At 52.3% G+C, this 115343-nt stretch carries 115 protein-coding genes, 1 pseudogene and 1 other annotated feature (2 of these 117 cut by a window edge); of the genes and pseudogenes, 59 read left to right on the forward strand and 57 right to left on the reverse strand.

Annotation, left to right across the window (positions count from 1 at the left end):
- A protein-coding gene (ttcA, locus tag BFV64_RS12120) for a tRNA 2-thiocytidine(32) synthetase TtcA (protein WP_023337352.1) crosses the window boundary here: on the forward strand, positions 1-920 show its 3' portion. 16 nt of this gene lie to the left of the window's left edge; 920 of the gene's 936 nt are visible here — the last part of the coding sequence; the start codon falls outside the window, past its left edge; its stop codon occupies positions 918-920.
- A gap of 42 nt (positions 921-962) precedes the next feature.
- Here ttcA and dbpA read toward each other — a convergent pair whose 3' ends face one another.
- The 4 genes from dbpA to BFV64_RS12135 all read right to left on the reverse strand — a co-directional run bounded on the left by dbpA (position 963) and on the right by BFV64_RS12135 (position 5104).
- Positions 963-2336, reverse strand: coding sequence for an ATP-dependent RNA helicase DbpA (dbpA, locus tag BFV64_RS12125; protein ID WP_014884033.1), 1374 nt, complete (start codon positions 2334-2336; stop codon positions 963-965).
- A gap of 27 nt (positions 2337-2363) precedes the next feature.
- A complete protein-coding gene (ynaL, locus tag BFV64_RS24240; protein WP_000025608.1) occupies positions 2364-2546 on the reverse strand; it encodes a proline-rich small protein YnaL in 183 nt (60 codons plus the stop codon).
- 275 nt (positions 2547-2821) lie between these two features.
- Complete coding sequence (zntB, locus tag BFV64_RS12130; protein WP_059373064.1) at positions 2822-3805, reverse strand: zinc transporter ZntB; 984 nt, start codon at positions 3803-3805, stop codon at positions 2822-2824.
- Between the two features lie 156 nt (positions 3806-3961).
- Positions 3962-5104, reverse strand: coding sequence for a methyl-accepting chemotaxis protein (locus BFV64_RS12135; protein WP_023338360.1), 1143 nt, complete (start codon positions 5102-5104; stop codon positions 3962-3964).
- Positions 5105-5559: 455 nt separating this feature from the next.
- Here BFV64_RS12135 and BFV64_RS12140 point away from each other — a divergent pair, with 455 nt between their 5' ends.
- The 4 genes from BFV64_RS12140 to BFV64_RS12155 all read left to right on the forward strand — a co-directional run bounded on the left by BFV64_RS12140 (position 5560) and on the right by BFV64_RS12155 (position 9905).
- Positions 5560-7689, forward strand: coding sequence for a putative bifunctional diguanylate cyclase/phosphodiesterase (locus BFV64_RS12140; RefSeq protein WP_023330520.1), 2130 nt, complete (start codon positions 5560-5562; stop codon positions 7687-7689).
- A 91-nt stretch (positions 7690-7780) separates the two neighbouring features.
- Positions 7781-9013, forward strand: a complete 1233-nt coding sequence (locus tag BFV64_RS12145) for a sensor domain-containing diguanylate cyclase (protein ID WP_059373062.1) — start codon at positions 7781-7783, stop codon at positions 9011-9013.
- 74 nt (positions 9014-9087) lie between these two features.
- Positions 9088-9228, forward strand: a complete 141-nt coding sequence (locus tag BFV64_RS25645; protein WP_059373060.1) for an Ecr family regulatory small membrane protein — start codon at positions 9088-9090, stop codon at positions 9226-9228.
- Positions 9229-9341: 113 nt separating this feature from the next.
- Positions 9342-9905, forward strand: a complete 564-nt coding sequence (locus BFV64_RS12155; protein WP_059373058.1) for a DJ-1/PfpI family protein — start codon at positions 9342-9344, stop codon at positions 9903-9905.
- A gap of 95 nt (positions 9906-10000) precedes the next feature.
- Here BFV64_RS12155 and BFV64_RS12160 read toward each other — a convergent pair whose 3' ends face one another.
- Positions 10001-11617, reverse strand: coding sequence for a peptide ABC transporter substrate-binding protein (locus BFV64_RS12160; protein WP_045268217.1), 1617 nt, complete (start codon positions 11615-11617; stop codon positions 10001-10003).
- Between the two features lie 185 nt (positions 11618-11802).
- On the opposite strand from BFV64_RS12160, the gene mpaA reads away from it, so the two are divergent.
- A complete protein-coding gene (mpaA, locus tag BFV64_RS12165) occupies positions 11803-12516 on the forward strand; it encodes a murein tripeptide amidase MpaA (RefSeq protein WP_023330524.1) in 714 nt (237 codons plus the stop codon).
- On the opposite strand, the gene ycjG is transcribed toward mpaA, so the two are convergent.
- Positions 12507-13472 carry an L-Ala-D/L-Glu epimerase gene (ycjG, locus tag BFV64_RS12170; RefSeq protein ID WP_045282159.1) on the reverse strand — a complete coding sequence of 322 codons (966 nt, stop codon included), beginning with the start codon at positions 13470-13472 and terminating at the stop codon, positions 12507-12509. The two genes, mpaA and ycjG, sit on opposite strands and share 10 nt — an antisense overlap.
- Positions 13473-13579: 107 nt before the next feature.
- On the opposite strand from ycjG, the gene tpx reads away from it, so the two are divergent.
- Together tpx and BFV64_RS12180 are read left to right on the forward strand one after the other, a co-directional pair.
- Positions 13580-14086 carry a thiol peroxidase gene (gene tpx, locus BFV64_RS12175; RefSeq protein ID WP_045135272.1) on the forward strand — a complete coding sequence of 169 codons (507 nt, stop codon included), beginning with the start codon at positions 13580-13582 and terminating at the stop codon, positions 14084-14086.
- 275 nt (positions 14087-14361) lie between these two features.
- Positions 14362-15570: an aldose 1-epimerase family protein gene (locus tag BFV64_RS12180; protein ID WP_069602123.1), complete on the forward strand. Its 1209-nt coding sequence runs from the start codon at positions 14362-14364 to the stop codon at positions 15568-15570.
- A 32-nt stretch (positions 15571-15602) separates the two neighbouring features.
- Here BFV64_RS12180 and tyrR read toward each other — a convergent pair whose 3' ends face one another.
- From tyrR to BFV64_RS12195, 3 genes are all read right to left on the reverse strand, one after another.
- Positions 15603-17144 carry a transcriptional regulator TyrR gene (gene tyrR / locus BFV64_RS12185; RefSeq protein ID WP_014884045.1) on the reverse strand — a complete coding sequence of 514 codons (1542 nt, stop codon included), beginning with the start codon at positions 17142-17144 and terminating at the stop codon, positions 15603-15605.
- A 112-nt stretch (positions 17145-17256) separates the two neighbouring features.
- A complete protein-coding gene (locus BFV64_RS12190; protein WP_069602124.1) occupies positions 17257-18309 on the reverse strand; it encodes a YcjF family protein in 1053 nt (350 codons plus the stop codon).
- Positions 18306-19703, reverse strand: a complete 1398-nt coding sequence (locus tag BFV64_RS12195) for a YcjX family GTP-binding protein (protein WP_069602125.1) — start codon at positions 19701-19703, stop codon at positions 18306-18308. The genes BFV64_RS12190 and BFV64_RS12195 overlap by 4 nt, the downstream gene beginning before the upstream one ends.
- 155 nt (positions 19704-19858) lie before the next feature.
- On the opposite strand from BFV64_RS12195, the gene BFV64_RS12200 reads away from it, so the two are divergent.
- On the forward strand, positions 19859-20869 hold the full coding sequence (locus tag BFV64_RS12200; RefSeq protein ID WP_045135275.1) for a LacI family DNA-binding transcriptional regulator: 1011 nt from the start codon (positions 19859-19861) through the stop codon (positions 20867-20869).
- Positions 20870-20903: 34 nt separating this feature from the next.
- On the opposite strand, the gene BFV64_RS12205 is transcribed toward BFV64_RS12200, so the two are convergent.
- The 15 genes from BFV64_RS12205 to pspA all read right to left on the reverse strand — a co-directional run bounded on the left by BFV64_RS12205 (position 20904) and on the right by pspA (position 35341).
- Complete coding sequence (locus BFV64_RS12205; RefSeq protein WP_045135276.1) at positions 20904-21818, reverse strand: OmpG family monomeric porin; 915 nt, start codon at positions 21816-21818, stop codon at positions 20904-20906.
- A gap of 66 nt (positions 21819-21884) precedes the next feature.
- Positions 21885-22967, reverse strand: a complete 1083-nt coding sequence (locus BFV64_RS12210) for an ABC transporter ATP-binding protein (RefSeq protein WP_014884050.1) — start codon at positions 22965-22967, stop codon at positions 21885-21887.
- 3 nt (positions 22968-22970) lie between these two features.
- A complete protein-coding gene (pgmB, locus tag BFV64_RS12215) occupies positions 22971-23645 on the reverse strand; it encodes a beta-phosphoglucomutase (protein ID WP_069602126.1) in 675 nt (224 codons plus the stop codon).
- Complete coding sequence (locus tag BFV64_RS12220; protein ID WP_045135285.1) at positions 23635-25914, reverse strand: glycoside hydrolase family 65 protein; 2280 nt, start codon at positions 25912-25914, stop codon at positions 23635-23637. Before BFV64_RS12220 ends, pgmB begins: the two co-directional genes overlap by 11 nt.
- Positions 25908-26966, reverse strand: a complete 1059-nt coding sequence (locus tag BFV64_RS12225) for a D-glucoside 3-dehydrogenase (protein WP_088126779.1) — start codon at positions 26964-26966, stop codon at positions 25908-25910. Before BFV64_RS12225 ends, BFV64_RS12220 begins: the two co-directional genes overlap by 7 nt.
- Before the next feature lie 11 nt (positions 26967-26977).
- On the reverse strand, positions 26978-27766 hold the full coding sequence (locus BFV64_RS12230) for a 3-dehydro-D-guloside 4-epimerase (protein WP_045135278.1): 789 nt from the start codon (positions 27764-27766) through the stop codon (positions 26978-26980).
- 17 nt (positions 27767-27783) lie between these two features.
- Positions 27784-28836 carry a D-guloside 3-dehydrogenase gene (locus tag BFV64_RS12235; protein WP_045135279.1) on the reverse strand — a complete coding sequence of 351 codons (1053 nt, stop codon included), beginning with the start codon at positions 28834-28836 and terminating at the stop codon, positions 27784-27786.
- A gap of 29 nt (positions 28837-28865) precedes the next feature.
- Positions 28866-29708 carry a carbohydrate ABC transporter permease gene (locus tag BFV64_RS12240; RefSeq protein ID WP_014884056.1) on the reverse strand — a complete coding sequence of 281 codons (843 nt, stop codon included), beginning with the start codon at positions 29706-29708 and terminating at the stop codon, positions 28866-28868.
- Positions 29695-30576, reverse strand: coding sequence for a carbohydrate ABC transporter permease (locus tag BFV64_RS12245; RefSeq protein ID WP_014884057.1), 882 nt, complete (start codon positions 30574-30576; stop codon positions 29695-29697). The genes BFV64_RS12240 and BFV64_RS12245 overlap by 14 nt, the downstream gene beginning before the upstream one ends.
- A 22-nt stretch (positions 30577-30598) precedes the next feature.
- Complete coding sequence (locus BFV64_RS12250) at positions 30599-31891, reverse strand: ABC transporter substrate-binding protein (RefSeq protein WP_045135280.1); 1293 nt, start codon at positions 31889-31891, stop codon at positions 30599-30601.
- 14 nt (positions 31892-31905) lie between these two features.
- Positions 31906-33603, reverse strand: a complete 1698-nt coding sequence (locus BFV64_RS12255) for a sugar phosphorylase (RefSeq protein WP_069602127.1) — start codon at positions 33601-33603, stop codon at positions 31906-31908.
- 195 nt (positions 33604-33798) lie between these two features.
- Positions 33799-34023: a phage shock protein PspD gene (pspD, locus tag BFV64_RS12260; RefSeq protein WP_023338371.1), complete on the reverse strand. Its 225-nt coding sequence runs from the start codon at positions 34021-34023 to the stop codon at positions 33799-33801.
- A 12-nt stretch (positions 34024-34035) separates the two neighbouring features.
- Entirely contained in the window at positions 34036-34395 is a 360-nt protein-coding gene (pspC, locus tag BFV64_RS12265; protein WP_045135282.1) for an envelope stress response membrane protein PspC, read from the reverse strand.
- Positions 34395-34619, reverse strand: a complete 225-nt coding sequence (gene pspB / locus BFV64_RS12270) for an envelope stress response membrane protein PspB (protein ID WP_014884062.1) — start codon at positions 34617-34619, stop codon at positions 34395-34397. Before pspB ends, pspC begins: the two co-directional genes overlap by 1 nt.
- Before the next feature lie 53 nt (positions 34620-34672).
- A complete protein-coding gene (gene pspA / locus BFV64_RS12275; RefSeq protein ID WP_045135283.1) occupies positions 34673-35341 on the reverse strand; it encodes a phage shock protein PspA in 669 nt (222 codons plus the stop codon).
- Between the two features lie 167 nt (positions 35342-35508).
- On the opposite strand from pspA, the gene pspF reads away from it, so the two are divergent.
- The 7 genes from pspF to BFV64_RS12310 all read left to right on the forward strand — a co-directional run bounded on the left by pspF (position 35509) and on the right by BFV64_RS12310 (position 42950).
- Complete coding sequence (gene pspF / locus BFV64_RS12280) at positions 35509-36486, forward strand: phage shock protein operon transcriptional activator (protein WP_023330538.1); 978 nt, start codon at positions 35509-35511, stop codon at positions 36484-36486.
- Positions 36487-36574: 88 nt separating this feature from the next.
- The gene (gene sapA, locus BFV64_RS12285; protein ID WP_014884065.1) at positions 36575-38215 is read left to right on the forward strand and encodes an ABC transporter substrate-binding protein SapA; all 1641 of its coding nucleotides are present in this window, start codon (positions 36575-36577) and stop codon (positions 38213-38215) included.
- Positions 38212-39177, forward strand: a complete 966-nt coding sequence (gene sapB / locus BFV64_RS12290; protein ID WP_023337369.1) for a putrescine export ABC transporter permease SapB — start codon at positions 38212-38214, stop codon at positions 39175-39177. The genes sapA and sapB overlap by 4 nt, the downstream gene beginning before the upstream one ends.
- Positions 39164-40054 carry a putrescine export ABC transporter permease SapC gene (gene sapC, locus BFV64_RS12295; RefSeq protein ID WP_045282171.1) on the forward strand — a complete coding sequence of 297 codons (891 nt, stop codon included), beginning with the start codon at positions 39164-39166 and terminating at the stop codon, positions 40052-40054. Before sapB ends, sapC begins: the two co-directional genes overlap by 14 nt.
- Positions 40054-41046, forward strand: a complete 993-nt coding sequence (sapD, locus tag BFV64_RS12300) for a putrescine export ABC transporter ATP-binding protein SapD (RefSeq protein WP_014884068.1) — start codon at positions 40054-40056, stop codon at positions 41044-41046. Before sapC ends, sapD begins: the two co-directional genes overlap by 1 nt.
- Position 41047: 1 nt before the next feature.
- Positions 41048-41854, forward strand: coding sequence for a putrescine export ABC transporter ATP-binding protein SapF (gene sapF, locus BFV64_RS12305; protein ID WP_014884069.1), 807 nt, complete (start codon positions 41048-41050; stop codon positions 41852-41854).
- Between the two features lie 154 nt (positions 41855-42008).
- Positions 42009-42950 (forward strand): ATP-grasp fold amidoligase family protein, encoded by a 942-nt coding sequence (locus tag BFV64_RS12310; protein ID WP_023330539.1) that lies wholly within the window; start codon positions 42009-42011, stop codon positions 42948-42950.
- On the opposite strand, the gene BFV64_RS12315 is transcribed toward BFV64_RS12310, so the two are convergent.
- Entirely contained in the window at positions 42931-43995 is a 1065-nt protein-coding gene (locus tag BFV64_RS12315; protein ID WP_023330540.1) for an ATP-binding protein, read from the reverse strand. The two genes, BFV64_RS12310 and BFV64_RS12315, sit on opposite strands and share 20 nt — an antisense overlap.
- On the reverse strand, positions 43992-44696 hold the full coding sequence (locus BFV64_RS12320; RefSeq protein ID WP_023330541.1) for a response regulator: 705 nt from the start codon (positions 44694-44696) through the stop codon (positions 43992-43994). Before BFV64_RS12320 ends, BFV64_RS12315 begins: the two co-directional genes overlap by 4 nt.
- Before the next feature lie 266 nt (positions 44697-44962).
- Here BFV64_RS12320 and crrC point away from each other — a divergent pair, with 266 nt between their 5' ends.
- The 7 genes and pseudogenes from crrC to pdeR all read left to right on the forward strand — a co-directional run bounded on the left by crrC (position 44963) and on the right by pdeR (position 56026).
- Entirely contained in the window at positions 44963-45355 is a 393-nt protein-coding gene (gene crrC, locus BFV64_RS12325; protein WP_176261017.1) for a colistin resistant protein CrrC, read from the forward strand.
- 182 nt (positions 45356-45537) lie between these two features.
- Positions 45538-46401: an ABC transporter six-transmembrane domain-containing protein gene (locus BFV64_RS12330; RefSeq protein ID WP_023330542.1), complete on the forward strand. Its 864-nt coding sequence runs from the start codon at positions 45538-45540 to the stop codon at positions 46399-46401.
- 4 nt (positions 46402-46405) lie between these two features.
- Positions 46406-49510: a multidrug efflux RND transporter permease subunit gene (locus tag BFV64_RS12335; RefSeq protein WP_069602483.1), complete on the forward strand. Its 3105-nt coding sequence runs from the start codon at positions 46406-46408 to the stop codon at positions 49508-49510.
- Between the two features lie 250 nt (positions 49511-49760).
- Positions 49761-50549 (forward strand): enoyl-ACP reductase FabI, encoded by a 789-nt coding sequence (gene fabI / locus BFV64_RS12340; RefSeq protein WP_003856831.1) that lies wholly within the window; start codon positions 49761-49763, stop codon positions 50547-50549.
- Positions 50550-50701: 152 nt separating this feature from the next.
- Positions 50702-51688, forward strand: a pseudogene (locus BFV64_RS12345) (CMD domain-containing protein).
- An 88-nt stretch (positions 51689-51776) separates the two neighbouring features.
- A complete protein-coding gene (locus tag BFV64_RS12350; RefSeq protein ID WP_069602128.1) occupies positions 51777-53711 on the forward strand; it encodes an exoribonuclease II in 1935 nt (644 codons plus the stop codon).
- Between the two features lie 323 nt (positions 53712-54034).
- Entirely contained in the window at positions 54035-56026 is a 1992-nt protein-coding gene (gene pdeR / locus BFV64_RS12355; RefSeq protein WP_014884078.1) for a cyclic di-GMP phosphodiesterase, read from the forward strand.
- Here pdeR and BFV64_RS12360 read toward each other — a convergent pair.
- Positions 56023-56892 carry a crotonase/enoyl-CoA hydratase family protein gene (locus tag BFV64_RS12360; RefSeq protein ID WP_014884079.1) on the reverse strand — a complete coding sequence of 290 codons (870 nt, stop codon included), beginning with the start codon at positions 56890-56892 and terminating at the stop codon, positions 56023-56025. The two genes, pdeR and BFV64_RS12360, sit on opposite strands and share 4 nt — an antisense overlap.
- A 193-nt stretch (positions 56893-57085) precedes the next feature.
- Here BFV64_RS12360 and BFV64_RS12365 point away from each other — a divergent pair, with 193 nt between their 5' ends.
- The 3 genes from BFV64_RS12365 to osmB all read left to right on the forward strand — a co-directional run bounded on the left by BFV64_RS12365 (position 57086) and on the right by osmB (position 58549).
- Positions 57086-57268 carry a YciZ family protein gene (locus BFV64_RS12365; RefSeq protein ID WP_014884080.1) on the forward strand — a complete coding sequence of 61 codons (183 nt, stop codon included), beginning with the start codon at positions 57086-57088 and terminating at the stop codon, positions 57266-57268.
- A gap of 43 nt (positions 57269-57311) precedes the next feature.
- The gene (yciT, locus tag BFV64_RS12370; RefSeq protein WP_014884081.1) at positions 57312-58064 is read left to right on the forward strand and encodes a DNA-binding transcriptional regulator YciT; all 753 of its coding nucleotides are present in this window, start codon (positions 57312-57314) and stop codon (positions 58062-58064) included.
- A gap of 266 nt (positions 58065-58330) precedes the next feature.
- Positions 58331-58549 (forward strand): osmotically-inducible lipoprotein OsmB, encoded by a 219-nt coding sequence (gene osmB, locus BFV64_RS12375; RefSeq protein ID WP_008501216.1) that lies wholly within the window; start codon positions 58331-58333, stop codon positions 58547-58549.
- A gap of 104 nt (positions 58550-58653) precedes the next feature.
- Here osmB and yciH read toward each other — a convergent pair whose 3' ends face one another.
- From yciH to pgpB, 5 genes are all read right to left on the reverse strand, one after another.
- A complete protein-coding gene (gene yciH / locus BFV64_RS12380) occupies positions 58654-58980 on the reverse strand; it encodes a stress response translation initiation inhibitor YciH (RefSeq protein ID WP_014884082.1) in 327 nt (108 codons plus the stop codon).
- Positions 58980-59717, reverse strand: a complete 738-nt coding sequence (pyrF, locus tag BFV64_RS12385; protein WP_014884083.1) for an orotidine-5'-phosphate decarboxylase — start codon at positions 59715-59717, stop codon at positions 58980-58982. Before pyrF ends, yciH begins: the two co-directional genes overlap by 1 nt.
- 185 nt (positions 59718-59902) lie before the next feature.
- The gene (lapB, locus tag BFV64_RS12390; RefSeq protein WP_014884084.1) at positions 59903-61072 is read right to left on the reverse strand and encodes a lipopolysaccharide assembly protein LapB; all 1170 of its coding nucleotides are present in this window, start codon (positions 61070-61072) and stop codon (positions 59903-59905) included.
- A gap of 6 nt (positions 61073-61078) precedes the next feature.
- Positions 61079-61387 (reverse strand): LapA family protein, encoded by a 309-nt coding sequence (locus tag BFV64_RS12395; RefSeq protein ID WP_014884085.1) that lies wholly within the window; start codon positions 61385-61387, stop codon positions 61079-61081.
- Between the two features lie 148 nt (positions 61388-61535).
- Positions 61536-62303 carry a phosphatidylglycerophosphatase B gene (gene pgpB / locus BFV64_RS12400; protein ID WP_023330548.1) on the reverse strand — a complete coding sequence of 256 codons (768 nt, stop codon included), beginning with the start codon at positions 62301-62303 and terminating at the stop codon, positions 61536-61538.
- A gap of 197 nt (positions 62304-62500) precedes the next feature.
- Here pgpB and ribA point away from each other — a divergent pair, with 197 nt between their 5' ends.
- Positions 62501-63091: a GTP cyclohydrolase II gene (gene ribA, locus BFV64_RS12405; RefSeq protein ID WP_008501210.1), complete on the forward strand. Its 591-nt coding sequence runs from the start codon at positions 62501-62503 to the stop codon at positions 63089-63091.
- 36 nt (positions 63092-63127) lie between these two features.
- Here the strand turns inward: ribA and acnA are convergent, their stop codons facing one another.
- From acnA to topA, 6 genes are all read right to left on the reverse strand, one after another.
- The gene (gene acnA, locus BFV64_RS12410) at positions 63128-65803 is read right to left on the reverse strand and encodes an aconitate hydratase AcnA (RefSeq protein WP_059372350.1); all 2676 of its coding nucleotides are present in this window, start codon (positions 65801-65803) and stop codon (positions 63128-63130) included.
- A gap of 163 nt (positions 65804-65966) precedes the next feature.
- Positions 65967-66065, reverse strand: coding sequence for a small membrane protein YmiC (ymiC, locus tag BFV64_RS25900; RefSeq protein ID WP_014884088.1), 99 nt, complete (start codon positions 66063-66065; stop codon positions 65967-65969).
- 138 nt (positions 66066-66203) lie between these two features.
- On the reverse strand, positions 66204-66374 hold the full coding sequence (locus BFV64_RS25750; protein ID WP_045135519.1) for a YciX family protein: 171 nt from the start codon (positions 66372-66374) through the stop codon (positions 66204-66206).
- A gap of 2 nt (positions 66375-66376) precedes the next feature.
- Positions 66377-66517, reverse strand: a complete 141-nt coding sequence (locus tag BFV64_RS12425; protein ID WP_213391151.1) for a YmiA family putative membrane protein — start codon at positions 66515-66517, stop codon at positions 66377-66379.
- A gap of 338 nt (positions 66518-66855) precedes the next feature.
- Positions 66856-67830, reverse strand: a complete 975-nt coding sequence (gene cysB, locus BFV64_RS12430; RefSeq protein WP_006175683.1) for an HTH-type transcriptional regulator CysB — start codon at positions 67828-67830, stop codon at positions 66856-66858.
- A 187-nt stretch (positions 67831-68017) separates the two neighbouring features.
- On the reverse strand, positions 68018-70615 hold the full coding sequence (topA, locus tag BFV64_RS12435) for a type I DNA topoisomerase (protein ID WP_045281238.1): 2598 nt from the start codon (positions 70613-70615) through the stop codon (positions 68018-68020).
- 399 nt (positions 70616-71014) lie between these two features.
- Here topA and BFV64_RS12440 point away from each other — a divergent pair, with 399 nt between their 5' ends.
- Positions 71015-71266, forward strand: coding sequence for a YciN family protein (locus tag BFV64_RS12440; protein WP_003856804.1), 252 nt, complete (start codon positions 71015-71017; stop codon positions 71264-71266).
- A gap of 34 nt (positions 71267-71300) precedes the next feature.
- Here the strand turns inward: BFV64_RS12440 and sohB are convergent, their stop codons facing one another.
- Positions 71301-72347, reverse strand: a complete 1047-nt coding sequence (gene sohB / locus BFV64_RS12445; protein WP_014884092.1) for a protease SohB — start codon at positions 72345-72347, stop codon at positions 71301-71303.
- A gap of 251 nt (positions 72348-72598) precedes the next feature.
- Between sohB and BFV64_RS12450 the strand changes: the two genes are divergently transcribed.
- Both BFV64_RS12450 and cobO read left to right on the forward strand, forming a co-directional pair.
- Positions 72599-73360, forward strand: a complete 762-nt coding sequence (locus tag BFV64_RS12450; protein WP_014884093.1) for a YciK family oxidoreductase — start codon at positions 72599-72601, stop codon at positions 73358-73360.
- Positions 73357-73947 (forward strand): cob(I)yrinic acid a,c-diamide adenosyltransferase, encoded by a 591-nt coding sequence (gene cobO / locus BFV64_RS12455; RefSeq protein WP_069602129.1) that lies wholly within the window; start codon positions 73357-73359, stop codon positions 73945-73947. Before BFV64_RS12450 ends, cobO begins: the two co-directional genes overlap by 4 nt.
- A gap of 35 nt (positions 73948-73982) precedes the next feature.
- Here the strand turns inward: cobO and rluB are convergent, their stop codons facing one another.
- From rluB to rnm, 3 genes are all read right to left on the reverse strand, one after another.
- Positions 73983-74861, reverse strand: a complete 879-nt coding sequence (gene rluB / locus BFV64_RS12460) for a 23S rRNA pseudouridine(2605) synthase RluB (protein ID WP_014884095.1) — start codon at positions 74859-74861, stop codon at positions 73983-73985.
- 96 nt (positions 74862-74957) lie between these two features.
- Positions 74958-75578: an L-threonylcarbamoyladenylate synthase gene (locus BFV64_RS12465; protein ID WP_003856793.1), complete on the reverse strand. Its 621-nt coding sequence runs from the start codon at positions 75576-75578 to the stop codon at positions 74958-74960.
- Positions 75575-76456 (reverse strand): RNase RNM, encoded by an 882-nt coding sequence (gene rnm, locus BFV64_RS12470; RefSeq protein ID WP_069602130.1) that lies wholly within the window; start codon positions 76454-76456, stop codon positions 75575-75577. The genes BFV64_RS12465 and rnm overlap by 4 nt, the downstream gene beginning before the upstream one ends.
- Before the next feature lie 139 nt (positions 76457-76595).
- On the opposite strand from rnm, the gene trpL reads away from it, so the two are divergent.
- The 7 genes from trpL to BFV64_RS26145 all read left to right on the forward strand — a co-directional run bounded on the left by trpL (position 76596) and on the right by BFV64_RS26145 (position 84792).
- Positions 76596-76640, forward strand: a complete 45-nt coding sequence (gene trpL / locus BFV64_RS26140; RefSeq protein ID WP_106993556.1) for a trp operon leader peptide — start codon at positions 76596-76598, stop codon at positions 76638-76640.
- Positions 76617-76711, forward strand: a sequence feature (Trp leader region). It overlaps the preceding gene by 24 nt.
- Positions 76712-76736: 25 nt before the next feature.
- Complete coding sequence (locus tag BFV64_RS12475; RefSeq protein ID WP_069602131.1) at positions 76737-78299, forward strand: anthranilate synthase component 1; 1563 nt, start codon at positions 76737-76739, stop codon at positions 78297-78299.
- Positions 78299-79894 carry a bifunctional anthranilate synthase glutamate amidotransferase component TrpG/anthranilate phosphoribosyltransferase TrpD gene (gene trpD / locus BFV64_RS12480; protein ID WP_014884098.1) on the forward strand — a complete coding sequence of 532 codons (1596 nt, stop codon included), beginning with the start codon at positions 78299-78301 and terminating at the stop codon, positions 79892-79894. Before BFV64_RS12475 ends, trpD begins: the two co-directional genes overlap by 1 nt.
- Positions 79895-79897: 3 nt before the next feature.
- Positions 79898-81256 (forward strand): bifunctional indole-3-glycerol-phosphate synthase TrpC/phosphoribosylanthranilate isomerase TrpF, encoded by a 1359-nt coding sequence (gene trpCF / locus BFV64_RS12485; RefSeq protein ID WP_014884099.1) that lies wholly within the window; start codon positions 79898-79900, stop codon positions 81254-81256.
- A gap of 10 nt (positions 81257-81266) precedes the next feature.
- On the forward strand, positions 81267-82460 hold the full coding sequence (trpB, locus tag BFV64_RS12490) for a tryptophan synthase subunit beta (protein ID WP_014884100.1): 1194 nt from the start codon (positions 81267-81269) through the stop codon (positions 82458-82460).
- Positions 82460-83269, forward strand: a complete 810-nt coding sequence (gene trpA, locus BFV64_RS12495) for a tryptophan synthase subunit alpha (RefSeq protein WP_014884101.1) — start codon at positions 82460-82462, stop codon at positions 83267-83269. The genes trpB and trpA overlap by 1 nt, the downstream gene beginning before the upstream one ends.
- Before the next feature lie 266 nt (positions 83270-83535).
- Positions 83536-84792, forward strand: a complete 1257-nt coding sequence (locus BFV64_RS26145; RefSeq protein WP_023330557.1) for a mechanosensitive ion channel family protein — start codon at positions 83536-83538, stop codon at positions 84790-84792.
- 154 nt (positions 84793-84946) lie between these two features.
- Here the strand turns inward: BFV64_RS26145 and cspE are convergent, their stop codons facing one another.
- Positions 84947-85159 carry a transcription antiterminator/RNA stability regulator CspE gene (cspE, locus tag BFV64_RS12505; protein WP_014884103.1) on the reverse strand — a complete coding sequence of 71 codons (213 nt, stop codon included), beginning with the start codon at positions 85157-85159 and terminating at the stop codon, positions 84947-84949.
- Positions 85160-85651: 492 nt separating this feature from the next.
- Between cspE and BFV64_RS12515 the strand changes: the two genes are divergently transcribed.
- Positions 85652-86257 carry a hypothetical protein gene (locus BFV64_RS12515; RefSeq protein ID WP_032629007.1) on the forward strand — a complete coding sequence of 202 codons (606 nt, stop codon included), beginning with the start codon at positions 85652-85654 and terminating at the stop codon, positions 86255-86257.
- A 63-nt stretch (positions 86258-86320) separates the two neighbouring features.
- Here the strand turns inward: BFV64_RS12515 and BFV64_RS12520 are convergent, their stop codons facing one another.
- Both BFV64_RS12520 and BFV64_RS12525 read right to left on the reverse strand, forming a co-directional pair.
- On the reverse strand, positions 86321-86980 hold the full coding sequence (locus tag BFV64_RS12520; protein WP_014884106.1) for a DsbA family protein: 660 nt from the start codon (positions 86978-86980) through the stop codon (positions 86321-86323).
- Positions 86981-87109: 129 nt separating this feature from the next.
- The gene (locus BFV64_RS12525; protein WP_014884107.1) at positions 87110-87589 is read right to left on the reverse strand and encodes a MarR family winged helix-turn-helix transcriptional regulator; all 480 of its coding nucleotides are present in this window, start codon (positions 87587-87589) and stop codon (positions 87110-87112) included.
- A 140-nt stretch (positions 87590-87729) separates the two neighbouring features.
- Between BFV64_RS12525 and BFV64_RS12530 the strand changes: the two genes are divergently transcribed.
- The gene (locus tag BFV64_RS12530) at positions 87730-88551 is read left to right on the forward strand and encodes an alpha/beta fold hydrolase (protein ID WP_014884108.1); all 822 of its coding nucleotides are present in this window, start codon (positions 87730-87732) and stop codon (positions 88549-88551) included.
- A 76-nt stretch (positions 88552-88627) separates the two neighbouring features.
- On the forward strand, positions 88628-89395 hold the full coding sequence (locus BFV64_RS12535; RefSeq protein ID WP_069602132.1) for an alpha/beta fold hydrolase: 768 nt from the start codon (positions 88628-88630) through the stop codon (positions 89393-89395).
- Positions 89396-89649: 254 nt separating this feature from the next.
- Here the strand turns inward: BFV64_RS12535 and BFV64_RS12540 are convergent, their stop codons facing one another.
- On the reverse strand, positions 89650-90669 hold the full coding sequence (locus tag BFV64_RS12540; RefSeq protein ID WP_069602133.1) for an NADP-dependent oxidoreductase: 1020 nt from the start codon (positions 90667-90669) through the stop codon (positions 89650-89652).
- A 99-nt stretch (positions 90670-90768) separates the two neighbouring features.
- On the reverse strand, positions 90769-91548 hold the full coding sequence (locus BFV64_RS12545) for an SDR family NAD(P)-dependent oxidoreductase (protein ID WP_069602134.1): 780 nt from the start codon (positions 91546-91548) through the stop codon (positions 90769-90771).
- Between the two features lie 237 nt (positions 91549-91785).
- Between BFV64_RS12545 and BFV64_RS12550 the strand changes: the two genes are divergently transcribed.
- From BFV64_RS12550 to yedF, 3 genes are all read left to right on the forward strand, one after another.
- Positions 91786-92334 carry a TetR/AcrR family transcriptional regulator gene (locus BFV64_RS12550; protein ID WP_069602135.1) on the forward strand — a complete coding sequence of 183 codons (549 nt, stop codon included), beginning with the start codon at positions 91786-91788 and terminating at the stop codon, positions 92332-92334.
- Positions 92335-92511: 177 nt separating this feature from the next.
- A complete protein-coding gene (gene yedE / locus BFV64_RS12555) occupies positions 92512-93723 on the forward strand; it encodes a selenium metabolism membrane protein YedE/FdhT (RefSeq protein WP_023338394.1) in 1212 nt (403 codons plus the stop codon).
- Positions 93720-93953, forward strand: a complete 234-nt coding sequence (gene yedF, locus BFV64_RS12560; protein ID WP_014884113.1) for a sulfurtransferase-like selenium metabolism protein YedF — start codon at positions 93720-93722, stop codon at positions 93951-93953. Before yedE ends, yedF begins: the two co-directional genes overlap by 4 nt.
- 194 nt (positions 93954-94147) lie before the next feature.
- Here the strand turns inward: yedF and BFV64_RS25650 are convergent, their stop codons facing one another.
- On the reverse strand, positions 94148-94318 hold the full coding sequence (locus tag BFV64_RS25650; protein ID WP_154816661.1) for a hypothetical protein: 171 nt from the start codon (positions 94316-94318) through the stop codon (positions 94148-94150).
- Between the two features lie 145 nt (positions 94319-94463).
- Positions 94464-95096, reverse strand: coding sequence for an outer membrane protein OmpW (ompW, locus tag BFV64_RS12570; protein ID WP_014884115.1), 633 nt, complete (start codon positions 95094-95096; stop codon positions 94464-94466).
- A 281-nt stretch (positions 95097-95377) separates the two neighbouring features.
- On the opposite strand from ompW, the gene BFV64_RS12575 reads away from it, so the two are divergent.
- From BFV64_RS12575 to yciA, 4 genes are all read left to right on the forward strand, one after another.
- Positions 95378-95782, forward strand: a complete 405-nt coding sequence (locus BFV64_RS12575) for a YkgJ family cysteine cluster protein (protein WP_014884116.1) — start codon at positions 95378-95380, stop codon at positions 95780-95782.
- Positions 95783-95807: 25 nt separating this feature from the next.
- Entirely contained in the window at positions 95808-96551 is a 744-nt protein-coding gene (locus tag BFV64_RS12580) for a YciC family protein (RefSeq protein WP_014884117.1), read from the forward strand.
- Between the two features lie 58 nt (positions 96552-96609).
- A complete protein-coding gene (locus tag BFV64_RS12585) occupies positions 96610-97149 on the forward strand; it encodes a septation protein A (RefSeq protein WP_014884118.1) in 540 nt (179 codons plus the stop codon).
- A gap of 104 nt (positions 97150-97253) precedes the next feature.
- Positions 97254-97649, forward strand: coding sequence for an acyl-CoA thioester hydrolase YciA (yciA, locus tag BFV64_RS12590; protein ID WP_008502796.1), 396 nt, complete (start codon positions 97254-97256; stop codon positions 97647-97649).
- Positions 97650-97684: 35 nt separating this feature from the next.
- Here the strand turns inward: yciA and tonB are convergent, their stop codons facing one another.
- Positions 97685-98407: a TonB system transport protein TonB gene (tonB, locus tag BFV64_RS12595; protein ID WP_045135474.1), complete on the reverse strand. Its 723-nt coding sequence runs from the start codon at positions 98405-98407 to the stop codon at positions 97685-97687.
- Between the two features lie 89 nt (positions 98408-98496).
- Between tonB and BFV64_RS12600 the strand changes: the two genes are divergently transcribed.
- The 4 genes from BFV64_RS12600 to BFV64_RS12615 all read left to right on the forward strand — a co-directional run bounded on the left by BFV64_RS12600 (position 98497) and on the right by BFV64_RS12615 (position 102432).
- The gene (locus BFV64_RS12600) at positions 98497-100068 is read left to right on the forward strand and encodes a recombinase family protein (protein ID WP_069602484.1); all 1572 of its coding nucleotides are present in this window, start codon (positions 98497-98499) and stop codon (positions 100066-100068) included.
- 339 nt (positions 100069-100407) lie between these two features.
- Positions 100408-100905 (forward strand): PH domain-containing protein, encoded by a 498-nt coding sequence (locus BFV64_RS12605; RefSeq protein WP_004898926.1) that lies wholly within the window; start codon positions 100408-100410, stop codon positions 100903-100905.
- A 210-nt stretch (positions 100906-101115) separates the two neighbouring features.
- Positions 101116-101739 carry a recombinase family protein gene (locus tag BFV64_RS12610; protein WP_042947327.1) on the forward strand — a complete coding sequence of 208 codons (624 nt, stop codon included), beginning with the start codon at positions 101116-101118 and terminating at the stop codon, positions 101737-101739.
- Between the two features lie 330 nt (positions 101740-102069).
- Positions 102070-102432, forward strand: coding sequence for a protease inhibitor I42 family protein (locus BFV64_RS12615; RefSeq protein ID WP_012967828.1), 363 nt, complete (start codon positions 102070-102072; stop codon positions 102430-102432).
- Here the strand turns inward: BFV64_RS12615 and BFV64_RS12620 are convergent.
- Complete coding sequence (locus tag BFV64_RS12620; protein ID WP_069602136.1) at positions 102425-102796, reverse strand: hypothetical protein; 372 nt, start codon at positions 102794-102796, stop codon at positions 102425-102427. The two genes, BFV64_RS12615 and BFV64_RS12620, sit on opposite strands and share 8 nt — an antisense overlap.
- 1267 nt (positions 102797-104063) lie before the next feature.
- Here BFV64_RS12620 and BFV64_RS25385 point away from each other — a divergent pair.
- Complete coding sequence (locus tag BFV64_RS25385; RefSeq protein ID WP_137984538.1) at positions 104064-104318, forward strand: hypothetical protein; 255 nt, start codon at positions 104064-104066, stop codon at positions 104316-104318.
- A gap of 38 nt (positions 104319-104356) precedes the next feature.
- Here BFV64_RS25385 and BFV64_RS12635 read toward each other — a convergent pair whose 3' ends face one another.
- Positions 104357-105337, reverse strand: coding sequence for an IS5-like element ISKpn26 family transposase (locus BFV64_RS12635; protein ID WP_000019445.1), 981 nt, complete (start codon positions 105335-105337; stop codon positions 104357-104359).
- A gap of 31 nt (positions 105338-105368) precedes the next feature.
- Between BFV64_RS12635 and BFV64_RS12640 the strand changes: the two genes are divergently transcribed.
- The 5 genes from BFV64_RS12640 (at position 105369) to BFV64_RS12660 (ending at position 107850) form a co-directional block, all read left to right on the forward strand.
- Entirely contained in the window at positions 105369-105785 is a 417-nt protein-coding gene (locus BFV64_RS12640; RefSeq protein ID WP_235611117.1) for a hypothetical protein, read from the forward strand.
- Positions 105778-105972 (forward strand): hypothetical protein, encoded by a 195-nt coding sequence (locus tag BFV64_RS12645; RefSeq protein ID WP_201159198.1) that lies wholly within the window; start codon positions 105778-105780, stop codon positions 105970-105972. Before BFV64_RS12640 ends, BFV64_RS12645 begins: the two co-directional genes overlap by 8 nt.
- 33 nt (positions 105973-106005) lie before the next feature.
- A protein-coding gene (locus BFV64_RS12650) for an IS1 family transposase (protein ID WP_223216367.1) occupies positions 106006-106703 on the forward strand; the annotation gives its coding sequence in 2 pieces (ribosomal slippage) (positions 106006-106255 and positions 106255-106703; 699 coding nt in all).
- A gap of 187 nt (positions 106704-106890) precedes the next feature.
- Positions 106891-107067, forward strand: coding sequence for a hypothetical protein (locus BFV64_RS25755; protein WP_012967825.1), 177 nt, complete (start codon positions 106891-106893; stop codon positions 107065-107067).
- Positions 107068-107553: 486 nt separating this feature from the next.
- Entirely contained in the window at positions 107554-107850 is a 297-nt protein-coding gene (locus tag BFV64_RS12660; protein WP_023330569.1) for a YciI family protein, read from the forward strand.
- Positions 107851-108022: 172 nt separating this feature from the next.
- On the opposite strand, the gene BFV64_RS12665 is transcribed toward BFV64_RS12660, so the two are convergent.
- Positions 108023-109213: a CHAT domain-containing protein gene (locus tag BFV64_RS12665; protein ID WP_235611118.1), complete on the reverse strand. Its 1191-nt coding sequence runs from the start codon at positions 109211-109213 to the stop codon at positions 108023-108025.
- A gap of 115 nt (positions 109214-109328) precedes the next feature.
- On the opposite strand from BFV64_RS12665, the gene BFV64_RS12670 reads away from it, so the two are divergent.
- Entirely contained in the window at positions 109329-110309 is a 981-nt protein-coding gene (locus BFV64_RS12670; RefSeq protein WP_000019445.1) for an IS5-like element ISKpn26 family transposase, read from the forward strand.
- Positions 110291-110494: a hypothetical protein gene (locus BFV64_RS26060; RefSeq protein WP_335671922.1), complete on the forward strand. Its 204-nt coding sequence runs from the start codon at positions 110291-110293 to the stop codon at positions 110492-110494. The genes BFV64_RS12670 and BFV64_RS26060 overlap by 19 nt, the downstream gene beginning before the upstream one ends.
- Before the next feature lie 944 nt (positions 110495-111438).
- Here the strand turns inward: BFV64_RS26060 and BFV64_RS12680 are convergent.
- The 4 genes from BFV64_RS12680 to BFV64_RS12695 form a co-directional block, all read right to left on the reverse strand.
- Positions 111439-111660 carry a DNA-binding transcriptional regulator gene (locus tag BFV64_RS12680; RefSeq protein WP_069602140.1) on the reverse strand — a complete coding sequence of 74 codons (222 nt, stop codon included), beginning with the start codon at positions 111658-111660 and terminating at the stop codon, positions 111439-111441.
- Positions 111661-111736: 76 nt separating this feature from the next.
- A complete protein-coding gene (locus BFV64_RS12685; RefSeq protein ID WP_014884123.1) occupies positions 111737-112906 on the reverse strand; it encodes a phage late control D family protein in 1170 nt (389 codons plus the stop codon).
- Positions 112903-113367: a phage tail protein gene (locus BFV64_RS12690; RefSeq protein WP_069602141.1), complete on the reverse strand. Its 465-nt coding sequence runs from the start codon at positions 113365-113367 to the stop codon at positions 112903-112905. The genes BFV64_RS12685 and BFV64_RS12690 overlap by 4 nt, the downstream gene beginning before the upstream one ends.
- Positions 113368-113379: 12 nt before the next feature.
- On the reverse strand, positions 113380-115343 hold the 3' portion of the coding sequence (locus BFV64_RS12695) for a phage tail tape measure protein (RefSeq protein ID WP_069602142.1). The gene runs 484 nt beyond the window's last position; 1964 of the gene's 2448 nt are visible here — the last part of the coding sequence; its start codon lies beyond the right edge, outside the window — the gene reads right to left on this strand; its stop codon occupies positions 113380-113382.

Here is a 115343-nt window from a genome sequence, read left to right on the forward strand (position 1 = left end):
AAATTAACAAGAAAGAGCAATACAACCTGAACAAACTGCAAAAGCGTCTGCGCCGTAACGTGGGCGAAGCCATTGCAGACTTCAACATGATTGAAGAAGGCGACCGCATCATGGTTTGCCTGTCAGGCGGTAAAGACAGCTACACCATGCTGGAGATCCTGCGCAATCTTCAGCAAAGCGCGCCGGTTAATTTTTCGCTGGTAGCGGTCAACCTTGACCAGAAACAGCCGGGTTTTCCGGAACACATCCTGCCGGAATACCTTGAAAACCTGGGCGTTGAGTACAAGATCGTCGAAGAAAATACCTACGGCATAGTGAAAGAGAAGATCCCGGAAGGGAAAACGACCTGCTCGCTTTGCTCCCGTCTGCGCCGTGGCATTCTCTATCGTACCGCGACGGAACTGGGTGCGACCAAAATTGCGCTGGGCCATCACCGCGATGATATCCTGCAGACGCTGTTCCTGAATATGTTCTACGGTGGCAAGATGAAAGGCATGCCGCCTAAACTGATGAGCGATGACGGCAAGCACATTGTGATCCGCCCTCTTGCCTACTGCCGCGAAAAAGACATTGAGCGTTTTTCACAGGCGAAAGGGTTCCCGATCATTCCATGTAACCTGTGCGGCTCTCAGCCAAACCTGCAGCGTCAGGTGATTGGCGACATGCTGCGCGACTGGGACAAACGTTACCCGGGTCGCATCGAAACCATGTTCAGCGCGATGCAAAACGTAGTCCCTTCACACCTCGCTGACGTTGAGCTCTTCGACTTCAAAGGCATCAACCATGATTCAGAGGTGGTGAATGGCGGTGACCTGGCATTTGACCGGGAAGAGATCCCCATGCAGCCTGCGGGCTGGCAGCCGGAAGACGATGATAACCAACTGGACGAACTGCGTCTGAACGTGCTGGAAGTGAAGTAATCGGTTAGCGTCTCAGAAAGAACTTCTGAGACGCTTTATGCCTTATTTCAGTAGACGTACGCGGCAGGTTTTACCTTTAATCTTGCCATTTTGCAGCTGCTTCCATGCCTTATGGGCAACTGCCTGACGCACGGCCACATAAACATGCGCCGGATGAACCGCAATCTTACCGATATCCGCCCCTTCCAGACCGATATCGCCGGTTAATGCCCCTAACACATCACCCGGACGCATCTTGGCTTTTTTGCCGCCATCAATACACAGCGTCGCCATTTCGGCCTCCAGCGGCACGAGTTTAACGCTGCCCGGTGCATTCACCCAGTTCAGCGTGATCTGCAGCATTTCAGCGAGAATATTGGCGCGCTGCGCCTCTTCCGGCGCACAGAAGCTGATGGCAAGACCGCTGTTTCCTGCACGTGCGGTACGGCCAATACGGTGGACGTGGACTTCGGGATCCCATGCCAGCTCAAAGTTCACTACCAGCTCAAGGGATTTGATATCCAGACCGCGCGCCGCCACGTCGGTCGCCACCAGAACACGGGCGCTACCGTTGGCGAAACGCACCAGGGTCTGATCGCGATCGCGCTGTTCCAGATCGCCATGCAAAGATAAGGCGCTCTGCCCCGCCGCATTCAGCGCATCACACACCGCCTGACAGTCTTTTTTAGTATTACAAAACACCACGCACGACGCAGGCTGATGCTGGCTCAGCAATTTCTGCAGGAGCGGGATTTTTCCCTGCTGTGAGGTTTCAAAGAACTGCTGTTCGATGGCCGGGAGCGCGTCGACGCTGTCTATCTCGATAGTGAGCGGATTTTTCTGCACGCGACCGCTGATTGCGGCGATGGCTTCAGGCCAGGTCGCAGAGAATAGCAACGTCTGGCGATCGTCCGGCGCGAAGCGGATCACTTCATCAATGGCATCACTGAAGCCCATATCCAGCATTCTGTCCGCCTCATCCATCACCAGCGTGCTTAATGCATCCAGCGAAACGGTGCCTTTTTGCAGGTGATCAAGCAGGCGGCCAGGCGTCGCGACAATAATGTGTGGCGCATGCTGGAGCGAATCACGCTGTGCGCCGAACGGCTGTCCACCACAGAGCGTCAGGATCTTGGTATTGGGCATAAAGCGCGCCAGGCGACGCAGTTCACCCGCGACCTGGTCTGCCAGCTCGCGGGTCGGGCACAATATCAGCGACTGAGTCTGGAACAGCGACGCGTCAATATGCTGCAGCAGACCAAGACCGAATGCGGCCGTTTTCCCACTGCCGGTTTTCGCCTGCACGCGTACGTCGCGGCCCTCAAGGATAGCGGGCAGCGCGGCCGCCTGAACAGGCGTCATCGTGAGATATCCCAACTCGTTGAGGTTGTCGAGTTGGGCGGCAGGCAGAACATTCAGGGTAGAAAAAGCGGTCACAGTAGTCTCTCGTGGTGATCTTTACGGTCAGATGGCGCGTATCCTCGCAGATCTCAGGGTTCGATGCGACAATTTAATCGGTTCTTCATCCGGCGGCGGATCGGGCATCGGCTGCGGACGCGGTATGGGATCGGGCATCGGCACGGGATCGGTGGGAACAGGATCGGACTGACGCGATTGTTGCACGAGCAGAGCGAGTAAAATGCTCATCTTTCCCTCCAGGCTTGGTTGTCGTCCCTTTTAGGGTAGACGCTGAGAAACAGGAGGCAAAAAAAAGCCGACTATTAAAGTCGGCGTCGTACGAATCAATTGTGCTATGCAGTAATTCAAAAAAAGGAAGTAAGACAATATGGAGCGCAACGCCCATCGCTTGACGTTGCATTCACCTGCGGGAGTAATATTGCACCTTGCCGGGCTGATGTTTATTGACTTCGCTCAATTAAAAGAGCGTTTTAATCTCTGCAAAAGGGCAAAAAAACGTAAATTTACAGCCATTTACTACGATGCAACCACCATGCAACACCACCAATCAAAACAACTAACATGACGCAAAACGCGGTGAAGCCGTAATGGTAAGCACCACCGGGGATCCCCCCCAGATTGACGCCAAACAGCCCTGTCAGGAAGGTACTGGGTAAGAAGACCATCGCCATCAGAGACATCGTATAGGTTCTTCTCGCCAGTGACTCCTGCATCACCTGAGCAATTTCATCCGCCATCACCGCCGTTCGCGCGATACAGGAGTCGATCTCATCAAGTCCCCTGCCGAGTCTGTCAGCTATGTCCTGCATTCTGCGGCGCTGATCGTCATTCATCCAGTTGAGTCTTTCGCTGGCCAGACGGGCATACACATCCCGCTGCGGTGTCATATAGCGACGCATCACGATCAATTGCTTACGCAATAACGCCAGAAAGCCGCGCGGTGGGATCTGTTGATCGAGCAGGTTATCTTCCAGGTCGATGATTTTATCGTGCAGCTCTTCAATAAACTCGCTCGCATGATCGGTCAGGGCGTCACAGACGTCCACCAGCCAGCTACCGCAGTCGACCGGTCCGGTTCCCTCTTTGAGATCGTTCACAATGTCGTCCAGCGCCAGGACCTTCCGCTGGCGGGTGGACACAATCAGCCCATCGTCCATATAGACGCGCATCGCCACCAGTTGATCGGGACGTTCATCCGTACTGCCATTTATGCAGCGCAGGGTGATAAGCGTTCCGTCACCCATTCTGCTCACACGTGGGCGCAGGCTTTCTCCTGCCAGGGCGTCGCGCACGTTGTTGGGCAACAACGGGGTCGTGGCCAGCCAGTCAGCACTTTCCGGATGGGTATAGTTGAGATGTAGCCAGCAGGGATGCTCATTATCAATGACATCATTATCTTCCAGCGGCCGGGCACCGCCGCGACCGTCCAGCACCCACGCAAAAACTGCGTCAGGAACGTTAAGTTCTGATCCTTTAATGCTCTCCACTGCGCCTCCCCCCTGTTTAGCTCTTTCGATGTCAGTCTAGCTTCCGTCGGGGGTTAAGCAACAACTATGTCTCGCATGGCGCTGAAATCGCTCAGGAATTGTACATACTGTGTTTCAGGAGAAGAAAAGCCTGGCATGCCAGGCTTTGAAGTGCTGTCAGAGCGAGTGCTCAGGCCGCTGGAGGAAAGGTGCAGGGCCGGTCAACGATGACGGCGAGTGTCCCTGCTCAAGCCTGAAATTGCGTGTCCGCGTTTGCAGTTCAATCACCTGATTACGCAGGACATCAGAGGAACCATTGAGTTCCTCCGCCATCGCGACGTTACTTTGCGTGACCCGCTCCAGTTCAGACAGCGCCAGGGTGATCTGGTAAATGCCTTTCTCCTGCTCAGCGGTCGAGGTAGAAATCTCATCCATCAACCGGCTGACATTGCCGGAACCGGTCACGATTTCATGCATATTCTTTTCCGCTTCCGACACGACGCTGGCACCCTGGGTAACATTACTGCTGGTGACGTCAATCAGCGTCTTGATGTTTTTCGCGGCCTCCGCACTGCGGTGCGCCAGGTTTCTCACCTCTTCCGCAACGACGGAGAACCCTTTGCCGTGATCGCCCGCCCGCGCCGCCTCAACCGCCGCGTTAAGCGCCAGGATATTTGTCTGGAATGCAATCCCGTCGATTAGGGAGATAATTTCCGTCATCTGCTGCGCGCACTCGGTTATGGATTGCATATTGCTGGCAACCTGCTCCATCAGCTCTCCTCCCTTACGCGCCTGCAATGTCGCGACGTTTGCCTGCTCGCTCGCCAGACGGGTGTTATCGGCATTGTTTCGGGTGCTTGCCGCCATCTGCTCCATACTGGCAGCGGTTTGCACCAGAGAGGCAGACTGCTGCTCGGTTTTCACCGAGAGCTGAGCGCTACGGGCAGAGAGTTGATCCGACAAGGTCATGGCGTTTTGAGATGACGCCCTGATCTCACGCACCAGCGTCGCAATGTTACTGGAAAGACTATTAATTCCAGGGATTAATCGTCCCGCGCAGTTATTGCCAAACTCAGGGATTGAGACACCAAGATTACCTGCGGTCACTTCTTCAATACTTTTTTTCACAGTATTGATCGGCGTCACAAGAAACTTCGTCATATAACTCCAGAGCAAAAACAGCGCAACGAAATTAACCAGATTAATCGAAATGAAGAGAGAGAAATTGCTGGAAAATAGAGCAACGATACCTGCATTTACCAAAAAAAGGCATAACAGGAACCAGGCAATGAAGGTCCTGACACTAATATTTCTTAGCATGATTTTACCCACAACTTATATTTTGGTCGGCATTAAGACTTTTAGCATTCACTTTTGCGTTTGTCCTCACCTAACGCGCTGGTTTCTCGTTTCGCCGTTACACACCCGATATTTAGCTTAAGTCAGGTAAAAAAAGCGTATTAGTAAAAATGTGCTGCGCCGAATGCTGTGATACTGGTTCACAACCACGTTAAGCGATACCATCACCTGCGACGAGACGATTCGTTCGTCCACGTATTTAAGGCGCTTTGCTAGTGATAGTGGTCTATGTTTAGCAATGCTTAATAAGTTAAAAACGAGAATATATTTTATATTCCCGGTGAGTATAGAGTTGTTATATGACTGGTCATTTTTCACGATAAATAAGTAATATGGTTCGAATGCGCATTTTCGTTGCCCGATAAAAATGTGCCGGCAGGCGAAATCGGTAACCCTCTCAGGCGTGGGATTGCATAATGCTCAATATATCGTGGGACCCTGTGTTGATTGCTGTCTCTTATCTGGTGGCGTTTATCGCCTCCTTTGTAGCTCTGGACAGCGCCGGGAAAATTCCCCTTTCCAGCCGAAAAGCGGCTTTGTTCTGGCGGATTGCCGGAGGCGTAACGCTGGGCATTGGGATCTGGTCAATGCATTTCATCGGCATGCTGTCGATGCAAATGCCCATGATGATGAGCTACGACCTCTGGATAACGCTGGCCTCACTTGGTGCGGCGGTTATAGCCTCCACAACGGCCATTAATATTGCCGTTACGGGCAAACACCTCTCCCTGTTTAGACTGACAGTCGCCACGATCATTCTCAGCGCTGGCGTGGTCTCGATGCACTATATCGGTATGGCCGCATTGATGCTGGAGGGAAGCATCCTCTGGGATCAGCGGATTGTCGGTTTGTCCGTGGTAATTGCGGTTGTCGCCTCCGGTGTGGCGTTGTGGCTGGCTTTTCGTCTCCGGGATAAGCACAAAGGGGTCTTTGTAAATCGCATACTCGCGGCCTTAGTCATGGGTGCCGCCATCTGCGCAATGCATTATACGGGCATGAGTGCCGCGCATTTCCATGAGATGGCACGCACGCTTCCCGGCGGGATCGGCGAGCTGGGATTATCCATATGGGTTTCCGTCACCACGCTCTCACTTCTTGGCGTGATGTTAATTATTTCGCTAATCGATTCGCACTGGCGCACCACCCGGCTGACGGACAATTTGCGACAACTCAATCGCCAGCTTGAGCTTCAGGCTCGCTTCGATGCCCTCACCGGGCTCGCAAACCATCATCAGATGGATATCCGAATGCAGGACTGTCTTCGCAGCGCCTTGCTGAGCAAGAGACAGTTTGCCGTGATCTTCCTGAATGTCGATCACTTCAAACGCGTGAATGATACCTGGGGCCACAGCGTGGGTGATGAGTTACTAATCACTATTGCCCAGCGCATTACGTCCCGGCTTACCCGTGAGATGACGCTGGCCAGACTGGGCGGGGATGCTTTTATCCTGCTGGTTCCCGAATGTGATGATGAAAAGCTTAATACCCTGCTCACCACCCTCCTCGCGGATATGCGCCGCCCGCTTTCACTCTGCGGTCACACGCTGAACACCACCATCAGCGCGGGGGTCAGCCTCTATCCGAAAGATGGCGAAACGCTACATGAACTGAAGTTTAAGGCTGATGCAGCCTTACAACATATTAAAGAGGATGGACGTAACGGCTGGGCAATTTACCGTCCGGAGATGTCAACAACAATGCCGGCGCAACCGGGTTTTCTTCAGGCGCTTTCTCAGGCCCTGGAACGCGATCAGTTTGAGCTCTGGTATCAGCCAACCTGGCACGCGGAAGATAAGACGATCCACGGTTTTGAAGCACTTCTCCGCTGGCGTCATCCGGAGCAAGGCGTTTTGCTGCCGGGACTGTTTTTACCCACGCTGGAACAAACGGGTTTGATTATTCCGGTTGGCAACTGGGCGATTGAGGCCGCGTGTCGGCAGCTTCATTTCTGGACGGAACAGGGTTTCAGTCAGTGGACATTGTCGCTCAATTTATCCCCCGTTCAGTTCGAACAGCCGGATATCTTTCACATCGTCTCGTCGATGTTGGAAAAATATAATCTGTCTCCCTCCCGGCTGATTCTGGAGGTAACAGAGAGTACTGCGCTTAAAAATCTCGACCGCAGTATCGAGCTCCTGAACGCCTTTAACCATGCGGGTGTCACCGTCTCTATTGATGATTTTGGTACTGGCTATTCTAACCTGCTGATGTTAAGCGTTCTCCCGGCAAAAGAGCTAAAAATTGATAAGAGTTTTGTCACCTCTATGCTGGAAAACGAGAAAAGCCGTAAGCTGGTGGAAACCATTATTAATATCGCCCGGACCATGGAGATGAATGTGGTTGCTGAGGGCATTGAAACGGACGAACAGCAGGCGATACTGACCAGCCTTGGCTGTGACTATCTGCAGGGGTTCCTTTTCTCCCGCCCATTGCCTGCGGAACAAGTTCCGTGGCTGCTGCTACAGAAAAACTCAGATAAACAAATTATACCCATGAGTAAAATTCATACGGATCCCGCATTTATTTCACAAAAAAATCATGCCTGACAGGATTGAATAGCGTATGTTTCAGAGGAGTGGACGCGAGTTAATCTGACGTGATTGTCAGGCATAACATGCCGATGAACAGGAAATGCCTATGTCGCAAAATGGTTTTGATGCGCTGAATGCAATTAAAACGCCCGTGTGGCTCATATCTCCTGTTTCAGAACAGATCATTTTTGCCAATGTGGCCGCAACACAGCTGATGGGTAATAAAACACTGGATGGCTTGCGTAAAGGCACCTGTTCCGCAAGTGCGCAAAGCGTGTTGTCGATGTATGTTCCTGAACTGAAAAACGATCACGATATTGTCGAGATCTGGACGATTAGCCGTGCCGGGCAAGATACACCGTTAAGCTGCCGCCTCTCTCTCTCCCACTTCACGCCTTATGGCGATGTTATCGTTTTTGAAGGGATTTCTTCTCAGGCCCCATCAGGCCTGAAAGCCAGCCGTTCCACAACCTATCAGCGTAAAAAACAGGGTTTCTACGCCCGTTTTTTCCTGACCAACAGTGCGCCAATGCTGTTAATCGACCCTGCCCGCGACGGGCAAATTGTCGATGCAAACCTGGCCGCGCTCAGCTTTTATGGCTATTCGCATGATGAAATGTGCAATAAACACACCTGGGAGATAAATACCCTGGGGAGAGGTGTCATGCCCATTATGACGGAGATTGCCGCACTGCCCGGCGGACATAAGCCGTTTAATTTTGTTCACCGCCTTGCCGATGGCACCACCCGCCATGTCCAGACCTACGCGGGGCCCATTGAGATTTACGGTGACAAACTGATGCTGTGCATCATCCACGATATCACCGAACAAAAAAGGCTCGAGCTGGAGCTGGAAAATGCTGCGTTACGTGACTCAATGACAGGCTTACTTAACCGACGCCAGTTCTACAATATTATCGATCAAACCAGCCTGAGCCACCTTTCCGCGCAACAGCAATTTAGCCTGCTGCTGGTGGATACCGATCATTTTAAAAACATCAACGACCTCTTCGGCCATCTGAAAGGTGATGAGGTGCTTATCGCCCTTTCCCGCACGCTGGAAGCCTGCAGCAGGCAAGATGACCTCGTGTTTCGCTGGGGAGGGGAAGAGTTTGTCATCCTGCTGCCGCGCACCTCTCTCGACACTGCCATGAAGATTGCCGAATCCGTCCGCGCGGCGGTAACCCGTATCACCATACCCGGATTACCCCGTTTTACCGTCAGCATTGGTGTGGCAAGGCATGAACCGGAAGAGAGTATTGATGAGCTGTTTAAACGCGTAGACGACGCGCTCTATCGCGCCAAAAACGATGGACGTAATAAAGTCCTTGCGGCATGAGACTGGAGTATACGGGAAAGCGTCGTTACAATGCCCCACTTATGTAAATCACTGACAGGTGGGTAGTCGCTACAATGGGAAAGACTGAAATAATACTCACCTTAATCATTTTCATCCTTATTATATTTGGCTTGTGGTTGATTTTTAGCGGTGAGATCTGGTATTTCGTTGAATATCTGGAAAATACCCTGTACCCGACCTTCGATGCGCTGTAGTGCAATAATTCATTTGCTTATATTGCCTATGCTCTGACGGGCTTTTTTATTTCCGGCAATTGAGCCATACCAGGCTATATCTTAATCATCTCTATAAATAAAGGTGAGGAAAGATGAGCAAGAAAATCCTGATGTTGGTTGGCGATTACGCCGAAGATTATGAAACCATGGTCCCGTTTCAGGCATTACAGATGATTGGTCATCAGGTGGATGCCGTTTGCCCCGACAAACCGAAGGGGGACTACATCATGACGGCAATCCATGACTTCGACGGTGCCCAGACCTACAGCGAAAAGCCCGGCCACCGTTTTGTCCTCAATGCTGACTTTTCCGCCGCACGGGAGCAGGACTATGACGCACTGCTTATCCCAGGCGGCAGAGCGCCAGAATATTTGCGGTTAAATGACGATGTGCTCAAGCTGGTGCAGGCATTTGACGAGGCACGTAAGCCAATCGCCGCCGTGTGCCATGGTCCGCAACTGCTTGCTGCTGCCGGCATACTAAAAGGCCGAACCTGCAGCGCCTACCCGGCGTGTGCGCCTGAAGTGCGTCTTAGCGGTGGACACTACGCCAGTATCGGCATCGACCAGGCACATGTAGACGGTAATCTGGTCACCGCCCCCGCCTGGCCCGCTCATCCACAGTGGCTGGCGAAGTTTAGCGCTTTGCTGGAGTAACAGTGGTGCTGCCCATCAGCGGCACGCGCGGGCATAAGTAAAAACTGGCGCCAGCATGCGCCAGTTTTCAGTGCGACAAGGTCATTCTCTCCCCGTCAGTGCTTCTCAATATACATCGTCCGGCTATACGCCACGTCTTCCGGATTATTAATAGGATAGCCTTTCACCCACGGCTTAATCAGGCGGCCATTGGTGTACTGATAAATCGGCGCGATAGGCGCTTTCTCCGTGAGGATTTTTTCCGCCATGTTGTAGTCCGTATTGCGCGCTTTCGCCGTGGTTTCCAGCGTCGCCTGGTGGATAATTTTATCGTAGGCCGGGTCGTTGAAACGCGAGATGTTACCGCTGTGGGTTGAGGTCAGCAGCGAAAGGAAGGTCGATGGCTCGTTGTAATCGCCCACCCAGGAGGCGCGGATCACGTCAAAGTTACCGGTATTACGGCTGTCAATATACGTTTTCCACTCCTGGTTTTGCAGTTTGACATCCACACCGAGATTTTTCTTCCACATGGACGCCACCGCGATGGCAATCTTCTGATGATTTTCTGAAGTATTGTACAGCAGGGTCAGCTTCAGCGGACGCTGAGGGCCATACCCCGCGGCCTGCAGCAAGGTTTTCGCCTGGGCGTTCAGCTCCTGCTGCGACATCTGTTCAAATGGCGAGGCCTCCGGGGTGAACCCGGCCGTCACGTCAGGCGTGAAGTGCCATGCGGGCTTCTCTCCCGTGCCTAACACTTTTTCCGCCATAATGCGGCGATCGATGGTCATGCTCAGCGCCAGGCGCACGCGGGAGTCGGCCGTTGGGCCCTTTTGCGTATTGAACGCATAGTAATACGTGCCCAACTGAGGCGGCGTGTAAACCTGTCCCGGAATATCCTTCAGGAGCTTCTGATACATGTTTTTTGGGAACGATTCGGTAATATCAATATCACCCGCCAGATAACGTTTGGTGGCCGATGATTCCTGGTTAATCGGTACGAAGGTGACCTTTTGCAGGACGGTTTTTGCATTGTCCCAGTAGTGGGTATTGGGGACGACGACCAGTTTTTCATTCACCACGCGGTCATTCAGGACATAGGCACCATTGCCGACCAGAGATCCCGGACGGGTCCACTCTTTACCCCTTTCTACGTTGGCTTTTTGCACCGGGTAGAAGGCAAAGTTAGCCGTCAGATTACTGAACCACGGCAGCGGTTTGTCCAACTGGACGCGTAATGTTCTGGCATCGACCGCCGTTACGCCAAGCGTATCGGGTGCCGCTTTTCCATCAATAATGGCCTGCGCGTTGTTGATACCCGCCAGGGCAGCAAACCAGGCAAATGGAGAGGTCGTTTTCGGATCAACCAGACGCTGCCAGCTGTAGACAAAATCCTGGGCGGTGACAGGCGAACCGTCGGACCACTTCGCGTTATCGCGTAGGGTAAATGTCCAGATGCGGTTATCGTTGCTCTGCCAGCGCGTTGCCACTCCCGGCGTCAACTCCCCTTTCTCATTCTGATTCACCAGACCTTCGAAGAGATCGCGAATCACCTGAATCTCTGGCAGCCCCACCGCTTTTGCCGGATCGAGTGAAGCCGGTTCGTCTTTAATGTGTCTGACCAGCTCCTGTTTTTGCGCCAGTGCCGTACCCTGTGGCACATCCGCAGCGAAAGAGAGTGAAGAGAGTCCGCACAGGCACAGTGCGGCAAAAAGACGCGAAACAGGATGCTTCATAAGATCCCCTTTAATGAATTCAGGTAACAAGCAGATGCGTAATTATTTGTTTCGACAAAAAGAAATGCAAATAACTTACTCCCGAATAGTGATTTAAGGCAATTCTCAACCATTTCGGAAACTATTTGATTAACCGCGTGTTTTGCACAACACTGCGAGTAGTGATCTTTTTATCAGGATTTCGTATGACAACCACCCGACCGAGAGCGGAACGCGGCGCCTTTCCGCCGGGCGCTGAGCAATATGGCCGCTCATTTTTAGGCGCATCGTTGATCTGGTTCCCCGCCCCCGATGCCGACCGCGACAGCGGCTTGATTCTTGCCGGCACGCACGGTGACGAGAACTCCTCCATCGTGACGCTTTCATGCGCGCTGCGGACACTAACGCCCTCATTGCGGCGTCATCACGTGATTCTGGCGGTTAACCCGGACGGCTGTCAGCTCGGTCTACGCGCCAATGCGAGAGGCGTAGACTTAAATCGTAATTTCCCGGCAGCAAACTGGCGCGCCGGAGAAACCGTTTATCGCTGGAACAGCTCCGCCGAGGAGCGTGATGTGGTTCTGCTGACGGGAGATAAACCGGGCTCGGAGCCTGAAACCCAGGCGCTGTGCCAGCTCATCCATAAGATCCACCCTGCATGGATTGTCTCTTTCCACGATCCGCTGGCGTGTATTGAAGATCCGCGTCACTCCGAGCTGGGCGCCTGGCTGGCGGAAGCATTTGCCCTGCCACTCGTTACCAGCGTCGGCTATGAAACGCCAGGATCATTCGGTAGCTGGTGCGCCGATTTGAGCCTGCCCTGCATTACCGCTGAATTCCCGGCGATCTCGTCCGACGAAGCCAGCGAAAAGTACTTAAAAGCCATGATGGAGCTTTTACGCTGGCAGCCTCAGAGATGAAGCACGCCGCTGGTAAAATCAAGCGCGGGTGACACATCAACCGCCAGCCACGTCGGGCCATCCAGATCGGCGAAACGGACCTGATTAACCAGCGGTAGCGCCGCGCCGATCGCCCGGGACGTGCAGAGCATGCAGCCCAGCATCAGCTCAAATCCCTGCGCCCGGGCCTCTTCCGCCAGGGCCAGCGCCTCTGTCAGGCCGCCGGTCTTGTCGAGCTTAATATTGACCATCTCATAGCGCCCCTGAAGGTCGCTCAAACGTTCCCGGGTATGGCAGCTTTCATCCGCGCAGACGGGCAATGGATGGATAAAATTATTCAGCGCCGCATCATCTTCTGCTGGCAGAGGCTGCTCCAGCATGGCGACCCCCAGGTCGGCCAGCAGCTGACATCGTGCGGCCAGCCCTTCCGGGTGCCAGGATTCGTTGGCGTCAACAATGAGCGTGGCGGCGGGAACCGCTGAGCGAATAGCGACCATTCGCTCGCTGATCAGGCGATCGTCGAGTTTCACTTTCAATAGCGTTGCCCCGGCGTCATAGAGCGCTTTTGCGCTGGCGGCCATCTGTTCCGGCTCACCGATTACCACCGTTTGCGCGGTAACCACCGATTCCGGCAGCACCACGCCCAGCAATGACGTCAGCGATGTTTGCTGTTTCGCCGCTTCCAGGTTCCAGAGCGCACAATCAATGGCGTTGCGCGCGGCCCCGGCGGGTAAACGTTGCTGGAGCGCCTCGCGAGTGAGTCCGGTTTGCAGGTCCGGAACCAGCGTCATGATATGCGCCATGACCGACGCGAGGCTTTCCCCATAGCGTGGATAAGGCGTGCATTCACCCACGCCTTTAAAACCGTCCTCTTCGATTTCAACGACCACCACGCTGGCTTCGCTTCGGCTGCCGCGAGAGATCACAAACGGGGTATGCAATGGCCAGGCTTCTTCATAGACCTTAACGCTTCTCATCACTGACTCCTTGCGGCCCGGAAAGGCGAAAAAATTGGTTTGCCGTGTTATCTGCTGATGGCATACACTAGCCCCGACGTTAACTATATGTAAACAGGAAGATATCTATGTCACAACTCGTTCATTTCCAGGGCAACCCGGTTGCTGTTGCAGGTTCCATTCCGCAGGCTGGCAGCAAAGCGCAGGCTTTTACTCTGGTGGCTAAAGATCTGTCTGACGTCACACTGGCTCAGTTTGCGGGTAAACGCAAAGTGCTGAACATTTTCCCAAGCATTGATACCGGCGTTTGCGCTGCCTCCGTGCGTAAATTCAACCAGCTGGCCACCGAAATGGACAACACCGTGGTGCTGTGCATTTCCGCTGACCTGCCGTTCGCCCAGTCCCGCTTCTGCGGCGCTGAAGGCCTGAGCAACGTTATCACCCTCTCCACCCTGCGTAGCCCGGATTTCCTCGAAAAATACGGTGTTAGCATCGCGGAAGGTCCACTGAAAGGTCTGGCTGCACGCGCTGTACTGGTTATTGATGAAAACGACACTGTCCTTTTCAGCGAACTGGTTAACGAAATTACGACCGAGCCGGATTACACCGCCGCACTGGACACGCTTAAAGCATAACAGTGACTTAGCAATTTATACTGCGTTTTCAAAACCTCGCGATGGCGGGGTTTTTTATTACCTCCACGCTGAATCGTTAAAGCATAAATATGATAACTTCACAGTATTTATGCAATTCAATATCAGAAACTCAACAATAACGCGATCTTGCCCACATAATACTGGTTAATATTTATCATCTTCGCCCTCAGTGAAGCCCATCACATTTCCCTTTACGGCAAAACATTAGATTTGCTTACGAAATCAAATAATCGTTTCAGCAAAAAGGGATCAAAATGAAAATAAAACTGGCTTTAACGCTCCTTGCGGTACTGGTTTCAGGTCACGCTGCCGCAAAAACCTGGGTGCTGACCAGCGCTGAAAGCGGCGTAGAAAAAGGAAACTGGAAGATTTCAAGCGATGAGCTGAAAATTAATGACCGGACGTTCAGCATTGAGCAGAAAGTATTGCACGGCGGAAAGCAGGAAGGCAGTAAAGTTATCATTATCAGCAGTAAAAACGGTCTGACAATTACCCTGAGCCCAACGCGCGGAATGAATCTTCTGCATGTGGAAGGTTTTGGTACCCGACTGGGGTGGAATTCTCCCGTTAAAGAGGTCGTTAACCCGGCGTATATAAATCTGGAAAGCCGAAACGGCCTCGGCTGGCTGGAAGGATTCAATGAGATGATGGTCCGCTGTGGTTATGAGTGGACGGGACATCCGGTCACGGCTGACGGCCAGATTTATACGCTTCACGGCAAGGCCGGTAATACCCCGGCTTCTCAGGTCGAAGTTGACGTTGCGGATACCGCCCCGTATGAAATTCGTATTCGCGGGTTAATCAAAGAGAGCACGTTTAAAAAAGCGGATCTGCAAACCATGACCGAACTGCGTTACGTTCCAGGAACTAACCAGTTCAGCCTGCATGATGTCCTGACAAACCATGCCGATTACCCTCATGACTATCAAATCATCTATCACAGTAACTTCGGGAAGCCGATCCTCGAAGAAGGCGCACGCTTCCTTGCTCCGGCGGTAAGCGTGAGCCCCTTCAACGATTACGCTAAAGCGGGCGTAGACAACTGGCAAACCTATGCCGGGCCGACAAAAGGCTTTGATGAGATGGTCTTTAACATCAAACCGCTTGCGGACAACAACCACGAAACCTTCGCGGCGGTGGTCAACAAAGCCGGCGATAAAGGCGCGTCAATTCAGTTTGATACACGCCAGCTACCCGCGCTGACCTTATGGAAAAATACCGATACGCCAAAACAGGGGTACGTTACGGGGATTGAGCCGGGTACGAGCTACGCCTACCCCGTGACCATAGAACGTGAGCAGAAACGGGTTAAGCAATTACAGCCTGGGGCCAGCGCGCAGTTTGATCTCACCTATACCCTGCTTCATAGCCCACAACAGGTGAAAGAGGTTGAAAACAGGATTGCGGCCATTCAGGGAGAGACAAAAACAGAAATCGTGACCACACCGCTGGCGAAGGAATAAACATAAAAAAGCCTCTTTACAGAGGCTTTTTGCTATTCGTCACCTTTCTTATGATTCAAACCATACTCACGGAGCTTATTCGCAATCGCGGTATGCGATACGCCAAGCCGCTTTGCCAGTTTGCGAGTACTTGGATAGCTGCGATAAAGCTGCGTCAGGACGGAGCGTTCAAAGCGACTGGTAATATCATCCAGCGACCCTTCCATCGCCTCTTCACCTACCGATACCGTTCCGGCGTCGTAATCAGGCAGCAGAATATCCTGCGGACGCAGTTCATACCCTTCAAGCTGGGTGAGTGCACGATAAACGGCATTTTTAAGCTGACGGATGTTGCCCGGCCAACCGTAGCGCATTAACACCGTGCCGAGATCGGCAGAAAGCTTCGGACGCGGGACGCCCTGCTCGTCGGCAAAGCGGGCGACAAACAGTTCCGTTAACGGCATGATGTCCTGCGGACAATCGCGCAGCGGTGGAATGTTCAGCGTAAGGACGTTAAGGCGGTAATAGAGATCCTCGCGGAATATCCCCTTTTGCACCAGTTCGACCAGGTTTTTCTGGGTGGCACAGATGACGCGCACGTCCACATGCACCTCATGATCTTCACCAACGCGGCGGAAGGTTCCGTCGTTCAGGAAACGCAGCAGTTTGGCCTGCATGCGCGGCGACATTTCACCGATCTCATCCAGCAGCACGGAGCCGCCGTTAGCCTGCTCGAAGAACCCTTTCTTGCCTTCCGGCGCGTGTCCAAACAGTTCGCTTTCGACAGCATCTTCCGGGATAGAGGCGCAATTAAGTGCCAGATACGGTTTTGCCGCACGCGGGCTTGCCAGATGCACAGCGTGAGCCAGCAGATCTTTCCCGGTACCGGTATCGCCAGTAATCAGCAGCGGCGCGGTCAGGCTGGCGAGCTTGCGCGCCTGGTCAACCACATGACGCATTTTCGGGCTGACGGCAATAATCTGGCTGAATGCGCCGACATCCTGGCTGGAGAGGTTTTGCAGCTGGCGGCCCATACGTAACGTCGAGCGCAGCATGATCACGGCACCGGTCAGTACGCGGGTGTCGCTTTCCCCTTTCAGATAAACCGGTGTGATCTCCATCAGGAAATTCTGCCCGTTTATCACTACATGCTCGCTGTGAGTATTCTGCGGATTGCTGTCCAGCCAGCGCTGGAAGTTAAAACCCGGGACCAGCTGTGCGGCATGTTGATTGCTGAGCTTCTCCTGGCTCTGTGCGAATAGCTGACAGCTTGCGTGGTTAACGCGCTCGACTTTACTTTTCAGATCCAGAGAGAGGAACGGTTCAGGCATGGCTTCCAGCAGCGCGCTCAGTGCCAGGTGCTCTCGCTCGGAGGGCATCCAGGGGATAGTGCGCACATCCGTAACGCCAGCGATACGGCGGATTTCCGCCATCAGACTGCTAAAGGTATTGAATTCAATTTCGGCAAAATTGAGGTAAATTCGCCCGACAGGATCGATCTCAATGCCACGTAAATCAATGCTACGTAAAACAAGAAGATCGAGTAACTCGCGGGTCAGACCGAGACGGTCTTCACAGAAGACTTCAAGACGCATGGGAAATTCACCGTTTTAAGCCAGTAACGTTAAAATGATATGTCAGAACACGGTGAACCGGAAGATGGCTGTCAACAAATATTGACAGCCAGCACGATAAGTGAACAAAACCTCACGGAGCAGGTTTTTTATTGAGCGTCTCTTTAAGCTGGCCAATCAGTTCGCGTCGGAAATCCCCCAGCCGTGGCTTATCGCCATCGATCCACGGCAACGGTCGGCACACTTCCATCGCCTTGATACCCAGACGCGCCGTCAGTAAGCCCGCGCCAATACCCTGCGCAGCGCGAGCCGAAAGACGCGCAGCCAGATCCTGCGACATCCAGTCCATGCCCACTTCACGCACCAGTTCGCTCGCACCAGCAAAGGCGATATTGAGTAACACCAGCTTGAACAGTCTGAGTCGACTGTAGTAACCCAGCTCGATACCGTAGAGATGAGCGATACGGTTAATCAAACGCAGGTTACGCCATGCGATAAACGCCATATCCACCAGCGCCAGCGGGCTGACGGCAATCATCAGCGTGGACTCTGCCGCAGAACGGCTAATCTCGCGTCGCGCCTGGGCATCCAGTACCGGCTGAACCATATGGGAATAGAGCGTTACCACTTCCCGGTCATTCTGCGTTTCATGGATGGCGGCATACCAGCGCTGAAGCGCCGGATGCGACTGATCGATACCGGCCTGGCTGGCCAGTTTCTCACAAAACGCGCGGCCTTTGCCGGTTCCGTGGCTGTGGAGGAGATCCCGCGCTTCATCACGCTCATGCGCGCGCTGTCGCAGACGCCAGAGACGTCGCCACTCCGTCGCAACAGACCCCACGCCCGCGCCAACAATCAGCGCACCTGCGGCACATCCGCCCAGTGCGACCCAGTCCTGCGTTTGCCAGGCGTTCATCGCCCACTGGACGCCCTGCCCGACCACGCTGACGCCGAACAGTGCCAGACCGGCGGTGACCATTCTGCGCCACACACTGCGTTTTGGACGCAAAGCGGCCACCACGACCGCCTCCGCTGGCCCCTCCTCAACCGCGGGATCGTCCGGCAGTGCCGGGGCAAAGTTGTCTGCCTGCGTACCGCTGAACGTCTGCGCCGTTTTAAACGCTTCACGATCCGCCTGCTCAAGCGTTCCGGTAAAATCTATGCGTGGTTTTAACGGTTCCGTCATCGCAATTTATCTCCAATCAGAAACTCCAGCGCCGCATCCAGACGGATGTGTGGCAACGGCCGATCGACGCTCATCGCCTGAGGGCGGAAGGCTTCAAACTGGAAGCCCTGACTCTGCCAGAAGGCCTGGCCCGGCAGCCTAGCGGGCACTTCGCCCGGGTAGACCGTAAGCGGCTCACCGTCGCTGAGGCGGTTCCCGCGCAATGCCGGTATTTTCTCGCCGTTAAGATCAATCAGCCCGCTCTGCGTCGCCTGCACGGAGGCCAGCCCAAGACAATCCATGCTAATCCCTTCAAACGCGGCATTTTGCCACGCATCCTGCACCAGCTGCTGCAGCAGAGAAACCATGTTGGCATGCTGATCGACCGTCACGTGATCGGCTTTCGTGGCCGCGAACAGCAGCTTGTCGATCACCGGCGAGAAAAGACGACGGAACAGCGTCCGCTGCCCGTAGTGAAAACTCTGCATCAGCTGGGTCAGCGCGAGGCGCATATCGTTAAATGCCTGCGGCCCGCTGTTAAGCGGCTGCAGGCAATCTACCAGCACAATCTGGCGGTCGAAACGCAAGAAGTGGTTTTTATAAAATCCTTTGACCACTTTTTCGCAGTAGTAATTGTACCGCTCGCGCAGCATCCCGGCGTTCGTGTGTTTACCGGCCTGGGCCAGCTTCGATTCACCGGCGCCGTCCACATCTGGCCAGGGGAAGAACTGCAGCGCGGGCGCTCCGGCTAAGTCCCCCGGCAAGACAAAACGACCCGGCTGGATGAAGTGCAGCCCTTCCTGTTTGCACTGATGAAGATAGTCCGTCCAGGCCCCGGCAATCGCCGCCAGACGGTTTTCATCCGCTGGTGCCAGCGGATCCAGGCCTTCACACAGCGCTCGCCATTTCGTTGACCACGCAGCGCGTTGTCCCTGCAGCAACCCTGTCATCTGACGGGACCAGCTGAGGTAGTCCTGTGCCAGCATCGGCAAATCGAGCAGCCATTCGCCCGGGTAATCGACGATTTCCAGATACAGGGTGGAGGTATCCTTGAAGTGGCGCATCAGGGATTCATTTGAGCGGAAACGCAGCGCAAGGCGAATTTCACTCACGCCTCGCGTCGGCGTCGGCCACGCGGGCGGATCCCCGTACAGTTGTGCCAGCCCTTCGTCATAGGTAAAACGAGGAATACCAAAATCGCGCTGAGGGACGCGCTTAACGCCCAGCAGATGCTCTTCTCTTACGGCGCTGAGCAACGGCAGGCGCGCTCCGGCGTGCAGGTTCAGGAGCTGGTTTACCATCGCCGTTATGAATGCCGTCTTGCCGCTGCGGCTTAGCCCGGTGACGGCCAGGCGCAGATGTCGGTCAATGCCGCGGTTCACCAGTGAATTGAGTTCGTTCTTAAGTCGCTTCATCGCCATCCTTCATTGCCCGGAAGCCTGGAATGCATGGCTTCAGAATACAATAAATGGGGGCAGATCGTTGATTATCAATTCTTATTTATTGCTATTGCCGTTTTCTCTCCAGTAAGATGAGCGGCATTGCTGTCAGTCCGGAGTGAGTAAGGTGTATGTCACCCACCATCTATGATATCGCACGGGTTGCGGGCGTATCGAAATCAACCGTATCCCGCGTTCTGAATAAACAAACGAATATATCCCCCGAAGCACGTGACAAAGTGCTGAAGGCGATAGACGAATTAAATTATCAGCCCAACAAACTGGCCCGCGCACTGACCTCTTCTGGCTTCGATGCCATTATGGTTATATCGACCCGCTCGACCAAAACCACAGCCGGTAACCCTTTTTTCTCTGATGTTCTTCATGCGATTACAACAAAAGCGGAAGAAGAAGGTTTTGACGTTATTTTGCAAACATCCAAAAGCAGCGAAGACGATCTGCTGAAATGTGTGAGCAAAATAAAGCAGAAGATGATCAAAGGCGTCATCATGCTGAGTTCACCGGCAAATGAATCTTTTTTCAGCACGCTGGATGCGTATGGCGTACCCGTCGTCGTCATTGGCAAAGTGGAAGGTGATTATCAGAATATCTATTCCGTCGATACGGATAATTTTAATGACAGCGCCACGCTGACGGATAATTTCATTAAAAATGGGCGACGGAAAATTGCCTGTCTGCATGCACCGCTTGATTACCACGTTTCAATTGATCGTCTGGCGGGCTATAAAGCCAGTCTGGCAAAACATAATATTGCTATTCATTACGACTGGATCATGGATGGTGGTTATACCCACGAGAGTGCACTCGCTGCGGCGATTACATTATTATCCTCGCCAGTTCCTCCTGATGCGGTATTCGCCACCGACAGCATGAAGTTGCTAAGCCTCTATCGTGCTGCGGATGAGTTAAATCTGATGATCCCTGAGCAGGTCGTGATAGCCGGATACAGCGACCCGATGCTCTCTCTCATTCTCACGCCAGCGCCAGGTGGGTTTGATATCCCTACTCGCAAGCTGGGTGAAGAGAGTTGCAATCTGCTCTTCAGGCGCATTGGTGGTCAACCTGCCCCGCAAAAAGTGCTTGTCGACACCCACTTCGTGTTAGCGGCTTCTCTGCGCTAAAACCAGGGGCGGATCGCCCCTGGTAAGTGATGTATCAGAACGCGTAATTCACACCTACGCCCGCATAGTGGAAGCGGTCGCTCTCACCCTCATCGTGGTTTTCCCATTCATACGCATATTCCAGCGTCATGGATAAACCGTTGTTGAAGTCATAGGCATACAGCATACCCAGGCGGTTGAAATCATGCCCTTCACGCGACGGATCGTCCTGCCAGTCCCAGTTTGACCAGCGGTCAAGACCCAAGCGGGTGTAAGGCGTTAAGGTTGTCTGGCCCAACGAAACAGGCAGATAGGCGCGAATTTCCTGCGTGGAAAACTCGCCGTTATTACGTGAGCTGTCCATATTGAAACCGCGCTCTAAATAGTAATTTACTTTTGCGGAGACGGTTTCATTGATAGTCCAGGTAAAGCCCGTTTCGGTCTCAACACGGCTGTCAGCATAACCGGTTTTTTCCAGATCGTTAGCAAACTGATACATAGCAAGCCAGCCACTAAAGCGCCAGTCATCGGTTAATTTAATATCCCAGTCTGGCTGTACTTTGTAGCGCTGCATATTTGCGCTGCCGTCTTTGGCACCGTGCTCATCTTTAAAGTGATAACCATAATTACGGAAGCCGCCGGTCAGACCAAAAGTAAAATCATCGGTTCCAATAAAGCGATAGCGTAATTCAAATTCCGGACGGTCAAAATAGGTTCCGCGCGTCATGCTGCTGTAATCAACGGGCCCTTCCTGATACATCGCCAGAGAAATTGTCCAGGCATCCCAGGTCGCATTAAACCACACGGAAGGTTCATATAATCCATCTTTATCGTCGCCCTGACCTTCGACGTTTTCAATTTCATACATGGCCCCGATATTAAATTCCCACTTTTTCGCAGTTTCTGCCGCTTGCGCACAGCTAACCCCTGCGCACAGAACGAGCGCAGCACTTTTTAGTAGAGTACTCATGAGATATTCCCTTTCTAATTAACCAACAAAAAAACCGGAAATTTGCATTTCCGGCAAACACCTTTCTTATCTAATAGCCGCTTCTGTATCAGCGTCGAAGAAATGGCACTTATTCATATCGAACTGGATGCCAATATTATCTCCGGCGACGTAGTCATTCGCTGCACCTGCACGGACAACCAGTTCATGCCCCCCTACGGTGGCATAAAGCATAAATTCAGCGCCGGTCAGTTCAGCCACGCTGACTTTCGCCGTGATGTCTTCTCCGCTGCTCTGCAGGGTAAGAATGTCTTCCGGACGGATACCGAAGACGACCGCTTTACGCTGGTAACCTTGCGCATTCAGTTCGGCCAGCTTGTCTTCAGGGATCTCCAGACGCAACGTTTCCGTGACGAAATAACGATCGTCGATAGCGCCCCGAATGAAGTTCATCGCCGGTGAGCCAATGAACCCTGCGACAAACATATTGGCCGGCTCGTTGTACACCTGCTTCGGCGCCCCGACCTGCTGAATGATGCCGTCTTTTAAGATCACGATGCGGGTGGCCATCGTCATGGCTTCCGTCTGGTCGTGCGTAACATAAATCATGGTGGTATTAAGCTTCTGGTGCAGCTTGCTGATTTCAGCACGCATCTGCACGCGAAGCTTGGCATCAAGGTTGGACAGCGGTTCATCCATCAGGAAGACACCGGCTTCACGCACGATCGCCCGGCCTAACGCCACGCGCTGGCGCTGACCACCGGACAGTGCGCCAGGCTTACGCTTGAGATAATCACGTAACCCCAAAATCTGCGCCGCCCAGTTAACACGCTCCTCAATCACCGCAGGCGCTATTTTTTGCATTTTCAGGCCAAACGCCATGTTGTCGTAGACCGTCATATGCGGGTAAAGCGCGTAGTTCTGGAAGACCATCGCGATATCGCGAGATTTAGCGGGGACATCATTCATGCAGACCCCGTCAATGATCAGCTCACCGGCGCTGATCTCCTCCAGCCCGGCAATCATGCGCAGGGTCGTGGATTTACCACATCCCGATGGACCAACGAACACAATGAATTCTTTGTCTTCTATTTCGAGGTTGAAATCTTTAACCACATGGACCTGGTTATCGTAGATTTTCTGAATATGTTTTAGAGACAGTTGAGCCATAATTTATTCCTTATCAATACGCCGGGTTGCCCAGAATTCAGTCAGGCATGTCCAGGTCAGTTCCTGCGTTGAATGAAGTTGTAGTCCTGCATGGTTAAGGCCAGGCCCAATCCCTACCGACAACATCCCTGCGGCGTTGATTGCCTGAACGCCCGCAGCGGCATCTTCAATGCCGATAGCCTCTTCAGGACGTACGTCCAGACCGGCACAGGCGGCGAGGAAGATTTCCGGGTCTGGCTTTGAGCGGTGAATGCGGGAAGCATCCGCGCAAAAATCAAATGCCTGATGAATGCCCAGCGCGTGCAAAATCCCCGGAGCATTGAGCGATACGGACGCGAGCCCAATTTTGACTTTCGCTGCACGGATATCCGCCAGCACGTCTCGAATCCCCGGAAGCAGCGAATCCTGCGTCAGCGATGCCAGCGACTGGACATAACGCGCGTTTTTTTTCGTCGCAAGCTCAAGGCACTGCTCATCGCTAAACATCCCCTCTTTTCCGCCATGCTTCAGAATGCGCAGAAGAGAATCCATACGGCTTATTCCCTTCAGCTGTTCGTTAAAGACTTCGTCGAAGGTGATGCCAATTTCCTCCGCCACGGCTCGCCAGGCCAGAAAGTGGAGATGTGCGGTATCGGTGATCACACCGTCCAGATCGAATACAACAGCCTTAAGCGCCATGGTGCCCCTCCGTGGTAGCGGTCCCATCTTTAGATGCAAGAAAGTCCTTACGGGTGATAACTTTTCGCGCCGACACATGTAGCGTTTTGCCCCACAGCGTTAGCGTGGCAGGTGCCGTCGTTTCAATGGTTAACACCTCGTTTTCATAGGTGAAATGCAGGGTTGCGTTGCGCCACCGCAGTGGGAATGCCAGTTTCTGCCAATGAGCAGGCAGTTTCGGCGCAAGATGCAGTTCCCCTTCGATAATTTGTAGGCCAGCAAACCCCTGAACCGCGCCAGACCAGATCGCACCGGTGGCCGCAGCATGTATCCCTTCATCACTGCTGTGCGGATCGTCACCCAAATCAATGCCGATGCCATCACGCCAGAAGGCATAGGCCCCCTGCGTGTCACCGCAGCGCGCGAGAACAATCCCGTGAATGGCTTTGCTCAATGACGAATCATGGATCGTGCGTGGCTCATAGAACGCCAGATTGGCGGCACACTGCTGCGGCGTAAACCGTTCCGGCAGCAGGTAGTTAAGCATCACCACATCGGCCTGCTTCAGGATCTGCATCTCGTTCACTTCCGCACGGGAATAATCGAGCAGAATCGTCTGCTTACCCGCTTTGGCTTTATAGCGGGTCAGATCAATGGCAGGTTTTGACATAAAGGAGTCATCCTGTGGGATCACACCCTCTGCATCGGCCTCTGGCAGCCATAAGCGCGCCAGGAACTGCGTGGCATTCTCCGTAAAACGCGCATCTTCACGCCCAAACATCGCCATAAACTGACGGGCACAGGCAACGTTGTGCCAGGCCAGATAGTTGGTGTAGGCATTGTTATTCACATGCTCGGTGTATTCGTCCGGCCCTATTACGTCATGGATTTCGAGACGACCATTGATTTCCGTTGCGCGTCCCATCCAGAACGAGGCGGTTTCCATCAGCAGCGTCAGACCCTCATTACGCATAAAGGCATCATCATGTGTCGCCTGCCAGTAAGCGACGACGGCCCAGGCGATATCTGCCACGATGTGATGCTCAGCAAGCGCGGAGGCCACCTTCTGGCGTATCCCGGTACGGATGTTGATAGCGGCAAACTCTGGCGTTTCTTCCTCCCCACTCGCCGCGCTTTCCCATGGGAACAACGCGCCGGGCCAGCCGTTACGACGGGCTTTCTCCCGGGCGCCAGCGAGATTAAGCCAGCGATAACGCAGCAGGCTGCGGGCAATCTGCGGGCGAGTAAAGAGATGGAAAGGCAGCAAGAATATTTCGGTATCCCAGAATACGTGGCCTTTATACCCCTCTCCCGTCAGCCCTTTCGCGGCGATACTGCTTCGCTCGTCATGGGCAGGCGTCATCGTGGTCAGGTGCCAGACCGCATAATCCAGCGCCATCTGATCCTGAGGTTCCGCAGACGTCACTTCCACACGAGCGTCACGCCAGACGGCTTTCCAGGCATACGCTGAACTTTCCAGCAAGGCGTCGTAGCCTCTTGCTGCGCAAACTTTGAGATCGGCCAGCGCGTTGCGAGCGAAAGACTCCTGCGAAAGCGCTTTGTCACAGCGGTGGGTTACCCAGACAATTTTTTCAAGCGTGACAGTGTCACCCTGCGCAATCGTCAGGGAATGGTGCACGTTAAGACGACGATTTTTGGCGGTAAAACAGCTGTCGCTCTTCGTTGAGAGCTGACAAAACGCCGAAACGACGACGTCTGACGCCCGGTCCTGCGTTTCATACACGCCCTGCATGTAGTGCTGGTCAAAGACTCTGACCGAGATTTCATCCAGATGCTGTCTGCCGCTGTTCGTTTGCGTTGCATCAATACCGGTTTTCAGCACGGCCTGCGAAGCAGCATCAAGCGGTGTGATCGAAAGCTGCATGGCCACCAGAGGCAACTGGTCCAGCGACACAAAACGACGGCTTTCCAGCCGATAACGGTTTCCGTCGGGCGAACGCCAGACAACGCGACGATGCAGCTCGCCGTTGGCAAAGGCCAGCTCGCGCTGCCACTCCAGAATCTCCCCTGCAAGGAGGGTGAAATTGACGCCATCCAGCTCAACATCAATGCCAGTGATATCGGGCAGATTGACGAGCTCGGTGGTTTCGTTGCGTCCCGCACGATGATACAGACCCGCAAGGTACATGCCTCTGGTTTGCAGGGTGTAATCTTCTTCATGCGCAGCGCGAATGCCCATGTAGCCATTGCCGCAGGCCATAACAGAGGCGTATTTATTCAGGCTGTGAGGACAAAAGCCCGGATCGGTTAAGACAGACACGTTCAGCATAATGTCACGCATTCCCCTGTTTCTGCTGATTCATAAAGCGCGGCGACAAGCTGCTGAATAACCAGGCCCTGTTCTGCATCCGCGATCATGACGGGTTCTCCCTGCACATGGCGTACGAAGGCATCCATACTGCGTAAATGTCGCTGGTCATCAGCCTCTTCACGCTGCGCGAGGGTGACTAACGCCCCGGCTTCGTCGTTATAGATGTGCGCCGGGAACAGCGTTGCTCCCGCTTTTTCGCCGCAGAAAGCGACATTCATGATGGACTGCTCGCGGATGTTAAGCGCAAAGGAGGTGTCCAGACGCAGAATGCCGCCGTTACAGAATTCAATCGTGCCAAACAGGGCATCCTCAACGGTGTATTGCGTAGGATCCCACTCGCCAAACTGGCCGGTGCTTTTGCGGTTTCCCAGCCTCTGAAAGCTGTGCGCGGTCACACGCTTTACCGCAGGGAAACCCAGGACATACATGGCGGCATCAAGCATATGAATGCCGATATCAATCAGCGGTCCGCCACCCTGTAATGATTTGTTGGTAAACACGCCCCACCCCGGCACACCGCACCGCCTCACAGCCTGCGCCGATGTGAAGTAAACTTCACCGAGCGTGCCATTCATTACCGCCTCTCGCAGTTGCTGGGTATCCAGGGCAAAGCGGTGGTGAAAATCATAGGCCAGCACTTTGCCTGCTTTACGCGCCGCGATGCGCATCTGGTCGGCCTGTTGCGGCGTCATCGCCGGGGGTTTTTCACACATCACATGACACCCCGCTTCGAGGGCAGCCATGACATGTTCAAAATGGAACCGGTTAGGCGAGCAGACGCTCACCACGTCCGGCTTCACCGTTTGCAACATCTCGTGAGCGTCCTGCCATGCCGATGGAATAGCATAACGTTCCGCGAACGCCTGTGCCTGCTCAAGGCGGCTGTCCATGACAGCCACCATGTGAACATCACTGCGCGTGGCGTAATACGAGGCATGCACTTTGTCCGCGACCTGCCCGGCGCCAATAATGGCGACGCGCAGAGGCGAAGGTGTAGAAGCACTCATCACGCTCGTCATCCTTAGCATTCACGCAAATAAGTGAGTGAGTCCTGATAAGCCTGAGCCGGATTGTCGGCGCGAACGCGGCACTCATACACCACATAACCCTGGTAGTTATCGGCACGCAGCTGATCGAACAGGCTGGCGAAATCGAGGCTGCCGCTGCCCGGTTGATAGCGGTGGTTATCAGCAATATGCACATGCCCCAGCAGATCGCGGTTCTGATGCAGCGCATCCGTCAGCGAGTCTTCTTCAATGTTCATATGATAGAAATCACCGATGATCTGCACGTGCTTGAGATCGTTCTCTTCGATATAACGACGCGCGTCTGCCAGGGTATTGATCATATGATCCTGGTAGCGGTTCAGCGGTTCCAGGTAGACGGTCGTACCGGTGCGTGCAGCAACCTCATCCAGCCAGCGCAGCGACGCGCTTACCGCTTTGCGGTCGCCGTCCAGGCTGCGTGGGGAGGTCATTGGCGGCAAACGGAAGGTAAACATTCCCCAGGCCGCAGGCACGATAATGCCCTTTCCACCCACTTCAGCCAGGGCTTGCAGAATGCGTTCGATCTGCTGCAGCCCGTTGAGACGACGCTCTTCGATAAAGTCACCGATCCAGCCATCGTATCCGCCACATGCCGTCGTCACCGGCAGACCCGTGGCTTTGATAGCCGCTTTCACTTCGTCGAGGTTTTCGACCAGCAGTTTGCCGTCAATTTCGTAGCCATCAAAACCCATCGCTTTGATGTACTCGAACTTTTCCATGATGTTAGTTGGGAAAAAGGCCTGGTTTTGTGTTGCGATTTTCATGATTTGCTGTCCTTAGCTTAAAAAGTGACGCCCATTTTGATACTGAGTTCCGGATGCTGATCGACATACTTCATGTAGCTTTCCGGGCTGGTGGTGAAGGTCACGACCGGGTCAATCAGATCGTCACAGTTGAGATAACCGTTCATCAGCAATTCCCAGCAGGTCTCTTCGATACGCTTGCGGCTCCAGCGCGGGTAGTCTGGGTTGGGTTCGCTGCAGGCGCGGGAGAAAACAATCTTCGCGTTATTGAAGTGTGCTTCGCGGCCGAGGTTGAAACCCGCGGCAAATGGTTTAGCGAACGCAACGTAGGAGATGGTGCCGCCGTAGGCAAGTCCACGCAGCGCAGACTGCAGCGCATCCGCAAAACCGCTGGTCTCGATGATCACGTCCGCGCCCTGCTTGCCGGTCAGCTTTTTAATTTCCAGACCCACATCGGTACCGATTGGGTTCAGACAGTGATCTGCGCCATGACGGCGAGCGATCTCACAGCGGTGCTCGATAGGATCGACACCGATGACCACTGACGCACCGGCTTTTTTTGCCAGCTGAATGGCAATCTGTCCGATGGCACCCAGACCGACCACCACCACAAAGTCGCCTACACGGACATTGGCATCACGCACGCCGCTCATGGCGAACTGCGCCGGATCGTAGCAAACAGCGTTTTTCCAGGATGCGCCCTGCGGCATTTTGCGCAGCTTGTAGTTGTTAACCGCATTGACAATGACCGTCTCCTGCAGCGGACCATAGCAACAGACGCTGTCGCCTGGCCGGTATTCCGTTACGTCAGCACCGCATTCAATAATGTCGCCGACGATCATATTCCCCAGCTGGAACTTACCGAATTCGATTCCGCGCGCAGCGCCCTCTTCACGCGGCGTAAACATCTGCCACTCCGCGTTGAACTCTTCATCAATAAACGGGCTTGCCGCACGGAAATCCACAACTTCGGTACCGTGTTTTGGTGCACCAAAACGGGCACGAATTTTCACTTCATGTGCTTCCACAGCACGATCTTCATATTCCACGAGCGCCGCCACGCGAGGCGCTGTCGCAACTAACTTTTTCATAACTTGCTCCTGATAAAAAATTGGCCGCCTCAGCCCTTAACGCCACCGGCGGTCAAACCACTTTTAATAAAACGTTCAGAAAGTGCATACATGATGACCACCGGAAGCGCCGTCACCAGCGATGCCGCCATCATGCGACCCCAGATATAATCTGGTGTGCTAAAGAGCGTGTTCAGCCCGACCGGCAGCGTAAAGTTGCTGGCGCTGGACAGGAAAATGGAGGCAAACAGGTAGTCGTTCCATGCCACCATGAAGCAGTAAACAAACACCGACACGAGACCGGAAATCGCCAGCGGCACGGTAATGCGGAAGATGATTTGCAGGCGGTTCAGGCCATCCATCATCGCGGCCTCTTCTATTTCGTCCGGGATGGTGTCGAAATAGCTGCGCAGCATGAATACCGCCGTAGGCAATGTCTGGGTCACCATGGTGATGATCAGCGCCAGCTCCGTGTCATAAATGCCGAGCGCGGTGATGATCTTGAACAGCGGCACCACCAGCAAAATCCCGGAGAACATATAGACGGTGTAGAAGCTCGCATTGATCGTCGTGCGTCCTTTAAAACGCAGTTTGGACAAGGCGTAAGCCCCCAGCGTGCCGAGGAACACCGCAATCACCGACGAGGTCAGCGATACCACCATGCTGTTGCGGAAGTAATCCACAAACGGGAAGATCAGCGGGTTAAAGATGTCGACATAATGCTGAAGCGTCCACGCCTGCGGCAAAATGGTCGGGTGCAGCGATATAGCCTCTTTCGCGCTCTTAAACGACGTCATCAGCATCACGAAGAACGGGAACAGCGTGATGATCAGAAATACCGCCAGCCCCAGATAAAAACCAATACGGCTAAGTACGCGTTTATTTGTTGCCATTGAGGTTTACCCTTTTTCTGGTCAGCAGAATCACAGCGAAGATGATCACAAACAGCACCACAGAAATTGCTGCTGCTTTACCCAAATCATTGAATGCGAATGCGGTTTTATAGAGATAGACACCTAAAATATCGACCTTCGTGGTCAGCAGGTAGACATCCGCAAACATGTAGAACATCCAGATGGTTCGCAGCGTCACCACCGTAGCCAGCACTGGCATGATGGCGGGCAACGTCACGATACGAAAACGCTGCCAGGCGTTAGCCCCGTCCATCTCTGCGGCTTCGTACAACGATTTGTCGATGGTCTGCAAAATCGCCAGGAATGAAATGAAGGCGTACGGGAAGTAGCGCCAGATGGCGAACAGCACGACCAACACAAAGCTACTGCCGGGGTTGTCGAACCACAGCGGTGCCTGGTCATAAAGGTGCAGCAGATCAACGCCCAGGTAGTTCACAATGCCGTAGCCGTTGTTGAACATATATTTCCAGGCAAACACCAGGGAAATAGACGGCGTCACGTAGGATAAAATCACCAGTGAACGTGCCGTTTTGCGCATCCGAAATTCGCGATTAAAGAAGATCGCCACGGCCAGCCCCAGCCCGGTGCTGCCCATCACCACCAGCGCCGTGTACCAGAACGTCATCCACAGCGAGTGCCAGAATGCCGCATCACTGAGGATGCGAATGTAATTGTCCAGCCCAACAAACACAGCGCTAATGCGCGGGTTAAGCGGCAGTCGTAAGAAACTGATTTCAATATTGGAAATCATTGGCCAGGCCACCAGGCCCCCCAGCAAAATCAGGCTGGGGGCCAACAGCAGCATGGCGAAAGGCATATCTGATCGACCAGAAAACAACGTCTTCATAATTTCCTTCCGCAAAGCGCTCCTATCGTTGTGAAATCAGGTCAGCCAGTCGCTTCTGGCTATTGCTGAGCGTGGCGCTGAGATCTTGTTTACCCACCGTGACGTTATGCACCATGGAACTGATAATGCCGGACCCGGTGACATCGCCCATTCGGGTGAAGTTTTTGTCGCCCACTGCGCCAAACACCTGCACATTTGGGAACTGAGCAATCAGCTCATAAGGCAGTTGCCCAAACGCTTTAATGACCTCGTTGTTTTTCCAGGTATCCGTACCTACCACCAGCTTGTTCACCGGCAGCGCCGCACCAGGCGACATCATGACCCAGTCGGTTGCGTTTTGAGCCTGCTCCATCCACGTCACAAACTTTTCAGCCGCCTGCGTTTCACCTTCAGATTGCCCCGTGGTGATCGTCAGCGATGTGATCATGCCGTAGACTGCAGAGGTCTTTTCGGTAGGGACCACGAAGCCAAGATTGGCAGGGTTTCCATCCTGGAATACCGCAGGCAGGATGTAGGTGGAATAAACCGCCATCGGTGCGGAACCGTTCATGAAGGCATCTTTGATCTCCATGACGTCGTTCGAGCCCGGCATAGTGGTCGCGGCCAGCGCTTTATAAAAAGAGAGCGCTTTCGCCATCTCAGGGGTATCGATTTCGACGTTCCCGTTGACATCAAAAACGTTCGCGCCGCCGGAAAGTGCAAACTGGGAGAATGCCTGCTCGGTCATGACGCTTTCCGCGGTAGGCAGCGCAATGCCGTAATGTTTTTTGGCCGGGTCGTTAAGTTTCTCACTGGCCTTCAGCAGTTGTTCCCAGTTGTGGGGCTCCTCAATACCCGCAGCAGCCAGCACATCTTTGTGATACCAGACGCCGGACAGCCAGGCACTCATTGGCACGCCCGTCCAGGCGGTACCGTCTTCGGTACGGACTACGCGCAGGATCCCGTCATAGAAGGTGTTTTCGCCTACCGCTTTAATGGCTTCGCCAATCGCTTTGCGATCCAGCAGCTGTTCCTTATCCATGACTTTTGCGTAATCATGGCTGACTTCAATCACCTCAGGCAGCGCCCCGGTTCTCGCGAGCGTAATCACCTTGGTGTTGTAGGCGTCTTCTTCCACCGGCACCTGTTTCACCGTGATGCCAGGGTTCTCTTTTTCAAATTTCTCGATCAGTTTCGTAATAACCGCCTGACGCTCCTGCTCTACTGAAGAGTGCATAAACTCAATGGTCACAGCAGACGCTTTATCATCCTTACAGCCTGATAACAGGGCGCACGAAACCAGTGCTGATAACAGCACAATTTTGGGCATTTTCATTTAAGGGTCCTTTTTTAGTTTTCTTTAATCCACATAACCTGCCATGGATTGAGGGTCAGTTCCGTACCGTCAATAGCCTGTCCTGATAGCAATTCCACACCGGAAAGCGCTTCCTCATAAACGGTATGAACATTATGACTAAAATTAAATAGCGCGGTAATTCTTTCACCATTCTCAGCCACGCGAACAATTTTAAGAATCTGTTCATCAAGTGATTCAAACATTGCCTGAGCATCAGGATGAAATGCGCGTTCCCCACGACGAATAGCAATAAGCTCGCTTAAACGGGAATAGATTTTATGACGAATGCTTTGTTTATTATTGAGCTCAAGGTCAACCTGACCGGCGGTGTATTTCTTGCGGTTTATCGCGCGGTTATAACCGAGGCGTTCAACGCCTTCATAATCGTTACGCGAGCCAAGAATGCTTTGAATATAAACGGCAGGTACGCCCGGGAAACTCAGCAGTACAGCATGCGCCAGAATAAACCGCGCAATACGTTCATCATCCGGGCTGTCTTGCGAGCTTAATGCGTCCAGATAGGTCACATTGATTTCGTAAGGACTGCGCGTTCCGTCAGGATTATTTTTCCAGTTAACCAGCGCCCCTTCCTGCTGAAGTTTTTCAACCAGTGACAGTATTTCTGACTCCGGAAGAATGCCGCGTAACGGGTTCAGGCCGATACCGTCATGAGACGCCAGGAAGTTGAACCAGGTCGTTTTTGTTGAAGGCAGCGCCAGCGACCCCGCCCACTGGCAAAGCGCTTTTACATCCTGACGATGAACAGCATGCAGCACCAGCGGTGGCAAGGAGAACTGATAGACCATCTGGGCTTCATTTTCACCATCACCGAAGTACGAGATATTGTCTTTATGCGGGACGTTTGTCTCGGTAATGATCACCGTGCCGGGTGCCACAGCGTCGGTAATCGCACGGAAAAGCTGGATAAGGCAGTGTGTCTGCTCAAGATGGATGCAGCTGGTTCCTGGAATCTTCCACATAAACCCAACGGCGTCGAGGCGAATGTAACGCGCCCCTTCCGCCAGGTAATGGAGCAGTACGTCAACCATCGCAATCAGTACCTGAGGCGAGGCGAAGTTGAGATCGATCTGGTCATCACTGAACGTGGTCCAAAGATGACGCACGCTTCCATCATGCAGCTTAAATGGCGTCAGCAGCGGTAATGCGCGAGGGCGCGTCACGGCAGATAAATCAGTTTCAGGATCGACAGAAATAAAGAAATCGTCAAAGCCCGGCTTCTTCGCAAGATAATTAGCAAACCATTCACTTTTTGCTGACATATGGTTGCACACGAAGTCAAACATTAAGCTGGCAGACTGTTTTAATTCAGCAACATCCTGCCAGCTTCCGGTTTCAGGCGCGACGCTGTGGTAATCAATAACGGAAAATCCGTCATCAGAGGACCACGGATAAAAAGGTAAAAGATGGACATGGGAAAACGTGCGGGCAAGCCATTCATTATAAAAGCAGGTAAACACTGGCAACGCTTTCTCCCCTTTCGCGGAGAACTGGTCGGCGTAAGTAATCAGGACAACATCTTTTTCATCCCAGCCTGATTTGCGCTTTTCTGTAATATCAATAGCGGCTTGCTCAAGCTTTGATAATAACACGTCTAAATGTGCGTTAGAAAATGATTCACCGTAGATATGATTGATAAGTTTTTTAATTTTTGCGTTCACTTTATTTTCCATGGTAGCGGTCCCACGAAGGGCAATCTACTCCCATGAAAAATATCTGTCAACGAAGCGGGAGGCTGAAAAACGCAATTCCAAAGCGGCTCTGCTCAGTATTGTGAGCTGCCGCAAAGAAAGCACATTAAAGGGAGGGAAATGTTTGAGCTGGCGCCAGCCCCTCACAGGGAAAGTGGGGGCTGACGCGCGTGTGAATTAGCGGGATAAGTAACGGCGCGATAGCCGTTTTGCCACTTTTTGCAGCATTGGTTCGAGCGCTACGGCCAGCAACATTCTGACCGGCTTACGGGCAACAGATTTGATCGCCCAACCCGCCACACCTGCCGGGCCGTAACGTAATGCCGTCATCAGAACCAGCTTACCTGCGATTTTCAGGCCGGGTTTTACCTTCTGACCGGCCTGTTGCCAGTTTTGCTTCATATAAATTCTCTCTTAAAGCTGACGAAAACGACTTCTCAGCGTAAAGGTATCCGACGTCACATAACGTTCCATTTCACGCAACCGCTTCTCCCCTGCGGCCAGTTGCTCGTCAACCGCGTTCAGAAGATCGTTACTGGTTGGCGCACTTTCTGCGACCAGTTCCCCGTCGGGCATGGGATCAAGGACAAATGACAGAACGATGTATGCCACGAACGTGATAAACGCCAGACCGAAGAAAATAGACAGTACCGTCACCACACGAACCAGTTTTACCGGAACGTCAAGATAGTGTGCCAGCCCGGCACAAACGCCACGCACCATCCCCTGCTGTGGGATTCGCCACAACTTTTTGTTCAGATTCAGTCCGGTCATTAACGATCCCTCCAGTTTGGATGTTCTGCATCCAGGATCGCTTCCAGCGCCTGAATGCGGTCACGCATCTTATTCGCCTGTTCGGTAAGCTGCGCAAGGCGTTGCTGTTCACTCTGGGAAAGATCGCCTTGTGAAGAACGGTTGCTGTAGTGCAGCCATAGCCAAATCGGCAAAACAAACAGCACGAAAATCGTCAGGGGAATGGCCAGAAAAAGCGCGCTCATGTGTACTCCTTGTCTTAGGATGCATAGCGGCACGCTCAGGTGCCGCAACAGTATTATTGGTTATCTTGCTTCATTTTGGCTTTCAATGCCGCCAGCTGCTCGCTGATTTCATCGTCCGCTTTCAGGTCGGCAAACTGTTGATCCAGTGAATTTTGCTTCCCGATGCTGTGGCTTTCTGCTTCCGCTTCCATCTGATCGATGCGACGCTCAAAAGACTCAAATCGCGCCATGGCCTCATCCAGCTTGCCGCTGTCCAGCTGACGGCGTACGTCGCGGGAAGAGCTGGCCGCCTGATGACGCAGCGACAGCGCCTGCTGACGTGCGCGGGTTTCGCTCAGTTTATTTTCGAGCTCACCAATCTCTTTTTTCATGCGGGTGAGCGTGTCATCCACCAGCGTCACTTCATGCTCAAGCGTCGCGACCATGTCCGTCAGCTTCTGTTTTTCAATCAGCGCCGCACGAGCCAGATCTTCTTTATCTTTACGCAGGGCGAGTTCCGCTTTTTCCTGCCATTCATTGAGCTGGGCGGTAGCCTGCTCAATCCGGCGCGTTAACTGTTTTTTCTCAGCAAGCGCGCGAGCAGAGGTAGAACGCACTTCAACCAGCGTGTCTTCCATCTCCTGAATCATCAGACGCACCAGCTTCTGCGGGTCTTCCGCCTTTTCCAGCAGTGAGTTGATGTTGGCGTTCACGATGTCGGCAAAACGAGAAAAAATACCCATAATAAAAATCCTCTTATTTCTGTGGTCGGGCAATGCCCTGCTGTTGAGATAATACAATTCCCGTGCCAGTTTTTTATCCTATTGATTTTGCTTGATGTGTTTGATTTATACGCAATGAAGAACTATGCTGACCTGGTGAATATCGCTAAGGAGTGGTTAATTTCATCATGGCTGGATACAAAGACAATTTACTCGGGGAAGCAAACAGCTTTCTGGAGGTGCTGGAACAGGTGTCCCGCCTTGCACCGCTCAACAAGCCGGTGCTGATTATCGGCGAGCGCGGCACGGGTAAGGAACTGATTGCCAACCGCCTGCACTATTTATCCGGACGCTGGGACGGCCCCTTTATCTCGTTAAACTGCGCGGCGCTGAATGAAAACCTGCTCGATACAGAGCTTTTCGGCCACGAAGCAGGCGCCTTTACCGGCGCCCAGAAGCGCCATCCGGGACGGTTTGAGCGCGCCGACGGCGGTACGCTGTTTCTTGATGAACTCGCCACCGCGCCCATGCTGGTCCAGGAAAAACTGCTGCGCGTCATTGAGTATGGCGAACTGGAGCGCGTCGGCGGTAGCCAGCCGCTACAGGTTAACGTGCGTCTGGTGTGCGCCACCAACGCCAATCTGCCGGAGAGGGTCGCGGAGGAGAAATTCAGGGCCGATCTGCTTGACCGCCTGGCCTTTGACGTTGTTCAGCTTCCCCCCCTGCGCGAGCGAAGAAGTGATATTATGCTGCTCGCAGACCAGTTTGCGATTCAGATGTGCCGCGAGCTCGGCCTGCCTCTGTTCCCCGGCTTCAGCGATTATGCAAAGGAGACACTACTGGCCTATCACTGGCCGGGAAATATTCGCGAACTGAAAAACGTCGTGGAGCGCTCTGTCTACCGCCACGGCAGCAGCGAGGCGGAACTGGATAACATCATTATCGATCCTTTTCAGCGTCATGCGCCGCCGGTCACCGCCCCCTCATCGTCTGACCACGCCCCCGCCCTCCCTCTTGATTTACGTCAGTTCCAGCACGACCAGGAACAACAATTGCTGGAGCAAAGCCTGAAGACGGCGAAATATAACCAGAAACGGGCGGCTGAACTCCTGGGTCTGACCTACCATCAGTTACGGGCATTGCTCAAAAAGCATCAAATGCGCTGACAATATCGGCACTTACCCGCAGACATTTTTACGAAGCAGGCGTAAGTGCGATACACTTTGCAGATCGAACCTAAAAACCTTAAAAATTATGCGTCTGGTTTTATCGTCCTTTTTTGCACTCGGTCTGTTCAGCAGCATGGCTTTTGCCGCGCCGGGGCAGACTTCGCAGCCTGACATCCGTGACAGTGGCTTCGTCTATTGCGTGAGCGGCCAGGTGGATACCTTCAACCCGCAAAAAGCGGGCAGCGGCCTGATTGTCGATACGCTTGCCGCGCAATTGTATGACCGTCTGCTTGATGTCGACCCGTACACCTACCGTCTGGTCCCTGAGCTTGCGGAAAGCTGGGAAGTGCTGGACAACGGTGCCACCTACCGCTTCCACCTGCGCAATGATGTCGCGTTTCAGCGCACGCCCTGGTTTACCCCCACGCGCAAGCTGAATGCGGACGATGTGGTCTTTACCTTCCAGCGGATCTTTAATCGCAATCATCCGTGGCATAACGTCAATGGAGATCATTTCCCTTACTTCGACAGTCTGCAGTTTGCCGACACGGTTAAGAGCGTACGTAAGCTGGATAACCGAACGGTTGAATTTACGCTAACGCGCCCGGATGCCTCCTTCCTCTGGCATCTGGCGACCCACTATGCGTCCGTCATGTCTGCTGAATATGCGTCGCAGCTTGCGAAAAAAGATCGCCAGGAGTTGCTCGATCGCCAGCCGGTGGGCACCGGTCCGTTCCAGCTGGCGGAATACCGTGCGGGGCAATATATACGCCTGCAGCGTCATGAACATTTCTGGCGCGGCACGCCGCTGATGCCGCAGGTGGTGGTTGACCTCGGCTCTGGCGGAACGGGACGTCTCTCAAAACTGCTCACCGGGGAATGTGACGTGCTCGCCTGGCCTGCCGCCAGCCAGCTCACGATTTTGCGCGACGATCCGCGTCTGCGTCTGACGCTACGCCCGGGAATGAACATCGCTTATCTGGCCTTTAACACGGATAAGCCGCCGTTGAACAACCCTGCCGTCCGTCATGCCCTGGCGCTGGCGATTAACAACCAGCGTCTGATGCAGTCGATCTACTACGGCACGGCGGAAACCGCGGCCTCTATTTTACCGCGCGCCTCGTGGGCCTACGACGGTGAAGCTAAAATTACGGAATACAATCCGGCAAAAGCACGCGAACAACTGAAAGCGCTGGGCGCGGAAAACCTCACCCTCCAGCTTTGGGTGCCGACCAGTTCCCAGGCGTGGAACCCGAGCCCGCTGAAAACGGCCGAACTGTTGCAGGCAGATATGGCACAGGTGGGCGTCAAGGTGATCATCGTGCCGGTTGAAGGCCGTTTCCAGGAGGCGCGCCTGATGGATATGAATCACGATCTCACGCTGACCGGCTGGGCTACCGACAGTAACGACCCGGACAGTTTTTTCCGGCCGCTGCTGAGCTGTGCGGCGATCAACTCGCAGACCAACTACGCTCACTGGTGTAACCGGGAGTTTGACGCCGTGCTGCAAAAAGCGCTCTCTTCCCAACAGCTGGCCTCACGCATCGATGCTTATGATGAAGCGCAGAAAATCCTCGCCGAGGAGTTGCCCGTGCTGCCGCTGGCCTCTTCCCTGCGTCTCCAGGCCTATCGCTATGATATTAAAGGTCTGGTGCTGAGTCCGTTCGGCAATGCCTCGTTCGCGGGCGTCTCGCGCGAAAAAGAACAAGAGGTGAAAAAACCATGATTATTTTTACCTTACGCCGACTCCTGCTGCTGCTGGTGACGCTCTTTCTGCTGACCTTTGTCGGTTTCAGCCTGAGCTATTTTACGCCGCACGCCCCGCTTCAGGGCTCATCGTTGTGGGATGCCTGGCTGTTCTGGTTTAACGGTCTGCTGCACTGGGATTTCGGGGTGTCCAGCATCAACGGGCAGCTTATCTCCGACCAGTTGAAAGAGGTTTTTCCGGCCACGATGGAGCTGTGCATTCTGGCCTTCGGTTTTGCCCTGATGGTGGGGATCCCCGTGGGTATGCTGGCCGGGATCTATCGCAACAAATGGCAGGATAAGTTCATCAGCGCCCTCGCCCTGTTAGGCTTCTCCATCCCGGTATTCTGGCTGGCGCTGCTGTTAACGCTCTTCTTCTCGCTGACAATGGGCTGGCTACCGGTCTCGGGGCGTTTCGACCTGCTCTACACGGTGAAAACGGTGACGGGTTTTGCCATTATTGACGCCTGGCTGTCCGATTCAGTGTGGCGTCATGAGATGATCGTCAGCGCCGTGCGCCATATGGTGTTGCCGGTACTGACGCTGGCCGTCGCCCCGACCACGGAAGTAATTCGCCTGATGCGCCTGAGCACCATCGAGGTGTTTGACCAGAATTATGTCAAAGCCGCCGCCACGCGGGGTTTGTCACGCCTGACCATCCTGCGCCGCAACGTTCTTCATAACGCGCTACCGCCGGTGATTCCGCGTCTGGGGCTGCAGTTCTCCACCATGCTCACTCTGGCGATGATCACCGAGATGGTCTTTAGCTGGCCAGGGCTGGGACGATGGATGATCAACGCGATTCGCCAGCAGGACTACGCCGCTATTTCAGCGGGTGTGATGGTGATTGGTTCGCTGGTGATTATTGTTAACGTGTTGTCCGATATTTTGGGTGCGATGGCTAACCCGTTGAAGCATAAGGAATGGTATGCCTTACGATAACGTATACAGTGAAAAGCGCACACCCGGTGCGCTGCGTACCGTGTGGCGTAAGTTCTATGGTGACACCACGGCGATGATCGGCCTTTATGGCTGCGCCGGGCTGGTATTACTCTGCCTCTTTGGCTCGTGGTTTGCCCCGTATGGCATTGACCAGCAGTTCCTCGGCTATCAGCTTCTGCCGCCTTCCTGGTCACGCTACGGCGAAGTCTCTTTCTTCCTCGGCACTGACGACCTCGGACGTGACGTATTGAGTCGCCTGTTAAGCGGCGCTGCTCCGACGGTGGGTGGCGCATTTGTGGTCACGCTTGCGGCGACAGTCTTTGGACTGGCGCTCGGTATTTTTGCGGGATCCACGCATGGCCTGCGTTCGGCGGTACTGAACCACATTCTGGACACCCTGCTGTCGATTCCGTCTCTGCTGCTGGCGATCATTGTGGTTGCTTTTGCCGGACCGCATCTGTCGCATGCGATGTTTGCCGTCTGGCTGGCAATCCTGCCCCGCATCGTGCGTTCGGTTTACAGCATGGTGCATGACGAGCTGGAAAAAGAGTATGTCGTCGCCGCCCGTCTGGACGGCGCGACCACCTTCAACATCCTGTGGTTTGCCGTTCTGCCGAATATCGCCGCCGGGCTGGTCACCGAGATCACCCGTGCGCTGTCGATGGCGATTCTCGATATTGCTGCGCTCGGCTTCCTCGACCTTGGCGCCCAGTTGCCGTCACCTGAATGGGGCGCAATGCTCGGTGACGCGCTGGAGTTAATCTACGTTGCACCGTGGACAGTGATGCTGCCGGGGGCGGCGATTATGGTGAGCGTGTTGCTGATCAACCTGCTGGGCGACGGTATTCGCCGTGCAATTAACGCGGGGGTGCAATAATGCCACTTCTTGATATCCGCAACCTCACCATCGAATTCAAAACCGGTGAAGGCTGGGTTAAGGCCGTCGATCGCATCAGTATCACGCTTGCTGAGGGTGAAATTCGCGGGCTGGTGGGTGAATCTGGCTCAGGGAAAAGCCTGATCGCCAAAGCTATCTGCGGCGTGGCGAAAGACAACTGGCGCGTGACCGCCGATCGTATGCGCTTCGACGACATTGACCTGCTGCGCCTCTCCCCGCGCGAGCGGCGTAAGCTGGTTGGTCACAACGTCTCGATGATCTTCCAGGAGCCGCAATCCTGTCTCGATCCGTCCGAGCGCGTGGGTAAACAGCTCATGCAGAACATCCCCGGCTGGACCTATAAAGGCCGCTGGTGGCAGCGTTTCGGCTGGCGTAAACGTCGCGCCATCGAACTGTTGCACCGCGTCGGGATCAAAGATCATAAAGACGCGATGCGCAGCTTCCCGTATGAGCTTACCGACGGTGAATGTCAGAAGGTGATGATTGCTATCGCGCTGGCTAATCAGCCGCGCTTGCTGATTGCGGATGAACCCACCAACGCGATGGAGCCGACCACACAGGCGCAAATTTTCCGCCTGCTGTCACGTCTGAACCAGAACAACAACACCACCATTTTGCTGATCAGCCATGACCTGCAGATGTTAAGCAAATGGGCGGACAAAATTGATGTTATGTACTGCGGGCAAACGGTCGAAACCGCCCCCAGCGAAGACCTGATCAACGCCCCGCATCATCCGTATACGCAGGCGCTTATCCGGGCTATTCCTGATTTTGGCAGCGCCATGCCGCACAAGAGCCGCCTGAATACCTTGCCAGGGGCGATTCCGCTGCTGGAATCCTTGCCGATAGGCTGCCGTCTTGGGCCTCGTTGCCCGTATGCTCAGCGTAAATGTATTGAGACACCACGCCTGACCGGCGCTAAAAATCATCTTTACGCCTGTCATTTCCCGCTGAACATGGAGAGAGAGTGAAATGGTCGAAACCTTACTGGAAGTCCGCAACCTGAGTAAGACCTTTCGCTATCGTACGGGGCTGTTTCATCGTCAGACTGTCGAGGCGGTAAAGCCGCTAAGTTTTACCCTGCGTGAAAAACAGACGCTGGCGATTATTGGCGAAAACGGTTCCGGGAAATCGACGCTGGCGAAGATGCTTGCTGGCATGGTAGAGCCTACCGCTGGAGAAGTGTTGATTGACGATCATCCTCTGGCGTTTGGGGATTACTCTTTCCGCAGCCAGCGTATCCGCATGATCTTCCAGGATCCGTCAACCTCGCTCAATCCTCGCCAGCGTATTTCGCAGATTCTGGATTTTCCTCTGCGTTTGAACACCGAGCTGGAGCCCGAGGCGCGACGAAAGCGCGTCTTTGAAACCCTGCGCATGGTGGGACTGTTACCGGATCACGAAAGCTACTATCCGCATATGCTGGCCCCCGGCCAAAAACAGCGCCTGGGTCTGGCGCGCGCATTGATTTTGCGCCCGAAGGTAATCATTGCCGACGAAGCGCTTGCCTCGCTGGATATGTCGATGCGTTCGCAACTGATTAACCTGATGCTGGAGTTGCAGGAAAAACAAGGTATCTCCTATATCTACGTTACCCAACATCTCGGAATGATGAAGCACATCAGCGACCAGGTGATGGTGATGCACCAGGGGGAAGTTGTCGAACGTGGCAGCACGGCGGATGTCATGGCCTCTCCGCTTCATGAGCTGACGAAACGACTGATTGCCGGTCATTTCGGTGAAGCGCTGACCGCCGATGCGTGGAGAAAGGACCGCTAAGCACAACGGTAACCCCCCCGCTAAATCAAGGATTAAATAACCTGCGTACGTTATTTAATCCTTTTAATTTTCGTCTCCATCCTTGCTCCATATTTTTCGCAATATCCATCAACAGTTCTTCTCCAGAATATCAGGACATTACGGAGGAGAAAAAATGATCACCGCCACTTATGTTCTAAAATACACAGAGTATCTCATCAGAAAATGTCGTTCATTTTTAATGACGGACCTGCACTTCCATACTGTGAGGCTCAGGAGAACAACCGGGAAAACCCCTGACATTAAATCACCCTCGACGTTGAGTGAAAAAATATGCCATCGTCTGGTCTATGACCATAATAACGTCTATACAATGCTTGCCGATAAACTCGCCGTTCGGGAATACGTTTCTTCCAGAACTACGCGCGTGAAAACGGTGCCATTACTTGGTGTTTATACCAGGGCGTCGCAAATTGATTTTTCAGTACTTCCTGACAAATTCGTCCTTAAGTGCAACCATGACAGTGGTAGCACAATAATATGTACCGACAAAGCGCACTTTAATGACAGGGAAGCCTGTAAAAAACTGAGCCTCGCGTTAAAGAAAAATCTGTACTACACCACACGCGAATGGCAGTACAAAAACATTACGCCGAGTATACTTTGCGAGCCATTTGTCGATCTCTTCGACGATGCTGACAGGAATACAACGCCCGAAATGTTGAGGATCCATTGCTTTCATGGCGTTGCCCACTATGTTGAAGCGGATTTTACGGATGATAACGGGAAAGGGTTTATCAACGTTTATGACAGGCACTGGAACTTACAACCTTTCCAGATGGAATATCCGAATACTTCAGCAGATCCTGGCGAACCGCTTTTATTCCGAGAAGCATTGTTGGCCTCCCAGGAGCTGGCGCAGGGAATTGATTACTGCCGCGTTGATCTTATGCTAAAAAAAGATGAAATCTATTTCAGTGAAATAACCCTAAGCCCGAGACGCGGTAAACTGACGATTACCCCACAGGAATGGGATGCTAAGCTAGGACAAATATGGCATTTATCGCCAGCAAGCACATTTAATCTGCCGCTGAAACTCACGGGTCGGGCCAGGTGAGTTTAAATATTGAGTGGTTTTGCTTTGATAAGGTATAAGTGACATCGCCACCATGGGCCAGCATGATGGCTTTTACCACAGATAAGCCTAAACCACACCCTTCGGGATTCAATGCCCTGGCGCCATTATCCCGCTGAAAAGGCTGAAATAAAAAATCGTGGAAGGCCTCAGGGATGCCCGGTCCGCCATCCTGAATAAGAATATAATTGCCTTTATCAGACACGCCATTTTTGACAATGAGCGTCCGCGAGGTTGAATAGTGTAATGCGTTGTCAAACAGAACGGCCAGACACTGGTTGATACGCAACGGATCGAACACACAACGCTGCTCCCTCAACGCTGTCTTTATCGTAAACTGATTACGTTTAAATTCGGGCATGAACGTATCAAGCGCGTCCTGTATTGTCCCGTTGAGATCCGTTCTGGATTTAGACAACGTATAACCCGCCCCACCGTCAGAGCTGACAACCCGTAGATCTTCAATCAGGCGGGTTAACCCTTCGGTCTGCCTGAGAAGATTATTAAAAAGCACCGGATCCGGTTCAAAAACGCCGTCTACCAGACCCTGAAGTCGTCCGCGTAAAATCGTGACCGGGGTTCTGAGTTCATGGGCAATGGCGGCATTCCAGGATTTACGCTGCATATCCAGCGTCTGCAGTTTTTCCGCCATTTCATTGAAATCCATGACCAGGTGATTGATCTCTCCCAGCCTGGAACTGGCACAATAAGCCCGGGCATCCAGTTGGCCCTGCGAAATTTTTTTCAGGCTGGACGCGACCGCGTTTAGCGGGGTGAGTATCCGCGAGGAAAGTTTGATCGTTAAAAAAACCGCGAATATCAGACTGATTGTTGTTGCTGTCCCGATCCACACCCAGTCCCACAGGGTCATCTGCTCGTCTTCCCCCGCCGCAGCGCCGCCGGGGAGGTGATCCAGAATAAAGGAGTAAAAAAACCAGGAACCCAGTATTGAAATGGCAATGATCGTAAACGTCAGCAACATCATGTACGTTAAGATCTGACGACTCAGGACAGACTCTCTGTTCATTTTTTTTCTCCAAGCCGGTAACCCATGCCCCTGATGCTCTCAGGGACGCCGTAAAGCCCCGCGAGCTCAAGTTTTTTACGCAGCTTGCTCATATGGCTATCTACTGTTCTGTCGAGGGTATCACCTTCCGGAAGACATGCGTTGAGTAACTCTTCGCGGGAGCAGACCTTTCGCGGATATCTGACCAGATACTTAAGAAGCTTAAATTCCGTCGTCGTTAACACCGGGGAGATCACCTCAGGTCCCACGGTAACCTCAACGTAGAAATCATCCGGATAGACCGTAATAAAAGGCGTCCTGAGAGGCGCGGCCCCCGCCTGCTGAATAGCGGGTTTGGTTCTGCGCAGCACCGCTTCAACCCGCGCGACAACTTCAGAAGGGTTAAAAGGCTTGATAACGTAATCATCCGCGCCAAGCCTCAGCCCCATGAGTTTATCTACATCCTGATCGAGGGCAGAAACCATAATGACGGGCACGGAACTTTCCTGACGAAGCGTCGTGAGGACGCTCCAGCCGTCGCATACGGGCAGATGAATGTCCAGCAAGATGAGATCCGGTTTATGAAGGCGATTAAGCGCTATCGCCTGCTCGCCCTGTCTGGCCCTCAGCGTTTTCATCCCTGAACGCTCTAAGTAACTCATCAGTATTTCAGCAATGTCGTCTTCATCTTCAACAACAAGGATTAGAGTATTTTTGTTCATTTTATCTCCGCGGGTGAAATCCCTTTGAGCACGCTATCAGATATCTTTAGCACAATAAGACACAGCCTCCGGGAAAAAGTGCCGTAGCCATGAAAATTTCCAGCACTAATTTAAATGTCCGGCCATGCCTCCACACAGCCTACACATTCAGTCAATAAAGACTCGACAATGCCTGGCCAGAATAGCTATTCGGGCAGAACCCTTCTTTCATAGAACGGTGAGAATTAACCCTGTCGCTTTAAGGCTTTATGAATCTGGCTGAGATAATGAGCATGGAATTTTCGAAATATTTCTCTACTAAGAAAATCGGTATATATACGCTGTTCCTGCTGCTGTCGTGGGGATTACTCTATACCTGGCTGGTGTTGATGCATAAAATGGATGAAAAAGTTGCCGCGACGCTGCCCTCCTCTCCCATTATTTATGGTTGCATCGCTTTGTCGGTTGTCTCTCTGATAATACAAAACAAAGCAGGTGCATTCACTGAATTACTTGTCATCGCCTTCTGGCTAATGGTGATTTTTATATATCTCATAATTACGTTCACTGTGCTGCTGAACGCTACGCCAGATTTCGACGATTTGGTGTTTTACTACGAGTGTTATTTAATTCTTTTTTTCTGCGGTTCGCCGTTGTACCTCATTATGAGAATGATTTGAACAACCGCACGGTTGCGCTCCACACTCTCTCCATAAAACTGCCATTTCCGCTAAACAGGCGAGTTGTAGACTTCCTGCCAACCCTTATTGCTCAAAATACACTCACTTAAAGAGTCTGAAACCTGTTACCCAGAATGAATAACCTTAATAACAATCGTCGTTCTCCAGATACAGCTGGCGTTATGTACTCACTTAAAAAACTCGCGGTACGTCACCGGAAAAAACTGGTTGTGACTTTTTTCCTTGTCGTGGCTGAAAACGTGATGTTTTTACTGTATCCCGTTCTGGCAGGCATCGCGATTAATGCCATTCTTGCGGGTAAGACACTTAACGCCGCACTGTACGGACTGATGGTGCTCTGTATGTGGATCATAGGTGCGACAAGACGGAGTGTTGATACGCGAACGTTTGCTCGTATTTATGCCGGGCTTGCGGTCTCCGTTGTGCTTTCACAGCGGAAATACCAGCTTAACCATTCGGCTATCGCCGCCAGGGTCACACTCTCGCGCGAGTATGTGGATTTCTTTGAAATGCACTTGCCCCTGCTTATTACCTCGCTGAGTTCTCTCTTTGGTGCGGCAATCATGCTGTTATTTATCGAATTCTGGGCCGGCATCATGTGCTGTGCAATCGTCATCATTCTGATGGGATTTGTCTCGGAATATGCCCGTAAAAATGAATGGTTATTCATGCGCCTGAATAATCGTCTTGAGAAGGAAGTTGATTATGTTCATAAGGCAGGCACCGCCACCCTTCACCGCCATTACGTCACGCTTGCACGTTTACGCATTGCGTTATCGGACCGGGAGGCGTGGGGCTATTTATGGGTGGGTATACTCGTTGCCCTGCTTTTTACGCTGACCATTATCTGGATGACGCAATCGGCTGGCATCACCGCCGGACATATTTATTCCGTGATGACATACATGTGGATGTTCGCGACAAGTCTCGATGACGCCCCGCAGCTTCTTGAGAAATTTTCTCAGCTCAGGGATATCGGTAAACGCGTATCAGCCGATGACGAAATTCACGTATCTGGACGTTAATTTAATGCCTCATTTTTTTATTGAACGCCCCGTATTCGCCTGGGTAGTGGCGCTTTTTATTGTCCTGACGGGTGTCCTGTCTATACCCCGGTTGCCGGTTGCGCAGTATCCGGCGGTGGCACCGCCGGGGATCATTATTTCTGTCACTTATCCGGGGGCCAGCCCCGATATCATGAATACGTCCGTGGTGTCGCTCATCGAGCGTGAAATATCGGGCGTGGATAATTTGCTCTATTTCGAATCATCCAGCGACACAACCGGTTCTGCATCTATTACCGTGACCTTTAAGCCCGGCACAGATATTAAGCTGGCACAGATGGATCTTCAGAACCAGATCAAGATTGTAGAGCCACGTTTGCCGCAGGCGGTCAGGCAAAATGGCATCAACGTCGAGGCGGCCAATTCCGGATTTTTAATGATGGTGGGGTTGAAGTCCACAACCGGCAAATTTGAAGAGGCGGATTTAAGCGATTATTTTGCCCGCAACGTCAGCGACGAACTACGCCGTGTGCCGGGAGTCGGAAAAGTCCAGCTGTTTGGTGGCGAAAAAGCGCTGCGCATCTGGCTGGATCCCATGCAGCTGCACAGTTACGGGCTTTCGGTGAGCGATGTTCTTACCGCTGTAGGTCAGCAAAATGCCCTTGTTTCGCCGGGGAAAACGGGAGACGAACCGGAAACTGCAGGACAAGGCGTAACCTATCCCATCACAGTGAAAGGGCAACTCACTTCTGTAGAGGCTTTCAGAAACATTACCCTTAAAGCAGATGCGTCTGGCGCAAGGCTGAAACTGTCCGACGTTGCGCGGATTGAGTCTGGCCTGCAAAGTTACGCTTTCGGTATCCGCGAAAATGGGGTGCCGGCAACAGCTGCGGCAATCCAGTTGTCGCCAGGCGCCAATGCGATGAGCACGGCGTCAGGCGTACGTGCACGTATCGACGAACTTTCTCAGGTGTTGCCGGAAGGAATGGCGTTTACGGTTCCCTTCGATACCGCACCGTTTGTAAAGCTGTCCATCATGAAGGTGGTGCAAACCTTTGTGGAAGCGATGGTCCTTGTCTTTCTCGTTATGCTGCTGTTTTTACATAAGATACGCTGTACGCTTATCCCCGCGATTGTGGCCCCCGTCGCGCTGCTGGGCACCTTCACAGTGATGCTATTGAGTGGATACTCGATCAATATTCTGACCATGTTCGGCATGGTGCTGGCGATAGGGATTATCGTGGATGACGCCATTGTGGTCGTGGAGAACGTTGAACGGCTGATGGAAGAAAAAAACCTTTCTCCGCGCGACGCTACCCGGGAGGCCATGGCCGAAATCACCCCGGCAATTATCGGGATCACGCTGGTACTTACCGCTGTCTTTATACCCATGGGTTTTGCTGATGGGTCCGTAGGCATTATTTATCGACAATTTTGTATTTCCATGGCGGTATCCATACTGTTGTCGGCATTTCTTGCCCTCACGCTGACTCCCGCGCTTTGTGCGACGTTGCTTAAGCCCCACAGAGCGCAAAAACACGGTGGCGGCAGGTTCGCGGTAGGCTTTAACGCCCGTTTTCATACCCTGACGACATGGTACGAATCCGGCCTGGGCGCGGTTCTGAAACGAACCGGCCGAATGCTGCTTCTGTATGTTGCGCTTTGTGCTGCGCTATTTTTTGGATTGTCTTCGCTGCCCTCATCCTTTCTGCCGGACGAAGATCAGGGCTATTTTATGTCCTCTATTCAGCTTCCCTCTGATGCCACAATGCAGCGCACCCTGAAAGTAGTAAAAACATTTGAACAGGAAATTGCGACCCGACCGGATATTGAAAGCAACATTATGATCCTGGGTTTTGGGTTTTCAGGATCAGGACCGAATTCGGCCATGGCATTCACCACGCTGAAGGACTGGAAAGAAAGGCACGGCTCTACAGCCGAGGATGAAGCCGACCATATGCAGGCCAGTATGGCAAACGTCTCTGATGCCGTAACGATGAGCCTGCTCCCGCCTGCCATTTCGGATATGGGCACCTCGTCGGGCTTCACCTGGTACGTGCAGGACAGAGCGGGACTGGGCTACGAGGCGTTAAAGCAGGCGGCCGATGCGCTGGTGCTGAAAGCGAATCAACGTCCTGAACTGAGTGGCGTGTATATCGACGGCCTGCCGGAAGGCACTAGCCTGGCGCTTCAGATTGACCGGGAAAAAGCGGAAGCTCTGGGCGTCTCATTTGATGAAATCAACCAGACGCTCTCCGTCACCATGGGTTCAAACTACGTTAATGACTACACGAACAATGGGCGTGTTCAGCAGGTGATTATCCAGGCCGATGCGCCTTACCGAATGCAACCTGAGCAGATCCTGAAATTATCCGTTAAAAACCGCCAGGGGCAGAGGGTGCCAGTGTCAACGTTTGCGACGCTCTCCTGGAACGTTGCACCGCAGCAACTAACGCGTTATCAGGGGTATTCTGCTATCCGCATTACCGGCAGTGCGGCCACCGGTGAATCCAGCGGTACCGCAATGAAAGTTATGGAGAATTTGTCCAGGGATTTACCTCAGGGCTTGGCGGGAGAATGGGCCGGGAGCTCATTGCAGGAAATAAAATCCCAGTCGCAGCTCCCGGGTCTGATCGTCCTGTCGATTCTGGTGGTGTTTATGGTGCTCGCTGCCCTGTATGAGAGCTGGTCAATACCTTTTGCCGTCATGCTGGTGGTGCCATTGGGACTGATCGGTGCAGTCATGGCCGTGTCTGTTGCCGGCATGACGAATGATGTTTTCTTCAAGGTCGGCCTTATCACCCTGATAGGCCTGTCTGCCAAGAACGCCATATTGATTGTGGAGTTTGCCAGACAGTTGCATCGTGAAGGGAACCCTCTGGTGGCGGCAACGATACAGGCCGCAAGCCAGCGCCTGCGCCCTATTCTGATGACATCGTTAGCCTTTACGTTGGGAGTGGTTCCCTTAATGCTGGCCAGTGGCGCAAGTGACAGCACACAACACGCCATCGGCACCGGTGTCTTTGGCGGCATGATTAGCGGTACGCTTCTCGCGATCTTCTTCGTCCCGGTTTTCTTTATTGTCATCGCGCGTTTCATAGAAAGCGCCAGGAAAGGGTCACTATCGTGAGGGATCGCCCATCCACGCTGGTTGGATGAGGCGAAGCTGCTGCCGGGTGATATACTGGACAAATGCTGAAATTTTGAACCCACGCCTCACCTTCTGGGGCATTCGTCTTTGGCGATCGGCGAGAAATATCGTGACACAAGGGGCTGTGAGTGGGCTATAATTTCGAGCTAATTTCGAATGATTTTGAAATACTGCCTGTAACGCTATGAATTACAAGGCAAAATAAGCAATGAATATAAGGATTAAAGCTATGGGTTTTCTTTCCGGTAAGCGCATTCTGGTGACTGGCGTTGCCAGCAAACTGTCCATCGCATACGGCATCGCACAGGCAATGCATCGTGAAGGCGCTGAGCTGGCGTTCACCTACCAGAACGACAAGCTGAAAGGCCGTGTTGAAGAGTTTGCCGCGCAGCTGGGTTCCAGCATCGTTCTGGAATGTGACGTTGCACAAGATGAAAGCATCGATGGCATGTTTGCTGAGCTGGCAAAAGCATGGCCGAAATTCGACGGTTTCGTTCACTCCATCGGCTTCGCGCCTGGCGACCAGCTGGACGGTGACTATGTGAACGCGGTTACCCGTGATGGCTTTAAAATCGCTCACGACATCAGCTCCTACAGCTTCGTTGCGATGGCTAAATCTTGCCGCGCGATGCTGAACCCGGGCGCAGCGCTGTTGACCCTGTCCTACCTGGGCGCGGAACGTGCTATCCCTAACTACAACGTGATGGGTCTGGCTAAAGCGTCTCTGGAAGCCAACGTACGCTATATGGCGAACGCAATGGGTCCTGAAGGTGTGCGTGTTAACGCCATCTCCGCGGGTCCTATCCGCACCCTGGCGGCGTCCGGCATCAAAGATTTCCGTAAAATGCTGGCGCACTGCGAAGCGGTTACCCCGATTCGTCGTACTGTTACCATTGAAGATGTGGGTAACTCTGCTGCATTCCTGTGCTCTGACCTGTCCGCGGGTATCTCCGGTGAAGTGGTTCACGTTGACGGCGGCTTCAACATCGCTGCAATGAACGAGCTGGAAATTAAATAAGCTCAGACTCTCTTCCCGCACGGGAAGAGAGTTTTCCCCCGCACCATCCCCTCGTTATTCCGTTCTGCTATTTGTTATCACCTAACAATATTTTTCCCTTTATCTGCGTTACGCCAGGATATTGATCGCCATTTTGAGATCAAGGAACGCCCATGGAACAACGCCGTTTTTCCGGCAAAGGCCACTGGTATCACGAAACCCAGTCAAACCACGCGCAGTCGGATGCGCTGCCCCTGATGCCCGAAGCCGCTAACGTCGACGATCGTTTTTTGCTCGATTTAGCCCTGCCCGATGAGATTGTCGCCGCCTGTACCGGCTGGCTTGCCCCTGCCAGAGCCTTATGCCATCAGCTGTTTCCCCTCTCACTTCCCGTCAATCGTCTGCGAACGCTCAGCGCCTATGACCGGTTAAGTACCGCGTTGACGGTTGCGCAGGCCTGTGGCGTTCAGCGGCTATGCAACCATTACGCCGCCCTTCTTGCTCCGCTGCCGGGTCCTGACTCCTCCCGCGAAAGTAACCGGCGGCTGGCGCAAATCACGCAGTATGCCCGTCAGCTCGCCAGCTCACCGGATGTCATTGATGACAAGGCGCGAAACCAGCTTGATGAGGTGGGTCTCTCTACCTATGACATTGTGGTGATTAACCAGATCATCGGCTTTATCGGTTTTCAGGCGCGCGTGGTTGCGGTCTTTCAGGCTCTGCTTGGCCATCCCGTTCGCTGGTTGCCGGGCCATCATATTCAGCCGCACACCCTGCCAGCGTGCGCCGGTAGGTGGATAGCGCTTCTTCCCGTGGTCGAGCTTCGCTATGCGAGTGCGCATCAGCTTGAGTCCCTCTCCCGCTGGCAGGCAGAACCTGCGCTTGAGGCGCTGACACCCGTCCTGTGCCATGAACCGACCTTGCTCGACCTGACGGGAGAGATCCTGATAAACAGCCGGGAAGAGAGTGCGCTTTCCCCGCCGTCGCTTTTGGCAGCAGTCGACTTGCTGACACGCTCGCCGGACCGCTTTAGTGCCGCGTAGTTTACCCCACTCATGGAAGAAGGACTGACTGTCGCCCAGGCGATCAACCGCCTGTCTCAAAGCGCGTTTGAGGGTTGGCTTAATCGACTAAAACTCGCGGCTGGCAAAGCGGAATAACCACACGCATTCCCCAAAGACCGCTTGCTGTAGAAGTGAGAATCGCGTAAAACTGTCAACCGCTCAATGGCTACGAAAATAGAACATTATGTTTCAGGACAACCCGCTGCTAGCGCAGCTTAAACAGCAACTGCATTCCCAGACGCCGCGTGCAGAAGGGGTCGTGAAAGCCACGGAAAAGGGCTTTGGCTTCCTTGAAGTTGACGCGCAGAAAAGCTACTTCATTCCGCCACCGCAGATGAAGAAAGTGATGCATGGCGATCGCGTCATGGCCGTCATTCATACAGAGAAGGAACGTGAATCCGCTGAGCCGGAAGAACTGATTGAACCGTTCCTGACCCGCTTTGTCGGTAAGGTACAGCGAAAAGACGATCGTCTTTCTATCGTGCCGGATCATCCCCTGTTGAAAGATGCCATTCCCTGCCGGGCCGCCCGCGGCGTTGAGCATGATTTTAAAGAAGGTGACTGGGCCGTAGCAGAAATGCGCCGTCATCCTCTGAAAGGCGACCGTGGTTTCTATGCAGAACTGACGCAGTTCATCACCTTTGGCGATGACCATTTCGTCCCGTGGTGGGTCACGCTGGCACGCCATAATCTTGAAAAAGAAGCGCCGAACGGCGTAGCGACTGAAATGCAGGACGAAGGTTTGACGCGCCGCGATCTCACTGCGCTGGAATTTGTCACCATCGACAGCGCCAGCACAGAAGATATGGACGATGCGCTCTACGCTGAAGAGAGCGCCGATGGCAAACTGCATCTGACCGTCGCCATTGCCGATCCTACCGCCTGGATTGCACAAGGCAGTAAACTGGACGAAACGGCCAAAATCCGTGCGTTTACCAACTACCTGCCAGGCTTTAACATCCCGATGCTGCCGCGCGAACTGTCAGACGATCTCTGCTCGCTGCGCCCAAATGAAGTGCGCCCGGCTCTCGCCTGCCGCATGACCATCGCCGAGGATGGGACGATTGAAGACGATATCGAATTCTTTGCCGCCACCATCGAATCCAAAGCCAAGCTGGCCTATGACAATGTCTCTGACTGGCTGGAAAACACCGGCAACTGGAAACCTGAATCTGATGCCATTGCGGCGCAGATTCGTCTGCTGCACCGTATTTGCCTGAAGCGTGGCGAATGGCGTACAACCCACGCCCTGGTGTTCAAAGATCGTCCGGACTACCGTTTTGTTCTCGGTGAGAAAGGCGAAGTGCTGGATATCGTGGCCGAGCCGCGACGCATTGCTAACCGCATCGTCGAAGAAGCGATGATTTCCGCCAACATTTGCGCCGCACGCGTGCTGCGCGACAAGCTGGGCTTTGGAATTTACAACGTTCACACCGGATTCGATCCGGCCAATACCGAAGCGCTGGCGGCCCTGCTGAAGAATCACGATGTGCATGTTGATCCGGAAGAAGTCCTGACGCTGCCAGGATTCTGCAAGCTTCGCCGCGAGCTGGACGCACAGCCATCCGGTTTCCTTGATAGCCGTATTCGCCGCTTCCAGTCCTTCGCTGAAATCAGCACCGAACCAGGCCCGCACTTCGGCCTCGGTCTGGAAGCTTACGCCACCTGGACATCCCCAATTCGTAAATATGGCGACATGGTTAACCACCGTCTGCTGAAAGCGATTATCAAAGGCGAAACGATTGCACGCCCTCAGGACGACACGACCGTGCAGATGGCAGAACGTCGCCGTCTGAACCGCATGGCGGAACGTGACGTTGGAGACTGGCTGTACGCGCGTTTCCTGCAGGATAAAGCCGGAACCGACACCCGCTTCGCTGCGGAGATTATTGATATCAGCCGCGGCGGGATGCGTGTCCGTCTGGTGGATAACGGTGCTGTCGCCTTTATCCCTGCCCCATTCCTGCATGCCGTTCGTGACGAACTGGTCTGTAGCCAGGAAAGTGGCACCGTGCAGATTAAAGGTGAAACAGTTTACAAAGTCACTGAGGTGATTGACGTAACTATCGCTGAAGTCCGCATGGATACCCGCAGTATTATCGCGCGACCAGCTGTCTGATAACCCGCTAAATTGTCGGCCATTTCCGTTCGGGAAGGCCGACAATTTTTCTTTTTAACCCGCCCCACAAATTCATCATTTTTTCTGACTATTTTCCGATTCCCCCCGCCCAAAATGGCCATAATTATCTACAGTAAAAGAGTGCCGTCATATTCGGTCACCTGAATAGCTGGATGCTCAGTATTCTTTTTTGGCAGACTCGTTTTATTATAAGAAAGCAGGGAAAAACAATACGTTCACTTCGGTTTTACCGCTGTTTCACAACGGAAAAGTCGACTGCAAATGAATAATTTGTGCGCTAATGAGTAGCAGCGGGAGAAATCATGATCGACGATCTTGAGCAGAATTTGCTGTTTCGTTACATGGGTACTCACAGTCCGTGGTGGCGATTGTCGGCAGACAGCAACGCTCTGCACCTTGCCGCCAGCGAAAATGCCGATGCGACTCAGGTGGTGACGCTGGACGATGAACAAGCCACGTTGATCCGCCAGTTAACGGTAATTACCTCCAGCATTTCAATGAACCTCTCCCTGTATGGCGAAGAGGTTCCCGTGCATCTTGTCGGCCGCAAAATCACCCGAAACGAGTGGGCCGGCACGGCATCGGCCTGGAACGATACCCCCTCCGTAGCACGCGATCTCGCTCAAGGACTCTCCTTCGCGGAACAGGTGGTTTCGGAAGCGAATTCCGTCATTGTAATTCTCGATCAGCACGGTAATATTCAGCGTTTTAATCGCCTGAGCGAAGAGTATACCGGTCTGAAAGAGCAGGAAGTGATCGGTCAGAACGTGTTCAAATTGTTTATGAGTCGCAGCGAGGCGGCAGCCTCGAAGCGAAATATCACCGGTTTCTTCCGTAACGGCAGCTCCTACGAAGTCGAACGCTGGATCAAGACGCGGAAAGGACAACGCTTGTTTCTGTTCAGAAACAAATTCGTTCACAGCGGCAGCGGTAAAAACGAAATATTTCTTATTTGCTCCGGCACCGACATTACCGAGGAACGTCGGGCGCAGGAGCGCCTGCGCGTGCTGGCCAATACCGATACCATCACCGGTTTACCCAACCGCAATGCCATCCACGAACAGATCTCAGACGCCATCAACCATCGGGGCGAAACGCAGGTTGGCGTGGTGTATCTTGACCTGGATAACTTCAAAAAGGTCAACGATGCCTACGGGCATATGTTTGGCGATCAGCTCTTACAGGCGGTTGCACTCGCCATTCTGAGTTGCCTTGACGAGGGGCAGGTTCTGGCCCGGCTCGGCGGCGATGAGTTTATCGTGATGGCCACGAATACGTCTCAGGGCTCGCTGGAAGCGATGGCGTCGCGCATTCTGACCCGCCTGCGCCAGCCGTTCAGAATCGGGCTGATTGAGATATATACCGGCTGTTCTTTGGGTATCGCCCTCGCGCCGCAGCACGGGAACGATCGGGAAAGTGTGATTCGCAATGCCGATACGGCCATGTACACCGCCAAGGAAAATGGCAGGGGTAAGTTCTGCGTCTTCTCCCCTGAAATGAACCAGCGCGTATTTGAGTATCTTTGGCTGGACACCAATCTGCGTAAAGCGCTGGATAACGATCAGCTTCTGATTCACTACCAGCCTAAAATGACCTGGCGCGGTGAGGTCAGAAGTCTTGAGGCGCTGGTCCGCTGGCAGTCGCCGGAGCGCGGCTTGATCCCACCGCTGGAATTTATCTCTTATGCCGAAGAGTCCGGTTTGATTGTGCCGCTGGGGCGCTGGGTGATGCTCGACGTGGTTCGTCAGGTGGCGAAATGGCGTGACAAGGGGATTAACCTGCGCGTGGCCGTGAACGTCTCTGCACGTCAGCTTGCCGACCAGACGATTTTCAGCGATTTAAAGCAGGCGCTTAAGGATCTGCATTTTGAGTACTGCCCTATCGACGTCGAGTTAACAGAGAGCTGTCTCATCGAAAACGAAGAGCTGGCGCTTTCGGTGATCCAGCAATTCAGCCGACTCGGGGCACAAATACATCTGGATGACTTTGGTACGGGCTACTCTTCCCTTTCCCAGCTGGCGCGTTTTCCTATTGACGCCATTAAACTCGATCAATCTTTTGTCAGAGATATTCATAAGCAGTCCATCTCTCAGTCACTGGTACGCGCCATTGTCGCAGTGGCACAGGCCCTGAATCTGCAGGTGATCGCCGAGGGGGTGGAGAATGCAAAAGAAGACGCCTTTCTGACTAAGAATGGCGTCAACGAACGGCAGGGTTTCCTTTTTGCTAAGCCGATGCCCGCTGCCGCATTCGAGCGATGGCTAAAACGCTATCAGGCGCGACAACAGCGCTAGCTGGCCTTGCGTAAGCCCGCCGCATGATGGCGGTTTTGCAGCATCACCAGACGCTCCATGTAGGCGATATCTTTCGGCTCAAGGCAGAATGCGGCATCGACCCAGTCTTCGGTAATATCCATCAGCTCACTGCGTGGCAACTGCAGAACGCGCGTACGAGCACGCAGCATGGCTCTTACGCCGTTCAGTTTTGGCCGCAATGTGTCGATGAAGGTCCTGACCGAGACGTAGCTTTGCCCGGGTTCATACAGCACATCCACCAGCCCGTGCTGCTCGTACCATTCTGCCGTATGGGATTCCCCTTTGTAGATGAGCTCCTCCGCCAGCTTCATGCCTGAACGTCGAGCGACCAGAGAATACCCCCCCATCCCCGGGAACAGATTAAAGGCAATTTCCGGGAAACCTAACCGGGCATCACGCTGAGCCAGGACAAAATGGTGCGCCAGCGCTGCCTCAAATCCGCCGCCTAATGCGCTGCCTTCGACCATTGCCAGCGTGATGGCCCCCGTATCAAACCCTCTTGACGCCGCATGGACGCAATCAACACAGGCGCGGGCATACGCCCGTAACGCTTCACGCCGCCCGTTCTGAATGCACTCGACGAAGAACTGCAAGTCCCCTCCCACGTTGTACATTTCAGGAACAAGCGAGCCGGTAACCCAAAAATCGACCGCAAAACCCGACTGACGGACCAGCCAGGAAAGGTTCATGATCTCCTCAATTAAGGCATGGTTGAAGCAAGGACGCGGCTGAGCCCGCAGCATCATCCAGACGGTGCGTCGCTCCGCCTCGTAATACCCTGAGAGCTGCGTGAAACGTTCAGTATCGGTAAACAGTGTACAGGTAGGCTGATTGATAACTGTCATAGTCCAATTCCTCATATAAAAAAGCGCCTTGCGCGCAGTTTTAGACTAATCCACCGATTAAGCCTGCTATATGAGGGGGAATAAATTTATCACTTTCATTTATGTAATTTCGTTATTGCATTTTTTCCCTTCTCTTTTGACCCCATTTTCTGCATCATTGAAATTATTCACTTTTCGCTCCCGGGGAGAGATTATGTCTACTATTGATCCACAAGCTGTAGCACAACGTATTGATACCGTGCTGGATATTCTGGTGGCGGGTGATTATCACTCTGCGATCCGTAATCTCGAGATCCTGAAGTCTGAACTTCTTGCTCAGAATGGCGCTGACAACGCCCCCGAAAACAAACAGCCAAAAGCGCCGTGGGAAGTGTAATCCCACCGTTTCCGACCTCGTTTCGCTTTATTAAATGGATGCTATGAATTCCCGACAACAACTCATTTTGCAGATGGTCATCGATCAGGGGCGTGTAAGCGTGGTCGATCTCGCTAAAACCACCGGCGTCTCCGAAGTCACCATTCGTCAGGATCTTAATCTGCTGGAAAAACAGAGTTACCTGCGCCGTGCGCATGGTTATGCCGTGCCGCTGGACAGCGACGACGTTGAGACGCGCATGATGAATAACTACGCGCTTAAACGTGAACTGGCAGAGTTTGCCGCATCACTGGTAAACCCTGGCGAGACGGTCTTTATTGAAAACGGCAGCAGCAACGCCCTTCTGGCACGGACGCTCGCGGAACAAAAAGACGTGACTATCATCACTGTCAGCAGCTATATCGCCCATTTACTCAAAGAGACGCGCTGTGAGGTCATTTTGCTGGGTGGCATTTACCAAAAGAAAAGTGAAAGCATGGTGGGCCCGCTGACCCGGCAATATGTTCAGCAGGTGCATTTCAGTAAGGCCTTTATCGGCATTGACGGCTGGCAGCCGGAAACAGGTTTCACCGGCCGGGATATGATGCGCACTGACGTGGTGAATGCCGTACTGGAAAAAGAGTGTGAAGCCATTGTGCTCACTGACAGTTCCAAATTTGGCGCCGTCCATCCTTACACAATGGGTCCCGTCTCACGCTTCAGTCGCGTCATTACCGACGAACGGTTAAGTGACGAGCATCGTAATAAGCTGGAAGAAGACGGTCTGATTGTCGATATTATTAAAACGTCCGCCTGAGTCCATTTCGCGCCCGTCATTCGGGCGCATGCATATCCCTTCGTCTGAGACGATTCCTAACGCCCCTTTAAGAGTTTTTACCTGTTTAACCCGCATTAAAGTCGTAAAATTAATGTTAGCGATATAACAGGAAGTGACTATCACTTGCGTGATTACGTAACGCCTGCGCGACCAGCTTTCACGGAAAAAAGAATAATTAGGTATTCGTTTTGTCTATACTTAACGTGTACCTCTTTCCGTGAATCGATAATTCAGGAGAAAGTATTATGACCTTAACCAGCAAAAAATTAGCCGCCGCTGTTCTGGCAATCACTGTAGCAATGTCCCTGAGCGCATGCTCTAACTGGTCTAAACGTGACCGTAACACCGCCATTGGTGCCGGTGCAGGTGCACTCGGTGGTGCAGTCTTAACAGATGGTAGCACGCTGGGTACATTGGGTGGCGCTGCTGTCGGTGGTATTATCGGTCACCAGGTTGGCAAATAATTATTCTATAAGCCTTCCCGACATCGCGATTTAGCGTCGCATTTCAGGTCTGACTTACGCACGTATATATCACGAGCCACGGCATTTGCCGTGGCTCATTTATTTTAACCGCCTGCCAGTTTGACTTTCATGCCCTTTGCTTCAAGCAGCGATTTAATTAAATCGCGTTTATCACCCTGAATTTCAATAATGCCGTCTTTCACGGCACCACCGCAGCCACATTTCTTTTTCAACTCAGCCGCCAGTTTTGTTAGTTCAGCATCATCCTGGTCAATTCCTGAGATAAGGCAAACCCCTTTCCCTTTTCGTCCACTGGTTTGACGCTGGATACGCACAATACCGTCGCCCTTCGGACGTTCCACTTTGGTTTTCGGCTCATCTATGCGCCCACTCTCCGTTGAGTAGACCAGACGACTGTTGGAATCGGTCATTACGCCCCCTTTTTCAGTGATGCGTTGATTGCCTTAAGCGTCTCTGCCGGGTTAGCTGACTGCGTTACTGGCCGCCCGATAACCATATAATCCACACCAGCAGCCAGCGCCTGCTCAGGCGTCATAATACGGCGCTGATCGCCTACGTCGCTGCCTGCCGGACGAATACCTGGCGTGACCAGTTTAAAATCTTTGCCCAGTTCTGATTTGAAGCGGACCGCTTCCTGTGCGGAGCAGACGACGCCATCCAGCCCGCAGTTCTGCGTCAGACGCGCAAGACGCTCGGCATGTTCGGCAGGTGACAATGTCACGCCAAGATCGCGTAAATCACTTTCGTCCATACTGGTCAATACGGTCACCGCAATCAGCAATGGCGCATCTTTCCCGAACGGCAGGAGGGCTTCACGTGCGGCAGTCATCATTCTCGCTCCGCCCGACGCATGGACGTTGACCATCCATACACCCAGCTCTGCGGCGGCGGCAACGGCGTGCGCCGTGGTATTCGGGATGTCATGGAACTTGAGATCGAGGAAGACATCGAAACCACGCTGCTGCAGATCGCGGACGATTTGCGGTCCAAACAGCGTGAACATCTCTTTACCAACTTTCAGGCGGCAATCGCGAGGATCGATACCGTCGACAAAGGCCAGTGCAGCGTCACGCTTATTGTAATCAAGCGCGACAACAACAGGAGAATCCGTAATAACGCGGGAAGTGGAGGAAGTAACAGACGTCATGACCAGCCCTTTTCGTCTATGGGCGCGCAGCGGCGCGGAACAGATAAACGGCCAGCATTCTACCTGCCGCCGCCGCAAATTGACAGAATCCATTTGCGCCCCTGCCAGGCTGGCACACCGCACGGTGTTAAGGAAGGGGTAAAAATCAACAGTATGTTGTAACTAAAATGAGGTGTTTTAAAAAATTACTGTCCGTCAAGACCACGGATTGGCTTGATGGTGGACCAGGCCCGGCAGGAAGGACAATGCCAGTAAAGCGTATACGCGGTAAAACCACACTTCTGGCAACGGTAGCGCGGTTTACTCCGCACCTGCTCGCCGACCATGTCGCGCAGCACCATCAGGCTCTCTTTGGCTCGCCCTTCTTCTGCGTCGTTCAGGTGGTAATCCATCAGCTTATGGAATACCCGCATCGTCGGATGACGCTGTAGCTGACGGGTAATATACACCTGCGCGGTGTCGGTCCCTTCGTACTGCTCAACCACGTCTGAGAGCATCAGCTCTGCGGTTGCGCCGGTATTCTCTTCCACGCAACGGCGCAGGAATGCTACCCACTCTTCCTGCTTGCCCAGCTGTTGATAGCAGGTTTGCAGCATCTCCAGCGTTTCACTGACCAGCTCTTTGTCCTGGTCAATCACCCGAAGCAGGCTTTCAACGGCTTTGGCGTAATCGCCACTCGCCATAAAAACGCGTCCCATCATGATAGAGATACGCGCGCTATTGCGATCTGCTGCTGCACCTTTCTTCAGCAACGCCATGGCTTTGTCCATGTCGTCGTTGCCCATCTGCTGAAGGGCAAGTTCACAGTAGAAATGGGCTATCTCAACACGCTGCTTATCTTTACCCAGCTTCACCAGCCGCTCGGCAGTATCAATGGCTTTTTGCCATTCGCTGGTGGCCTGATAAATTTGCAGTAATTGCTGCAACGCACCGATACGGAAATCCGTTTCATCAATCAGCTGCGAGAACATATCTTCAGCGCGGTCGTACAGCCCGGCAGCCATGTAATCGCGCCCCAGTTGCTGGACCGCGAGGAGACGTTGATCGTAGGTCAGCGAGGCGCTTTCCATGAGGGTCTGGTGGATACGGATGGCACGGTCAACCTCGCCACGCGAGCGGAACAGGTTACCGAGCGTGAGATGGGCTTCGACGGTCCCCGTATCCTCTTTCAGCATATCGAGGAACAAGTCTACCGCTTTATCCTGCTGATTACTCAGGAGGAAGTTCACCCCCGCAACGTAGTCGCGAGAGAGACGGTTAGCCTCATCCTGCTTTGTTTGTTGCGCACTTCTGCGGCCCATATACCAGCCATAGGCAGCGGCTACAGGCAAAAGCAGAAACAACAACTCCAGCATCGTCGATTATTCCTTCACGACCGGCACACCAGAGCTTTCCGGAATGTCGGACGCAGGCGCAATGTTATGCTCAAGTCGTTTAATTTTACGTTCAGCGCGTGCAAGAGAAACACGGACTTTCAGCCAGAACAGACCGCAAACCAGCCAGCCAATGGCAAAGCCTGCGGCAAACAAGACCGCAAGCAGACTTGATACGCGATACTCGCCCTGCGCCAGCAGATAGTTAAACGTCACCTGTTGATCGTTTTGTGCACCCAATGTGACTGAAATGACAAAAATCGCCAATACCAGTAAGAAAATGAGTAAATATTTCACATTACTTCCCGTTATGTGGTTCAAGCGAATAAAGTGTGTTCAACTTACCGCAATCAGCCTTATAAACTACCATTTTAGCGACGGGCGCGAAACGGAAAAAGTGACGCACACGTCATGGATTTATGGGCAAAATGCGCAATATCAACCGTCAGGCGTCGCTTTGCTCCCTTTCGGCGATTTCTTCTTTCTCTTCAGGCGGTGGCGTAAGCGGGCCACAGAGTCGTTCCGCAAGCCAGGTTGCCAGCGTCACCAGCAGCCATGAGATCAGCGTAGCGACCACCAGGTCCCGTGGCCAGTGCATCCCCAGCAGCAAGCGGCTGCCCATCACTCCCGTTGCCCAGATCAGTAATATCCCGATGGTAACCGTTCGACGTCGTGGCCAAAGCAGCCCAACAGCCAACAGCGCCCAGCTGGCCGCAAACATCGTGTGGCCGGAAGGAAACGCGAAGCCCGTCTCTTTTTGCCAGTGTTTACGCAAGAACTTCGGAATATCCTGCTGTTCCGTAAGCTGTTCTTTCACCAGCGCACCGCGATCTTTACGCTTTAAATTGTAGAACTCATCTACCGGAATATGGTGTGTTTTTTCCAGCCAGACGACAAACGGTCGTGGCTCCTGAACATGGTCTTTCACCCAGGACTTAACGCCCTGACCAATAACGATCGCGCCACCCAGGATAGCAAAGAGCATCAGCGCCGCGCGCAGACGAAAACGCAGGCACCACAGGAACCAGCCACAGAGAATGATATGGGTGATAATTCCCCACGGTTGCGTGACCGTCTCCGTTACCCAGTACAACGTTTTCAGCCACGTGGCATTCTGCCCGGGCTGCCACATCCAGCCGGAGACCCATACGGTCAAAGGCATAATCAGTAAAATGGCCGCGCCTGCTGCCGTACGTCTGGCGATTGAAAGCATGTCTTCTCCTTTTACGCTAAGCCTCACAATCATAACTGAAATTCATCCGATGGGTGGAGATGTCGGATCGTGCGTTTAACGTTCATATAGCATGGTGCCCATTAGGCGAACGTGCTGAGCTTGTGGCAAAATGAACAGATACAGAAAGTAAAACAGGCGCAAGACACGAAACGTGTCAGCCTACTCTGGAGAATCACATGCAGCTTAAACGTGTGGCAGAAGCCAAACTGCCAACCCCATGGGGCGATTTCCTGATGGTGGGGTTTGAAGAACTGGCAACCGGACAGGATCATGTTGCGCTGGTCTACGGCGATATTTCAGGGCAGACGCCGGTGCTGTCCCGCGTCCATTCGGAGTGTCTGACCGGCGATGCGTTGTTCAGCCTGCGCTGTGATTGCGGTTTCCAGCTGGAAGCTGCCCTTTCTCATATTGCCGAAGAAGGCCGCGGTGTGTTGCTCTATCACCGTCAGGAAGGTCGTAATATTGGCCTGCTGAATAAAATCCGCGCATACGCGCTGCAGGACCAGGGCTACGATACGGTAGAAGCCAACCATCAGCTCGGTTTTGCCGCCGATGAACGTGACTTCACCCTGTGTGCGGACATGTTCAAGCTGCTGGGCGTCGACGAGGTTCGTCTGCTGACGAACAACCCGAAAAAAGTGGAAATCCTCACCGAAGCGGGAATCAACATTGTCGAACGTGTGCCGCTGATTGTTGGCCGCAACCCGAAAAACGCCCATTATCTTGATACTAAAGCCGCCAAGATGGGCCATCTGCTGAAAGAGTGAAAGTAAAAAGCCCGGCATAAGCGCCGGGCTTTTTTATCAATCGAGCATCTTACGAATCACATAGTGTAAAATGCCGTCGTTCTGGTAGTAGGTCAATTCGGTTGCCGTATCAATACGGCACCGGCAGTCCAGTACCTCCGTCTTCCCGTCAGCTCGCGTCAGCTTCACCGGCACCGTTTTACCCGGCTGCAGGTTTTGCAGACCACTAATATCAATCTGCTCTTCTCCGGTCAGCCCCAGCGTTTTACGGGTTACGCCCTGCGGGAACTCAAGCGGCAGAATCCCCATGCCGATGAGGTTCGAGCGGTGAATACGTTCAAACGACTCGGCGATCACCACACGAACACCAAGCAGGCGCGGCCCTTTCGCCGCCCAGTCACGGCTGGAACCGGAACCGTACTCTTTCCCGGCAATCACCGCCAGCGGCGTACCTTTCTGTTGATATTTCACGGCTGCATCGTAAATCGACACGACGTCCGTCCCCGGCAGATGGCGCGTCATCCCCCCTTCCACCCCCGGAACCATTTCATTACGAATGCGAATGTTGGCAAACGTGCCCCGCATCATGACTTCATGGTTACCGCGGCGCGAACCGTAGGAGTTAAAATCGCGGCGCTCCACTCCCCGGCTTTGCAAATAACGGCCCGCCGGGCTGTCGGCTTTGATACTCCCCGCCGGAGAGATATGGTCAGTGGTGACAGAATCCCCCAGCATGGCCAGGATGCGCGCCCCATGAATATCTTTAAGCGGCGCAGGCTCGGCGAGCATCTCATCAAAGAACGGAGACAGACGAATATAGGTCGAGTCATCCTGCCAGTCATAGGTGTCCGACCCCACGACATTGATGGTTTTCCATTCCGGCGTGCCTTCGAAGACCTCCGCATACTCTTTGCGGAACATCTCTGTAGAGACCTTTTCAACGGCCATCGCAATTTCACGCGAGGACGGCCAGATATCTTTCAGGTAGACGGGATCGTTCTTGCGGTCGTGACCAATCGGATCGGTCACCAGGTTAATGTTCATGTTCCCGGCCAGCGCATAGGCCACCACCAGGGGCGGCGAAGCAAGCCAGTTGGTTTTGACCAGTGGATGAATACGCCCTTCAAAGTTACGGTTGCCGGAAAGAACGGCGCCTACCGTCAAATCGCCCTGCTTGATCGCCGTTTCAATGGGCTCAGGCAGCGGACCGGAGTTACCAATGCAGGTCGTACAGCCATACCCCACGAGGTTAAAACCCAGCTCATCAAGATAAGGCGTCAGCTTAGCCTGCGCCAGGTAATCCGAAACCACTTTGGAGCCCGGCGCCAGCGAGGCTTTGACCCACGGTTGAGGTTTCAGACCCAGTTCAACCGCTTTTTTCGCCAGCAGACCGGCCGCCATTAAAACACTGGGGTTTGAGGTGTTGGTACAGGAGGTGATGGCGGCAATCACAACCGCCCCGTCCGGAAGTTGATATTGATGGCCGTTCAACACATAGTCGATGGGACGATGGTCTTTCTTCGCCACGTTGACTTCCAGCTCATTGCTGGCCGCAAAGGCTTTCGGCACGTCTGTCAACGCGACGCGATCCTGCGGACGTTTTGGCCCGGCGAGGCTTGCCTCAACGCTGCCCATATCAAGCTCAAGCGTACTGGTAAATACCGGTTCATCGCCCGGATTGCGCCACATGCCCTGCGCTTTGGTATAGGCCTCTACCAGCGCCACCTGCTCTTCGCTGCGTCCACTCAGACGCATGTACTCCAGCGTGACGTCATCAATTGGGAAAAAGCCACAGGTTGCGCCATATTCTGGCGCCATGTTGGCAATGGTCGCCCGGTCAGCCAGGGGCAGCGAATCCAGCCCGTCCCCGTAGAACTCAACAAATTTACCCACCACCCCATGCTTACGCAGCATCTGGGTAACGGTGAGTACCAAATCGGTCGCGGTAATGCCTTCTGAAAGTTTTCCTGTCAGCTTAAAGCCCACGACATCCGGAATCAGCATGGAGACCGGCTGACCGAGCATGGCGGCTTCCGCTTCGATTCCGCCGACACCCCAGCCCAGCACGCCGAGGCCGTTAATCATGGTGGTGTGGGAATCTGTACCCACCAGCGTATCCGGATAAGCCACCCACTCTTTGTCCTGTAATTCGCTCCAGACGGCTTTACCAAGATACTCAAGGTTAACCTGGTGGCAAATACCCGTGCCCGGTGGAACCACGCTAAAGCGGCTGAATGCCTGCTGGCCCCACTTCAGGAAAACATAACGTTCGTGGTTACGCTCCATCTCCAGACGCACGTTCTCGCCAAAGGCATCGTCATCACCGAAATGGTCAACGGTCACGGAGTGGTCAATCACGAGGTCAACGGGGGAAAGCGGGTTCACTTTGGCCGTATCGCCGCCGAGGCGTTTAACCGCCTCGCGCATCGCGGCGAGATCCACCACGGCAGGTACACCGGTAAAGTCCTGCATCAGGACCCTTGCCGGGCGGTAGGCAATTTCTCTGTCGGCATGGGCATGCTTCAGCCACCCCGCCAGCGCCTGGATATCATCGAGCGTGACGGAATCACCGTCCTGCCAGCGCAAGAGGTTTTCCATCAGAACTTTCAAGGACTTGGGTAAACGCGAAATGTCCCCAAGCGTTCTGGCAGCCAGCGGCAGGCTATAGTAATGCCAGGTTTTATTTTCTGCCTGTAATGTGTCCTTACTGGCTTCGCGTAGGGTTAACGACATAAGCTCCTCCTTAATTACAGAGATGTCCTGACAATCATCAGGGCCGTAATTAAAGATAACACAAAGATGTCGTAACGTTTTGATAACAACCCGAATTGATAAATTTAGGAATGGTCCAGAGGACGTCAAAACAAAAAACCCCGCCGCAGCGAGGTTTTATCATTTAGCGGATGGCCAGCCAGATGAGCTGACTCCAGAACAGGATCGACAGGGTAAACACGCCAATCCATGACCAGTATTTGTGAGACGTCATGTTATTCATCATAGGGACACCAGGCATTATTTATTAAACATTCCGAGGCAGGTCCTCAGTGCGATATTGCTGATGTGTATTTATTAAAGAGTACAAAGGTGCATAGTCGTTATTCAGACCCAATGCATCATTACGCAAAAAACTAAATTATTGTTTTTTGGGTTCGTCTTCCGCGAACACATCAATAAAGGCTTGCTGCTGCGGCGTCAGTTTCCAGGATGCAGGCACAACTGTCGCAGGAGTCTTACGTCCTTTGTGGACAGTGTCATGACGCTGACACATCTGTTTTACCGTTTCTGTACGTACCGTCACTGCCATATTCAACCCCAATATTTCCAGGCCAGGAGAGCAACCATCAGCCAGAACAGGGCGGAGACGAGAAAGACCGCCAGCCAGGCTTTACGCTTGAGCGCAGGATCCCTTTGCGGTTCTTCACTTCCTGAAGGCATTGCTAACCTCATACAATCGATATCGCTTATCATTTAGGACCAAACAATTGGTACAATTAATCATCTGTTGAGATAAATCCTAAAGAAACTTTAGCCGAAAAGCCAGTGAATTTACGCATCCGGAGGTATGAAATATTCATTCTTTTGACCACAAATAAATATTTGAAAAGAAAAATTTGCGTAGCCGTTAATTAGTTTCTATTTTTGTCGCCAATTCACGACATTAAAACCATACAAAATAAAAGGATAATGACAATATATGGCAGGGAGAGCGCAGATGATGATAATTCTAATTTAGCTTTAAGGCGGTATTTCGGTATCTTTCCGTTAGGGAAAGATACCGGGTGTGATTATTTTGCGGGGAGTTTGATGTCTTTAAACATCTCTTCAATATCTTCATTTGAGCGTAATGCAACGGCGGTATCCACCACGTCACGCGTTAAATGCGGGGCAAAGCGCTGAATAAAATCATACATATAGCTACGCAGGAAGGTACTGCGACGGAAGCCAATTTTTGTGGTACTGTGGCTAAAAATATCGTGTGCATCAAGACGTACCAGATCAGGGTCTGACACCGGGTCGACCGCCATGCTGGCAATAACGCCCACGCCCAGACCAAGCCGTACGTAAGTCTTGATGACGTCGGCATCGGTAGCGGTAAAGACAATGCGTGGGGTTAACCCGGCACGGTTAAAGGCGGTATCAAGCTCGGAACGTCCGGTAAAGCCAAACGTATAGGTGACTAACGGATATTGCGCCAGCTCTTCAATCGTTACCGACCCTTTCCCCGCCAGCGGGTGATCGGGGGTCACTACGATCGATCGGTTCCAGTGATAGCACGGAAGCATTACCAGATCGTCATACAGGTGGAGCGCTTCCGTCGCGATGGCAAAATCGGCATTCCCCTTCGACACCGCTTCAGCGATTTGCGTCGGTGACCCCTGATGCATATGCAAAGAGACGCGCGGATAACGCTCGATAAAGCCCTTAATGACGCCAGGTAATGCATAGCGCGCCTGGGTGTGCGTGGTGGCAATATACAGCGAGCCTTTATCTGGCCAGGTATGTTCTCCTGCAACAGATTTAATCGCATCGACTTTGGAGAGGACTTCACGCGCAATGCGAATAATTTCCTGCCCCGCTGGCGTCACCTGCGTAAGGTGCTTACCGCTACGGGCGAAAATCTGAATACCTAATTCATCCTCCAGCATGCGAACCTGCTTGCTGATGCCCGGTTGCGAGGTATATAGCCCCTCGGCAGTGGAAGAGACATTAAGGTTGTGATTCACCACCTCAACGATATAACGAAGCTGCTGTAATTTCATGCCAGACCATCCGATTTAGCGCACGCGGTCAATCGCTTAAGACGATTTGATAATAAGAAATGGATTAACTATAACCACTATATCATTTATAGCCTGACTGTATAGTACGGAACAAAAAATAATAATAAGGTAATAAAAAAGGGCCGGAAGTCCGGCCCTTTCACAGGTAAGTGACGGTCAGGCAAGCTTATTTCTTGCCTTCAACCCATTTGCCATCGACAAAGAAGGCGGACCAGCCGGTCGCTTTGCCCTCTTTCTCTGCCGCCACGTACTGCTGCTTCGTTTTACGGCTAAAGCGAACCACCGTCTTATTGCCTTCAGGATCCTGCTGTGGCGCATCGGCCAGGTAACGCAGTTTTTCTGGCAGACGGTCACGGAAGCGGTGCAGTTCTTCAACCAGCGGCGCACGTGTTTCACGCGATTTCGGGAAGGTGTTGGCCGCCAGGAAGACACCCGCAGCACCATCACGCAGCACGAAGTACGCGTCGGATTTTTCACACGGCAGCTCTGGCAACGGAACCGGATCTTCCTTCGGCGGAGCCACTTCACCGTTACGCAGAATTTTGCGCGTGTTTTTACACTCGTCGTTGGTGCACGCCATGTACTTCCCGAAACGCCCCATTTTCAGGTGCATTTCAGAGCCACACTTGTCGCACTCCACAATCGGGCCGTCATAGCCTTTAATGCGGAATTCACCTTCCTCAATCTCATACCCGTCACACGTTGGGTTATTACCGCAGACGTGCAGCTTACGTTTAGGATCGATCAGGTAGCTGTCCATCGCCGTGCCGCATTTTTTGCAGCGGCGTTTAGCTCGCAGAGCGTTGGTTTCCGCATCCTCACCTTCCAGCACGTTGAGAACTTCGTTCTCCGGCACCAGGTTGATGGTGGTTTTGCAGCGCTCTTTTGGCGACAGCGCATAGCCGGAACAGCCAAGGAAGACGCCCGTGGTTGCCGTACGAATACCCATCTTGCGGCCGCAGGTTGGGCAGTCGATGCTGGTCAGAACCATCTGGTTAGGCAGCATGCCGCCCTCTTCAGGATCTTTCTCCGCTTTTTCAAGCTGGTTGGTAAAATCGCTGAAGAAGCTGTCGAGAACCTTCTTCCACTCCGCCTTATGGCTGGCAACCTCGTCGAGGCTGTCTTCCATTTGCGCGGTGAAATCGTAGTTCATCAACTCGCGGAAATTAGCTTCCAGACGGTCGGTGACGATCTCACCCATTTTTTCCGCATAGAAACGACGGTTTTCAACTCGAACGTAGCCGCGATCCTGGATCGTCGAGATGATTGACGCGTAGGTCGATGGACGACCAATACCGCGTTTTTCCAGCTCTTTCACCAGCGACGCTTCACTAAAGCGCGCAGGCGGCTTGGTGAAGTGCTGAGCAGGAACGAGATCAACCAGAGAGAGCTCATCTCCCTTGTTCACCGCTGGCAGCGTACGGTCTTCATCACCTTTACGCAGCGCAGGCATGACTTTTGTCCAGCCGTCGAAACGCAGGATACGACCGCGCGCTTTGAGACGGAAGTCGCCCGCACCGACGGTCAGCGTCGTGGAGTCATACTTCGCAGGCGTCATCTGACAGGCGACAAACTGACGCCAGATCAGCTGATACAGCTTCTGGGCATCGGCTTCCATATCTTTCAGCGACTCGGCTAACACAGAGACATCAGAAGGACGAATCGCTTCGTGCGCTTCCTGAGAGTTCTCTTTGCTGGCGAATTGATTGGCGCTTTCCGGCAGGTATTTTTTACCGAAGTTATCACTGATATAACCGCGTACCATGTTTACCGCATCCTGGCTCAGATTCGTTGAGTCAGTACGCATGTAGGTGATGTAACCCGCTTCATACAAGCGCTGGGCCATCATCATGGTTTTCTTCACGCCATAGCCAAGGCGCGTACTCGCCGCCTGTTGCAGGGTAGACGTGATAAACGGCGCGCCAGGTTTACTGCTGGTCGGTTTATCTTCACGTTCCAGCACCTGATAGCGTGCTTTTTCCAGCAACGCGACGGCAGCCATGGTCTGGTCACGGTTTTCAGGACGGAAAGGCTTATCGTTCTGATGGCTCACCTGCAGTGGCAGAGCGTCACCGCCCGGCGTGGTCACATTGGCGTCAATTTCCCAGAATTCTTCCGGCACGAAGGCTTTAATTTCGCGTTCACGCTCAACGACAAGACGCACGGCGACGGATTGCACACGTCCTGCGGACAGGCCACGGGCAATCTTTTTCCACAGCAGTGGAGAGACCATATAGCCTACAACGCGGTCCATAAAGCGACGCGCCTGCTGGGCGTTGACACGGTCGATGTTCAGCTCGCCAGGCTTCTCAAACGCCTGACGAATCGCATTTTTTGTAATTTCGTTAAACACTACGCGACTGTAGCGTTTGTCATCACCCCCGATCACTTCCCGCAGGTGCCATGCAATGGCTTCCCCTTCGCGGTCAAGGTCGGTTGCGAGATAAATGTGGTCTGCTTTTTCAGCCAGCTGCTTCAGCTCGTTAACGACTTTCTCTTTTCCGGGCAGCACTTCGTATTGTGCATCCCAGTTGTGCCATGGGTTAACACCCATGCGGTTGACAAGCGCGCTACGTTCATCCTTTTTAGGCTTTTTAGCCCCTTTGGTGGAGGTAGAGTCTGCGCTCTTTTTGCTGGCTGAGCCACTGGTCGGCAAATCGCGGATATGACCCACGCTGGACTTAACCACGTAGTCATTACCCAGATACTTATTGATCGTTTTGGCTTTTGCCGGGGACTCAACGATGACGAGAGCTTTACCCATATTCACCTTTACCTAATTTGATTCTTCCAGGAATACGCCGCACGTTGATTTCCCTTCCGCTGACGACGAGCCAATGATATTGCGGCTGCGTCAGGAGATATCAACCCCTTTGTCCTACCGGGTGTCTGAGGAAAGACGCCCAGGTGATTGAGTTATCGGGTATTTTTCTCACACCTCGTATAATTCGTGACGAGTTCCCGGTCGAATGTCAAGCAATTCTGTTGCCAGAATGACGAAAGCGCACACTCTACCTGATAAAATTCGTTACGCAACTTTATTAGCATGCAAAAGCAAATCCCGCCAACCTGCCCCCTGTATCTTATCCCCTCACAAAACAGGGAAAATTTGCCCCCAAAGCGGCCCCGGCGTAGACTATTGTCACTGTTTAAGGAGTGGATTATGCAGAATACGACCCAACCTATTGACCGAGCCTCTCTGCTTATCGAAGCAAATAAGCTTATCCGTGACCATGAAGATACCCTGGCGGGCATTGAAGCCACCGGTGTAGAGCAGCGTAATGGCGTGCTGGTTTTCAGCGGCGAATACTTCCTTGACGAACAGGGATTACCCACCCCAAAAAGCACCGCTGTGTTTAATATGTTTAAATATCTGGCGCATACGCTTTCTGAAAAATATCACCTGGTCGATTAATGCAAAACGCGAGGCATATGCCTCGCGTTTTTGCTTACAGCAGCGGTTTTTGTCCGCGCTGTAGCCAGCGAAGCAGCAGGCGATCTGCGCTTTCCGCTGCACTGTTGGTAAAGCGGTCCATCAGGCGCTTACGCTGGGTGAACCGCACGCCTATCAGCTCCCTTCCGTCCATCAGGTTGAGCAGCAGATCGTCGCTGGTCCCCACTTCATCTACCAGCCCTTTTTCCTGCGCCTGAATACCGTACCAGTGTTCGCCTGTCGCGACCTGCTCAATATCCAGCGTTGGGCGCATACGGTGTACGAAATCTTTAAACAGGTGGTGCGTTTCGTTGAGATCCTCACGGAATTTTTGGCGCCCTTCTTCCGTATTTTCCCCCAGCAGCGTCAGGGTACGTTTGTACTGACCCGCCGTGTGCAGTTCGATATCAATCTCTTTATTCTTCAGAAAACGGTTAAAGTTTGGGATCTGTGCGACCACGCCGATAGAGCCAATGATGGAGAACGGTGCCGCAACAATTTTGTCCGCCACGCAGGCCATCATATAGCCACCACTTGCCGCGACTTTATCTACCGCCACGGTAAGCGGGATTTGCTTTTCTCGCAGACGCTGTAGCTGAGAAGCGGCCAGTCCGTAGCCGTGCACAACCCCGCCAGGGCTTTCAAGACGCACCACCACTTGATCCTGCGGAGTGGCCACGGCCAGAACGGCAGTCACCTCTTCCCGTAGCGAAGCGACTTCATGCGCATCCATACTGCCTTTAAAATCGAGTACATAGACGCGAGGCTTCGCGTCAGACTGTGGCGTTGCAAGCTTAGCTTTCGCCTTTGCGGCTTTGGCTTCCTGCTTGTGCTTTTTCTTCTGGGCCTTCAGCCATGCCTTCTGTTGATGGCTATCAAGCAGTGAGAGGGACATGTCTTCCTGCATCTCTTTGTACTGCTCGCTCAGACGGGTAATGCGTAACTCCCCACGCTGGCGTTTGCGCTGCGTGAGATTGACAATCAGAACGGCAACGACCGCAATGGCAATCACCACCGTCGCGATTTTAGCCAAAAACAACCCATATTGAGAAAGTAATTCCACGCGTTCCACCTTGATTTAACCACGAATCTTTCACGGCAGTGTACAACAGCCCTGCCTTTGCGTCTCGCCCGTGACATTACCTGTGCGAGCCATCTTCAGGAATCCCCGCCCGGTGGTTTAAATATTTGCAAATTGTTAATTTTACAGTAATACGTCCTGTAGACTGATTGAATTCTCACGCTAATTCGGGCATAAAGCCGAAAAGTCATTATGAAGGCGCCATTGAGTCACCGTGCGCCTGAGGAGTCACCGTGCACTATCAACCGCAAAAAAACCTGCTGCAGAACCGGATCATTCTTGTCACCGGTGCCAGCGCGGGTATTGGTCGCGAAGCGGCCCTGACGTATGCTGAATATGGCGCGAGCGTTATTCTGATCGGTCGCAACGAAGAAAAACTCAAAGGTGTCGCTCAGGAAATTGAAGCGGCAGGTGGCATACCGGCCCCCTGGTATACTCTTGATTTACTGACCTGTACGCCAGCGGTATGTCAGGAATTAGCCCAACGTATCAGCACCCATTATCCACGTCTGGACGGTGTGCTGCATAACGCCGGGTTGTTAGGCGAAGTTCGTCCAATGGATGAGCAGGATCCTGATATCTGGCAGCAGGTCATGCAGGTTAACGTCAACGGCACCTTTTTCCTCACCCAGGCCTTACTTCCTTTATTACTCAAATCCGAGTCAGGCTCTCTGGTCTTTACCTCTTCCAGCGTAGGCCGTGAGGGGCGCGCAAACTGGGGGGCATATGCTGTCTCTAAATTTGCGACCGAAGGTATGATGCAGGTGCTGGCGGAGGAATATCAGAGCCGCCATCTGCGCGTAAACTGCATTAATCCGGGCGGAACACGCACCAAAATGCGCGCCAGCGCGTTCCCGACAGAAGATCCGCAGAAGCTGAAAACCCCGGCCGATATTATGCCACTCTATCTCTGGCTAATGGGCGACGACAGCCGTCGCAAAACCGGAATGACTTTTGATGCCCAACCGGGCCGTAAACCGGGGATTTCGCAATGAGTGAAGAACGTCACCAGCAGCGCCAGCAGCGTCTGAAAGAACAGGTTGATGCGCGCATTGCGTCAGCCCAGGACGAGCGAGGGATCGTCATCGTATTTACCGGCAACGGCAAAGGCAAAACCACCGCCGCGTTCGGCACCGCCACCCGCGCCGTCGGGCACGGGCAAAAAGTGGGCGTAATCCAGTTTATCAAAGGCGAATGGCCCAATGGGGAGCGCAATTTGCTGGAACCTCACGGCGTTGAGTTTCAGGTGATGGCAACCGGTTTTACGTGGGACACGCAGAACCGGGAAACCGACACCGCAGCCTGCCTTGCTGTCTGGGAGCACGCCAAAAGAATGCTGGCCGATCCGACGTTCAATATGGTGCTACTGGACGAGATCACCTATATGGTCGCCTACGACTACCTGCCGCTGAATGCCGTGCTGGATGCACTGAAAAACCGCCCTGCACATCAGACGGTAATCGTCACGGGTCGTGGGTGTCATCGGGATATTCTGGAACTGGCAGATACCGTCAGCGAGCTGCGTCCGGTCAAGCATGCATTTGATGCAGGTATCAAAGCGCAGCCTGGGATTGATTACTAAAGAAAAAAGCCCGGTGCGTTCACCGGGCTTTAAGATTAACCGTTGTTATTCCGGCTGCCAGAGCGACGGTTGCTGCTGTTCACCTGGCTATGGCGTTTCACCGCACGACGGATCTGGTTCGCCTTCATACGACGACGATCTTTCTCCACCGCCACTTTTGAGGTGGTTTCCGGCGTTAGCCCCACCAGCTCGCGCAGATAGTTGGTCTGGGTCAGATCCAGTTCGGTATAGCCGCCACGCGGCAGACCTTTTGGCAGCAGAATGTCACCGTAACGAACGCGAATCAGGCGGCTAACCTGAACCCCTACCGCTTCCCACAGACGACGCACCTCGCGGTTACGCCCCTCTGTCAGGGTGACGTTGTACCACTGGTTAATGCCTTCACCACCGGTAAATTTGATGGTTTTAAACGCTGCAGGACCGTCTTCCAGCTGAACGCCACGCGACAGGTCGCGCAGTTTATTTTCATCAACCTGGCCGAAGACACGCACGGCATATTCACGTTCCACTTCACGGCTTGGGTGCATCAGACGGTTTGCCAGCTCACCGTCGGTGGTAAACAGCAGCAGGCCGCAGGTGTTAACGTCCAGACGACCCACGGCAATCCAGCGCGCACCTCGCAGTTTAGGCAGACGGTCAAACACCGTCGGGCGACCTTCCGGGTCGTTGCGGGTACACAGCTCGCCTTCCGGCTTATAGTAAGCCAGCACGCGGCAAATCTGTTCAGCAGACTCTTTCACGGAGATAAGATGACCGTCGATGCGGATCTTAAGCCCCGGTACGATTTCTACGCGGTCACCCAGCGTGGCGATTTTACCGTCCACACTCACGCGGCCCGCTTCAATAATGGCTTCGATTTCACGGCGCGAACCGTGGCCGGCGCGCGCCAGCACTTTCTGTAACTTCTCGCTCATTGAGCTTCCTCAGGTGTCGCCTTCACAGGCGTCGAATCAGGTCAAAAGAGGGCCTGGCCCTGCTTTGATGGCCGCGTAGTATATCTGCTTACACCTCTACAAGAAAGGCTTAACATCGCCCACGCCTTCACGAATCACTTCTGGCGCATCTTCGGTTAAGTCGACCACGGTGGTCGGTTGCTGACCAAGATAGCCGCCGTGAATAATCAGCTCAACCACCTTCTCCAGACGATCTTTGATCTCTTCCGGGTCGGACTCGGTAAACTCACTTCCCGGCAGCATCAGCGAAGTCGAGAGCATCGGTTCGCCGAGGGTTTCCAGCAGTGCCTGCGCAATCGGGTTGGACGGCACGCGCATCCCGATGGTTTTCCGTTTTTCCTGCAACAGGCGGCGCGGAACCTCTTTCGTCCCTTTCAGGATGAAGGTGTAGTTACCCGGCGTGTTGTTTTTAATCAGGCGAAACGCCACGTTATCAACATACGCATAGGTCGACAGCTCAGAGAGATCGCGACACATCAGCGTAAAGTTATGGCCGTCCGGAAGCTGGCGAATACGGCAGATACGCTCCATCGCCCCTTTGTCTTCAATTTTGCAGCCCAGCGCGTAGCCAGAATCGGTCGGGTAAACAATCACGCCGCCTTTGCGGACGATCTCCACGGCCTGATTGATCAGACGTGGCTGCGGGTTATCCGGATGAATATAGAAAAACTGACTCATACTTCCCTCTCTTCAATTTGCTGCGGATGTTCCCAGAGCTGCCAGACCGGCTCAACGCCTGCCGGTAACCAAAGCTTGCGCCCCAGTTCAATCCACGCGCAGGGCTGATGGAAATCAGAGCCCTGCGACCCTGACAGGCCGAACTGGCGAGCATAAGTCGCAAGCTGCGCACGCTCATTGGGTGCCTGCTGACACTGGGCGACTTCCATCGCCTCGCCACCGCATTCAGCAAAGTGTGCCAGCAGTCTTTTCAGCCATTTAGCAGAAAGATTATACCGCCCCGGATGGGCCAGCACGACCTTACCGCCAGAATGATGAATCACATCAATAGCTTGTTTTATTGTACACCACTGTGGCGGAACGTATCCGGTTTTCCCGCGCGCCAGATACTTTTTAAAAACATCCGCCATGGTCGTTGCCTTGCCCGCTTCAACCAGAAAACGGGCGAAATGACCGCGCGTGACTGCCCCACCGTTCGCGAGCGCTTGTGCCCCTTCCAGCGCGCCCGGAATATGCGCCTTTTCCAGACGCTCGCCGATCATCTCCGCTCGCTGGTTGCGGCGCGTTTTTTGTTCTTGCAAAAACGTTACAAGTGCCGGATGTTCTATATCGATGTTCAGACCAACGATATGAATTTCATGGTTTTCCCAGACGGTTGAGATCTCGACCCCGGTGACCAGATTCAGCGCCAGCCCGCTGCGGGCAATCTCAGCGCGCGCTGCCGGAATGGCATCAGTGGTATCGTGATCGGTTATCGCCAGCGTGCCGACGCGCATCTCAACCGCGCGATGAACCAGAGCTTCGGGTGTCAGCAGACCATCAGAAGCCTGCGTATGGCTGTGTAAATCATAAATAATGGCGTAGGTGGTATCGCTCAAAGCACTTCCCATAACAGGTTGGAGACATCCGAAACCGCCATGATACCGACTTAACGCGAAATTCTGAAATCAAGGGTTGACAACTCGCCACCGAACTAGTTAACTAGTACGAAAGTTCACACGAGAAAGGTATCTGAAAATGACAGCACATTTCACTCTGCACGGTTGGTGGCGCACTTCCTGATTTTCGGGCAGTGTCACGCGTCTGCGAAATGCAAACAGATACCCAGCCCGCTACCCAGCGGGTTTTTTTTTGAACAGAATAAATGAGAACAACAACATGCAAACAGCCAAACCCCATCTCGACCTGCTGACCTGCGAGGCGGCCTATCGCCACAACCCGACCGCGCTGTTTCATCAGGTGTGCGGCGCACGTCCGGCAACGCTGCTGCTGGAGTCTGCAGATATCGACAGCAAGGACGATCTTAAAAGCCTGTTGCTGGTTGACAGCGCACTGCGCATTACCGCGTTAGGTGACACTGTCACCATCAAGGCACTTTCTGACAATGGCGCATCGCTGCTGCCGCTGCTCGATGCTGCCCTGCCTGCGGGCATCGAGAATAAACGTCACCCGGACCAGCGAATTCTGCATTTTCCTCCGGTAAGCCAGCTGCTGGACGAAGATGCCCGCCTCTGCTCGCTGTCCGTTTTCGACGCCTTCCGCCTGCTGCAAAATCTGGTCACCGTGCCGGAAGATGAGCGTGAAGCGATGTTCTTCGGCGGGCTGTTTGCATATGACCTGGTCGCCGGGTTTGAAGATTTGCCGGAAACCGAGCAGGGTAACCGCTGCCCGGATTACTGCTTCTATCTGGCCGAGACCCTGCTGGTGATCGACCATCAGAAAAAATACACCCGCATCCAGGCCAGCCTGTTCACACCGTCCGCGGCTGAGAAAGAGCGCCTCGAAAATCGCATCGCTCAACTCCAGCAGCAAATGACGGAGGCGCCCCCTGCGCTGCCGGTACATCGCGTCGAGCAGATGACGTGTGAGGTTAACCAGACCGACGATCAGTACGGGGCCGTGGTTCGCCAGATGCAAAAAGCGATTCGCGCCGGGGAAATTTTCCAGGTAGTGCCTTCCCGTCGTTTCTCTCTGCCCTGCCCGTCGCCGCTGGCAGCGTACGATGTGCTGAAAAAGAGTAACCCGAGCCCTTACATGTTCTTTATGCAGGACAATGATTTCACTCTGTTTGGTGCGTCACCGGAAAGCTCCCTGAAATACGACGCTACAAGCCGCCAGATTGAGATCTACCCAATTGCAGGCACCCGCCCCCGCGGCCGTCGTGCCGACGGTTCACTGGATCGCGATCTCGACAGCCGCATTGAACTGGAAATGCGTACTGACCACAAAGAGCTCTCCGAGCATCTGATGCTGGTTGACCTGGCGCGTAACGACCTTGCGCGTATTTGCACGCCGGGTAGCCGTTACGTGGCTGATCTGACCAAAGTCGACCGTTATTCCTTCGTCATGCATCTGGTCTCCCGCGTGGTGGGTGAACTGCGCAGCGACCTCGATGTGCTGCACGCCTATCGGGCCTGCATGAACATGGGCACCCTGAGCGGCGCGCCGAAAGTGCGTGCGATGCAGTTGATTGCCGCCGCCGAAGGTCGTCGTCGCGGCAGCTACGGCGGCGCGGTGGGTTACTTCACCGCCCACGGCGATCTCGATACCTGCATCGTGATCCGCTCTGCCTACGTTGAAGACGGAATTGCCACCATCCAGGCCGGCGCCGGGATTGTTCTCGACTCTGTTCCGCAGTCTGAAGCTGACGAAACCCGCAGTAAGGCTCGCGCGGTATTGCGCGCCATTGCTACCGCACATCATGCACAGGAGATTTTCTGATGGCTGACATTCTGCTGCTCGATAATATCGACTCCTTTACCTATAACCTGGCAGATCAGCTGCGTGCGAATGGCCATAACGTCGTTATTTACCGCAACCACGTACCGGCGCAGACCCTGATTGACCGTCTGGCGACCATGCAAAACCCGGTGCTGATGCTCTCCCCGGGTCCGGGCGCGCCAAGCGAAGCAGGCTGTATGCCGGAGCTGCTGACCCGCATGCGCGGCAAGCTACCGATTATCGGCATCTGCCTCGGTCACCAGGCGATCGTTGAAGCCTACGGCGGCTATGTCGGCCAGGCGGGCGAGATCCTGCACGGTAAAGCCTCCAGCATTGAACATGACGGCCAGGCGATGTTTGCCGGGTTACCGAATCCACTTCCGGTTGCGCGCTATCACTCGCTGGTCGGGAGTAATATTCCCGCCGGGCTGACGATTAATGCCTCGTTTGAAGGGATGGTGATGGCGGTACGTCACGACGCGGATCGCGTCTGCGGCATGCAGTTCCACCCGGAATCGATCCTGACATCACACGGTGCTCGTCTGCTGGAGCAGACCCTCGACTGGGCGCTACAGAAGCTGGAGCAGACCAATACCCTGCAACCGATTCTGGAGAAACTGTACCAGGCGCAGACCCTTAGCCAGCAGGAGAGCCACCAGCTCTTCTCCGCTGTAGTGCGTGGCGAGCTGAAGCCTGAACAGCTGGCCGCGGCGCTGGTGAGCATGAAAGTGCGCGGCGAAAGCCCGCAGGAGATCGCCGGTGCCGCCACGGCCCTGCTGGAAAATGCCGCCCCGTTCCCGCGCCCGGACTATCCGTTTGCCGATATCGTCGGCACCGGCGGCGACGGCAGCAACAGTATCAATATTTCGACTGCCAGCGCCTTTGTGGCGGCGGCATGCGGGATGAAGGTGGCGAAACACGGTAATCGCAGCGTTTCCAGTCGGTCTGGCTCCTCCGATCTGCTGGCCGCGTTCGGTATTAACCTCGACATGAATGCCGAACGTTCCCGAGAAGCGCTGGATGACCTGGGCGTCTGCTTCCTGTTCGCGCCGAAGTACCACACCGGTTTCCGCCATGCGATGCCGGTGCGCCAGCAGCTTAAAACCCGCACGCTCTTTAACGTGCTCGGTCCGCTGATTAACCCGGCCCATCCGCCGCTGGCATTGATTGGCGTATACAGCCCTGAGCTGGTCCTGCCGATTGCCGAGACGCTGCGCGTCCTGGGTTACCAGCGTGCCGCCGTGGTACACAGCGGCGGTATGGATGAAGTTTCTCTCCACGCACCGACGCTTGTGGCCGAGCTGAACAACGGCGAAGTGCTTAGCTATCAGCTCGAGGCGTCTGATTTCGGCTTAACACCCTATCATCAGGACGCGCTGGCGGGCGGCACGCCGGAAGAAAACCGTGACATTCTGACGCGCTTACTACAAGGTAAAGGTGAGGCCGCGCATGAGGCCGCCGTGGCAGCCAACGTCGCCATGCTGATGCGTTTGCACGGTGAGGAAGACCTGAAGGCTAACGCCCAAAAAGTTCTGGATGTACTGCGCTCCGGTGCAGCTTACGATCGCGTTACCGCACTTGCGGCAAGAGGGTAAAGAATGCAGACCGTTTTAGCGAAAATCGTTGCCGATAAGGCCATCTGGGTGGAAGCCCGCAAAGCAGAGCAGCCGCTTGCCAGTTTCCAGAATGATGTTGTTCCCAGCAGCCGTCGTTTCTATGACGCCCTGCAGGGCGCACGCACCGCCTTTATTTTGGAGTGCAAAAAGGCCTCTCCGTCAAAAGGCGTTATTCGTGACGATTTCGACCCGGCGCGTATCGCCGGTATTTATAAGCATCATGCGTCCGCCATCTCCGTGCTGACGGATGAGAAATATTTCCAGGGCAGCTTCGATTTTCTGCCCATCGTCAGCGGCATCGCGCCGCAGCCGATCCTGTGCAAAGACTTTATTATCGACCCGTATCAGATCTGGCTTGCGCGTTTTTACCAGGCTGACGCCTGCCTGCTAATGCTCTCGGTACTCGACGACGAGCAGTATCGCCAGCTGTCTGCCGTAGCGCACAGTCTGAACATGGGCGTGCTGACCGAGGTAAGTAATGAAGAAGAACTGGAGCGCGCCATCGCGCTGGAAGCCAAAGTGGTCGGCATTAACAACCGCGATCTTCGCGACCTGTCGATTGACCTGAACCGTACGCGCCAGCTTGCGCCGCGTCTGGGTTCTGGCGTCACGGTAATCAGCGAATCCGGCATTAACAGCTACGCTCAGGTGCGCGAGCTGAGCCACTTCGCCAACGGTTTCCTGATTGGTTCCGCCATGATGGAACATGACGACCTTAACGCCGCGGTACGTCGCGTCCTGCTCGGTGAAAACAAAGTGTGTGGCTTAACTCGCGAACAGGATGCCCTGGCCGCGTATGACGCGGGGGCCATTTACGGCGGCCTGATCTTTGTTGACGCCTCGCCTCGTGCCGTCAGTGAGGAACAGGCGCGCAATGTGATCGCAGCAGCGCCACTTAGCTATGTGGGCGTGTTCCGTAATGCGGATATCGCAGACGTCGTGGCAAAAGCCGAAACGTTATCCCTGAGTGCGGTGCAACTGCATGGCGATGAGGATCAAGCCTACATCGATAAGCTGCGTGCAGACCTCGCCCCTCAGGTGCAGATCTGGAAAGCACAAAGCGTGGGTACCACCCTGCCCGCACGTAACCTGAATCATGTTGATAAATATGTGCTCGACAACGGCCAGGGCGGTACGGGTCAGCGTTTTGACTGGTCACTGCTAAATGGCGAAAAGCTGGACAACGTCCTGCTGGCGGGTGGATTAAGCCCGGATAACTGCGTGGAAGCCGCCAAAGCGGGCTGCGCAGGCCTCGATTTCAATTCAGGCGTAGAGTCACAACCGGGTATTAAAGATGCCAGCAAACTGGCCTCGGTTTTTAACACTCTGCGTGCATATTAAGGAAGAGAAGATGACGACATTACTTAACCCGTATTTTGGTGAGTTCGGCGGGATGTACGTCCCGCAAATCCTGATGCCCGCCCTGCGCCAGCTGGAAGAGGCGTTCGTCAGTGCGCAGAAAGATCCGGCATTTCAGGCGGAATTTACCGACCTGCTGAAAAACTATGCGGGCCGTCCGACAGCGCTGACGAAATGTCGCAACCTGACCGAAGGCACAAACACGACGTTGTATCTCAAGCGTGAGGATCTGCTGCACGGTGGCGCACATAAAACTAACCAGGTTCTCGGCCAGGCGCTGCTCGCGAAGCGTATGGGGAAAACCGAAATTATTGCTGAAACCGGTGCAGGCCAGCACGGCGTAGCCTCTGCGCTCGCCAGCGCCCTGCTCGGCCTGAAATGTCGCATTTACATGGGTGCGAAAGACGTTGAGCGTCAGTCTCCGAACGTGTTCCGTATGCGCCTGATGGGGGCGGAAGTGATCCCGGTGCACAGCGGCTCCGCGACGCTGAAAGATGCCTGTAACGAAGCGCTGCGCGACTGGTCTGGCAGCTACGAAACCGCGCACTACATGCTCGGTACCGCGGCGGGTCCGCACCCGTTCCCGACCATCGTGCGCGAATTCCAGCGCATGATCGGTGAAGAGACCAAAGCGCAAATCCTTGAAAAAGAAGGTCGTCTGCCGGATGCGGTGATCGCCTGCGTCGGCGGCGGGTCTAACGCCATCGGCATGTTTGCTGATTTCATCGACGACACCCGCGTGGGTTTGATTGGCGTCGAGCCTGCCGGTCACGGTATTGAATCGGGTGAACATGGCGCACCGTTGAAGCATGGCCGCGTGGGGATCTACTTCGGTATGAAATCGCCAATGATGCAAACCGAGGAAGGCCAGATTGAAGAGTCCTACTCTATCTCTGCGGGCCTGGATTTTCCGTCAGTTGGACCCCAGCATGCGTATCTGAACAGCACGGGTCGCGCGGATTATGTTTCTATTACCGATGACGAAGCGCTGGAAGCCTTCAAAACGCTGTGCCGCAGCGAAGGGATTATCCCGGCGCTGGAGTCTTCCCACGCCCTGGCGCACGCGCTGAAAATGATGAAAGAGAACCCGGAAAAAGAGCAACTGCTGGTCGTTAACCTGTCCGGTCGCGGTGACAAAGACATCTTCACCGTTCACGATATTCTGAAAGCACGAGGGGAAATCTGATGGAACGCTACGATAATGCATTTGCCGAACTGAAATCCCGCCAGGAAGGCGCGTTCGTTCCCTTCGTTACGCTGGGCGACCCTGGCCCGGAGCAGTCGCTGAAGATTATCGATGCCCTGATTGAAGCGGGTGCCGACGCGCTGGAGTTGGGTATTCCGTTCTCTGACCCGCTGGCGGATGGCCCGACCATCCAGAACGCCACCCTGCGCGCGTTTGCCGCAGGCGTGACGCCCACTCAGTGCTTCGAGATGCTGGCGGCGATCCGCCAGAAGCATCCGACGATCCCGATTGGCCTGCTGATGTACGCCAACCTGGTGTTTAACCGTGGTATTGATGAGTTTTACGCCGAGTGCGCGCGCGTGGGTGTCGACTCCGTTCTGGTGGCAGACGTACCGGTAGAAGAGTCTGCGCCGTTCCGTCAGGCGGCGATGCGACATAACGTGGCACCTATTTTCATCTGCCCGCCAAACGCCGATGATGAACTGCTGCGCCAGATTGCCTCCTATGGTCGCGGGTATACCTACCTGCTCTCCCGTGCGGGTGTAACCGGCGCGGAGAACAAAGCGGCGCTGCCTCTGCATCATCTGGTCGAAAAGCTGGCTGAATACCACGCGGCCCCTCCGCTGCAGGGCTTTGGGATTTCATCTCCCGACCAGGTCACCGCGGCGATTGACGCTAACGCAGCCGGTGCAATCTCAGGCTCCGCTATCGTTAAAATCATTGAGAAGAACGTGGACAAGCCAGAGCAAATGCTGGCTGAGCTGAAAACCTTTGTCAGCGCAATGAAAGCGGCAACGCGCAAAGCGTAACCTCTCCACCGTCTGGCTTCGCCGCCAGACGGTGTTTCTTTAGCGCCGCCATTCTGGGCACTGCCACGCACATTCGCCTGCTTTTATCGCCTGGAACGAATTTGAAAATAAAGTTACTGACCGCAACAAAATAGCTCGGTGCGGCTTAGGATTCAGGTCGTGGACTTGCCTGTACCGGATATGCCATTATATGATTTGGTTAAATCTTTGTATTTATCTCCTGAATGAGGTTAATACAAAATGGCATACGATTCAGGCGATAAGCGGTGGTGTACTTGGATTATTTATTAACATTCATAGAAAGCAATCCGGCTCTGGCCATTGGATTTAATCTTATTCTGCTGGTCATCTCTGGTTTCTTTGCGCACCTGATGTGCAAATTCCTGCTCATAAAAATCGTTCGTAAGGTCTTCTTTTCCAGCCACAAACAGGATGTCCCGCTGGAAAAAGATCGTCGTATTGCCGAGAAGCTGTCAAATTTCATTCCGGTTATTATCGTTTATTACGTCCTGCAGTTTATGCCCAATATGCCGGCATCGCTGGTGACGGCAATAAATACCATCTGTGGGATTTTATTCTTTATTTTTCTGTCGGTTTTCTTCAATGAGATGCTGGATATTGTCAACAGCTCTTATTTACGCAAGACGAAGCGTAAAAATCACTCTATCAAAGGCTATATTCAGATAGGGAAAATATTTATCCACATCATCGCTGCGATCATGATCCTTGCCGTCATGTCGAATAAATCCCCTGCGATCATTATTTCCAGCCTCGGGGCCGTAGCAGCCGTACTGATGTTAGTCTTTCAGCACACCCTGCTTTCGCTCGTGGCCAATATCCAGCTTTCGTCAAATGATGTCCTGCAGTTGGGGGACTGGATTGAAATGCCCGATAAGAACCTGAGTGGCGAAGTGACCGACATAGCGCTGCACACTATTACCATCCGTAACTGGGATAACACAATCTCGCGTATCCCGACCAAAAACTTCCTGACCGAAACGTATACCAACTGGCAGGCCATGTTTTCGTCAGGGGCACGCCGGATTATGCGCAGCACCACTATCGATCAGCACTCCGTTAAATTCCTCACTCAGGAAACGCTGGCCCCGATGCTGGCCCTGCGCGGCACGAATGAACCGCTGGCAAAGCTCATCGACGGGCGTGATCCCATGGGCGTACCGGACAGTTGGTTTATGGATAATGGCCTGACAAATTTAACGCTTTTTCGGCACTACCTGATGGCATGGCTCGCCGATCGGCCTGATATTATCAAAGATATGTATATTGTCGTGCGAACGCTAAAGCCTACGCCGTCGGGTATTCCCCTGGAAATTTATTGTTTTACCTCATCCGTACTGTGGATGGAGTATGAAAATACCCAGTCAGCGATATTTGAATACATCACCGCTGTCGCCGGTCAATTCTCGCTCCGCTTATATCAGCATCCGGCTGGTCATGATTTCTGGCGTTTATCACAGGAATACAGCCTTCGGGACCGCATCCCGCCTCCGGGTGAAGGATAATTGTCTCAGAAAACAGGTCGGCTAAACAGAATAACAATTTTCCTGGAGCCATAAAAAAACCCGCACTCGGCGGGTTTTTTGTTATCAGTGAAGCTTAACTGCTCAGACTCGCGTCTTCATCGCTATCGTAAGGGTCATTGATAACAGGCGCGACTTACAGCGGAGAAACATTACCCGCTGCCGGGCCTTTAGCGCCATTTTCAATGGTGAAGGACACTTTCTGGCCTTCATCAAGCGATTTGAAGCTGTCGCTCTGAATAGCAGAGAAATGTACGAATACATCTTTGCTGCCGTCGTCAGGCGTGATAAAGCCAAAACCTTTATCAGCGTTAAACCATTTTACTAAACCAGTCATTTTATTAGACATAGATAATTCCTTATTTTTTGAGCCACTAAGCGCGGCGATGATGGCCTGTATTTAGAGAGTAACTTATTTGGCACTTAGGAGGAGGCTCACGAAGAAGAGTATCTATTGATAACACCTGAACTGAGGACTGCTTTACTAAACTGCGTTTATAAGGTCTGTATTCCAAACCGATGACGCTATTTAGGCACAGAAAATTTTTTTAAGCAAAGTTTTTATTTTTTATTATAACCGCTTAAACACCCGGACGGCTGAATGGCTATGGAAACTAAAGCCGCTGGGGCCATGTATTCGCATCCTGTGATAGCCAAAGCATATTGCCTCTTTTAGTGACGGAGAGCTCCCTGAAAGGGGGGATCTTATCGGCACAGAGTGAACGCACCCTCGCTAAGTAGCTCAATATGCTTAAAATTCATGCCTATAGCGCACAAAGTGAAATAGATTTTCGTTCGAAGCCACTTATCATAGATGTTTTGAATGAAAGTGGTGGTGTTAATGTCTGTGCTCAAAAGCTTTTTCTTCTTTCTTTTCGCGTCAGCAGCCTGCTCCTTGCCCGTACTTTGTCTGTGGGCGGATATCTCTTTATTTAATCTGGATATACCGGAGATATCGCTGACCGAAATTGTGCAGGAATCGGTTTTAGTGAGCATCGTATTTATTCACTTCCTGCTGGCGAAGAAATGGGAATTCATGCGCTATTGCAACATCCTGATCGGCGGCTTTTTCCTCTCCATGCTGATTCGCGAACTGGATGCATTTTTTGATCTTCTGGCTCATGGAAGTTGGGTGTGGTTTGCACTACTTTCCGCTATTTGCGCTTTGCTTTATCCCGTTATCCATTTCCGACTTACTCTTACGCAACTGACCCACTATACCCGTACCCCGTGGTACGGCATGATGCTCAGTGGTCTGCTGGCAGTCCTGGTTTTCTCCCGGCTGTTTGGAATGCACGAATTATGGTACGCGATACTCGATCAAAGCTACGTCAGGGTGGTCAAGAATGTCGTGGAGGAAGGCAGCGAATCATTCGGGTATATGCTCTGCCTTATCGCATCTGCAGGGTACTACTGCTCTTTCCGTTCCCTCTCCCGCCAGAAATGATTCGGGCATTCGAACAGGTGATAAACGAAGCTCCGGTGTGTAAAACCGGAAGCCTCGTTTTGGCTACGCAAGCTTTGCCAGCGCCTCGCCGATGCTTTTTGCTCCACCGTAGAGATCGTGGCCGCTGATAATGTGCTCAGTGCTGTCAACCGTAACCAACAGCAGCGGAACCCCCCTGAAACCTTTTTGATTCATAAGACGCTTTACGTCAGCGATCCTGTCGTCCGTCAGGCTGCGAAGCGCGTTATCGGCATCAAGCCGGCCGGCAAAGTCATTAGGGTTGAGGTCAACGTTATTTTCCCGAGCCCAGGCGATGCCGATCTCTTCCACCACATCACTTTGCGCGGTATCACGCCCCAGTACATAGCGGGCATGTTGCAGTGCACGAAGCAGCCCTGCCTCTGCCGCCGGGCTGATTTCATGAAAAGCCGTAAGTGCCCGGTTCATAAACGTCGAATCAAAGCGCGCACCTGAGTTCAGGAGCTGGTGATAGCTCTCACTGAATGGCTGACCGGTCAGCGAAGCGATACGCCGATCGTTTGTCCACGCATATTCTGCCCATTGGGCGGTGATGTGCCGGGCACCCTCATCACAAAAAAGACCGCTGGGCATTAACGTGAGCTTTTCGATGTAATGTTGTGCCAGATAATTCAGGGCGGGCGAGCTGGCATAACACCAGCCGCAAAGTGGGTCAAAAAAATACTGTAGATTGTCAATGCGCATGTGGTATCCCCTGGGAATCATTAGCCCTCATCATAATGAGATTCCTCAATTCGAAAAACAGCCCTCCAGTAAATTCAGTGTTTCATAGAGCGTACGAATGGACAGTATGTCTCTGCCCGAATGACCCCATCAGGCCAGGTCATTGGCGTCCGGTTTCTGCGCACGGTGGATCTTGTCACGGATCTTATCGACTGATGCTTTGATGTCAGCAATGATGTCGGCGTCCATCCCCAGGGTATCCACAATACAGCGCGTGATAGTGCTGGTCTCGCTTTTCAGCGCCTCCCCCTTCTCCGTCAGGTGGATAAGCACTTCGCGCTCATCCTTCGGATTACGTGTCCGGGTGATCAACCCCGCAGTCTCCAGCCGCTTCAGTAAAGGGGTCAACGTACTGGACTCAAGAAAAAGAATTCCACTCAGTTCCTTCACTGTTCGCCCATCCTGATTCCACAAGGTAACCATCACCAGATACTGGGGATAGGTCAGGCCAAGCTTATCAAGCATGGGACGATAGAGCTGAGTAAAAGCATGTCCCGCAGAGTAAAGAGAGAAACAGAGCATACCGTGCACATCTGGCAGGGAATCCTCGGAATTAGTGTGTTTAGTCATATGTCCTCCAGTCCCCTTAAAATAATTTGCATACGATTTAATTGCAAGCGATTGACAAAGGCAAAAAGGGTTGCCATATTCGTTTGCACACAAACAAATCGCACACAAACAAATAACACAACACATAACAGGAGTACAAAATGACAACTTTCATCACCAAAGACGGAACAGGCATTTTTTACAAAGACTGGGGTTCAGGTCAGCCTATCCTCTTCGCTCACGGATGGCCGTTATCGTCTGATGCCTGGGATCAGCAAATGCTGTTTTTCAGCCAGAATGGTTTCCGGGTCATCGCGCATGACCGTCGCAGCCATGGGCGTTCAGACCAGACTTTCCACGGCAACAATATGGATCAGTATGCGGACGATCTCGCTGAGCTGATTGAGTCGCTGGATCTGAAGGATCTGATTTTAGTGGGTCACTCCACAGGGGGCGGCGAAGTTGCACATTATATCGGCCGTCATGGTACCTCACGCGTGGCTAAAGTCGTTCTGGTCGGCGCAGTCCCTCCTCTTATGCTCCGGACGGATGCCAATCCAGACGGTACTTCGATTGAGGTGTTTGATGCTATCCGCGAAGGCACGGCCAAAAACCGCTCACAGTTTTACTTTGACCTGACAATTCCGTTCTATGGCTTTAACCGTGACCATGTCCCTACCAATGACGGGTTACGGGAAAACTTCCGCAGAATTGGCCTGCAGGGCGGCATTAAAGGGCAATATGACTGCATCCATGAGTTCTCTGAAGTCGATTACACACGCGACCTGCAGCAGATTGATCGCCCTACGCTGATTATTCATGGCGACGATGACCAGATTGTCCCCATTAAGGCATCCGCACACCGCGCCGCTGAGATCGTTGCGAATGCGACGCTGACGATATATGCCGGCGGTTCACATGGACTGGCGGAGACAGAGGCCGATCGCTTTAACGCTGACGTACTGGCCTTTATTCGCGGCTAACCAGGTGGCCTGTTTCAGACAGGCCACAATCCCCCCTACGCATACCCTTTAAACTGTATTGAAAAGAGGAATGATCATGTCCAAATTTGCTGCCTCCCTTGCCGTTGCCGCCGTTCTGCTGTCTGCCAGCGCAATCGCCGAAACCGCTAAGCCGACCGTTGTCCTGGTTCATGGTGCCTTTGCCGACTCTTCTAGCTGGAATGGCGTTACCCGGATCCTGCAAAAGGATGGATACAATGTCGTTGCTGCCGCGAATCCGCTGCGCAGTGTTTCGGGTGATGCGGCTTACGTCTCTTCTGTGGTGAACAACATTAAGGGGCCGGTCGTCCTTGTCGGGCATTCCTATGGTGGCCAGGTTATTACGAACGCGGCCCGTGATACAAACAATGTCAAATCGCTGGTTTATGTCGCCGCATTTGCTCCGGACGCGGGTGAAGCCGCGGCCGACCTGGCAGGGAAATTCCCTAGCGGCACGCTTGGTCAGGCGCTTGCCACACCGTTGAAGCTGGCTGATGGTAGCGTCGATCTCTCCATCGATCGGGCGAAGTTCCACCAGCAATTCGCGCATGACGTTTCAGCTGAAGAGGCGGCGCTGATGGCCGCAGGGCAAAGACCGATTACCGAAGCGGCTTTAACTGAAAAATCGGGTGCGCCAGCCTGGAAAAAACTGCCCTCTTACTTCATTTACGGTGACGGCGACAAGAATATCCCCGCCCAGGGTTTGCGATTCATGGCTGAACGCGCGGGATCAAAACACACCGTTGTAATTAAAGGCGCATCCCATGTCGTGATGGTTTCACATCCCCAGGATGTCGCCACACTTATCGAGGAAGCGGCGAAGTAAACATCACTCTCCCGCCCCGAAAGCCACCCCTCGCCTGAGGGGTGGCCATATCCGTAATGCCCAGGTTTTAATCCCGCGCAGAGTACAACGTATATTGGGTTCATCCTTCCCCCGACTCACCAAAACGTAGCGAAATATCCACACCTTCAGTAACAAGGTCCGGCAGCATAGGGGGGCAATGCGCAGGGTTCCACTCAGTGCATCACCATTATCTGCGGTCCGCCGCTGCAACGGCGCTCAAGCCTTCGTAGCTATCACCCATGAACTTTAACGACGACTTTCCCCTTTGCATGCCCTCGAGCCAGATAGGTGAAGGCGTCGCTCGTTTGGGCAAAGGGGTAAACCTTGTCGATTACGGGCTTGATGAGTTCAGCGTCCATGAGTTCACCGATTTGGCTGAGCTGGCTGCCATCAGGGCGAACAAAGAGAAACGAATAGGTCAAACCTCGCTTTTTTGACAGCCGCATGATTTTGCGGCTCATCAGCCCTAATACGGAACGCAGGAAAACATTAAGGTGTCGTTCCCGCGCGAAAGCAGCATCTAACGGCCCGATCAGGGAAATAATTTTCCCTCCCGGCTTAAGGATTTGCGTGGATTTCTCAATCGCGTCACCTCTGACAGTACCGAGGACAATATCGTAGCCGCTCAGTACTTTTTCGAATTCCTGCTTTCTATAGTCAACGACGTCATCTGCACCAAGGCGGCTCACCCAGTCAATGTTGGCTGCGCTGGTGGTCGTCCCAACCGTTGCACCAAAGTGTTTCGCCAGCTGGATAGCAAAACTGCCGATTCCACCGGATCCGGCAGGGATAAATACTTTCTGCCCCGCTCGCAGCATCGCGCGTTCTGTCAGCGCTTGCCAGGAGGTGAGACTGACCATAGGAAGTGACGCGGCCTGTACGAAATCCAGACTGGCGGGTTTTAACGCCGCAAGGCTTTCTGGCACCCGGACAAATTCGGCCAGCGACCCCGTTCCCCTGTCAAAAATACTGGCGAAAATCTCGTCGCCTGCCTTGAATCGCGTCACGCGACGTCCTGTGGCAACGACAACGCCGGACACATCACTGCCCAAGGTCGCGGGGAGACTGAAATGCAGAACGCGTTTGAACATGCCGGTCGGGATCATGTTATCGATTGGGTTCAGACCTACTGCATACACTTTGACCAGAATTTCATCATCACCGGGGGACGGAAAATCGACGTCATCGATCCCCAGTCCCGGGGATTTACCATAGCGTTTAAACGTAAACGCTTTCATCGTCTTCTTATTCATTTGTCTTTTACTCTGCCGGGTTTGCCTGTGGCATGTTTCTTAACAACGCTGTTGCTGAGTGAAAAAACGATACTCAGTCCTATGCCGAATCCCTCCTGACTACACTTTGTAGCGCTCTGCCACGTTAGCCTGGTTGATGTCCGCCAGCAGAGCCTGACGCGTCCTCTCCAGGTCATCCCAGTGGGCAGCGTGTTGTAAAGGAGGGATGGTGACGAGTTCGCGACGGTCAAAGCCCGCCAGGGCTGCGTCAACTAACTGATCCACTTCCATCATCTCGGGCGCCTTACTGATATCAATACCGGCACGTTCCCAGATTTCGGTGTAAGTGCCGGCCGGAAGTACCGCCTGGACGTAAACGCCTGCGGAGGACAGCTCAAGATGCAATCCCTGCGACAAGAAAAGCACGAAGGCTTTGGTTGCACCGTAAATCGACATGCCAAATTCCGGGGCAAGCCCAACGACTGAACTGATATTGACGATCGCACCTTCTCCGGCGTTGACAAACCTTGGTGCCACGGCACTGGCAAGTCTCGTCAGCGCGGTGACATTCAGGGCGATAAGACGCTCAATTGCCTCGGACGTCTGGCCGATAAAATGGCCCGACTGTGCGATGCCGGCGTTATTGATCAGCACCCCTATTTTTTCGTCTTCACGAAGACGCGTTTCCACCGTCGCTAACTCCGCTGCCTGAGTGAGATCGGCAGGCAGGACATCTACAGAAACGCCCTTCTCCTGTCTCAGACGTTCGGCAAGTGCGTCTAATTTTGTTTTATCCCGGGCAACCAGAATCAGGTCATGTCCACGGCTTGCAAACCTTTCCGCATAAACAGCACCAATACCCGTCGATGCGCCTGTAATGAGAACTGAAGTTTTCGTCATGTGTGATCTTCTTTATCAAATGTTAAACAGAATCTGCACCGTTCGATGCAGGTAAATCCGGGAGATATCCGGCTCTCTTTGCTGATCTCAGCCAGACTGACAGAGCGTGCCTTTCTCTGCGAAGCGCTGTCGGAGATACAGATTTAATGATGATGATCATAATCTATAAAGTCAACTGGTTTGATTATGATCATCATCAATGTATAATTGAGCCTTGTTTTATAGGGGGTGGGCAGCATGAAAGTGTCAAAAGAGCAGGTCCGGGAGAACCGGATGCGCATAGTTGAAACGGCATCCGAACTTTTTCGTGAACGCGGCTATGACGGCGTGGGCGTGGCGGAGCTGATGTCTGCTGCGGGTTTAACCCACGGCGGATTTTATAAGCACTTTGGTTCGAAGGCCGACCTGATGTCAGAGGCCATGAATTGCGGGTTTGTGCATGCCGCTGAAAACCTGGCGGGTGTAGATCGAGACAAATTCATTGAATATTACCTCTCCCGGCAGCATCGCGATGATATGGCCGGAGGTTGCGTGATGTCTGCCCTGGGCACGGACACCGCACGCCAGTCCGAGTCCATCAAAGAGACATTTGCAGCCGGGGTTGAACGTCAGCTGGCAATGTTAAGCGACGAAAATGTCTCACGTGCTGACCTGATAAACACCTTTGCACATCTTGTCGGGGCTCTGGTGTTGTCCCGTGCCTGCCCGGATAATTCCGCGCTGGCTGCCGAAATTCTGGATGTCTGCCGCTCTCGCATTTTGAGTAAGGCTCCGCGAAAGGAATGAATATTTTGCAGCCGGGGGTGTGATTGCCGGGAAATAACCGGAAGATTTAATGACGGAGGTCATAAAAAATGACGCTATCCCGGAGAGTAGGTTTGGAGAGGTTTTAGAGTAAGCCAAAAAGTTATATATTCCGGCCCGTTAAATCCAAATACACCTTCTGAGTTCAGAGGTTTACTCATGTCATGGCAATACTTCAAACAGACTTATTTAGTTAAGTTCTGGTCACCTGTTCCGGCCGTTATCGCGGCAGGCATTCTCTCTACTTATTATTTCGGCATTACCGGTACCTTTTGGGCCGTGACCGGCGAGTTTACCCGCTGGGGTGGTCAACTTCTGCAACTCGCTGGCGTGCATGCCGAAGAGTGGGGCTACTTTAAACTCATTCACCTGGACGGTACTCCGCTTACCCGCATCGACGGAATGATGATCATCGGGATGTTCGGCGGCTGTTTCGCGGCGGCGCTGTGGGCAAATAACGTCAAGTTGCGCATGCCCAAAAGCCGTATCCGCATTATGCAGGCGGTCGTCGGCGGGATTATTGCCGGGTTTGGTGCTCGCCTGGCGATGGGCTGTAACCTTGCCGCGTTCTTCACGGGTATTCCGCAATTTTCACTGCATGCCTGGTTCTTTGCCGTCGCCACCGCGATTGGCTCTTACTTCGGTGCAAAATTCACCCTGCTGCCGCTGTTCCGTATTCCGGTAAAAATGACCAAAGTTAGCGCGGCGTCGCCGCTGACCCAGAAGCCGGACCAGGCGAAACGCCGTTTTCGCCTCGGTATGCTGGTCTTTTTTGCCATGATCGCGTGGGCAATCTGCACAGCGCTGAATCAACCGAAACTCGGCCTGGCGATGTTGTTCGGCGTAGGGTTCGGTCTGCTGATCGAACGCGCGCAGATCTGCTTTACCTCTGCGTTTCGCGATATGTGGATCACCGGACGAACCATGATGGCAAAAGCGATCATTGCCGGTATGGCGGTGAGCGCCATCGGCATTTTCAGCTATGTACAACTCGGTGTTGAACCGAAAATCATGTGGGCCGGTCCTAACGCGGTGATTGGTGGCCTGCTGTTTGGCTTCGGAATTGTGCTGGCAGGCGGGTGTGAAACCGGCTGGATGTATCGCGCCGTCGAAGGCCAGGTGCATTACTGGTGGGTCGGCCTTGGTAATGTCATTGGTTCAACCATTCTGGCGTACTACTGGGATGATGTCTCACCTGTACTCGCAACAAACTGGGATAAGGTCAATCTGTTGAGCACCTTCGGTCCGCTCGGCGGCCTGCTGGTAACCTATGCCTTGCTGCTGGTCGCTTTTTTACTGGTTGTCGCGCAGGAGAAACGTTTCTTCCGTCGCACCACCGCTAAACCTGAAACGCAGGAGAACGCTGCATGAAAGAGATCGTGCCTGATTATCGACTGGATATGATCGGCGAACCCTGCCCTTATCCGGCAGTGGCTACCCTTGAAGCGCTACCGCAGCTTAAAAAAGGGGAAATTCTGGAGGTGGTGAGCGACTGCCCGCAATCCATTAACAACATTCCGCTGGATGCTAAAAACCATGGCTACACGGTGCTGGATATTCAGCAGGACGGGCCAACAATCCGCTATTTGATTCAAAAATGAACGTTCAGGCCTCGTCAGAGGCCTTTATCGCATTGAATTATAAGACCTCTTGATCGAGGGCAAAGCCACCGCATCTGACTTAAGTAAAATCTCATATCCATTTTGAAGGAGGTTTTCGCAGTTTGATGTATTTACGAGCTTTACTGGTTTTCGCCTTATTGATTCCCTTTCACGTGCTGCCCCTGAATTTCTCTTCAACCTTCCTGCGCCTTAACTGTCCGGAAAGAGGACTTGTCGAGGTTATCCTGCACGTTTACGACCATACGCAGGAACGGTGGCGCGGCCAGTTTGAAACCGGCGCAGGGCACAAGCGCGCGGGTGACACGGAAATTATCCCGTTTGCCAACGGTGATATTCTGTTCCATTCGGTGTCCAGCGATGCATTCAGCTATTTATATGATGGGGAAACGCGCCTCAGGCACTGCCTTAAGCTGGACGAACGACCGGTTTATCCGTCGTTTTAAGAGTGCGATGCAAACTGGCCACCGCGTGGCCAGTTTAACCGGGGGATTAGAAACGATACCCCGCAGAGAACATAAACACCCACGGGTCCAGTCTCGTGTTGATACTTTGCTGCTCACCGCCCGCTTTAAAGCGTACGTCTGTATCAATGTCCATGTACCAGACTGAGGCGTTGATCAGCCAGTCACGGTTAATCAGGTAATCCAGCCCCACCTGTCCCGCCATACCCCATGAATCTTTCAGGCTGAGGTCAGTCAGACCGGCCTCTTTACCGGTATCGTTAAATTTCTCATCGAAGAAGGTGGTGTAGTTTACACCGGCGCCAATATACGGACGCACCTTGCTGCTGGCATCGCCAAAGTACCATTGCGCCATCAGCGTTGGCGGTAAATGGTGTACGGTGGCGATATCACCGGTTGCCCCCAGACCGACGCGATGACGGAACGGCGTTGCCGCCAGAAGCTCGACACCAATGTTATCCGTCGCCATATAAGTGAACGTTAAGCCTAACTGGGTGTTATTACTGACGTTAAAACCGCCCATACCCAGCACGTTATCAGAGCCCTCAGTTGGGCGAACCGTGGCCGAACCGGCACGAATAAAGAATTCACCTGCTTCGTGCGCGTACGCGCCGCCAGAGAGACTGCTTAATACAAGGGCTGCCACCGCTAATTTTTTCATATCCGCTCCATCGTTGTGGTTTTAATCGCGGGTGAGAATATACTCACAAATGAGTAATAAGTGATCTGCCACAGATCACATTAAAACCAGTAAGTTAACATTCATTGATCTGGGTTAATTTTTTGTGGCGCTTTGAAAGGCAGCAAGTTGTTTCCATGTCAATTTTTGGCATTTCACAGTTACAAAATTTTCTCTTTTCCCCCTCTTGCTCTTCCTCAGGCGGCTGGCTAATTTATCGCTCTCACAAATTGATTTGATGCGTTCTTTTTTGCAGGTGTGCCATGAGTGAAGTTAACCCGTGCATGACGTGCGGAGCCTGTTGTGCGTATTTTCGAGTCTCTTTCTACTGGGCCGAGGCCAGCGATGGCGGCGGTACCGTTCCGGTTCATCTCACTGAGCCGTTAACCCCTTTTCTGCGCTGTATGCGCGGCACGAACCAAAAACAAGCCCGCTGCGTCGCGCTACAGGGTGAACCCGGGGTCTCAACCCGGTGTTCCATCTATGAGGATCGCCCCAGCCCCTGCCGGGAATTTGCTATGTCAGGGGAAGACGGGCAGGTCAACGACGCCTGTAATCGCGCCCGCGCACGGGTCGGATTACCGCCGCTTTACAAAGATATGCTTTTCCATACAAGCCTTGATGCTGCCACAGCAGGTGCATCCGGTGTACAATTGCCGGCTAATTAACACCTGCAATACTCAAGGAGAGTGCATGTCTATCACGGCGAAGTCTGTCTACCGTGACACGGGAAACTTTTTCCGCAATCAGTTCATAACTTTTTTACTGATCGCGTTGCTTTGCGCCTTTATCACTGTGGTGCTGGGCCATGCCTTCTCACCGAGTGATGAACAGATTGCCAGCCTGAGCCAGGGTGACAATCTGGCAGGAAGCGTCGGGTTGTTTGAACTGGTGCAAAACATGACGCCAGAGCAGCAGCAAATCCTGCTGCGGGCTTCAGCCGCATCGACGTTCTCTGGTCTCATTGGTAATGCGATTCTGGCGGGCGGCGTTCTCCTGATGATTCAGCTGGTGTCAGCGGGCCATCGGGTCAGTGCCTTACGGGCGATTGGTGCCAGTGCCCCCGTTTTGCCGAAGCTGTTTATCCTGATCTTCTTAACCACCCTGCTGGTGCAGATGGGGATTATGCTGGTCGTGGTGCCGGGCGTGTTGCTGGCTATCGTGCTCTCTTTTGCCCCGATCATGATCGTGCAGGACAAAATGGGTATTTTTACCGCAATGCGCAGCAGCATCAGGCTCGCATGGGCGAATATGCGTCTGGTAGCCCCTGCCGTGATCGGCTGGCTGCTGGCGAAAACGCTTCTGCTCCTGTTTGCGCCGAATTTTGCGGTTTTAACGCCTAATGTTGGCGCGGTAGTCGCGAATACGCTGAGCAACCTGATTTCAGCGGTACTGCTGGTCTATCTGTTCCGCCTGTATATGTTAATTCGTCAGTAATCCTGATGCCGGGAGCATGACCCGCTTCCCGGCTCAACAGAGAAGATGGAATCACAGAATGAAGCAGTTTCTTGATTTTTTACCGCTCGTGGTCTTTTTCGCGTTTTATAAGCTGTATGACATCTATGCTGCGACCACTGCGCTGATTATCGCGACCGCGGTTGTGCTGATCTACAGCTGGGTACGTTATCGTAAAGTTGAAAAAATGGCGCTGGTCACGTTCGTGCTGGTCGCTGTTTTCGGCGGGCTGACCCTGTTCTTCCACAATGATGAATTCATCAAGTGGAAAGTCACGGTGATATACGCGCTGTTTGCAGGCGCATTGTTAATCAGCCAGTGGGTTATGAAAAAACCGCTTATTCAGCGCATGCTGGGTAAAGAGCTGACGCTGCCGCAGCAGGTCTGGTCCCGACTGAATATCGCCTGGGCGGTGTTCTTTATTCTTTGCGGTCTTGCCAATATCTACATTGCCTTCTGGTTGCCGCAAAACATTTGGGTCAACTTTAAGGTCTTCGGCCTGACCGCCCTGACGCTGATTTTCACCCTGCTCAGCGGCGTTTACATCTATCGCCATATGCCGCAGGACGATAAGCACTAACTGCTGGTTGACCAGAACGTGTTCGACAGGCGTTCTGGTCTATTCTCTCCGCTGTGAAATCATAGTAGCATCCCGCCTGAAGTCTTCCGTTACGAGTTAAAACAATGACAACAACTAACGCCCCTCAGGGCGAACTGGTTTTACGCACACTGGCAATGCCCGCTGACACCAATGCCAATGGCGATATTTTTGGCGGCTGGCTGATGTCGCAAATGGATATGGGCGGCGCAATTCTGGCAAAAGAGATAGCTCATGGACGCGTGGTAACCGTGAGGGTCGATGGAATGACCTTCCTGCGCCCGGTAGCGGTAGGTGACGTGGTGTGCTGTTACGCGCGCTGCGTCAAGCGCGGCAATACCTCCATCTCTATCAACATTGAAGTCTGGGTGAAGAAGGTCTCTTCAGAACCGATTGGACAGCGCTATAAAGCTACTGAAGCACTGTTTATTTATGTGGCAGTGGATAGCGAGGGTAAACCTCGTCAGCTTCCACAGGCCTGATTATCTGACAAAAAAGCCTCCATCCGGAGGCTTTTTTATTCCATCTGCGCCCCGCCGTTCAGGCGGAAGACAATGTTCACGATCAGTCCGCTACCCGGTTTACCGGCTTCGTAGCGCCATCTGCGCATCGCCGATTTCACTTCGCGTTCAAACATATTAGAAGGCTGAGCGGACAAGATTTGCACGTTATCAACGCGGCCATCTGCGGTAACGTCAAATTTCACCCGTACGCGACCTTCAATACGTAAAGCCTGCGCTCGCGCCGGATACTGAGGCTGGTTTCGGCTCAGTGCTCGTGGGCCCGCTGGCGCGGCAACCGTTGGTTTTGGTGCCGGTGCGGAGTTGTTCATCACCGGACGTGAAGGTGCTGTATTCTCAACCGTCTGGGTCGCGCGTGGCTCAACCGGACGTTCTTCGCGTTTCGGACGCTCCTCGACCTTCTTAACCGGTTTTGGCTTCGGCTTAGGTTTGGGCTTCGGTTCAGGTTTATGGATCACCACCGGGGCTTCCTTCGGTGGCGCCGGAACAGGTTCGGGTTCTGGCTCCGGTTCAGCAACCGGCTGTGGCGGTGGCGGCGCGACCTGCGGCGGCTCGAGATCCGCTGGCGATACCATGGTCACCGAAATCGGCTGCGCGGGTGCGGGCATTTCAATAACCTGATGAACCGAGGTATAGAGCAAACCCGCCACGACAGCACCGTGAATCACGACGGAGAGCAGCGTCGGCCAGGGAAAGCGGCGAGGTAAATCAAGGGTCATTGTATTTGAGCTATTCGGCGAGGTAGCATAAGCCATAGTTTTTCAAGGTTCTTTGCTAATTGATAATCATTTACGTCGAGTCTATCACTATGCGTCAAGTAATTACATACCTTCGTTTCAGCAGTAAGCCACAAGAACGTGGTGACTCAATACGCCGCCAGAAAGGTCTATTTGAGAGATGGCTGAAAGATAACCCTGATGCAAAAGTTGTCGATGAATTCTCAGATGAAGGTGCATCGGCATATCACGGTCACCATCTGAAAGGCGATTTTGGACGAATGCTTCAAAACATACAGGATGGTAGGTACCTGTCAGGGCAAACTGTCTTACTTGTCGAATCAGAAACCCGTCTTAACCGACAGAAAGCACGTAATACCGAAAACCTTGTAGACCTCATTACGGGTAAAGGTGTTGATGTGATTTGTCTCGAATCAGGCAAAATCTACACCAGCACCAATATTGATGACCTTGATACATCTATTCAGTTGAAGATAGCCGCACACATCGCACATCAGCAATCAAAAGAGAAATCAATCAAGGTAAGTGCTGCATGGGAGCATAGAGCACAGCTTGCATTAGAAGGCAAACAGCAACTGACTAAAAATGTCCCAGGCTGGATAGACCCTGATACTCGTAAACTTAACGAGCACTCATCAACCGTTGTGACAATTTTCGATTTGCTCCTTTCTGGTGAATCTCTTCACAACATTGCTCGTTACCTTCAGGCAAACAACATTAAGTCATTCTCTCGACGTGAAAAAGCGAATGGCTTTAGTGTTCACTCTGTCCGTACTATCTTACGCTCTGAGTCAACCGTTGGAACACTGGCAGCATCCAAGCGTAATGACCGCCCCGCTATCCCCAACTACTATGAACCAGCGATTGATGTTGCCACCTTTAATAAGGCTCAGGAGATTCTGTCAAAAAATCGTGTTGGCAGAGCGCCAGCCAGTGACAATCCAATTACTATCAACCTATTTAAGGGAATCATTCGCTGTCAATGCGGTGCCTCAGTACATCCCACAGGCGTCAAGGCAACCTATCAAGGTGTTTACCGTTGTAACAATGTCCCTGATGGACGTTGCAATGTTCCTACCATTAAACGTAAACCCTTTGATAAATGGATGCTTGATAACATCATTGGCTTCCTTGAGAGGTCTGATGGTAACAACACCGATAAACGAAAAGCTGAGATTGAGTATCAAATCTCGTTAGTCACCAGCAAGCTAAAAAAGGCAACCACCCTGCTTCTCGAACTGGATGATGTTACAGAGCTTAAAGAACAGGTCAAAGAACTGAACATTCAACGCAGTAACTTGCAAAGTGAATTAGACGAACTCAATCAGCGTGAAACATTGAGTGATAAGCCGTTGCATCACCTGTCGGAGATTGACTTGACGACCAAAGCAGGAAGAGTAGAAGCACAACTCATACTGTCAAAATTCGTACAATCCATCGAGCTGCAACGTGAAATGATAATAATCACGCTTCGAAACGGTACTGTAATTGGAAAATCAAGAGACTTATCTCCTGTGTTATCACGGGATTTAATGAAGCAAGTTGTATCATCCCCGTCACCTACAGACATCGACATGTTCAGCGTCATTACATCTGATGAAGAGTTCAGGAAGTCAGGTAAGCAGGTTACAAAACGTTCTTAGCAAGAGATTTTACGCTATGACCTGACGGCTTCCCTTTTTCATCTTTGAAAAGTGCATAAATAAACACCACAACCCTGATAATACTGCAAAAACCGCATAAATAATCACTTTATTAACAGGGTTTATCAGTGTATCAAGGCATCTGAATTTTCACCATCAGCCCAGTGATACCAACGGTTGAGGGCGTTTTACTGTTTCACGTAAGGCTACAGGACTGATTCTGTTAGTTTACTCACTGATGCTCAGAGGATGTCACTAAAAATCGGCTGACACTATGTATTTACAAACAGAAAACATTTTATAATGTTTCGGATTATTACTATTGCGAAGGAATTGTGCATGGCAAGTTACGTTGATTCAAACTTATCCAAAGGTGAAGAGGTTATCGTGAGGGCACATGTCTCATGGTTATCATTCCTTATCACTATTATTGTTTCGCTGTTCTTTCTTTTCATTGCTTTTGGTGGATTCATGGCATCGGCAGCAGCGAAAGAAGGGGAAGCTCATCCAAATAGCGTAGGCTGGGTCTTTCTGTTTCTGGGGCTGTTTATGCTGCTTAATGTTGTTGTTAAGGTTGCAACAACGGAACTCGCGCTGACCAACAAACGTATCATTGCAAAATTCGGTTTTATTCGTCGCTCAACCATCGAGTTGCGCCTTGAAAAGGTTGAAAGTATCAGTATCAATCAAGGGCTTTTAGGGCGCTTGCTGGGTTACGGTACGGTTGTTGTAAAAGGAACTGGCGGTACAGGTACGCCGATTCCATCAATTAAGAAACCTCTTGATTTCCGCAGAATTGTTAACAATTTCTTAGAAGAAAAAGAAACCTCGGCTTAATAAATTTTTCTGGGGCTTCCTCTTTAGGTTGCCCCTCAATCTCCGCTTACCCCTTCTTTTTTCTCCTGTCATTTTTTTGGTCTGGTTAAGGTATACCTCAACAGGTACCGAATTAGTGAACCAGTTCACCCCGAAAATGAGTTATTGGACCACTCAAATCAGACTGTTATAATTGAACCACTTTAAACAGACTCACAAGGGTTCACTATTATGACTACACGTGTTTATGCTTACCTCAGAGCTTCGACGAAAGAGCAAGACGCCTCACGAGCTAAACAGCAGCTTGATGAATTCGCTCAATCCAACGGTATGACAATTGCCACGTACTTCACCGAGAATGAATCAGGTGCATCTCTTCAACGTCCTGAACTGTTCAGACTGCTTGAGATTGCACAGAAAGGCGATGTGATGCTTGTGGAACAAGTAGACCGTCTGTCTCGCCTTAGTGGTGAAGATTGGAACAAGTTGCGTTCACTCATCAACGAGAAAGGTGTGAAGGTTGTAGCGCTGGACTTGCCCACCAGCCACCAGTTGATTCAATCGGGTGATGAGTTCACTAACCGTATGCTGGAGGCTTTGAATGGTATGATGCTTGACATGCTGGCAGCTATTGCACGTAAGGATTACACCGACCGTAAGAGAAGACAAGCTCAGGGGATTGTTAAAGCCAAAGCTGAAGGCAAGTTCAAGGGGCGTCCAGAAGACACTCAGCGGAATGAGAAGATAGCCAAGCTGTTGCAGGCTGGTATGTCGTACAGTGACATCATGGACACGGTGAACTGTTCACGTGCGACTGTTGCAAAGGTGAGTAAGAGTCTCAAAGAATTAGCTTAATTTGGAGTCGCGCCCTGCATCTTAGCGGGGATTTCTTGTTGATTTCATTGTAGATATGTTGAGAAATTGCTTGTTAACCGCTACTTTCTCAGGTTCGCCTTCTAAGCAGGTATTCATCTGCTCATCAAATCTTCCAGACCCTCATAGATATGTTCCATAGTGTATGAATATTGGACTATCAAACGACCTTACCCAATTTTGGGAAAAATAAGATTAATGCCATTCGAGATGGATTCATAGTCTGCCATGATTCATTCATGCAGATGGCAAAACAGATATTGTTGTATCACTGGTTTTTTGGTCGATTTATATGTGAAAAGGAAGAGTAACATGAACAAAGTTAAAGCTGTTGTTTTCGGAGTTATGATGTCCGCTGCTATAACTGCTAATGCTGCAAACGAAACTACCACTGTAACAGGTGAAGTCGGTAAAGATGTCAAACTATCCCTTGAGTCCAATCCGACTACGGGTTACGGCTGGATGATTAAAGACCTTCCTGACGGATTGATTTTCGTTTCTGGAGGATATGAGCAGTCAAAAGACTGTCCGAAAGGTGCCGTAGGGTGCGGTGGTGAAGAAGTGCTTCACTTCATTGGTGAAAAGAAAGGGGAAAGCACACTAAAACTCATTTACGGTCAGTCATTTAACAAATCAAGCTGGCAGGAAAAAGAAGTTAAAGTTGTGATTAAGTAATCTTGCCCTCCCTCTTTGTTTTCACAGGGAGGGATGTATCATCTACTCGCAGCCTAATACCTTTGAAAAATACCGCTGCAATTGTATAGGCAGAGCTAAAAGGTTTAATGTCTGGATCCGGCTTATGCTTACCGTTATCCCTGTACCATTGTTTCTGGCATTCAACACAAGCCATGCAGCTTGAGTAATGCTCACTAGCACCATGTCTCTTGCACATGTGAACAAAGAAACGCTGACCGCGTGCTCTGGCAATCTTTGCCGCAGCAGTTTTTCGGATGGTGAAGTCTTCTGTACCAGTCAGAAAGATGAATTGATTAGTTGGCTGAATAGCCTTATCAGGTAAATCGAAAGGTAGAACGCTCATAACACTGTTTGTCCATGTTCAAAAGTTAATCAAGTCCACTAGCAGAAATCACCAGTGAAAGAAAAACCCTTGCCGTGTAAGCGTTATGTGCTGCTGTTTCAGGGTGTAGGCAGCGATTGGAACCGATAATAAGTGATAGCTGTAGGTTGGTCACATTTGGGGTGTGAATCCTTCACCGTTCATCGGTCTGTTATTTGATGATTGCTAATCGGGTGGGCTTACTGGAATCTGTTACAAACTCAACTAAATGAGCCGTTACAGCAGAATTACCACATCGTTTCCGACGTTTCACATTCATCTCCTAATAGACTGATTATTCTATCAAAGATGATGGTTTGATGCAATTATAATCTGAGCTGGTTTAGCACTCGCTGAGGGATTCTGATAGGCTATCTGAATAGATTACAAGGCGAAAGCAAGAAGCATGACAACGCGAAGCCATGCGAATGTTGAAAGGATAATTCCTTGATTGGTGATTCCACATCTTAACAGTAATCTTTAAAGGTATTGATTAAGTATCTTTGAATAGATAATAAGATTTCAATGGCTTTTGGCGTAAGCCATTTTCTTATTGCAACATTCAATTAGTGATAATCAGAAAACTTTAAAGACAATCTGAAAAGGTCTAAATGCATTATATCAATCTTAAAAAATCCGTCAATAGCAAAAAGTGCTAAATATGCTTTTCCACCCTGCCAATAATAACCATCCATCAATTTCAGTAATAACAAAATACCACTGGACAAAAACACAGTTACGTATGATAATAATACAGTAATGCTCATTTATCAAAATCGGTCAACAGGGTCTTAGATATATGAGAATAGCTGGCAGGTCACTTTCTCAGGTTTTATCATGGGGGGGGTGACCTTTCCTGTTTAAGGATTATTAATATGAATGAAGAAATACTTTACTATCGTAGCTGAAAAGACACATCAATTCTACATGCAGTATAAGAGCCTCTCCGAATTAACAGGAATTACACCTCCCTCTGATTACATCCCGCCTCGTATGATGACTAAAACCAGACGGTACGAAATCATTAAAGCTATCTGTCAGAAACTGAAACCCCTTGACAGAATTTAACAACATGTTAACATTTGTATATTGAATTGATTTCCTGACAAATTAATGGCTTTCCTGTGGCATCCTTCCTCGAAGACAGGTTAGCCAACCCCTTACACATTCCAGATGACACTACACGGGTTACGTAAAAGACGGCCTGTGTGGTGTATTTTTGTATCTGAATTTCACGAGAGCGTTAATAATGAATAGTCCTACACAGAAACGAATTGAAATCGAATCACATTTCATCCCCAAAATTAAAGCCGCACTGGAAAATATCGAAGATGCAAAGGATATTTACAACGCAGACAGCCTGAATAAAGATACTCTTATTGCTATCAAGACTAAGGAAGGTGCGAATAAGCAGGTCATTTCTTCCCAAGCTGACTCGCTGATTAAAATTTCGCGGATCTGGGCCGATTTTTTTCCCGCAAACACATCGAATCAGCCTATTTAGGCTATTTTTTCCACCATTTCTGGCGTTATTTCCGGTTTTTACTGAGATCTCTCCCACTGACGTATCATTTGGTCCACCCGAAACAGGTTGGCCAGGGTGAATAACATCGCCAGTTGGTTATCGTTTTTCAGCAGCCCTTTGTATCTGGCTTTCACGAAGCCGAACTGCCGCTTGATGATGCGAAACGGGTGCTCCACCCTGGCACGGATGCTGGCTTTCATGTATTCGATGTTGATGGCCGTTTTGTTCTTGCGCGGATGCTGCTTCAAGGTTTTTACCTTGCCGGGACGCTCGGCGATCAGCCAGTCCACATCCACCTCGGCCAGCTCCTCGCGCTGTGGCGCTCCTTGGTAGCCGGCATCGGCTGAGACAAATTGCTCCTCTCCATGAAGCAGATTACCCAGCTGATTGAGGTCATGCTCGTTGGCCGCGGTGGTGACCAGGCTGTGGGTCAGGCCACTCTTGGCATCGACACCAATGTGGGCCTTCATGCCAAAGTGCCACTGATTGCCTTTCTTGGTCTGATGCATCTCCGGATCGCGTTGCTGCTCTTTGTTCTTGGTAGAGCTGGGTGCCTCAATGATGGTGGCATCCACCAAAGTGCCTTGGGTCATCATGACGCCTGCTTCGGCCAGCCAGCGATTGATGGTCTTGAACAATTGACGGGCCAGTTGATGCTGCTCGAGCAGGTGGCGGAAATTCATGATGGTGGTGCGATCCGGCAGGGCGCTATCCAGGGATAATCGGGCAAACAGGCGCATGGAGGCGATTTCGTACAGGGCATCTTCCATGGCACCGTCGCTCAGGTTGTACCAATGCTGCATGCAGTGAATACGCAGCATGGTCTCCAGCGGATAGGGCCGTCGGCCATTGCCCGCCTTGGGATAAAACGGCTCGATGACAGCGGTCATATTCTGCCATGGCAGAATCTGCTCCATGCGGGAGAGGAAAATCTCTTTTCGGGTCTGACGGCGCTTAGTGCTGAATTCACTATCGGCGAAGGTGAGTTGATGGCTCATGATGTCCCTCTGGGATGCGCTCCGGATGAATATGATGATCTCATATCAGGAACTTGTTCGCACCTTCCCTAAGCAACTAATGTCTCAGCCAGTCGAAGATTATGGATTCAGAATCCGACAGGTTACACACCCGGCGATGGTGCAGACCATTATTCAGAGCATGATGAATGAGGGTTATATTGTGTATGAGATGGGCGCTGGATTTATCAAGTTTGTACCCTTACAGCAATCACCAAAACATAACCCGCTTGCTGAGATTGAAAAGGCATGTAAGAAAGCCGCTGAGAAATTTGTTGATGCAGGAATCACTGAGAAAGCGAATAAGGTAAATAAGGCTATCCATGCTCACAACGTATTGGTGAAACAGGCTGAAGAAGCGTTATCGGGAATTAAATCGCTTGAATCCTATCTGTCTGTGATTGTCGCCGATGAGGTGGGTAATGACTAACAAAGTCACTGAGGCCGCCTACAAGGCTCAGATTGCTGCTTTACAGGCTCAGTTAATGCAACGTCATACAGTGACTGCCATCGACGCTGTACAGCCTTTCTGTGAAGCTATAGGTATCAATCCCGCTGATTACGTTAAGGCCACTAGCGCTATGAGTAACCAGCAGGTAATGGTGCCAACTTACTGATTTAGTGTACGATGGTGTTTTTGAGGTGCTCCCGTGGCTTCCATCTCCATCAGTTGTCCCTCCTGCTCAGCTACTGAAGGCGTGGTGCGTAACGGTAAAAGTACTGCCGGACATCAGCGCTATCTCTGCTCTCACTGCCGTAAAACATGGCAGCTACAGTTCACTTACACCGCCTCTCAGCCCGGTACACACCAGAAAATCATTGATATGGCCATGAATGGTGTTGGATGCCGGGCAACCGCCCGCATTATGGGCGTTGGCCTCAACACGATTTTACGTCACTTAAAAAACTCAGGCCGCAGTCGGTAACCTCGCGCATACAGCCGGGCAGTGATGTGATTGTCTGCGCTGAAATGGACGAACAGTGGGGCTACGTCGGTGCTAAATCACGTCAGCGCTGGCTGTTTTACGCGTATGACAGGATACGGAGGACGGTTGTGGCGCACGTCTTCGGTGAACGCACTCTGGCCACACTGGAGCGTCTTCTGAGCCTGCTGTCGGCCTTTGAGGTCGTGGTATGGATGACGGATGGCTGGCCGCTGTATGAATCCCGCCTGAAGGGAAAGCTGCACGTAATCAGCAAGCGTTACACTCAGCGAATTGAGCGGCATAACCTGAATCTGAGACAACATCTGGCAAGGCTGGGACGGAAGTCACTGTCGTTCTCAAAATCGGTGGAGCTGCATGACAAGGTCATCGGGCATTATCTGAACATAAAACACTATCAGTAAGTTGGAGTCATTACCTAACCAGCATAAAGCGTTCTGTGACGGGATTCTGAAAGCGGCTTCTTCAAAGGTCACCCGCTTGCAGCGGGATGCAACTGTACGAATCCTCGAAGCACAGACAAAACGAAACAAAGCCATAACAGCAGCCTCAGAAGCGGCTGAAGTTGCTCAGTCGATGGGAGGGCTGTAAATGAATCAACTCTTCAATGAATATGGTCAGAAAGTAAGTTGTAATCTTCTGATGACGCTGCATCCATCGCTTATCACAAAGCTGGAAAAGCTTTCTGAACAGATTGGTCAAGGTGTGGTATCAGAAGACCAGCGTTTAACACTGGCAATCGGTGAGATGCTCAGGAGGCTTGAATGACGCTTTATCCGTGTAATCCTCTGAAGTCTCAAGGGGATGCAATTCCGTTAACTCAAAATCTCGCCCTGAATATTCCTGTCCCAATGCTACAGAAGCTGGACAGAGTAGGTTATGAACTCGCGGGACGTTACAAATTGGGCGGATTATCAGAGCAGCGCGTGAGATTGCTGGCATTGGCTCACCTGATAGAGCGGGCTTAGTGCTTGTAATGTGAATGAAAACCAGATACTTTCAAAACCCGAATAGCCTATACTCAAGGGTCATCGAAGTCATAGTCATCAACGTTAAAAAATCGAACCCTGATTTTAAATGCAAATAGCAATCATATTCAATAAGACACTTTGTTCTGGCGCAATTTAAGCGTCAATGTGGCCAAAAAAGGGGCATTCAGATCAGGGTATTAACATTGTTTTTATCTTTACATTGCAGTCAGTTGCCCTTTCACATAACGTAACTGACACTTTAAAACGCTTAAGGAGCTTCACCGTGCTTTACGTGATTTACTCTGAAGATGTCGCTGATTCACTTGAGAAACGCCAGTCTGTCCGCCCTGCTCACCTGGCACGCTTACAATTGCTACAGGATGAAGGTCGTTTGCTGACCGCTGGCCCAATGCCTGCTGTCGACAGCAACGACCCGGGTGCAGCCGGTTTTTCGGGCTCCACGGTTATTGCAGAGTTTGAATCTCTGGAAGCGGCGCAGGCCTGGGCTGACGCAGACCCGTACGTTGCGGCGGGCGTGTATGCGAAGGTAACGGTGCGACCGTATAAGAAAGTGTTCTGATATAACTAAGGCTCCCTCAGGAGCTTTTCAATACTTAATAAGCAGCTGAAATAAAAGGAATTATTTCGATTCACGTCCACAAACTGACCACATCGATATGAAATGCCCCTAGCGGGGCATTTCTTTTGAATTTAGGTCAGTAAATGAGAATGCTTGCTTAGATTGGCAAGAATCATTCTTTTATACTTATGGTGACAGCCTCAGGAAACCCTATCTGGCTATAACACATAGTTTCTGTAATGAAGAATTTCTCATTAATTAAATTAATAACTTCATATTCTTCCAGTCCCGATAGTTTAGTTAAGGCGCGAAGTGTCTTACCATACCAATCAGGGTCGAACATGTTTATGTGCATATTTATTTCAATTGCATCTTCCTCCCAAGAGTTTTGAGGTATTATGCCCTCCAGTTCGAAAGCTCTCATCAAATCAGTCACATAAGACATTCTAAAAAATAATGAGATGAACAGTCTTAAATTCATGTGAGTAAACTTAGTCGGTAAGCTTGATGGAAATTGATGAAATCTATAGATTAAACGGCTAACAAATGCTGCAGAATCTATCGCATTTACAGGAAGTAATGTTCCTATGACACTTACTGCTCCGCTTATTAAGAAACCATTTGCCACAGAAGCATGAGATCCACTAAGAGCTGAAGTTAAGCAAGCGCTAAGGATTACAATAGGAGGCACTCTAACGATTTTTCTCAACTCCCATGTATCAATTCTCTCCTCTCCAATTATTAGCCAGCCATGACTTTTATCTCCTCCGTGATCGCCATGACAATCAAGCACTAATAAATATCCATTATAATGATTTAATGCATCCATAAATTCCTTTTTGGTTCTAACATCAACTATTTCATATTGCAAATCGAGCATGTGAGGCATGAAACAATCTAAAGCATTTTCCAAATGGAACTTAATATGATCATCTGGTTCAAAGGATCGTATAATTAACACTTTCTTTAGCTCGGATGATTTTATTAAAACCCGTGGAAATGAAGCTGCATTTTGTAATAACACATTCCCTGGCGTAGTAGTAACTCGAGATATTTCATGACTGAACATAATTGGCAGACGATCTATTCTTATCCAATCCAAAGGAGTATCAGTAACAAAAGTAATGTCATTATAGTTCTTCGATATATGATCTCTTAACTTTGGCCCAAGTATTCTTTTTATAATTGTATTAAAAGCCTTAACTTTTTTTATAAATACTGGGTGTTTAATGTCGTATTGGCGTGCCAGGTCTTCAATTTTCTTAATAATATTGCCTTGATGATTTATAGCATTTGGCAATCTTATGGCTGGAATTCTTTTATTCATGCTTAAAAACATTATTGCGGTAGTGGTCAATCGCATCTCAGAGCGCCTGAGCTTAATTAAATATCTAAACACAGGATCTCTAGGGAAGGTGCGAACAAGTTCCTGATATGAGATCATCATATTCATCCGGAGCGCATCCCAGAGGGACATCATGAGCCATCAACTCACCTTCGCCGATAGTGAATTCAGCACTAAGCGCCGTCAGACCCGAAAAGAGATTTTCCTCTCCCGCATGGAGCAGATTCTGCCATGGCAGAATATGACCGCTGTCATCGAGCCGTTTTATCCCAAGGCGGGCAATGGCCGACGGCCCTATCCGCTGGAGACCATGCTGCGTATTCACTGCATGCAGCATTGGTACAACCTGAGCGACGGTGCCATGGAAGATGCCCTGTACGAAATCGCCTCCATGCGCCTGTTTGCCCGATTATCCCTGGATAGCGCCCTGCCGGATCGCACCACCATCATGAATTTCCGCCACCTGCTCGAGCAGCATCAACTGGCCCGTCAATTGTTCAAGACCATCAATCGCTGGCTGGCCGAAGCAGGCGTCATGATGACCCAAGGCACTTTGGTGGATGCCACCATCATTGAGGCACCCAGCTCTACCAAGAACAAAGAGCAGCAACGCGATCCGGAGATGCATCAGACCAAGAAAGGCAATCAGTGGCACTTTGGCATGAAGGCCCACATTGGTGTCGATGCCAAGAGTGGCCTGACCCACAGCCTGGTCACCACCGCGGCCAACGAGCATGACCTCAATCAGCTGGGTAATCTGCTTCATGGAGAGGAGCAATTTGTCTCAGCCGATGCCGGCTACCAAGGAGCGCCACAGCGCGAGGAGCTGGCCGAGGTGGATGTGGACTGGCTGATCGCCGAGCGTCCCGGCAAGGTAAAAACCTTGAAGCAGCATCCGCGCAAGAACAAAACGGCCATCAACATCGAATACATGAAAGCCAGCATCCGTGCCAGGGTGGAGCACCCGTTTCGCATCATCAAGCGGCAGTTCGGCTTCGTGAAAGCCAGATACAAAGGGCTGCTGAAAAACGATAACCAACTGGCGATGTTATTCACCCTGGCCAACCTGTTTCGGGTGGACCAAATGATACGTCAGTGGGAGAGATCTCAGTAAAAACCGGAAATAACGCCAGAAATGGTGGAAAAAATAGCCTAAATAGGCTGATTCGATGTGTTTGCGGGAAAAAAATCGGCCCAGATCCGCGAAATTTTAATCAGCGAGTCAGCTTGGGAAGAAATGACCTGCTTATTCGCACCTTCCCTAGATATATTATTTTTCTCACCATCACCATGTTCTAAGCGAATTCTAAAACCTGAATAATCTGGATTTCTTAACACTCCACCGATCAAAAAATTCTTTTGATCGATATTCAAGTTTTCTTCAATAAACTCATATATCTCATTGTCTGTATCATAAAGGTAGGAATACATTCCTGGTGCATATAGAATTACTTCTGATGGTGGTTCCTTACCTAATTCTTCTAAACAGTTTTTATAAGCGACGACACCATCCAACATAGCATTTATGAACTCACGCTTACTGCTCCCATCTTTAATTCTCTTTGGAGGAGAAAGCATGTAGCCTAACGATTCAATAAGCAACTCATTGGGTAATGTCGTATTATTTAATGTTGAGCTCAACCCACACCGTTTAAACGTCGCCCCACGTCTTTTAAACCTAGTTAATGATTTTTTTTCTCCACTTTTTTTTATGATGTTACTTTCTATGAGTTTAAGCCTTGAAAAAATAAACTTATCGTATGAATAAATGCTGTTTATCTCACCGAATTTTAATTCCGCCAACTTACTATCGGAACAAATAATGGGCGGTATTATAAACTGCTTAGAAAATTCTTTCACATAATGATAGTCTTTTGAAATACAGAAAATTATACAAAAATATGTTTCAAACAAGTCTGGAATATTATATAGATTCTCTTTTGAAATTAATGCAATTGGATTTTGAGTCTCTAGTCTAGTTCTTTGCTCACCATCATCCAAAACAAATATATCTCTAATTTGTTTTGGCGCTTTGCCAACCAACATGAGTATCTCGCTAATATTGGAATTTATTACTCCTATATCAAATCCTTGAAGAATTGATTGCTCGCCAGTAGTTGGCATCAAAACGAGCTTAAGTATATCCCCTTGACCTTGTAGTAATTCCATGTTAGCACCCTCATTCACATGAAGCTAATAATTGTACAATACCAAATCACAACGATATTTGTTAATGAATACGATTATACCCAGTGCATTTGTTGCTGCCCATTTTTATCAGCGTGCGCTGGCGCAGGCTCTATCACGTTTGGTAATGATATAAATCGCTCGATAGTTTCAGTCGTAACAAATGTACAACTGCAGTTGATGTTTGTGCACTGGTGATACCGCTCTTTGGTCGTGTCGGTAAAATATCGACTTGTGCGTGCGTGAGCGGCGAAATGGCATTTTGGACAGTGAAACATGGCGAGCACCTCATTTAATTTCCTATGAGTTAATTTTACTCACTTTATCTTTATATAACAAACACTTAAAAACAAATCATTGCGTTATTTCTTCGCTTTCGTACTCCACGTCCGCAACCTTAACCTCAAGCTCTAAGCCCGTCGTGTAGCCGCTCCCGTTAAGGTTATGCACCACCCGGCTGATTATCCAAGCCTGCTCGTCTATGACGCGCTTAAACCCTTTCACCGCGATTGGCGTTTCAGGAAATAAATCTGCCCGGCCAATCGCCAGCGAGATTGAAAACTCCGCGACGCCTCGCTGCAGTTTATCCCACTTCGCCTGAGCGGCGCGCATGGCCTGCGCCTTTGTCGCGTAGATGGTTGTCAGCTCCAGCACGTTGTCAGCTTCACCGGCCATGTACTCGCCCTCGCGCGCTTCCTGCTCTTTTTTGGCTTTAGTCTTTGCAGGGGCTTTTGTCGCTTTCGGGTGCTGCAGCGCTCGGAGGTGCTTCTCTTTGGGCTTGCGCTTGAGCTTAACCTTTTGCTTTTGCGGCTTCGGGTCTTTGGTGTGCAGCCATTTTGCCGTAACGCCGGTGTAGGCTTCCCGGTCAGCAATGGCAAACTGATGACGATCGCCGTCGCCGCGCTCAAGCGTCATCTGCGGAATAGGCTTACCGCTGGCCGTCTTACCGCTCCCCGCTTTCAGGAATAACAGTTTCCCCGCTTTTACCGAAACCGCCGCCCCGTTCCGTTCAGCCAGGCGGGACAGAAACACCGCGTCGGATTCCTGCGACTGGTCAATGTGCGGGACGGGGATCGCTTTCAGCGTGTCGGCCACGCTGGCCGTGAGCTTATTGCGTACCGCAATCGTCTCCACAATTTTCCCGAGCGTGGTGTCATGCCATGACTGTTCCCGGCGCGAGTTCAGCGTACCGCGAAAATCGGCGCTGCGCCCCCGGATGGTCAGCGTATCAGGCGCACCCCTGTGCTCGATTTCGTCGACCGTGAACGTCCCTTTTTTTATCAGCGCGGAATTCTGCCAGCCTAACCACAGCGTCAACGTTGCGCCACGCGGTGGCATTGCTATCTGGCCGTCAGTGTCATCGAGCTCGATGTCGAGCTGGTCGGCCTCGAATCCGCGATTGTCGGTCATGGTCAGACTGATGAGGCGGTCACTAAAATCCTGCGTGATATCCTCGTTATCCAGCTTGAGCATAAACGCCGGGGCTATCTTCGCCCCGGCCTGAATATCCATTCCCGTCATCATCCTGCCAGCCCTCCCAGCCAGTTACCGGCAGACGTGACCAGATTGTCTGCCTGCGTTTTCAGGTCACCGTAAATGACCGCGAGCGAATCATCCACCCGTTTCAGCGAGAGGCTAAACTCAATTTTTCTGGCCGCGCCGTCGCTGAATAATTCGCTATCCGTACGGGTCACTTTGTCTATAACATACATGCCGTGGATCATGCCCGTTCCGTCAATCAGCGGCCACGCTCGCCCCTCGTCTGCCATCAGCTCGATGGCGGTCATTGAGAGGCGGCCGCCGGTGATTTCGGGGTACAGCACGCCCGAAAGCGTGCGCGTGGTTTCCCCTTCCCCGAGATACTGGTAAGCCGGTGGCTTGCCTATACGGTCGTTTGACGCCCAGCGGTAATCCTTCGAATACTGCATAGACTGATAGGGTAGCGTGCGACGCTCAAACACAAATAAACCTAAAACCATTAACATGCTTTATCCCCCTCACTCATGACGCATACTTGAGCGTTGGCGCGCTCTTTCTTCCCGGTCGAGTCTTTCGACCGCTTCACGCAGCTGTCGGTCGAGGTCAGTTCCCGGCGCAACACCCCCCGGCAGATTAATGTTGTATTCCCGCTTGCTCTGGTCGATGTAAGAGCGGCCTGCAGGAGCCGTCACTGGCTGATAAGCCTGATAACCGCCATATGCAGAGGTTGCCGGAATATAAGACCCATTTTTCGAACCGGTAGCGGCATTGGCTTTTGCGGCTTTCTGGTCGAGATCGCTCGATTCTTTATTGATAACACCGAGCTTTTCCAGCAGCCAGTTAACCCCGGTACGCAATGTATTAAAGCTTTTGAGCGGTAACATCAGCGCGTCGGCCAGCATCTTACCGAACATCACACCCGCATTTTTGCAGCTGTCGAGCGTCTCCTGCGTCGATTTGACCGGTGCGATCAGGTCTTTAAACCACTGCCACGCCGCTTTAAGCTTGTCACCCAGCCAGTCAAAAACCGGCTTTAATGGTTCGAATAATTCCGTTACAGGAGCAAAAGCCTGCTTTAACCCCTCCATTACGCCTGAGAAAAACGCGCTGATTGGCTCCCAGTATTTGCGGATAAGCAGCGCACCGGCGACGATGGCAATGCCAATAGCCACTATCGGCCAGGTAAGCGCCCCGAGCACGGTCATAATGGCACCGCCTACCACAGAAAAAACCGTCCCGAGCAGTGATGCGCCGGCAATCAAAATATTAATGCCGGTAATGACCGGCCAGGCGACCAGACCAATTGCCCCGAGGATGCCAATAATTGCCAATGCCCCGCCCGCGATGATGCCGATGGTTTGCGCCAGCCCCTGATTTTTCTGGATCCAGCCATCGAGCTTTAAGACATATTTCGTGGCAGTTTGGGTGAGCTTTCGCAGTGACCCCTCCTGCTGGTCAAACAGGTCAGTACCGACGGCCTCATAGGCTGACTGGAATTCTTTGAAGTCGCCGCCGAGGTTGTCCTGCATGATTTTAACGAGCTCAGCGGTTTTGCCGTCCGAGGCTTTAAACGCCGCCGTGAGCTGGTCGAGTTTACCGCTTGAGGCCGCGGTCATCAGTACCGCCGCCGCCGAGCTGGCCTCCTCACCGAAAATGGTTTTCATGTACTCGCCGCGCTGGCTTGTTCCGAGATTGTTTTTCTCAAAACTGCGCTGCATTTCTTTCAGAATGGCAAATATCGGGCGCGTGTTGCCCTTGCTGTCAGACGTTTTAACGCCGAGCTCTTTGATGGCCTCGTATGCCTTACCGGTCGGAGCCTGCAGTCGACTCAGGACGGCACGGCTGCCGGTTCCCGCCATCGAGCCGGTGATTTTGGCGTCATGGAGTGCGCCGACCATTGCAGCGGTCTGCTCAATACTGACACCTGCATTTTTTGCCACCGGCGCAGCATACGTCAGAGCGTCACTCAGTCCGTCAAAGTCAGCGGCCGTTTTGTTCATGGTCATCGACAGTACGTCGCCGATGTGCGCGGTCTGGTCGTTAGACATCTGAAACGCGGATTTCATCCCCGTTAGCAGCGCGGCGTTTTCTTCCATCGAGCGACGGTTAGACAGCGCCATATTCAGCGTGACCGGCGTCGCAGCCTGAATCGCTGCGGCATCCCCGCCGCTTTTCGCAATGATAATCTGCGCGCTCGCCGCATCATCTGCAGACGCAGCGGTATTGTCCCCGAGCTGGCGCGCCTGTTTGCGCAGTGCCTCCATTTCGGGCGACTCTTTTTCGACCCCGAGCACGGCCTGCAGCTCAGAGTTTTTCTGTGCAAAGTCATAACCGGGTGTGAGTAATTTCACTCCGGCTATCGTTCCCGCCGTGGCGATACCGACGCCCGCCGTGCCTGCCGCTGCAGCTCCTCCGGCAAGGGATTTTCCGGCCTGATAACGCTCTTTAATGCGACTCAGTCGCGCCTGCTGTTGACTGAGCC

This window comes from Enterobacter kobei (assembly GCF_001729765.1).
Classification (GTDB): domain Bacteria; phylum Pseudomonadota; class Gammaproteobacteria; order Enterobacterales; family Enterobacteriaceae; genus Enterobacter; species Enterobacter kobei.

Coding starts and splice junctions, on each gene's coding strand:
- BFV64_RS12135 (WP_023338360.1), bottom strand. CDS start 5,104: ATGCTAAGAAATATTAGTGTCAGGACCTTCATTGCCTGGTTCCTGTTA.
- BFV64_RS12615 (WP_012967828.1), top strand. CDS start 102,070: ATGAACAAAGTTAAAGCTGTTGTTTTCGGAGTTATGATGTCCGCTGCT.
- BFV64_RS12220 (WP_045135285.1), bottom strand. CDS start 25,914: ATGCTGAACGTGTCTGTCTTAACCGATCCGGGCTTTTGTCCTCACAGC.
- BFV64_RS12610 (WP_042947327.1), top strand. CDS start 101,116: ATGACTACACGTGTTTATGCTTACCTCAGAGCTTCGACGAAAGAGCAA.
- topA (WP_045281238.1), bottom strand. CDS start 70,615: ATGGGTAAAGCTCTCGTCATCGTTGAGTCCCCGGCAAAAGCCAAAACG.
- BFV64_RS12255 (WP_069602127.1), bottom strand. CDS start 33,603: ATGGAAAATAAAGTGAACGCAAAAATTAAAAAACTTATCAATCATATC.
- BFV64_RS12245 (WP_014884057.1), bottom strand. CDS start 30,576: ATGAAGACGTTGTTTTCTGGTCGATCAGATATGCCTTTCGCCATGCTG.
- trpD (WP_014884098.1), top strand. CDS start 78,299: ATGGCTGACATTCTGCTGCTCGATAATATCGACTCCTTTACCTATAAC.
- BFV64_RS12465 (WP_003856793.1), bottom strand. CDS start 75,578: ATGAGTCAGTTTTTCTATATTCATCCGGATAACCCGCAGCCACGTCTG.
- yedF (WP_014884113.1), top strand. CDS start 93,720: ATGAAAGAGATCGTGCCTGATTATCGACTGGATATGATCGGCGAACCC.
- lapB (WP_014884084.1), bottom strand. CDS start 61,072: ATGCTGGAGTTGTTGTTTCTGCTTTTGCCTGTAGCCGCTGCCTATGGC.
- BFV64_RS12350 (WP_069602128.1), top strand. CDS start 51,777: ATGTTTCAGGACAACCCGCTGCTAGCGCAGCTTAAACAGCAACTGCAT.
- BFV64_RS12585 (WP_014884118.1), top strand. CDS start 96,610: ATGAAGCAGTTTCTTGATTTTTTACCGCTCGTGGTCTTTTTCGCGTTT.
- ribA (WP_008501210.1), top strand. CDS start 62,501: ATGCAGCTTAAACGTGTGGCAGAAGCCAAACTGCCAACCCCATGGGGC.
- cobO (WP_069602129.1), top strand. CDS start 73,357: ATGAGTGAAGAACGTCACCAGCAGCGCCAGCAGCGTCTGAAAGAACAG.
- BFV64_RS12335 (WP_069602483.1), top strand. CDS start 46,406: ATGCCTCATTTTTTTATTGAACGCCCCGTATTCGCCTGGGTAGTGGCG.
- BFV64_RS12315 (WP_023330540.1), bottom strand. CDS start 43,995: ATGAACAGAGAGTCTGTCCTGAGTCGTCAGATCTTAACGTACATGATG.
- fabI (WP_003856831.1), top strand. CDS start 49,761: ATGGGTTTTCTTTCCGGTAAGCGCATTCTGGTGACTGGCGTTGCCAGC.
- sapB (WP_023337369.1), top strand. CDS start 38,212: ATGATTATTTTTACCTTACGCCGACTCCTGCTGCTGCTGGTGACGCTC.
- yedE (WP_023338394.1), top strand. CDS start 92,512: ATGTCATGGCAATACTTCAAACAGACTTATTTAGTTAAGTTCTGGTCA.
- BFV64_RS12550 (WP_069602135.1), top strand. CDS start 91,786: ATGAAAGTGTCAAAAGAGCAGGTCCGGGAGAACCGGATGCGCATAGTT.
- yciH (WP_014884082.1), bottom strand. CDS start 58,980: ATGACCGATTCCAACAGTCGTCTGGTCTACTCAACGGAGAGTGGGCGC.
- BFV64_RS12665 (WP_235611118.1), bottom strand. CDS start 109,213: ATGCGATTGACCACTACCGCAATAATGTTTTTAAGCATGAATAAAAGA.
- BFV64_RS12320 (WP_023330541.1), bottom strand. CDS start 44,696: ATGAACAAAAATACTCTAATCCTTGTTGTTGAAGATGAAGACGACATT.
- BFV64_RS12240 (WP_014884056.1), bottom strand. CDS start 29,708: ATGGCAACAAATAAACGCGTACTTAGCCGTATTGGTTTTTATCTGGGG.
- BFV64_RS12645 (WP_201159198.1), top strand. CDS start 105,778: ATGACTAACAAAGTCACTGAGGCCGCCTACAAGGCTCAGATTGCTGCT.
- ynaL (WP_000025608.1), bottom strand. CDS start 2,546: ATGAGCATTTTACTCGCTCTGCTCGTGCAACAATCGCGTCAGTCCGAT.
- pspC (WP_045135282.1), bottom strand. CDS start 34,395: ATGACCGGACTGAATCTGAACAAAAAGTTGTGGCGAATCCCACAGCAG.
- BFV64_RS12520 (WP_014884106.1), bottom strand. CDS start 86,980: ATGCGCATTGACAATCTACAGTATTTTTTTGACCCACTTTGCGGCTGG.
- osmB (WP_008501216.1), top strand. CDS start 58,331: ATGACCTTAACCAGCAAAAAATTAGCCGCCGCTGTTCTGGCAATCACT.
- BFV64_RS12235 (WP_045135279.1), bottom strand. CDS start 28,836: ATGAAAAAGTTAGTTGCGACAGCGCCTCGCGTGGCGGCGCTCGTGGAA.
- BFV64_RS12680 (WP_069602140.1), bottom strand. CDS start 111,660: ATGTTTCACTGTCCAAAATGCCATTTCGCCGCTCACGCACGCACAAGT.
- ycjG (WP_045282159.1), bottom strand. CDS start 13,472: ATGAGAAGCGTTAAGGTCTATGAAGAAGCCTGGCCATTGCATACCCCG.
- BFV64_RS12535 (WP_069602132.1), top strand. CDS start 88,628: ATGTCCAAATTTGCTGCCTCCCTTGCCGTTGCCGCCGTTCTGCTGTCT.
- BFV64_RS25755 (WP_012967825.1), top strand. CDS start 106,891: ATGAATCAACTCTTCAATGAATATGGTCAGAAAGTAAGTTGTAATCTT.
- BFV64_RS12620 (WP_069602136.1), bottom strand. CDS start 102,796: ATGAGCGTTCTACCTTTCGATTTACCTGATAAGGCTATTCAGCCAACT.
- BFV64_RS25645 (WP_059373060.1), top strand. CDS start 9,088: ATGGGAAAGACTGAAATAATACTCACCTTAATCATTTTCATCCTTATT.
- pspF (WP_023330538.1), top strand. CDS start 35,509: ATGGCTGGATACAAAGACAATTTACTCGGGGAAGCAAACAGCTTTCTG.
- pspD (WP_023338371.1), bottom strand. CDS start 34,023: ATGAAGCAAAACTGGCAACAGGCCGGTCAGAAGGTAAAACCCGGCCTG.
- BFV64_RS12155 (WP_059373058.1), top strand. CDS start 9,342: ATGAGCAAGAAAATCCTGATGTTGGTTGGCGATTACGCCGAAGATTAT.
- BFV64_RS12250 (WP_045135280.1), bottom strand. CDS start 31,891: ATGAAAATGCCCAAAATTGTGCTGTTATCAGCACTGGTTTCGTGCGCC.
- sapD (WP_014884068.1), top strand. CDS start 40,054: ATGCCACTTCTTGATATCCGCAACCTCACCATCGAATTCAAAACCGGT.
- BFV64_RS12685 (WP_014884123.1), bottom strand. CDS start 112,906: ATGATGACGGGAATGGATATTCAGGCCGGGGCGAAGATAGCCCCGGCG.
- cysB (WP_006175683.1), bottom strand. CDS start 67,830: ATGAAATTACAGCAGCTTCGTTATATCGTTGAGGTGGTGAATCACAAC.
- BFV64_RS12575 (WP_014884116.1), top strand. CDS start 95,378: ATGAGTGAAGTTAACCCGTGCATGACGTGCGGAGCCTGTTGTGCGTAT.
- yciT (WP_014884081.1), top strand. CDS start 57,312: ATGAATTCCCGACAACAACTCATTTTGCAGATGGTCATCGATCAGGGG.
- BFV64_RS12365 (WP_014884080.1), top strand. CDS start 57,086: ATGTCTACTATTGATCCACAAGCTGTAGCACAACGTATTGATACCGTG.
- BFV64_RS12690 (WP_069602141.1), bottom strand. CDS start 113,367: ATGTTAATGGTTTTAGGTTTATTTGTGTTTGAGCGTCGCACGCTACCC.
- pgpB (WP_023330548.1), bottom strand. CDS start 62,303: ATGCTTTCAATCGCCAGACGTACGGCAGCAGGCGCGGCCATTTTACTG.
- BFV64_RS12515 (WP_032629007.1), top strand. CDS start 85,652: ATGTCTGTGCTCAAAAGCTTTTTCTTCTTTCTTTTCGCGTCAGCAGCC.
- pspA (WP_045135283.1), bottom strand. CDS start 35,341: ATGGGTATTTTTTCTCGTTTTGCCGACATCGTGAACGCCAACATCAAC.
- trpCF (WP_014884099.1), top strand. CDS start 79,898: ATGCAGACCGTTTTAGCGAAAATCGTTGCCGATAAGGCCATCTGGGTG.
- BFV64_RS12540 (WP_069602133.1), bottom strand. CDS start 90,669: ATGAATAAGAAGACGATGAAAGCGTTTACGTTTAAACGCTATGGTAAA.
- BFV64_RS12210 (WP_014884050.1), bottom strand. CDS start 22,967: ATGGCTCAACTGTCTCTAAAACATATTCAGAAAATCTACGATAACCAG.
- BFV64_RS12310 (WP_023330539.1), top strand. CDS start 42,009: ATGATCACCGCCACTTATGTTCTAAAATACACAGAGTATCTCATCAGA.
- BFV64_RS25750 (WP_045135519.1), bottom strand. CDS start 66,374: ATGGCAGTGACGGTACGTACAGAAACGGTAAAACAGATGTGTCAGCGT.
- mpaA (WP_023330524.1), top strand. CDS start 11,803: ATGACAACCACCCGACCGAGAGCGGAACGCGGCGCCTTTCCGCCGGGC.
- sapC (WP_045282171.1), top strand. CDS start 39,164: ATGCCTTACGATAACGTATACAGTGAAAAGCGCACACCCGGTGCGCTG.
- pgmB (WP_069602126.1), bottom strand. CDS start 23,645: ATGGCGCTTAAGGCTGTTGTATTCGATCTGGACGGTGTGATCACCGAT.
- trpB (WP_014884100.1), top strand. CDS start 81,267: ATGACGACATTACTTAACCCGTATTTTGGTGAGTTCGGCGGGATGTAC.
- trpA (WP_014884101.1), top strand. CDS start 82,460: ATGGAACGCTACGATAATGCATTTGCCGAACTGAAATCCCGCCAGGAA.
- sapF (WP_014884069.1), top strand. CDS start 41,048: ATGGTCGAAACCTTACTGGAAGTCCGCAACCTGAGTAAGACCTTTCGC.
- BFV64_RS12425 (WP_213391151.1), bottom strand. CDS start 66,517: ATGAGGTTAGCAATGCCTTCAGGAAGTGAAGAACCGCAAAGGGATCCT.
- yciA (WP_008502796.1), top strand. CDS start 97,254: ATGACAACAACTAACGCCCCTCAGGGCGAACTGGTTTTACGCACACTG.
- rluB (WP_014884095.1), bottom strand. CDS start 74,861: ATGAGCGAGAAGTTACAGAAAGTGCTGGCGCGCGCCGGCCACGGTTCG.
- BFV64_RS12205 (WP_045135276.1), bottom strand. CDS start 21,818: ATGAGTACTCTACTAAAAAGTGCTGCGCTCGTTCTGTGCGCAGGGGTT.
- BFV64_RS12190 (WP_069602124.1), bottom strand. CDS start 18,309: ATGACGGAACCGTTAAAACCACGCATAGATTTTACCGGAACGCTTGAG.
- BFV64_RS12530 (WP_014884108.1), top strand. CDS start 87,730: ATGACAACTTTCATCACCAAAGACGGAACAGGCATTTTTTACAAAGAC.
- pspB (WP_014884062.1), bottom strand. CDS start 34,619: ATGAGCGCGCTTTTTCTGGCCATTCCCCTGACGATTTTCGTGCTGTTT.
- BFV64_RS12580 (WP_014884117.1), top strand. CDS start 95,808: ATGTCTATCACGGCGAAGTCTGTCTACCGTGACACGGGAAACTTTTTC.
- crrC (WP_176261017.1), top strand. CDS start 44,963: ATGAGCATGGAATTTTCGAAATATTTCTCTACTAAGAAAATCGGTATA.
- tyrR (WP_014884045.1), bottom strand. CDS start 17,144: ATGCGTCTTGAAGTCTTCTGTGAAGACCGTCTCGGTCTGACCCGCGAG.
- BFV64_RS25650 (WP_154816661.1), bottom strand. CDS start 94,318: ATGGAACAGAATATCACCGTTGGCAAACGGGATAATTTCCGTGTCACC.
- BFV64_RS12180 (WP_069602123.1), top strand. CDS start 14,362: ATGAAAATAAAACTGGCTTTAACGCTCCTTGCGGTACTGGTTTCAGGT.
- pdeR (WP_014884078.1), top strand. CDS start 54,035: ATGATCGACGATCTTGAGCAGAATTTGCTGTTTCGTTACATGGGTACT.
- tpx (WP_045135272.1), top strand. CDS start 13,580: ATGTCACAACTCGTTCATTTCCAGGGCAACCCGGTTGCTGTTGCAGGT.
- BFV64_RS12605 (WP_004898926.1), top strand. CDS start 100,408: ATGGCAAGTTACGTTGATTCAAACTTATCCAAAGGTGAAGAGGTTATC.
- cspE (WP_014884103.1), bottom strand. CDS start 85,159: ATGTCTAATAAAATGACTGGTTTAGTAAAATGGTTTAACGCTGATAAA.
- BFV64_RS12475 (WP_069602131.1), top strand. CDS start 76,737: ATGCAAACAGCCAAACCCCATCTCGACCTGCTGACCTGCGAGGCGGCC.
- BFV64_RS25385 (WP_137984538.1), top strand. CDS start 104,064: ATGAATAGTCCTACACAGAAACGAATTGAAATCGAATCACATTTCATC.
- BFV64_RS12545 (WP_069602134.1), bottom strand. CDS start 91,548: ATGACGAAAACTTCAGTTCTCATTACAGGCGCATCGACGGGTATTGGT.
- BFV64_RS12230 (WP_045135278.1), bottom strand. CDS start 27,766: ATGAAAATCGCAACACAAAACCAGGCCTTTTTCCCAACTAACATCATG.
- BFV64_RS12360 (WP_014884079.1), bottom strand. CDS start 56,892: ATGACAGTTATCAATCAGCCTACCTGTACACTGTTTACCGATACTGAA.
- BFV64_RS12670 (WP_000019445.1), top strand. CDS start 109,329: ATGAGCCATCAACTCACCTTCGCCGATAGTGAATTCAGCACTAAGCGC.
- pyrF (WP_014884083.1), bottom strand. CDS start 59,717: ATGACGTCTGTTACTTCCTCCACTTCCCGCGTTATTACGGATTCTCCT.
- acnA (WP_059372350.1), bottom strand. CDS start 65,803: ATGTCGTTAACCCTACGCGAAGCCAGTAAGGACACATTACAGGCAGAA.
- BFV64_RS12140 (WP_023330520.1), top strand. CDS start 5,560: ATGCTCAATATATCGTGGGACCCTGTGTTGATTGCTGTCTCTTATCTG.
- BFV64_RS12635 (WP_000019445.1), bottom strand. CDS start 105,337: ATGAGCCATCAACTCACCTTCGCCGATAGTGAATTCAGCACTAAGCGC.
- BFV64_RS12200 (WP_045135275.1), top strand. CDS start 19,859: ATGTCACCCACCATCTATGATATCGCACGGGTTGCGGGCGTATCGAAA.
- BFV64_RS12330 (WP_023330542.1), top strand. CDS start 45,538: ATGTACTCACTTAAAAAACTCGCGGTACGTCACCGGAAAAAACTGGTT.
- BFV64_RS12525 (WP_014884107.1), bottom strand. CDS start 87,589: ATGACTAAACACACTAATTCCGAGGATTCCCTGCCAGATGTGCACGGT.
- BFV64_RS12195 (WP_069602125.1), bottom strand. CDS start 19,703: ATGAAGCGACTTAAGAACGAACTCAATTCACTGGTGAACCGCGGCATT.
- BFV64_RS12600 (WP_069602484.1), top strand. CDS start 98,497: ATGCGTCAAGTAATTACATACCTTCGTTTCAGCAGTAAGCCACAAGAA.
- sapA (WP_014884065.1), top strand. CDS start 36,575: ATGCGTCTGGTTTTATCGTCCTTTTTTGCACTCGGTCTGTTCAGCAGC.
- BFV64_RS12640 (WP_235611117.1), top strand. CDS start 105,369: ATGATGATCTCATATCAGGAACTTGTTCGCACCTTCCCTAAGCAACTA.
- ompW (WP_014884115.1), bottom strand. CDS start 95,096: ATGAAAAAATTAGCGGTGGCAGCCCTTGTATTAAGCAGTCTCTCTGGC.
- tonB (WP_045135474.1), bottom strand. CDS start 98,407: ATGACCCTTGATTTACCTCGCCGCTTTCCCTGGCCGACGCTGCTCTCC.
- ymiC (WP_014884088.1), bottom strand. CDS start 66,065: ATGAATAACATGACGTCTCACAAATACTGGTCATGGATTGGCGTGTTT.
- BFV64_RS12440 (WP_003856804.1), top strand. CDS start 71,015: ATGCAGAATACGACCCAACCTATTGACCGAGCCTCTCTGCTTATCGAA.
- BFV64_RS12145 (WP_059373062.1), top strand. CDS start 7,781: ATGTCGCAAAATGGTTTTGATGCGCTGAATGCAATTAAAACGCCCGTG.
- BFV64_RS12160 (WP_045268217.1), bottom strand. CDS start 11,617: ATGAAGCATCCTGTTTCGCGTCTTTTTGCCGCACTGTGCCTGTGCGGA.